The organism is Sphingomonas oleivorans (assembly GCF_003050615.1).
Lineage (GTDB): Bacteria > Pseudomonadota > Alphaproteobacteria > Sphingomonadales > Sphingomonadaceae > Sphingomonas_H > Sphingomonas_H oleivorans.
Map to the genome: position 1 here is coordinate 108,455 of NZ_NWBU01000005.1, position 112,579 is coordinate 221,033.

Consider the following 112,579-nt stretch of genomic DNA (forward strand, 5'->3'; position numbering starts at 1 on the left):
CTTCGCGAAGCGCGTCAGCAGGAAACGCCGCACCTGTGCAGCATAGTTCACCGTCAGCAGCTCGGCAGGAAGCACGAGGCCGAGGCGACCGGTGTCCTTGAGGAAGTGCGATGCATGGATGGTGAAGGCAGCCCAAGAGCTGGCTAACCCCGTCAGGCGGACGCCTTGGGCTAGAGCAGCTTGGAGGCTCTTGGCACGGGCATCGCCAGCGAACTGCTGGTAGCGCACATAGGGCGGGTTGCCGATTACCACGTCGAACTTCTTCGGAGGCGGAGTCTGGTCGAAGAAGTCGCCGATCGCGATCTCTACTTTAGCGTTCTGAGCCGCTAACCGCGCCGTAGCCGCCTTCGCTGAGGCAGCGTGGATCTCTACTCCGTGTAGTTGCCCGTCGAGACCGACAGGGGCGCCGAGAGCCCGCAGGCGGTCGACTGCCGGAGCAAGAAAGGCAGCATCGCCGCACGAGGGCTCGAGCACCGTGTCCGCGGGCGACCGGACCGCCCAGTCAGTGATGAATCGGGCAAGCGTCGAAGGGGTGAAGAAGGCGCCGCGTGCCTTGCGCAATGCCGGTGTGTCCATGATCCCCTTAAGCTCACCATACAGAGTTCCAATTCTGGAGGAACCCTTCAGCTTACGCATAGCACAATGTTCTTTGTCTGTTCCAGCGCAAATTTGTGCTCGATGCTGAATTGGTTGCAGAGGGTTGCCCTGAGTATACAAGGCTACTTGTTCATCTCGCTCCAGCAGTCGGTGACTTTTGTGCGTGTATTCAATTCATTCGTCACAATTATGTCAAATACCACCGCCACCCGCTCAACCCTATCAACGTAAATCTCTGCGTCTCCGAGAGTTACGGTAGCGTCGACCTTTCCATGAGCGATCTGGTTCCTACGATTGACGATCGCATCAATGGCGCTCTTTACGACTTTGTCAGGCTCAATTGCGATGAACATGTCCCATACATTAACCAGCCCAACCGTCTTAAATAGCGCCTCTATCTCACCACTACCCGGATTTGCAAATCCAGAAGTATGAAGCTCTGCGTCTAGGCAGTTATCAGGCTTATCATCATCACTGAGCAAGGGATGTGCATGAAGAGCTTTAGCAAGCGCCCATCGCTTTGTTGGATCCTTTGACTCCCAATCCGAGAAAGCGCGAATAATTTGGTGGGCCCTAATCTCTCCTGGCAAGTCATAAGTTCTCTTTACAATTTTGTCGTACACTCCCACAATGTCGTCAATCAAGTCTTCAAAAAACCCCTCTATATGACTACAGAGTAGAACATGAGCCCCTCTTAGTAGAGCTGAATCTCTTTCATAATTCTCTTTTTTTATACGATAATCAGCATCTTGAGAGGTGCAAAGGGCATGAAGCCTCTTAACCTCAAGCATCCTGTCTGAGAATTTTGTAAGGGCCGGAGAGGGCATTTGATCACGCTCCGTAGGAGAGCGCCGGGCATGGCAGACCCAATCCTCTCAGCTTATCTCCCCAGAGACGCATGCGTGTGTTAATCCGAGCTTTATCACGGGTTGCTCGACCGATGGCATCCTGAAAATCGTCATTATTTACACAGAGATCCTGCAAAGCCGCTATGACTGCTTCCGCTTTAGCGACCAGCTGATCCTTCTGAAGATGGACAAACGTAAGCATAATGACGTCATACACTGCCCTATTTATCTGGTTAGCATAGGAACCTGTGCCGTCTATTTGTCGAAAGGCATTCCTGCCAAACACAGCATCAACCTTGTCCACTGTCTCTTCAAAAATACTCCTGTGCGCCTCCTTGTCCTGCTCAGTCATCCGAATTTTGGTTTCAAGGTACTTATCCAAGAATGGAGCGAAGAAACCGCGATATGTGTATGCGCTAAAATGGAAAGCAAAGAAGCGGAGGACCATCTCAGCATCCCCCATGCGCATGTCGACGTCATCAACACGGCGTATTTTCTGAAACTGTTTGTTGTCGCACTCTTCCCGAACAATGACGTTAAGGTCGCCTCGGTAGTTGGAGTTCCTCAGCTCCTGTGGATTCAGCTTGACTGCCCCCTGATTAAGTCGTTCAAAAACGTCGAAGCGAATGTCTGGATGAGACTCCTTCTGAATGACGATGCATCGAATGGTTCTAGTGCGGATAAGTCGCTGATCTGATTTATCGAGCTCCGAAAATCGCTTCTTGTTAAGCTCCGGACGAACGCGCAGGCCAGACAATGGATAGAGATTATCCATGTAACGCGATATTGCGGTTAGGCGCTGTTGCCCATCAATGACGCTGTAAGCGCCGTCTTCAAGCTCAGCAAAATAGCAGACAGGAACCGGCACGTTTAGAAGGAGCGACTCAATCAGCCGGCTAGACTTCTTGGCATCCCAAACATGACGACGCTGATAGTCGTCCTGAAGAACAAGCTGACCGTCATCAATCTGCTCCTGTAGGGAGCTTACAATGAAATCAAATGGTTGAGTGAGAAGCTTGCGGTCCCGAGGCGGGATGGTGAGCTCGGGCCGCGCTGCCTCGTCCTCGTCGTCCTCTTCTGGGGCAAAAACTTCAGCAACAAGATCGTTCTGACCAGCGTCCTCTTCCTCAGGCAACATGCACATCATCCCCCATCGATGGGGGGTCGTATAGCACGTCAAACAGAATGAGCGAGACGCTCAACGCTCTCCGAAAACAGCCGATTGTCAAACCACGCACAGGCCGGTCATCACGATCAGTATGCCCTCGATGCCGTCACTCTCCCGCCTCCTCAGCCGCCTTCTCCGACGCCGCCTCAAGGCTCTGGAAGCGGTAGGACTCCAGGTCTACGGCCATTTTCTTGCTCAGCGGGGCCACGCTATATTCGTTGCCATGGATCCACGATCTGCTGGCTGTGTAGCCGTGGGCCTCAGCGATCCTCACAAGCTCGTCATGGGGTACGAGATACCAGGAACCGCGATCGGGAAAGGCAATCGCGATGCTGCGCCCCTGATACTTCTTCGCGATCGTCAGGCGGCTCTTTAGCTGCACCTTCTGAACGTCGTCCGTGGCCTCGCTATAGAGGATCAGGTCAATGCCAGGATCATAAACAGGCAGATAGGCCACATAGCCTCTGGTAAGGGCGAGGCTGATGAGCGCATTCCGGTTGATGACCTCGATCACCTCACCCCTGAACTTAGCCATCAGAAGGGTCGCCGACGCTCGGGCCCAGAAGCGCGCACTGCCTTGAAGAAGCTATTCAACACCTCGTCCGTGATCTTGAGGTGCTCGTGACTGGGCACTGCGCCCGGTTCGGCCATGGCCTTGGCGTCGAAGAGATCAGGTCGGAATACCCACAGCTCATCAGCCGACTTGCCCGCGCTGTGCTTAGCGACGTTCGTGGTCAGGCGGAGCGCCTTCAAGCCATCCTCATCCGGTGTCAGACCTTCTGCCTTGAGGTGAGCGATAGCGTCCGTCTCGGAGTAGTGATTGCACTTCAAGCGGCGGTTGAGTTCACGCTCCCAGAAGTGGTGCAGCGAGATCGTGAATGCCTCGCGAAGAATCTCCAGTACACCCTCCACGTTGGAGATCTGGTCGCCCGCGTGGTCGCCATGATCGAAGAGGACGTTACCCTCTTCGTCCTCCTCAACGAATGCGGCTTCGCCCCTCGCGACGGCCTCCTCCAGCTTCTTCCATTCTTGCTCGAGGCTCTCCCGTTCAGCATCGGACGTGGATCGAGCCGCCCTATAGGCGCGCTCCAGTTCGCCTAGACGGAAGTGGAACAGCCATGCCCAAATCTGCTGGGAGCGGATCTTGGGTGGTAGCGTCATTAGCCGTTCTGCCTCAAGTCGATGATCGAACCGCGTTCCTGATAATAGCCCACGGCGTGCTGGTACAGTTCCGGCTCCCTAATGCCGCACAGTTTGGAGTAGAATTCCATCAATGGGGTCATCCAAGTGACCTACGTCCGCTTCCGGAGACATCCGTAGCTCAACGGATAATCGGAATGGCTGTTAGCATCGTCACCGCCGCACCCCTTTTGAACGCCTTGCAATCAGCTCTACGTGAACATTTGTGGAACATCTAGGCATCCGCCTCTATACCGATTGATCGAGAGGGAACCGAGCCGCCTGTTGGTGGCCGGGGATCTTTCGAACCAGCGATCTACACGTGCCACGCGGGAGCGCCATATGGATCGCCTGGAAGCACTCATCGCGCCAGCTACGAGGTGAAACTAAGTGAATGCAGTAGAGATCATCCGAGCGAAAAGAGTGCATCTAGCTCGACTGGCCAACCAAGGAGGTGCCGCGGGAGAGATTGAGGCGATCGCTGCAGTCGCTGATTGGATACCGCGGCCGAAGGGCCTTGGGCTGAAGGTGTTGCTCGCCGAGTTGGCCAGGGCAGGAGTGAGCATCAAGCCGTCCAGCTTCGACGCAATTGCCGTTGCAAGCGAAGTGAATTTCCAGAGCCCAGAAAGCACCCGGCTGGCGCTGGAGAACATGGTCTTTATCGAGATAAAAGCTTCGAACCAAGAGCGGGTCAAACCGGGCTTCGAGGGGTTTTTCTTTGCCCTCACCGAAAGCGAGATTGCTGCTGCCGATCAGCTCGGTTCCCGCCATAGGGTAGCTCTATTCAATCGGCTCTCCGGCGAGCTACTTTTGACCAGCGTTCCTGAAATCTTACACCGGTCGAAGTCAATGACTTGGCAGCTTTCTGTCCAGCTTTGAGATTCTAAGCAGCTAGACGGGTCTAGATGGCTTGGATGGGCCGACCTCAGTCGGAGGAAGGAGGCACAGGCGCCTCCCCCGCCATCCCCGCATCCCCCTGCTGGGCACGCATCCGCTTGCCCAGCACATAGTCCGATCGCCGCGATCCGCGCTTGAGGCCGTAGCCGGTGACCTGGCGGCGCGCTTCGATCAGTTCGTCGCGCCCCTCCTCCTCCATCCAGCGGACGATCGTCTTCTTATGCGCATTATAATGCGCCTCGATCCCCGACCAGCCGACGCGGATGAACGTCTCGCGGAAATCGCGCGGCTTGGGGCGGTAGGCCATGGTCGTTCCGGCGGCAGGCATCAATCCTCCTCCATGATGATGTGCAAAACAGGCTGCGCGATCCGGCGGGCGATCCGGCCGGGCGATCCGGCGCGCGATCCGGCCGGGCCGGGGGCGCGCGCGGCGGTCATGCGGGGCGCCAATGGGTGATGTCGCCCGGATGCCGCCCCCGATGCGCCCAGACATAGTCCCCCGCCCGCCCCGGATGGTGCGAGACGGCCCCGCAGCGCAGCCGCACGCGGACGAGCCGATCGGGCGCCACCGGGCAGCGGCGGTCGTAATTGGGGATGAAATCCTCCGTCATGCGCGGCCCGATGCGATGCGGCGGCGATCGGGGCGGGCCGGCGCCTGATTTGCCGAACAGCCCGGCGCATGGCTGGGCGCATAGCTCGATCGGCGCTCGTCGAAATCGAGCTCGACCATGCCGACCCGGCCGGGAAGCCCCATGCGGACCTTCACCACCTTCACCATGATCCTGCTGCCGGCCAGATCGTCGCGATGGATGACGAGGCCATAATCCGCCTTGTTCGCGAAATGCGCCGATCCGGCGATGTCGTACAGGCTGGGCGGCCGGGGATTGCCGTCGCTCGCGGGCTTGCGCGGATGCGCCACCAGCCACACGGCGCAATCATAATTTTTGGCGAAGCGCTTCAGCTCGCGGATCGCGCGCGACGTATAGTCCGTCTCCGTCTCATTGGGCCCGCGCTGATGCTCTATCTCGTTCCAGGGATCGAGCAGGAGCAGGCGGATGCCGTCGCGGATCACCGCGATCCGGGCGAGCTCGATGATATAATCCAGCGTCAGCTCGGTCTCGTCGTCCACGGGCGAATGGGCGATGATCGAAAGCTTCTCAGCCATCAGATCGTCCGCGGGGCCGAAGCGATGCGCGCGCGGATCATCGCCATGGCATTGGTAGATCGCCGCGCGCATCCGGCTTTCCAGGATCGGCCGCGGCATCGTTTCGAACGAACCGATCGCCATCGCGATGCCCGCCTTCATCACATTGGCGAGCATCGCCATCAGCAGCGACGTCTTGCCATGCCCCGCCCAGCCCGCGATCACGGTGAAGCTGCCGGGGGTCAGCTGGAAATGATCGTCCAGCCCCGCCACGCCCACGGGCACCGACCGGAGCGCGGGCGGATCGGGAAAGTCGCTCAGCCGATAGAGGCCGCGCACCGGATAGGGCCGGGCATCGGCGATCAGCGCGGCGACGCCCGCCGCGCCATGCGCCAGCAGCACCTCGTTCAGATCCTTGCACCCGTCCGGATAGCGCAGGAACATGCAGCGTTCGGGCCCCAGCGCGCGCGCGAGGTCAGCCGCGAGCGCCCGGCCCGGCGCGTCGCCGTCCACCGCCAGGATGAAGCGCCCCACCCTGTCGAGCAGCGGCCGGGATCGGAACAGAAACTGATATCGGGTCGAATCCTCCGGCGCGTCCGTCTCCTCCGCCGGCGCGCCGTTGGGCACGGAGACCGTCCGGCCGAAGCCCGCGCTCATCGCCGCCAGCGCATCCCATTCCCCCTCGGTGATGATCAGCGGCTGATCGCTTTCCTCCAGCAGCACATCGTGGTTCCACAGCGACAGGGGCGCGCCCGCATCCATCCTGTGCCGCTTCTCGCCGGTCAGCCGATATTTGTGGTTCACCACCCGGCCATGCTCGACATAGGGGATCGCCAGCCAGGCCCCGCCTGCGTCGCGCTTCGTGAAGAGCCCCAGCCGCGCGGCGAGATCGCTCGAAATCCCGCGCGCCGCGATCCATTCCTTGTGCCGATCGTGCATCGTCATTGCGATATCCGCCCTGAAAACCGCAGCCATTGTGGCAAAAATAGGTGAAGCCGGCCGGCGTGATGCTGACCGACAGGCAGGGGTCGCGCCGGTTGCGCCGGGCGTGCGAGCAGTTCGGGCAGAGCGTCTTGTGGCTGCCCGTCCCATGACGGCGCAGGCGGATGCCGAGGTCTGCCGGGGTGACGGCCCGCGTCCGGGGCGGCCTCACAGCGTCAGCCTTTCCGCCTGGTCGCGCCGGCCCGGCTGGCGCCGGGAGTTGCGGACCCAGTTGCGCCAGGTCGCCTGCCAGTCGAGCTTGGTCGCGTCGCGGCCCGATTTGGCATGCCAATAATCGGTGAAGCTCGCGCCTTCCGTCCGCGCATCGGCATCGGACCATCCCCGCTCGTCCTGCGCCCAGGCGATCCAGTCGGCGGGCATGGCGAAATCGGCGGGGAGCCGGCTGGCGCGCTTTGCGGATGCAGCAGATTTTTCTGCTGCACTGTCCCTGTCCCCTGTCCCTCTCTCTTCACGCGTTTCATCTTCGCCTGCGAAACGCGTTTCCTCCGCCTCTTCCTCCGCATCGGGAGCGCGTTTCCGCGCGCGCCAATTGCGCAGCCGCGCGCGATCCTGCGTGCGCTTTTCGGTGAAGCGGCCGCGCCGGCCGAACGCCTCGATCGCCTTTTCCGCGATGACGGGATGGTACCAGCGATCGTCGCCGCACAGGATGAAGCCGTGCAGCGCCATCGGCTTCAGCCGCTTCCAGCGCGACCCGAGGCCCGAAAGATGCGCGAGCACGCGATCGTCATTGGGCAGGCTGGCGGCGGGGATCTGCAGCCAGGCCTTGCACCATAATGTCACCGCGGCCTTGAACGCCTCCCCGCTCGCAAGCGCCATCAGGTCGCTGTCGACCAGCCGCACGACATCGAGCGGCATGAAGGCCATGCCGCGCAGATCGCAATCGGCGGGCGTCATCGGTTCGGGCAGGCTCATTCCGCCTCCTTCTTCATGCGGGGCCTGTTCGGGCCGGGGATGGAAAGCGCCGGTCATGCCGCGGAAACCCCCGCGCGCCGCATCGCCCGCAGCAGCCCGTCCGTGCCGCGCCGGGCATCGGCCGGCCAGATATCGCGCGCGGCATCCAGATTCTCGCGCCGCTCGCGGGGAAGCGGCAGGCCGGCCTTGTGGAAATGCGGCGCCTTATGGCTCCGCCGGATCGCGCGCACGGTGCGGATATCGCAGCGGCAATGGCGCGCGATCCGGGCATCGTCGGCGACATAGCGGACCATCGCGCGAACCGTGTCCGCGGTGAAGGGATCGAGCGGCGGCATCAGCGCGCCTCCGGCTTGTTGGAGGCATTGAGGCCGGGCACGCGCGCGCCGCTCCGGACCGGCGCGATGCGGCGCAGGCGGGCATGGGTCCGGCGGAGCTGGCGCGCGGCCTCATGCTGCTCGCGCGCGAGGCTGTTCCGCTCGATCCGCGCGCGATCGGCATGCGGGGCGAAAAGCGCGCGCAGGAACCAGTCGGCCGGGTTCATAGCACACCCCCCGCCGGCGCGGCGCCGGATCGCTCCGGAAACAGGCCGAGAAACAGTCCGGGAAACAATCCGTTAGGCTGCGACATTAGCAACGCTCCTCATAGCGCGATGCGCCCCCGGCCCTGCTTTCGAGACGCGCGCTTTGCTGCAGGCACGGATCGTGCGGGCGGCCTTTGCCGGGCCCCCACGCGCCGGGGCGGCAGGAGATGAGCCAGCAGCCGAGCAGCAGCCCGGGCCGGACGCGGTGCGCGGCAAGAAAGCCGGCAAGGCCGATGAGGCGGACGAGCGCTTCGGCGATCATGCCGCGCGCCCTCCCGCTTCGGAGCCCCCTGCCCCGCCGGCCCCTGTCGCGGCGCCCCCAGTCGCGGCCACCCCAGCCCCGACCACCCATGTCTCGGTCGGAACCTTGCCGCCGGTCGCGGCCTCGATGCGGTGCGCCAGCGCGAGCGCCGGGCGCAGCCGGCCGGCGAGGATGCGGGAAATTGTGGGCACGCTCGTGCGGACGCGGGCCGCGAAGCCGCTTTGCGTTTCGCCCTGGGAATCGAGATAGTCTCTGAGCGTCATGACGCCTTAACTTGCGTATTGCGTAACTTTTGGCAAGCGCAATCTTTCGTATTGCGGCATGGAGACATATTTCGTCCTGCGTAATATCGCGCGCATGGCGACGAACGATCCGACGAACAGCCCGGCGAACGATCCGGCGGGCACCCTGCCGAACAATCTGCGCGCGATGCGGAAGCGGGCGGGGCTCAGGCAGCCGGCGATCGCGGAGGCGCTGGGCGTATCCGTGCCGCAGGTTTCGCGCTGGGAAACGGGCAAGGACGGCATTCCCAGCGCGCGGCTTCCCGCGATGGCCAATGCCTATCGGGGGACGATCGGCGAGATTTTCGGCGAGGAGGCGCCCGGGCAGCCGGCGGCGGCGGGCATGCCGGGCACGCCCGTCAGTGCAGAGAATCTCGAGGCGCTCTTAGCCGCTCTATTGCCGCTCGCGCCGAAAGGGCGTCTGTCGGATCAATCTCTGCGAGCCTTAGCCGCAGCTCTTTCATATGGTCTTGCGCTGCTAGGAGATCAGCTTGCCATGCCGGCCAGCCCGGATGCGATAAGCGTGGCTGTTCGCGGAGTAGCCGCTCGATTTCGCGATGAAGCCCGGCGATGACGGCCCGGCACATGGCGCAATCGAGATAGCAGGTCCGGCAGCCTGCGGTGCATTCGGGGCTGTCGAGCATCCTGCGCTCCCTCCCACCCATCCCGACTCGCCTCCTCCGGTCCGCGCCGCTTCGTTCTCGTTCTGTTCTCGCTCATCCTTCCTTTGTAGGAAAGCCGAATTTCCGTAAGGATCCGCCGCAACGGGGCGCCGATCTGGGGACTAGCTTGGGGATAAGTCGGGTATTCTGTGGATAATCAATCCGTTGCGGCGGCGGGATGAGACACGGGCTTGTGAGCAGCCCGGTGGATCGGGGCGGGCCGATCGGAAGTCACTGCTCGTCACCGCCCCTGCCCTTTGGACCAGCACTGGCCCCTTCAACGACCTTCGCCTGACGTCTCGCGAATACTCCCCCTCGCCAGAGCGCTTCGCGGAGATCGGCCTAAGAGGCAATCTGTTCCGACCATCGCCCCCGCGGCCACCGGATCGGCAGTTATCGCGGACAAGGCTCGCCTCGATCATATCGAACAGCAGCATCGTAAGCTCGCTGCGATCGATATGGAAACATTTGGTGTCTATTATACGGCACATGAGGCACTCGCCAACATAGATCATTATTTTTCGGTTAAATCTGTTGTCTACTTCGCAGACTCAAATAAGTCCGATGACCTCCATGAATACGGTTGGACCGTTTCGGCAAGGGCTACTGTCGCCATAATTGAGTCTCTTATGGATCATTACCAAAAATAACTGAATCCCTTCGCCTCTGCATGGAATATTTATCCATTGATTGCTTATCCGTGCCGATTTAGGGGAGGGAATTCACGGACTGCTCGATGCCCCGCCCTGCATGGGAGCGACCGGTTGGCGGCACCCGATCCGATCGATGCCATAAGCGCGGTAGGGCTGATCGAGCTGCTTTCGGCAGGCAAACGGGAAGACGACCACAACCGGCTTGAGTCGACTCCTGTCGATCGACGGTAATCTGAGCGAAGGCAGCTTTCCTCGCCTTCTATCCGAAAGCCGTCGATGCAAGCCGCAATGACGATCCGTAATATTGGCCTGGACAGGCAGAAGCGGACTTCGGCGAACTGTTGGACGAAGGGCTGATAACCACCACTCTTCCGCATCGCCGATGCGCATGCCGTGGGCGTGGACAGGCGCCAGTACAAAGGCTGACGGTACGCGACGCTGCAAACCGGACTTCATTCGGATTTAAGCTTTACGGGGAAGCACGACCGCAATAGCCCCGTTCAGCGGACCTTTCGTTCGGGGCGCGGGATCGCCTGCGATAGCTTGAGGAACGGCCCGCCCATATCGTCGGCAAATCAGCTGCTCAATTGAGAGAGGTAGCGAACTCGCTGCCCTTCGGTCAGCCCTGGTGAGCGCCCTGTCTTCCAAAGATCGATGAGCCCTGCATCCGGGAGGTGTCGATCCAGGAACGGCAGAACTTTTTCCCTGATAAGTGCCGTGATCTCGCATATTGCTCCCGATGCTTCTGTTGAATCATCCAGTTCCCACCACTTGTCCTGTGGGTCGGAAAGGAAGAAGCCGATCCGCTCATTCAGATGAGCATGGCTGCATCCCACCTTTTTCAGGTCCAGCCCTCGCTCTTGAAGCAGGCGACCCGAGACAATCCCGACGTTGATCGTGAACTGAATTGCTGCGCTATCGCTCCGCACGCTTCTTTGAAGCTCGATGAGCGCCAAATTCCCTTCGGAAAAGCGACGAAATTTCCGCCCCCGCTTCGAAAATCCAGCCGGTTGGAGCACCCTCTTGATAGCTTCGACAACGGCGCTGAACTGGCTCTCGACCGCCTCATTCGCCATCACCCCCTCCATAACCGTGAACGCAAGCCGATATCAGCAAGAGGGCTTCATCGAATCCGCCAAGCTCAACAGTCTCGATGCCCAGGCCTATATCGCTGATATCATCGAGAAGATCGCCAGCGGGTAGCCCGCGTCACGCTGGGGTGAACCCATGCCGTGGAAGTGGCGTCCTGCCGGTCAGATCGTCCGAGCAGCGTAGGGCAGAATATGATCCGTCGCAGACGCTCAACCACATCGCTGAGCAAGCGTCGGCCTGGGTCGAGAGGCCCATATGGCTGCGGTTTTAAGCATATATCCATTCGCATCATCGGGAGCCAAGACCATCAAAAAATCAGGGTCATCCCGAAGCTGTCCATGGGCAACCCCTGTGGCAGGAACAGTGCGCCTCGTCTCATGGCCATGAACAAGTCGCTTGACAGTGATTTGCATCCTGTACCGGCTGCGCCCGAGGAGGTCATTGTCGCCTGAAACGTAAGTATCGCCGAGAGTTCTCACTCTTCCAACTATGACAACCTCGTCGCAGCCATAGGCGATCGCTTCATTCGGCGATGCTGGCGCAGTTCCGCTCGGTGTTGAAAAACAAAATGCCAATGCGGCAATTAAGGGCGGGCGCATCACATTCATACCCAAGGCTAACCGACATAATGTCTGATATCCATCCCTGCTGCCTATTCCCGCGGTCTGCAGGTCACGCTTACGCGAAGCCTGGCTCAGCGATGTGCCCAACCGCATCGCTGAGGGGCACCCGGCGAACCGGGTATCCGAACCGATGCCTTGGAACAGGGGGTAAAATGCCCTTTGCCGTCGTTGCCGCTTATGCCGGACAGACCTCGTCAGTCCTGGCGGGCTCGCTTCGGCAATCTCGCCACAAGCTCCTTCACACCGTGAAAATAGGCCGACAGCCGCAGCGTCGAACCATCATGGAAGGTCAGTCGATACTCGCCGAGCATTTCGCTCTTCGTGACCGAACGAATGTCGGAGATGCGGCAAACCATCTCCCGCCCGAGGCTTGTTCGGACACGAAGTTCATTGCCCTTCCACATGATCGTCCGCCCGTAGCTGGTCCACGCGACGTAAATGGCCGCCATCCCAAATGCGAGGATGAGAATGACCGCATATGGCGTCTGTATGTCGGCATCCGGCCGCGAGGAGCCAACGAATAGGAAAATATAGCCGAATAACGCCGCCATCCCTGCGGATCCTGCAGTGGCGAAATTGAGTAGCCAGCCTGGCCGGAGCATTCTCCATCCCTCGATGATTGCCTGCGCCGGTTTCTGTCCTCGATCCGCCAGCGCCACGAGGGCGGCAGCTATAACCGCCCCGATCAGTCCACTCACAACTGCGCCCATATGCCGTCCTGCTCCCGCCGAAGCGGCATAGACATGTATCATCCGCTTTCCAGCCTGCGGCCGACATATCGTCTACGCTTCCGGGCGGACGCTTACGGAACGGCGAAGTTGGAGTGGTGAACGGTCCGGCGGCTTTCGGGGACGCAGCGGGCGATAGCTGCCGTCATCCCACGTCACCGGCTGTCCCGAAAAAAGATCGCGTCGAGGGAAAGCTGAACAATCGGCGTACCGAATCGACTACAGGTGAAGACCGAGAAAGGACGCGCCGGGAGCCGGATTGAATGAAATCGGCTCGGCCGCGACGAAACCGAAGGTCTTATATAGTTTGCGGGCGGAGACGGACTTCTCCATCACGTCGAGCCTCATCTCGCGGTAGCCGACGATACGAGCCTCCGCGATCAATCGGTCCACTAGGTCGTGACCCAGATGGCTGCCACGTGCGTGGGGACGGACATATAGGCGCTTCATTTCACATATGTCGGTACTGACTTTGCGAAATGCGATGCAGCCTTCGATTTCGCTGCCCCGATCCGCTAGCAACACGCATCCTTTGGGCGCTGCATATTTGCCAGGCAAGTTCGCGAACTCGGCGTCATTTCCCTGATAATCGAGATTGACTGGGGAATTAGCGATAAACTCACGCCAGATGCTCAGCACCGAAGCTGTATCATCGGGGAAGATCGCGTGCCTGATGATTGTCATAGCATGATTGCCTAGGCGGCGTGGACAAATTGCAGAGCGGTGATCGAGCCGTCTGGGCGCTGGAAATTAAGCTTTGATCCGCATGGGGTGCTTGGTGTTGCGCTTAATCCACGCATCTACTTCCCTGAGACTGTCAGGGTATGGCTCGGCATCGGGAAAGCTCCTGTAGCTCCAGAAGCGGAAGCCTGCGTCCCACAGCCTGCGAAGCTTTTCCCATTGCTCATCTTCGCGTTTTTTAGGCACGCGAAACGTGCGTCCCATTAGCGCGAGGGGCCTGCCGCATTCCGGGCAACCATGCTCTGTATCGCCTGCGCGTTTCCATGATTTTTGGCAGGTAAAACACGCGTGCGCGATGAGATAATCGGGGCCTCGGAAGTAAGGCCGCATTTGCGGACCCGGAACAGAGCGGTTGCCGATGGCTTTGCGCAACTCCATTCGATCGTGTTTTGTCATGGCCTCGCTCATTCCATGGAGAATGCAGGAACGAGTTAAAGTTCGCAATGCATGAGCAGGATTGACGCGGTGCCTGCTGGTTGATTCAAGGCTGCTTTTTGGAGGTAGGCTTGAGCAGGGGCGATCTCACCGAAGCGGAATGGCGTGTCCTGAAGGACTTGCTGCCGATTGAGCCTGAGAACCGGGGCCGAGGCAAAAGGCCTGAGCAGAACCGCTCGATTATCAACGGCATACTCTGGCGGCTTCGCTGCGGAGCGCCATGGCGCGACGTGCCGTCCAAATACGGTAGCTGGAACACGCTCTATCGCCGCTTCCGGCGATGGAGCGAAGCCGGGGTCTGGGAAACCGTGGCGGTGACGCTGGCTGAGATCATGGCAGACAGCGGCCATTACAGCATCGACAGCACCACAGTCCGCCTCTCCGCCTGCCTTCCAACGATGCTGCGCATCGTCGTAACCTTCTGGCAGGCTCCGCCCATGTCTCGGCAGCGGGCGGAAAAGGGGGACTCATCGACGCGCTCTTGGCCGCTCGCGGGGCGGGTTCACCAGTAAGCTTCACTGCCTGGCTGATGCCCTTGGACGACCGCTCGCCTTCCACCTGACGGGCGGCGAGGCAGCAGACTGCAAGGCATATGATGTCCTGATCGGATTGGCAGAGCGCACGCCGGACGCCCTGCTGGCGGACAAAGGCTACGATGCCGACGCCATCCGCGCCGACCTTGCCGAACGGAAAATCGAGGCTGTCATACCCGGCCGGTCAAATCGCCGAGTGAAGATCGACCACGACCGGGCGCTCTACAAGCAGCGCAACCGCATCGAGCGCATGTTCGGCCACCTCAAGATCAACCGCGCCATCGCCACCCGCTACGACCAACTGGCCAACAGCTTCCTCGGCATGGTCCATCTCGCCACTGCCAGATACTGGCTCAAATTTGTCCACGCCGCCTAGGATGAACAGCAAAAAATGGTCGTCAACCCAAGAGGAACCACAAAACCAATCCGCCGAAGATGAAGGGACCGAGGAGCGCGACTCCTCCACCGATCCATCCCCACTTTCGATAGGCGATCTCAACAGCGCCTTCCCAAAAGCCTTGGATAATTAACTCTACGAGCCATGCCATTTCTGGACGATGCCTTACCATCCAAATGTCGGCAATCGGGAAACGCATCGATGTTCAGGAGCGGCAAAAACTGGTCGTGAGCCGTCCGGCAGCTTTTGCATCCCGAAAGCCGACAGGCAGTCGGGGGGTGGTTAGCGGATATTGAGGAGCCTCCTCAGCCTCCTCAATGGGGCGCGCGCAGCTTTCTTATTGTTCGTGTGATTGTCAGCCCGGTCCCTGTCAGCAGAACGAGTGCTGCCGGCGGAAACTCCAAGATAATCAAGAAGCCCAAAGCTGATGAGTCCGATTCAGTGAGCCACGTCTGCGCCGCGATAGGCATCAACGCAGATGCAACCATGACGAGGCGCGGTTCGAACCGCCGGAGGCCATCATAGCGAAGCGCGGCGGCGCCCGGCGGCAGGCGTCGAAAGAGAGCGGGCGCCGGGCGGCAGGATAGAAAAGGCTCAGAGGGCGTTCGCCGGGGGATGGATGATGCCCCCTTCTTCGGTCTGAGCGGCTATCATGTCGCGATGGCGGCGATCGGCGCGGGGATCATCCTCGCCTACTGGATCCCGCGCTTCCTGTCGGGACGCGAACCCGCGGCCTCCGCGCTGCTGATCCTGATCGGCATGCTCATCTTCTCCTTCGTTCCCGGGATGCCCCATGCGATCGATCCGTCCGCGGCGCCGCGCCTGTGGGAATTGACCAGCGAGCTTACGGTGATCGTGTCGCTGTTCGGCACCGGCCTTCGCATCGACAATCTCTCCGACTATCGGCGCTGGAGGCCGACCGTCCGCCTGCTCCTCGTCCTGATGCCGCTCACGATCGGCGCGGTGGCGCTGCTCGGCTGGTGGCTGGCCGGCATGGGCCTGGCGGCGGCGCTCCTGCTTGGCGCCGTGCTGGCGCCTACCGACCCGGTGCTTGCCGGCGACGTGCAGGTCGGCCCGCCGACCGAAGGGGGCGAGCATCCCATCCGCTTCGCGCTCACCACCGAGGCGGGATTGAACGATGGCCTCGCCTTTCCCTTCGTGCATCTGGGGCTCATCCTCGTTGCGCAGGGCTTCGTTCCCGGCAGCTGGGGCCTGGAATGGTTCGCGCGCGACCTGCTCTACCGCATCGCCATTGCCATGCTGTCCGGGGCGGCGATCGGCTGGCTGCTCGGCAAGATCCTTTTCGTCCTGCCGCGAGGGAATGCGCTTGCCGAGACGGGCTCGGGGGTCGTCGCGCTCGCCGGCGTGCTCCTCTGCTATGGTGCGACCGAGCTGATCGAGGGCTATGGGTTCATCGCCGCCTTCCTGGCCGGGATCGTGCTGCGCCGCTCGGAAGCCCAGCATCATTTCCACGGCACCTTGCACGGCTTCAACGAAGCGATCGAGCATGCGCTGACCGCCCTGTTGCTGATCCTGATCGGCGGCGCCCTTCCGCGCCTCTGGCCCGAGCTCGACTGGGCGCATATGGCGATAGCGCTCGGCCTGATCTTCATCGTGCGGCCGCTGGGCGGCTGGCTCGCGCTGGCGGGAACCGGCTTCCGCCCGCGCGAGCGCTTCGTGGTGGCGGCCTATGGCGTACGTGGCATCGGCTCGATCTACTATCTCGGCTATGCCGCGAGCCACGCCGCCTTTCCCAATGAAGACCAGCTCTGGGCCACCATCGCATTCGCCATCCTTGTTTCGACGATCGTCCACGGGCTGAGCGCGGGGGCGGTCGTCGCGCATGCGACGGGCGAAGAGGCGGAGGCGCAGCAATGAGCCGGGGGGAGAGCTGCCGGCGCCGAGCCGCCCCGGCATCGGCGGCGGGAATCGCCTTGCATTGCGTGGGGAATCTCGCGGACATTGTCGCAGGATTGCCGCGCGCATTCCTTATTGTGCCGTGCCGACAGGAGAGAGAGCATGACCGATGCCAGGATGGACCGCCGCGAGCTTCTGACGGCCGGCGCGATGCTCTCGGCGGGGGCCGCGGCGATCGTGCCGACGATCGCCAGCGCCGCGCAGGCGGCGGCGCCGGCCGTATCGACGCCCTTTGCGCCGCAGCCCGTGCCGCTGCCGTTCGATCCGAAGACGATCGCCGGCCTGTCGGAGAAGCTGCTCGTCAGCCATCACGACAATAATTATGTCGGCGCGGTGAAGCGGCTGGGCGCGATCGCCGCCCAAATCGCCTCGCTCGATCCCGCGGCGGCGCCCGGCTTTCTGCTCAACGGCCTCAAGCGTGAGGAAATCATCGCCTGGAACTCGATGATCCTGCACGAGCTCTATTTTGCCGGCCTGGGGGCGCCGACCCGCCCCGGCAAGGCCCTGGCCGCGGCGATCGAGCGCGACTTCGGCAGCGACGCGCGCTGGCGCAGCGAATTCGCCGCGATGGGCAAGGCGCTGGCGGGCGGCTCCGGTTGGGTTCTGCTGACCTACAGCCACCGCGACGATCGCCTAGTCAATCAATGGGCGGCCGATCATACGATGACGCTGGCCGGCGCGACGCCCATAGTCGCGCTCGACATGTACGAACATGCCTATGCGATCGACTATGGCGCCAGGGCCGCTGCCTATGTCGATGCATATATGGGGGCGATAAATTGGACATCGGCCGACAATCGCTTCGCCAAGGCGGCTGCGGCATAGCGGCGCTGCGGCTTAGCGGCATGGCCTCGCCGCTCCGTGAAATGTCCGGCCTGATCCGTTCCGGGAAGCGGGGACCGCGTCGGGCTTCCAAGCGCCGCAACAGCAGCTTGGCTGATCGGGGAGCACAAGCGTCCATGATCGCCATGCGACGCACGGAGTGCGGCCTTTCGCGGAAGGCAGCGTCGCGCAGCGTGGCGGCTGCGGCTCGGCCCCTCGGGGATGAACCAGGCGCTGGCGCGGAGCGCAAGACGGACGCCATATCTTCACCTTAGCCGATAATGAGGTCGCTTCGCGCCCTAGTCGGCCGTTCTGGAGCTTTGGTCTAATTCCCGAAACCGGTCGTTCAGTCAGCTTTCAAAGCTTCGGCCGACTAAGACCCAATCCGGTCATTCAGCGCATCCGATGCGGATGTCCGCTCCTAGAAAAAGTTACAGTTCGCCTCCCGTTCGATCGCGTTCGGCAGCTTCGTGCCCATAAGGGATCCAAGCGTTGCCTGCTCCTTCCCGAAATCGGTCGTTTCGGTGGCTGGTTGGCGAGTGAATTCGCACGCATTGAGAATGTGCAATAACCGGTGCGAATGAGGTCCAAAGCTGGCGTTGGGCCGAGTGGCATTTCAGCGGTCGTCTGCCGATATGAGCTCGGATTTTCCGAAGCCGACCGCCCATCGCCGTTCTGATCAGCGACGGGCGGACGCAGTGTTTGTCATGCCGAGGTCAGGGCCTTGTCGAGCACATCCACGAAGAGATCGACATTGGTTTCAGTGAAGATCAAGGGAGGGCGAATCTTCAGGATATTGTGATTGGCGCCACAAGCGCTGATCAGCACGCCATTCTCGCGCATGGCATTGACCACGCGCGCCGTCCTGGCGCGATCCGGAGCGCGCGTCTCCCGATCGGCCACGATCTCTGCGCCTACGAAGAGACCAGCGCCGCGGACATCGCCCAGGCACTCATGCCGCACGGCCAGCGCACCAACCTGCTCGCGCAGATAGCCGCCAACCTTACGGGCATTCTCCATCACTCCGTCCCTTTCGATCACGTCGAGCACGGCGACGGCTGCAGCGCACGAGACCGTGTTCCCGGCGAAAGTGTTGAAATATCGGGTATTACGCCCGAATTCCTGCACAACGTCGTGCCTGGTCAGCAGCCCCGCGATCGGCTGCCCGTTGCCCATCGGCTTTCCGAGAGTCACGATATCGGGAACCACATCATGGCGCTGGAAGCCCCACATATGGCTGCCCGTCCGTCCAAAACCCGGCTGCACCTCGTCAGCTATGAAGATCCCGCCGGCCGCGCGAATTGCCGCCACCGCGCCCTGCAGGAAGCCCGGTTCATCGGGAAGAATCCCGTCGCTCGTGAACAGCGAGTCAACGATCAGTGCCGCGGGCTGGATGCCGTGGCGCTTGAGATCACCGATCGCCGCTTCGACATTCCGCGTGAACAATTCGCCAATATTCGGCCCCGCATGATAGACCGACGGCGCCGGGACGGTGCGCACATGCACGCCCAGATTGACCGACGTGCCGAGCGTGGGCGAAAATTGTGACACGGCATCGGTTATGCCGTGATAGGCGGTCTCGGTAATGATGATTCCCGTGCCACCCGTCCATGTCTTCGCGATTCTGTAGGCAAGATCGTTTGCTTCGCTCCCTGAACAGGTGAGCATCATGTGCGACAGCTCGTCGCTCACCGTTGCGAGCAGGCGCTCGGCCAGCTCCAAAATGGTCTCGTGCAGATAGCGGGTGTTGGTGCACAGCATCGCAATCTGCTTCGTCATCGCTGCGACCACCGCGGGATGGCAATGTCCGAGCGAGACCACGTTGTTATAAACGTCGAGATAGGCGCGACCTGCGGTGTCATACAGCCATACGCCTTCGCCCCGGACAAAATGGAGGGGCTTTTGGTACATGAGACGGTAGGCAGGCCCGAGCAGGCGATCGCGCTTTGCAATGAGCTGCGCCTCCTCCTCGGCGAGGTCTGCCTGACCGGGAATGAAGGCATTCACCGACGCAATGTCAGCGGTACTTGTCATTGCTTTTCTCCTGTGCTGCAAAATTGGAGCAGGCGACTGCGCGCCTCGTCCCGCGAAAGTTCGCCGAAATATTCGAGCCCGGCCCAGGCCGGCCCGTTGTTCCGCATGATATAGGCCCTGTTTTCGGGATAGCGGACGGCACGCCATTCGGTGATCAGCACCGTGATCATCAGCCGGGCCGCGATCAGATCGAACAGAATCTCCAGCTCTTCCCCGAGAAGCGGGATCACGTCATGATAGGCGCCGACGAGATCGGCGGCGCTCGCCAGCGGATCGTCCGAATGCGCCAATTGATAGGCGGCGGCCGTTGCGACTTCGCCGATCAACGGCGCCTTCACGATATCCCCAAAGTCGATAATGGCGGCTATGGCGTCGGTCTGACCCGGCACGGCGAGCACGTTGCCTAGATTAAAGTCGTTGTGGATCACCTGTGCGCGGAGCGAGGACAGCCGAGGAAGCGCAAGCGTCTCATAGTCTGCCATGAAGCGTGCGACGAGCTTGCGCCGACGGACATCGGCCAGGCCATCAATCATCCCCTTGAGGCGATGCGCGCTGGCTACGTTCCAGAGGATGTCGTGCTGCGAGGCCGGATGGGCAAAGCCGACAAGCGCCCGGTCGAGACGCGCGAGACATCGCCCGAGCGCGCGTCTTTGCGAGGCGGTGCGATCGGTCTTGTGGAGAGGCACGCCTTGCAGAAAGGTCAGCATCCGAACGATCGAACTTCGTCCATCCTTGAGGCTGATCCGTCGCTCGGAGCTTCCGTCCAGCGCCTTTACAATATGCGGCACCGGCAAATCCGGATCGCTTTTACCGATATGCTCGAGCGCGCTGGTTTGAAGATTTACGACATCCGGCGCCTCCGCCGGATTGAAAATCTTGAGAAGATATTGCCGGCCATCCGCAGCATCCATGCGGAAATTCCGGTCGCGCTCGCCTGAAAGCTCATATGCGCGCAATTGCATGCCGTAGAGCTGATGCGCCAACTCCTCGGCATCGTCTGCGCCAAGTTGCGGAGGGCGGGTTATTAGCGTTGCATCGATTAACATGTTGCTGCCTGCGAATTCCGAGCTTCAGCGATATCGAGGGGCATCTCGAAAACCGGCTCGTTCCTGTTCCGACCTTGCGGCCTGGGATCTTTTTCAGGGCAGGGAGACCGAATTGTCTGCTGAAATCGCCCTATTTGCTCTGCGGATCGCCTTTCGGTCGGACCTTCCGAGACGATCCTTGCGGCACGTCCCGTCGCGAAAAGGAACATCAGAAAACACCGCCCAGTCTTCGGCGCAGAATGCTGGACGTGCGCGCTGTGCGGCGTTTGGGCTATGGAGAAGATCAGAGCATCCCCAAGTCAGGCGGAATCGCCTTACGACTCGAAAAATGCGGAAAACAAAGAAAAATTAGAGCAGATTATGATTAGATCTGATCACAACCTGCTCTAGGGGTGCAGCAAGGCTGCGAAACGCAATAGAGGGCGGGCCGGGCGGGGATTTTTCCCGGATCAGCGTCAGGAGGATTCTTCTTGCCTGAAGTGCCGGTCTATGAAGTCCGACCTGTGCACGTCGAAACTGCGCACCACGAAGTAGCTGAAATATCTATCGACGAGGGAATGTTCGTCGACGATTTTCATGATCGTGTCGCGATAATGCGCGACTGACCGCACAATGAATTTAAGGATATAGTCGCAATCGCCGCTGACCCGCGAGCATTCGCATAGTTCGTCGATCGACCGCAGCTTCTGCTCGAAGCGAGATATGGTCGCCATGCGGCGATCCTGAAGCGTGATCTCCGTGAAGACGGTCACCAGCTCCCCGATCCCGGAAAGATTGAGCCGTGCACTATAGCCCGCAATATATCCCTCACGCTCGAGGCGTCCGATACGTGCCAAGCAGGGGCTGGCGGACAATCCGACCCGTTTGGCCAGGAGCGAGTTCGTCATCCTGCCATTTTGCTCAAGCTCAGCCAATATCTGGAGGTCGATCGCGTCGAGTTTCATGTCGTCCGATATAGCAGAAAGCTGTCCCGAATATTTGGCGAAATCGGGTATAGGCCCAGGCTCCGCACGGACGGACGTTCGCCCGCACGAAGCCGGGGCCGCCCGATTCAGAGGCCTAGCAGGCCGGGCAAGGCACTGAAGTCATTGATCCGGGTCACGCCATAATTGGTCGTGGTGGGCTCATGACCACGATCCACGAAAGTCTTGGCCATGAAGCCCAGATCATCCGCGGTCATCAGGTCGTAACGGGGACTGGAGGAGCAATGCATCATATCCTCAGGCCCGCAGCCCAGCCGATCGAACATATATTCGAAGGGCCGCATGAGCGGCTTGTAGGCCCCGGCCTCTTCCGCCGTGTAGACCGCATGGAATGGCACGCCGATATTGGTGACGCTGTAGGGGATCAGGTCGACCATCGAGTTCGACAGGATCACCAGCGGATAATGCTCCGCCACTTTCGCCAGCGCTTCGGGCACATCGGGATGCGGCTGCCAGGTCGGAATGGCCTCGTACAGCGCGATGGCATCTTCGTCACGGTAGGGGACATTATGGGTCTTGCAGGTGCGCAGGAGCGAATTGGCGACAACGTCGAAGAAGGGTTTCCATGCCCCGAGAACCTCGTCGAGACGATAGACGCGAAAGGAATCGCAAAAGGCGTCCATGCGCTCATCCGGAACACGATCGGCATAGAGACGGCGCGCGGTCGGCCCCATCTCGAAATTGATCATCGTTCCGTAACAATCGAAGCTGATATATTTCGGCCTGAACATGTGCGTCGCTACCCTTTCAAGTTCGTGGCTTGAGAAGCAGTAGGCACTGCGTTGGAGGGATAGCTGCTGCCGGCGCGGCCCGATGGAGGACATCCTTCCGTTTCAGCGGCGCCCGACAGAAATGTCATGGGTGGTCTGTGCGAAAGATGGCGTGACGAGCGAATCGGCTCTCCGGCGAGCGCTCGTCCCGATGGCCCGGCGGTCTAGCATTCGATGGAAAGCGGGCGGTTTTTGATGGGCGTGCTGGTAACGATGAACACGGAATAGGATTTAACGCCCAGATCCGCATTCCATATTTCTTCCATGACCCCGGCAGGCCCCTCATATCCCGGCGCCACGATCTTCATGAGATAATCATATTTGCCGTTGACCATGTGAAATTCGACGACTTCGTCGATCTGGCACACGGCGCGCTCGAAGCGGGATGCTTCATTCCTTCGGTGATTTTGAAGCGTGACCTCGGCATAGGCTGTTACGAAGTTTCCGAGTTTCGCGAGATCGAATCGCGCCTCATAGCCGATGATTACGCCGGCAGCTTCCATCCGCTTGACACGCACCAGGCAAGGGCTGGCCGAAAGGCCGACTGCGTCTGCTAATTGGATGTTGGTAATTCGACCATTGGCCTGAAGGTGTTTCAGAATCTTCAGGTCGATGCGATCAAGCTTCATGGTTCACCATATCGCATATTCGCAGGAAGCACCCTGCCAGCGTCACGCACGCTGCGTTATTACCCACCACGCCGCTCACAGATATTTCAGCCACCAGATATCCCTGCGGCGCTTCTTGAGGTTAGAGAACCAGCGGGTCGGAAAATAGAGCGGCACGATCAGGCCGAGATACCATAACCATATCCAGACGAGATGATCGACGCCGAAGAATTTGCCGTGGGTCGCTCCCCAGATCGCCATTCCGCCCTGATAGAGTAGCTGCAGCACATAGAGGTGGAGGAGATAGAAGAACATCGGCGCACCGCCCAGAATCGACAGCCAGCCCGATACCCGCCCGCCCTCGATCCGCTCGAACTGGGCGAGCAGTATGGCGCCGAGCCCCAGCGTCGGCAGCAGGAAAAGCAGCGAGGGTGGATATTTGGTGAGCGCCAGGAAGCTCATCACCGTGCGCACGCTGTCGTCCGGCACGACGAACCAAGGCTTGTCGCCATAGACGTTGAGACCGCGCATCAGGAAGAAAGCCGCGATCATTGCAAGGCCAAGCCCGATCAGCCTCCGCCGCCGCTCCGCCGCCTCCAGTGCGCCGCCAAACCACGGACCGATCGAATAGCCAAGCGCAATCACCCCGATCCAGGGCAGCACCGGATAGGTCGTCTTGATCGTAATGCCTGCCAACTCGAAGGCGCCGCGCTGGTGCAGCAGCGCCCAGGGGATATAGAAAGAGGCCTCCGGCGCAAGCTCGATCGGATCGAGCAGATTGTGCCCACACACGATGACGAGGCCGAGCGCCAGCAGCGCCTTGCCCGGCAGATGCAGCATGCCGGCGAGCGCAATCATGCAGAGGCCGATCACCCAGATCACCTGCAGCCAGATGGTGTCCGGCGGAAATTTTCCTGACCAGGCGAAGCCGACCAAGGTCAGCTCCAGGAACAGCAGGAACAAGCCGCGCTTGAGCAGAAAGGCCGATGTCTCCGCAGCGCTGTGCTTCTGCCCGTATAGCCAGGCAGACAGCCCGGTAAGCGCGACGAACACGGGCGCGCAGAGCTGGCTCAGCAGCCGCGTCGCGAACAGCGCCGGCATCACCGTGCGCGCATCCATCGGATCGGTCATCTGCATATGCTGGAAGAAGGTTTCGCGCACATGGTCGAGTATCATGATCACCATGACCAGTCCGCGCAGCGCATCGATGCTCATCAGGCGGGCGCCGGTGGCGGCGGTCTTGACGGGCAATATCCGGGCGGCCTCCGCATCGCCGCGATTGAAGCTGGAAAGGCTCGCCATGCTGGTCTCCTTGATGCCTGGATGCCTGGCGCGCGCACCCCGGCGCGACATCGGCATTGGCACATTCAGTGCTCCTGGCAGCCCAAAAAACTGCGCTTTCTCCCTTGCCGGCCAGCCCATTGTTACGAAATGCGAGCCCCTACCAGTATAAACTGCGGCGCCGGCCTTCTACACTGCGATCGCTTATGCGTGGGTTGAGGCCAGCCTCACCGGCCAAGCCCACCCTGGCGGCGAGGCCGGCGCTGAAAAATTCCGGGTTCGTAGCGACTTGACGAACTCGGGCTAGCGGCTTCCCCATCAGCGCCAAGCGGGAAAGGTGAAAAAGATTGTGCTGTCATGAGCAAGGAACTCAAACCGGAAAAGCTCGATCGGCTCGATTTCAAGATCCTCGCCTATCTCCAGCGCCATGGCCGGGTGACTAATGTCGCGCTGGCGGACGCCGTAGGACTTTCGGCAAGTCCATGTCTGTCGCGGGTAAAGCGGCTGGAAGAATGCGGCTACATCACGTCGTATGGCGCGCATATCGCACTTGAGAAGCTTGGCGATTATCTCATGGTGTTCACCGAGATTACGCTCAAGGACCATCGGGTCGCAGATTTCAATCGATTTATGACACGCGCGCGCGCCATGCCTGAAATCATTGAGTGCCACCATGTCAGCGGAGGTTATGATTATCTCCTGAAGATCGTTTCAAGGAGCGTCAGTCACTATCAGGAGTTGATCGAAGGTCTTTTGGAAAGTGATGCAGGGATGGAAAAATATTTCAGCTATATCGTTCTTGATTCCCCGATTGTCAGGAATGGCTTCCCAATAGGACGACTCTTTGGCCAAAGTGAGACATTGGATATCTAATATGGACTTTATTTTCGTTCTTGTTGCAAGCAGCCATGTCGAGCGGCAGGGGAAGTATAAGAATTACGCTCCTCGGTTGAAAAAGCGCGCTTCCAAAATATAAGCAAAGAGTCTCGTGCCTCGGATCGAAGTCTGCGCCTTCGATGTCCGCTTTTCGCGTTTTCTGTCTGAAAGCCGACAGTCCCAAAACGGCCACCCCCCGCCATCGACGCAAGCCGCGGCGGCGGCCGGCGTGGCTCAGAGCTTGGCCGCTTTCTCGCGGATCCGCTCCTCCTGTTCGGCAAGCTCGGGCGTCAGCACGTCGCCGAGGTCGGCCATCTCGAACAGCGGCCGGATCTCGATCTCGCTCGGGCCGGGCATCGGATTGGGGCAGCGCTTCACCCATTCGACCGCCTCGGCCATGTCCTTGACCTTCCACAGCCAGAAGCCGGCGACCAGCTCGCGGGTCTCGGCGAAGGGGCCGTCGATCACCGTGCGGCCGGCGCCGTCGAACGCCACGCGCTTGCCCTTCGAGGAAGGATGCAGCCCCTCCCCCATCAGGAGAATGCCGGCATCGGCCAGCTCCTCATTAAATTTGCCCATGGCCGCGAGCAGCTCGGTCGAGGGCATGATGCCCGCCTCGCTGTCCTTCGTCGCCTTCACCAGAACCATGACGCGCATCGTCTCGTCTCCTCTCCTCCGGGTGCAAGGATGCCATGACGGCCGCTTCGCGCCTATGAGGAATGATAAGGGGCGCGGCCGATCTCACCGATAGAGGTGGGAAACATCCTGCTTCAGCCCGTGGAGGCGCACGATATGCCTGCCGTCCCATATCGGCGCGGCGATCAGCCGCATCCAGCGGCGACCGCCCCGGGCCGGGCGGATTTCCGCATCGAGCGTGAAGCCGCGCCCATGCTTGAGCGCATAGGCGCGCAGCCGCTCCATCGCCGCGCGGGATTCCTCGCAATAGAGCGCGACCGCCTCGGCGCGGGACACGCGCGCATCCGGCGGCAAGCCGAATATGTCATGGACTTCGGCCGACCAGCGCAGCGCATTGTCGCGCAGATCGCATTCCCACAGGCCGATGCCATGATCCGCGAGCGCGCACCGATCGAGCGGCGCAAGGCCCGAGCCGCGCCACGGCAAGGCATCGCAGCCATAGGCCAATCCGAGATTGAAGCGCTGTCCCCGCTCGAAGATCGGCCAGCTATGATAGAGTTGCAAGGGTTCGGTCCGCTTCACCGATATCGCTCCCCCTGCTCCCGCACCCGGCCCATGGCGCCCGCATCTGCTCCGTCATCGCATCCGGCAGCGAGCGCCGCGCGGGCCGGTCCATTGCGGCAGCATGGCATGACGGCACCCTGTCCGCAACGACCCGAACGCGCCGGCCGGCCGAAAGCCGAACGGAGAGCGGCTCGGAAGCGGACAGACTGAAATCCCCCCTCTTCAGCCCTTCACTGCGCTTCAGCGCGGCGCGCCCCGAAAGTCTCATATGGGTGGTTAGCGGTCCGTCCGCTCCATGTTTAATATCGCAAAAAGCCGACGTAAGGGTATCCGAACAGTCGGAGACCTGTTCCGCATGTATGTCCTGCTTATCATAGTCGCGATGGTGGCCATCTTGCTCCTACCCATCGGAAAATCGGAGCGACATTCGCCAGGCGACTGGCGTGTCGGCGCAGCATTCGCCGCCTTTGTTGCCACGCTTGGGAGCAGCCCGATAATCAGCGCATATCTTAGCGCGGCCTGGGGTGCGAAGTTGGGCACAGCAAGTCTGTTCAACTTCCTTTGGGTAGGCATCGCTTCCTCTCTACCCCTATCCTTGCTCTGCGCGAGGGCCTTTGGCCGTCAAACATATGCGGCCTACTTGGCCTACGTAGAGCGCAGTAGCCGGGCAAAGATCCTTACTCTTGTGGCGATCTGGGCCATCGCATCCACGATTGCCTTTGCTTATGGGTTCGTCCTTCTGTCCTAGGTTCGGAGCAAGGCACACCTGAACTAGGGTCGGCTATTGGGAAAGCCGATTGAACGCAATGAACGGCGACAAATGGTCGTGAGCGGTCGGGTAGAAGGGTGGTTCTGAGACGGTCCGCTTCCGAGCGGATATCGTCGCAAGCGGACATCGCGGGAAGTCGAGTTTCTCCCGGGACGGGCCGCATATCTCGTTGCGGATAGAACCGCGCCCGTTATGTTGCCGCAATGCTGATCGGAAGCATATTTTTGGCGATGTCATCGCTTGGCGATATTCCGGCCGATCGGACATCGGATCTTGCCCTAGTCGCAGCGCTGCTAAAATCTCTCCAAACTGAGACTGAAGCGCAGCAGTGAAAGTATCTTTCCCCCTCGGCCAATGTGGGACCGCCGGGCTCTCGAGGTGGAAGTACATTTTCCGCCTTCAAGGCCTATGCGAAGGCATGCCCGCTGAAGCACCTCTACGTTGCGCTGCCTCGTTCATTCGATACCGGTGATCCGATCGTGGCGGAATGGGCGTGCGGGGCGCTCGAACCTTCTCGCACGGCGAACTTTTGGACCATGAACGGGCGGATCACTCGGATAACATTCGGGACCATGCCGGTCATCGCCGTGCCGCCGGTCAAATGATACCGCTTATATTAGATGTTGTCTCGACCATCGTCGCTCGCGGAGCAGCCGCATCATATTCTACGGCCAAAGAAGGATTCGGCATAAACCGCGTCCCGCGCCTGCCAAATCGGCGTCGCTGCTCCGGCAAGCCATGGTCATTTCCATGAGCTAGCTCAGAGGGGACCGGGGCGCTGGCACGCGTCGCAAAGCCGAGCGGCAATCGCATGGCGCAGAGCTCGATCACGGGTAGAGCCTGGAAGCCCGTGCCCCGGCACCCGGCATTCGAACTGTGAGGACTTTGTCGATGGCTGTCGAACATGCGGATCAATTCTATATCGACGGCCGGTGGCGGGCGTGTACGACCTCGGCCAGCACGCCGGTGGTGGATCCCGCCACCGAGCAGCTCGTCGGCCATATCGCGGCGGGCGGCTCCGATGATGTCGATTTGGCGGTGGCCGCTGCTCGCCGAGCGTTCGCTGCCTTTTCGCAGACTTCGGTCGAGGAACGCGTGGCGTTGCTGGGCCGGATCCTCGAGCTGATCCAGCAGCGCGCAGAGCTGTTCGTCGATGCGCTTGTGACGGAAATGGGAGCCGCGATCGCCTTTGCCCGCGCATCCCATGTGCCGTTCGCGGCAGAGCATGTCCGGGTGTCGATGGATGTCCTGCGCCGTTACCGGTTCCTCACGCTCAACGGCACGACCGCGACGGCCAAGGAAGCGATCGGGGTCTGCGCGCTCATCACGCCCTGGAACTGGCCGCTCTATCAGATCACGGCGAAGGTCGCGCCCGCGATCGCCGCTGGCTGCACGATCGTGCTGAAGCCGAGCGAGCTTTCGCCGTACAGCGCGCTGCTGTTCGCCCAGCTGATGCATGATGCCGGCGTGCCGGCCGGCGTCTTCAACCTGGTCAATGGGACCGGCGAGGCGGTGGGCGCCGCGCTCGCCGCGCACCCGGACGTGGACATGATCTCGATCACAGGGTCGACCCGCGCCGGCGTGCTGGTGGCGCAGGCGGCGGCGCCGACGGTGAAGCGGGTCGTGCAGGAGCTCGGCGGCAAATCGCCCAACCTGTTCCTCGACGATGCCGATTTCGCGCAAGGCGTCGCCAAGGGCGTGCTCGCGGGGTTCCGCAACGTCGGCCAGTCGTGCAGCGCGCCGACCCGGATGCTGGTGCCGGCCACGCGGCTCGCCGAGGTGGAGGCGCTGGCGGCAGAGGCCGCGGCCGGAATCCGTGTCGGCGATCCGCGCCTGGACGAGACGGGCATGGGGCCGATCGCGAACGCCGCGCAGTATGAACGCGTCCAGGCGATGATCGCGGCGGGAATCGACGAGGGGGCGAAGCTGCTCTGCGGCGGGCTCGGCCGGCCGGAGCATCTGGATCGTGGCTTCTTCGTGCGTCCGACGATCTTCTCGGAGGTGGATCCGGGCATGCGGATCGCGCGTGAGGAGATCTTCGGGCCGGTGCTCTCGATCATTCCCTATCGCGACGAGGAGGAGGCGATCGCGATCGCGAACGACACGGTCTATGGTCTCGGGTCGCATCTTCAGTCCGGCGATCCCGAACGCGCGCGACGGTTCGCCGCGCGCATCCGCGCCGGCCAGGTCCACATCAATTATCCGGCCTGGGACGGCGAAGCGCCGTTCGGCGGCTACAAGCGATCGGGCAATGGCCGGGAATATGGCATGTTCGGCCTGGAGGAATATCTGGAGACCAAGGCGATCCTCGGCTATTAGGAAAGCTCCGCGGACGCCGGACCATCGCCCTGCCCCCAAGGTGCCTGCCCCCAAGGCGGCGGTGTCAGCGATTGCCGCAGCATGGCGAGGAACGCCGTCGTCCGCGCGCTCCGCCCGTGGCGCGCGCCGAGCATGGCGACGACGTCGGCGCTTGGCGCTTCCCAGTCGGGCAGGACCCGTCTCAGCCGGCCATCGGCGAGGTCAGTGGCGATGTTCCATTCCGATCGGATGGCGATGCCCTGACCAGCGAGCGCCCATTCGCGGACGACTGCACCATCGTTGCTGGACATTGCGGGGTGGATGCGGACCGTGGCGGGATCGCACGATGGATGGCTGAAGCGCCAGAGCGTCACATCCTCATCATTTTCGCGCACCACCAGGCAGCGATGTTGCGTCAGGTCGCGTGGCGAACGGACCGGCGGGGCCTCGTCCAGATAGCCGGGGCTGGCGCAGAGAATCCGCCGGTTCGGCGCCAGCGTGGTCACAATCTGATTCATCGGGCCGGGCGGTCCGATGTGGATGATGACGTCACAGCTTTCGATCAGCGGCGAACCGGGATGATCGGACAAGTCGAGCGTGACCGTGACGCCGCGATGCAAACGCGCGAAGGCTTCCACCACGGGCGCGACGTGGAGGCGCCCGAAGCCGTGGGGTGCCGCGATCCGGAGATGGCCGCTGACGGCGCTCTTGCGGTCCGCCAACGCTTCGGCGAGCGCTTCGATCGCCTCCGCGACAACCATGCCATGCGATGCGACGAGCGCGCCTTCGTCGGTGAGGCTGAGCTGGCGTCCCGAGCGATCGATGAGGCGGACACCCACGCGAGCCTCGAGCGCGCGCAGACGCTGCGTGACGGCCGGCGGGGTGACGTTCAGCTTTCGTGCGCTCTCCGCCAGCGAGGCCGAGCTGGCCAGCATCGTGAAGAATGCGAGATCATCCGAAGTCAGCATTAAGTCCAGCCTTAATATAGCATGCACTAACCGTTAATTGCAGCCTGCGGTGATCGGACGCAAGAGCAAGCCGGCGATGCACAAGGAGGATCAGGCGGTGGACGCAGCAACGACGATCGATCGAACGTTCGAGAAGGCGGGCAGGACGACGACATTGGGTGAGCTCGAGACGCCCTGCCTGATTCTGGATGCCGAGCGGATGGATCGCAACATCGCCCGGCTGAGGGGGCGGCTCGATCCTTTCGGCGTGTCGCTGCGGCCGCACCTCAAGACGGCCAAATCGGTCGAGGTGGCGCGGCGCGTCATGACCTCGCCGGCAGGGCCCGCGACCGTATCGACGCTCAAGGAGGCGGCGCAGTTCGCGGCGGCGGGTGTGCGGGACATCATCTATGCCGTCGGCATCGCGCCATCGAAGCTCGCGCGCGTCCTCGAACTGCGCGCCGAGGGCGTGGACATCGCCGTCGTGCTCGATACGGTCGAGCAGGCCGAGGCGGTCGCGGCGGCGTCGCGCGCGGCGGGCGTCCGCATTCCCGCGTTGATCGAGGTCGATTGCGATGGCCACCGCTCCGGCGTGCTGCCCACGGACGCGGCCCGTCTCGTCGAGATCGGCCATGCGCTCGCGCGCGACGCGGAACTGCGCGGGGTGATCACCCATGCCGGCGGGAGCTATGCCGCGCGCGGGGCCGAGGCCCTGCGGCAATGCGCGGAGGCCGAGCGGCGCGGCGTCGTCGATGCGGCCGCCATCCTGCGCAACGCCGGGCTGCCCTGTCCGGTGGTGAGCGTCGGCTCCACGCCCACGGCGCACTATGCCACCGACCTGACAGGCGTGACCGAGGTACGCGCGGGCGTGTTCATATTCTTCGATCTCGTAATGGCGGGCGTGGGCGTCTGCCGGATCGAGGACATCGCTATCTCGGTTCTGGCGACCGTGATCGGCCATCAGCACGACAAGGGCTGGATTCTGATCGATGCGGGCTGGATGGCGATGTCACAGGATCGCGGCACCTCGAAGCAGGCGGTGAACCAGGGCTATGGCCTAGTCTGCGATATCGCGGGCAACGCCTATGCGGATCTGATCGTCGCCGATGCGAACCAGGAGCATGGCATCATCATGGTGCGGCCCGGCTCGGGCGCTGTGCTGCCGGATCTCGCGATCGGCGATCGCGTGCGGATCCTTCCGAACCACGCCTGCGCCACCGGCGCGCAGCATCGGCGCTATCATGTGGTCCACGGCACGTCCGACGTCGTCGAAGCCGAGTGGCTGCGGTTCGGAGGCTGGTGATGAGCGGGAGCGACATCGTCGCCAAGATCCTTACGGACCGGGCGCCGGCTCCGGCGGGTCATTATACGCAGGCGACCGTCTCGGGCGGGCATGTCTATATTTCCGGGCAGCTGCCGATCCTGCCGGACGGGCAGCAATTGCCTGACGACGGCTTCGAGGCCCAGGCGACGCAGGCGATCGAAAATATGCTGGCGATCCTGGATGCTGCAGGCAGCACGCCGCGACATCTTCTGAAGGTGACCGCTTACATCGTCGGCGTCGCCAACTGGCCTCGCTTCAATGCGGTCTATGCCGCCATGCTGCCGGATGCGCGCCCTGCCCGTACGGTCGTCCCGGTGCCCGAGCTCCATTATGGCTTTTTGGTCGAGATCGATGCGATCGCGGCCCTTGCAGGTAGCGAACGGACCGCCTGCGACGCGAGCGCCACAGGCAAGGAGACGGGCGAAGCAGGACGCAGCCAACCAAATGGCGGTGCCGGTTCGATCCTTACATCATCTCGGGGCGGAGACGGGCATGGCAAGCCTGGCGAACGATAGTTCGGGCATCGGAGCGGCGCCGGCGCGAGCGCCGGCCGCTGCGACTGCGCGATTGATGAGCATCGACGCGCTACGCGGGCTGATCATGGTCATCATGCTGCTCGACCACGTCCGCGAGACCTGGTTCCTGTACATGCCGGTCACCGATCCGGTGGACGCACGGACGATCATGCCCGCGCTTTTCTTCACCCGGCTTGCCAGCACGTTGTGCGCGCCGCTGTTCGTCGCGCTCACCGGCCTCTCGGCCTTCCTCTATGGCCAGAGGCACAGGCGCGCGGAGACATCCGCCTTCCTGCTGAAGCGGGGGCTGTTCCTGATTTTTCTCGAACTCACATTCGTCAATCTCGCCTGGCGGGCCGAGTTGCCGCCGCAGACCATATTCCTCCAGGTGATCTGGGCGATCGGCATCTGCATGGTGGTACTGGCGGCGCTTATCCATTTGCCGCGCCGGGCGATCCTGGCCCTGGGAGTGGCGATCATTTGCGGGCACAACCTTCTCGACGGGATCGTGCTGCCCCCCGATCATCCATTATACGTGCCCTGGGGCATCATCCACCAGCGCTCGGCGATCGAGCTCTTCGGCGTCACCATCAAGTTCAACTACCCGGTGCTCGCCTGGGTTGGCGTGATCTGCCTCGGCTGGTCGGTGGGGCCGTGGTTTACGGGGCTTGCGCCCGAGGAGCGTCGCCGCCGACTGATGATGCTGGGTGTCGGCATGATCGTGGCGTTCGTGGTGCTGCGCACGCTCAACCTTTATGGCGACAAGCCCTGGTTCGTGGTGCCGGACGACGGGCTGCGGACGCTGATGAGTTTCCTCGCGCTCACCAAATATCCGCCATCGCTGCTGTTCCTGCTGCCGACGCTCGGCATCGGCTCGGTACTGCTCGCCCGGTTCGAGAAGGTGGAGGGAGGGCGCGTCTCGCACTGGCTGGCGGTCCTGGGTGGCGCGCCGATGTTCTTCTACCTCTTCCATCTTTATCTGCTGCGGCTGCTCTATCTTGCCGCGCTGTCGATCTGGGGTCCGAACCATGGCGAGATCTTCGGAGTCGATTCGCTTGCCTGGGTGTGGATTTGGTATCTCGGGCTGATCGTACCGCTCTATTTCCCGACACGCTGGTTCTCGGATCTCAAGAAGCGTCGCAAGGACATCCGATGGCTGAAATATCTATGAGCGCGGGCCGCTTCCGTCGCCTGGGCGAAACGGATCGCCCATCGGTCGAGATCGAGGTGGATGGCGAGCAAGTCGTCGCCCTGGAAGGGGATAGCCTGCTCGTCGCTGTGCTCGCGTCGGGCCGCACGCTGCGGCGCTCCGAATTCGGCGATGGCGACCGGTCGGGCTTCTGCCTGATGGGCGCCTGCCAGGACTGTTGGATGTGGACCGCCGAAGGCGGGCGCGTGCGTGCCTGCACCACGCCGGTCCGCGCCGGCCTTCGCCTCATAACTCAAGCCATGAGCGAGGACCTGTGGCCGATCCCCGCATGATCATCGTCGGTGCCGGGCCTGCGGGCATGCGTGCGGCCGAAGCGCTGGCGGCAGCCGGGATTCGGCCGACCGTCATCGATGAAGGCCAGCTTTCGGGCGGCCAGATCTATCGACGCCAGCCTGTGAACTTCACCCGACGATATGAGGCGCTCTACGGTGCCGACGCCAAGAAGGCGCGCGCGCTCCACAAGGCCTTCAATGCCTTGCAGGGCCGCATCGACTATCGTCCGGAGACGCTGGCCTGGAACCTTCGCGACGATGTGCTGCACATCGTCACCGACGGGGTTGCGGCGGCGCTCCGCTTCGATGCGCTGATCCTGGCGACCGGCGCGACCGACCGGCTGGCGCCGATTGCGGGCTGGACGCTGCCGGGCTGCTACAGCCTGGGAGGCGCCCAGATCGCGCTCAAGGCGCAGGCATGCAGCATCGGTGCACGCCCGCTGTTTCTGGGCACCGGCCCGCTCCTCTACCTCCTGGCCTATCAATATCTGAAAGCCGGCGCGCCGCCGGCCGCAGTGCTCGACACCGCGCCCTTCGCGGCACAGGTCAAGGCGCTGCCCGATCTTGCCGTCCGTCCTGGGTTCCTCGCCCGCGGGCTCATGTTCCGTGCGCGCCTCAGGGCTGCCGGCATCTTGATCGAGAACGGGGTGGAGCCGCTCGCGATCGAAGGCGAAGGCAAGGTGGCGGCCGTGCGCTACCGGACCGCCGGAGGCACCGAGCGGCGTATCGCGTGCGATGCGGTCGGCATGGGGTTCCACCTGCGCTCCGAAACGCAGCTTGCCGACCTGGCCGGCTGTCCCTTCCTCTTCGACGCAGCGACGGGACAATGGCGGCCCGATGCCGATCGGGACGGCCGCACGCCGCGCGCGGGCATCTATGTTGCGGGCGACGGCGCGCGCCTGCTGGGCGCGGATGCGGCCGAGGCGGCCGGCCGGCTTGCCGCGCTGGCGGCCCTCACCGACAGGGGAATGGAGGTCGACATGGCGGAGGTGGCGCGCCTGCGCAGGCGCATGGAAAGGCTCGACCGCTTTCGTCGCGGCCTCGCCACCGCCTTTCCCTGGCCGGCGCGACTGGCCTGCGCCGTGGCGGACGAGGTGATCGTCTGCCGCTGCGAAGCGATCACCGCAGGCAATATCCGCGAGGCGGCGGTCGGCAAGGACGCGCCCGAGCTGAACCGCGCGAAGGCGCTGTCGCGCATCGGCATGGGCCGCTGCCAGGGGCGCTTCTGCAGCTCGGCAGCGGCCGAGATACTCGCCGAAGCGCGCAATGTGCCGCTCGCCGAGGTGGGCCGGCTGCGCGGCCAGGCACCGATCAAGCCGCTGTCGATGGCGACCGTGAAGGGAGAGCGGCCATGATGCAGGCCGATATCATCATCGTGGGCGGCGGCATCATGGGGGCGTCGGCCGCCTTCTTCCTCCGCCGCAGAGGCAAATCGGTCATCCTGCTCGAGCGCGGGCTCGTCGGTCAGCAGGCAAGCGGGGTCAATTTCGGCAACGTCCGTCGCCAGGGGCGCTACCTCCAACAGCTCCCGCTGGCCAACCGTTCGCGCGCAATCTGGGATCGCCTGCCCGAGCTGATCGGCGAGGATTGCGAGTTCGTCGCCTCGGGCCATCTGCGCGTCTGCTATACGCGCGAGCAGGCCGACAAGATGGAGGCCTATTCGCAAGATGCGCGAGACTATGGCCTTGATCTCGAGATGCTCTCGTCGAACGCGCTACGCGCCCGCTTCCCCTATCTCGGGCGCGAGACGATCGCGGGCTGCTACGACCCCAGCGGCGGCCATGCCAACCCGCGGCTCACCGCGCCTGCCATCGGCCGCGCCGCCAGGCGCGCCGGCGCGGACGTGCGCGAGGAGGCGGAGGTGGTCGGCATCGCCAAAGCCGGTGACGATTTCGTCGTCGAAGTGAAAGGACAAGGCGAGCTGCGCGCGCCCATGCTGCTCATCACCGCCGGTGCCTGGGGCGGCAAGCTCTCGGCCCTGTTCGGCGAGCCGGTGCCGCTTGCGGTGCATGGGCCGCAGATGACGGTCACCGAGCCCCTTCCCTACCGCATCGCGCCCACCATCGGCGTTTCCACGCCACATCTCCACGAGACCGTCTATTTCCGCCAGGTCAAGCGCGGCAACATCATCTGCGGCGGCTTTGCGCGGGGGCCGGCTTCGAACGAAACCAATCGCGCGACCGTGCTGCCCGAGGCCATTCTCGGCCAGATGGAACAACTCCGCCGCGTGATGCCGGGGTTCGCCAACGTCAGCACCATTAGAAGCTGGAGCGGAATCGAAAGCTACCTGCCCGATGACGTGCCGATCATGGGACCGAGCGCTACCACCCCTGGTCTATATTATGCCTTTGGCTTCTGCGGCGCCGGTTTCCAGATCGGGCCGGGCGTAGGCGACGTCATGGCCGAGCTTATCGCAACGGGCGCCACCACGACGCCGATCGCGCAATATGGCATCTCACGCTTCGCTTCACTGGCCCCTTGATCGTCCACCGTCATTCCGGAGCATGCGGGGGCGAAAGTGGACTGACTCAAGCTGAGCGTCGGTGTTTTCACACAGCCTCGGTCGGACCCCGCCTATTGCACCGACCCAGTGCCGCGTGGCCATTTTGGGTGGAAAGCGGTCGTTCAAGCCTATGCCAGCAAGCGCGACCCGATGAGCTGCTGCACCATCTTCTTGTCCTGCTCGATGCCGGGTGAGTTATAATGTTCGCGGTCGCGGCTTACCCAGCCTTCGATCACACGCACGCCGTGCGGCGAACCGTCGAGCCGAAGTCCGTAGATGCACGCGCCGGTCCGACTTCGGTGGAAATAGAGCCAGCCATTCTCAAAGAATATGAACCACTTATCGTCCATATCCTGTGGGATATGCCCCTTCCTCATCCTCTCGCCTTCAGCGTCCAAGAATAGCAGCGGAAGTTCGAATCTCTCCCGTTCATATGGGCAGGGGAGCGTCTTCCAAGAGTTTCGGTCTGCTGGTGCTATCACTGCCCGCCTGCGCAATCATAGGGTCCGTAGGGGAATTCTGGCTGCCAAGGCGAACGGCCGCAATGGGTGGAAATCAGACGCGAAATTGCCGCCCTAGAGGCGTCTCACCGTCGGGACGAAGCGCAATCGGCCACAGGACGCCATTGCAACATGATTGACCTTTTGCTCGACTAGCGCGTCCTCCAACCCAATCATTCGATCCAGAAGGGCGCCATGCTCGATCGCAGACATTTCACGCTCGGCCTGACCTCCGCCGCCTTTGCCGGCCTTGCGCTGAACGCATGCGCCCCGGCCCGATTGGGCGGCGCGCGGTCGCGCATGCGCGCCTATGGCGCGCTCGAGCCCGATCCGGCGGGGCTTCTCGATCTGCCGCGCGGCTTCAGCTACCGCGTGATTTCCAGGCTTGGCGACCGGATGGACGACGGGTTCGCGGTGCCCGATCATGCCGACGGCATGGGCTGTTTCGCGCTCGACGGCCGCCGCGTGGCGCTGGTGCGCAATCATGAGCTGGCGGCGCGCCATATCGCTACGGGCCCGATCCGCCCGGCGGGGCCCGAGAGGCCCGAGACGCTCGCCGCCTATGATCATGTCGCTTCGGGCGACATACTGCCCGGCGGCACCACGACGCTCATCTATGATCTGGCCGCCGGGCGCGTCGAGGCGCAATATCTGAGCCTGGTCGGAACGATCCGCAACTGCGCGGGCGGCACGACGCCCTGGGGAAGCTGGCTGAGCTGCGAAGAGGATGTCAGCCGCGCGGGCGCCGCCGTGCGCCGCGATCATGGCTGGATATTCGAGGTTCCAGTAAACCGGCGCGGGCTGGCCGATCCCCTGCCCCTGAAGGCGATGGGCCGGTTCAACCATGAGGCCGCGGCCGTCGATCCGCGCACCGGCATCGTCTATCTGACCGAGGATCGCGACGACAGCCTGCTCTATCGCTTCCTGCCCGACGCGAAGGGCCGGCTTGCGCGCGGCGGGCGGCTCCAGGCGCTCGCGATGCGCGACGTCCGCCATGGCCGCGACAGCCGCAACTGGGCAGGCGACGCCATGCCCGTCGGTGGCTGGCAGGCGGTCCGCTGGGTCGATCTCGACGGCACCGACAGCCCCGATGACGATCTGCGCCTGCGCGGCCATGCCAAAGGCGCGATGCGCTTCGCGCGCGGCGAAGGCATTCATTATGGCGATGGCGCGCTCTATTTCTGCTGCACGTCGGGCGGCGCGGCGAAGCTCGGCCAGATCATGCGCTACCGCCCTTCGCGTTTCGAGGGGCAGCCGGCCGAGCGCGACGCGCCCGGCGCGCTCCAGCTCTTCGTCGAATCGACCGACCCGAAGATGTTCAACTTCGGCGACAATCTGACGGTCGCGCCCAACGGCCATCTCATCGTGTGCGAGGATCAATATACCGACACCGTCGAGAACCATCTGCGCGGCGTGACGCCCGATGGCAGGCTCTACACGCTGGGGCGGTTGAACCTGCAGACCGAGCTTGCCGGAGCCTGCTTCTCGCCCGATGGCTCGACGCTGTTCGTCAACATCTACGCTCCGGCCAAGACGCTCGCGATCACCGGCCCCTGGGCCGCCTTCGCCGCCTGATCGGAAGGACAGCGGACGTTCCGCTTGAACTCCCGCTCCCCGGAGGCCGGCGCATATTGACCCATGTTCGTTTGCATGTTTCTGGAAATTGAGCGGATTGGAAGGGTCAGGACCCCGTCTTGAAGATAATGTGTCTCAATGGCTGGGGCGGCAAGCTGCACGACCCGTTGATTCCCTATGTTCAAACGGCCTCGCCCGACATCCTCTGTCTTCAGGAGGTGGTGCATAGCCCTGCGACAGGCAAGGATTGGCTGACCTATCGGGATGGCGATCATATGCTGCCTCAGCGGGCGAATTTCTTTCGCGACGTCGCGGAAGCGCTTCCGGAGCATGTGGCCCTATTCTGTCCCGCGGCCCAGGGCGTTCTGTGGGACGAAAATGAGTCGGTGCCGTCCCAGTGGGGCCTTGCGACCTTCGTCCGAAAATCGCTTCCGATCATCGCACAAGCCCAGGGTTTCGTTCACAAATCCTTTTCGCCATACGGATATGGGGATCATCCCAGGTCGCGCAGCGCGCATGCGATCCGGGTCTATGACTATGCGCGGGATCGATCCGTCAGCATCGCGCATATGCATGGATTGCGCGACCTGAACGGAAAGATGGATACATCCGAACGACTGGCCCAGGCGCGGCGTCTGGCGGAGCTGGCGACCAGCGTCGCCACACCGGAAGACCCGCTGGTGGTGTGCGGCGACTTCAATGTCGAGCCTGACAGCGAAACATTCACGATATTTGCCGCTATCGGGCTGACGGATCTGGTGACGACGCGCGGCTTCGAAGGCACCCGCACCTCTCATTACCGGAAGCCGGGAAGATTTGCCGACTATATGCTCGTCAACGATGCCGTGGAGGTCCTGGGGTTCACGGTCGTGGCCGAACCCGAAGTGTCGGATCACTGCCCGCTGATTCTGGAAATCTGACCGAAGCGAAGGTCGGGGTCCGGCAAACTCGACCGGCATGTCGATCGGCCCTAGTCCGACTTGCCCAGTGGTTTAATCCCCGCCCGCCGTTGGACCATGATGCAGCGCACGGCCAAGGACATTGGGACAAAAGCGCTCCCAATAATCCCGGCTATAGCTGAGATGGAGGTGCCACACCTGATCGACGGCATCCGACGGCGTCATTTCGCCATCCCCGGTGACGGACAGGAAGCAGAAGCGGCGATATTCCTCGATCACGCGTGCGGCGTGCGCGTCGGTCCAGCCATTCTCGCGAGCAAGGCGTTTCGCGAAGGGCAGGCCGACATTTGCGGGGCCGATAGTATAGCGGGAAAGCAAGAGCCAGACCGGATGGTCGCGATAGCCGGCAGGTTGACCGAACGTCACTTGCATCTGAAATTCTATTACCACGATAGATAATCGGGGTGCAACGGGCTGCCATGCGCAGAGATCCCATGGAGGTCGACCTAGGCGGGGCGCCTGGCCGAGGATGGAACTACGCGCCACGGCGGAGCATCATATCCGTGACGCCTCTACGGCGTACAATGGCTTTCCATGTGCGCCGATGTGGCGTACAAGACACGCAAGGGAGACAGGAGGTAGCCATGCCGGCGTACCATGATGATATCAGCGCGATCGATGAGCGCAGTTCGGAACGCATGTCGTTTCGAACCAAGCCGCGCATCAAGGAAACCATCCAGAAGGCAGCTGCGCTTTCCGGAGTGGACGATTCTGCGTTCACGATGAATGCGGCGTATAAGGCGGCCATGGAGACGATTGCGGCGCACGAGCACACCATGCTCCAGCCGATCGATCATAAGGCCTTCTTCGCCGCGCTCGATCGCCCGGCCGCGCCGACGAACAAGCTTCGTGCCGCCTTTGCCCGCCATAGAGAGACGATCGACAGCAAGTGACAGGCAATCAGGCGGGTGTGAAATACATCATCGAGCCGCTCGATCCATCCAAGCATGATCGGGCGGCTTTTTCGTGCGGCATCGAACAGGTCGATAATTATTTCAAGAAGACCGCGAACAAGCTGGCTCAAGCCGGGAACGTTCGGGTCCACGTCATGACCGATCCGGACGGAGCGCTTATCGGCTTCTATGCGATCAACGCGCACGCGATCCATTATTCCGATCTGCCCGGGAAATTCGGCCGCGATCGGCCTGGCCATGGACATATTCCGGCAGCCTATATCTCCATGATCGGCGTCGACTCCCGCTATCAGGGACGGGGCTTCGGCGGCGACCTGCTGGCCGATTGCCTGCGCCGTCTCGCCGGAGCTGCTGAAGCGGTCGGCATGCGAGTGATCCTTTTGGACATCCTCGACTGCGGCGATGCCAAGCGCGTGGAGCGGCGCAGGAAGCTATATGCCGACTATGGCTTTACCGCGTTCCAGTCGAACGCGCTGCGCATGTATCTCCCCATGGCGGACGTCGAGGCGCTGATCGCCGAAGGCGGCTAGAGTTCCGCGGTGAGGAACTGCGCGCGACCATGACCGAAGCTCCAGTCAGCATCATCATTCTCGATGCAGGAGATCATGATGTCCTCTGGAGCGATCCCAGACCGTTCGCCGAGATAATCGACGACCAGCGAATAGAAGAGCTGCTTCATCGCGCGGGAGCGTGGCCGCGTCGTCATGTGGATCAGCACCCGCTTGTCGGAGCGCTCGAAGCCAAGTCCCGTATCTTCAAGGATGAGGCGCGAAGGCTCATGCTCGGTCAACACTTGATAGCGGTCGCGCACAGGAACCTGGAAAGCCTCTACCATGGCATCGTGAATGGCTTGCAGCATCGTCCGAAGCTCCGCCTCGGAGCGGCCCTTGACGACGTCGATGCGAAGAAGCGGCATTTTCAGAAATCCCTGATCTGTGAAGTTGCGATGCGGAGTTCGCGCATGAGGCTGTCGATCAGCTTCGCTGCGGGCATGGCGCGGGACAGCGGCGCGCCCTGCCCCGCCCATTGCGCGCCATAGCCATGCTCGCCGGCCGCCTTGGCCGCAGCATGCAGCGCCTTTCCCGCGTCATAGGCGATCGGATAATCAGGCGGCAGCAGATCGGCGGCTTCGGCATCGAGCGCGGTGAAGCGGTTCGCAAGCGCGCGTGCGGGCCGGCCCGAGATGAGGGTCGTAAGCCGGGTATGATAGGCACCGGCCCCGGCAAGCGCCTTGCGATAGCCTTCATCCGCGCTGGATTCGGGGCAGGATATGAAGGCGGTCCCGAGTTGGGCGGCAATCGCGCCGAGCCCAAGCGCCGCGTGGATCCCGGCGCCATCCATGATGCCCCCCGCGGCGATCACCGGCAGAGGACTTTGCCGCACCAGCAATCGCGTCAAGGCGAAGGTGCCGAGCGCGTCATCGGGCGCGGCCGGATCGAAGACGCCGCGATGCCCGCCCGCCTCGATGCCCTGCGCCACGACCATGTCGATCCCCGCTTCCTCGATCCGACGCGCCTCCTCGGGGCTCGTGGCCGTGGCGAGCAGCGTTGCGCCCGCATCCTTCAACGCGGCGATCGCATCAGCCGCGGGCAAGCCGAAATGGAAGCTGACGACGGGAGGCTTGGTTTCGATCAGCATCGCCAGCATGTCGGCATCGTCGGCGAAGCTCCTGTAGATCGTTCGCAGCGCCGTGGGCGGCGTGGCGCCGAACTCCGCGAAGCGTGGCGCAAGCCACTCCAGCCACGCCGCCTCGCGCTTCGGATTGGCCTTGGCGGCGCCGTGGACGAACAGATTGACGTTGAACGCGCGATCGGTGCGTGCGCGCACTTCCTCGATCATCGCCCGGGCGCCTGCGGCATCGGTCGCGCCGACGCCGATGGAGCCCAGTCCGCCGGCATTCGATACGGCCGCGGCCAGCGTCGGCGTCGAAACGCCTGCCATGGGAGCCTGCACGATCGGAAGCGATATGCCCAGCCTGTCCAGCATCATCGCTTCTCCTCAGGCAGCCAGCAGTTCGTCGGTCGGGCCGAAGAGCTCATAATGGATGCGGCTGGGCCGCACTCCGGCCTCGGCCAGGCCCGTCACAAAGGCACGCAGGAACGGGCGGGGACCGCAGAGGTAGAAATCGGCGTCGGCCAGCGGCGTGTTGGCGCGCAGCCATTCGAGCGTGACGAAGCCTGCGAGCGCGTCGCCATCGGCCGCCTGCTCGTAGAAGGTCGTGACCGAGGCCGCGCCATGACGTCGGGCGAGCCCGCGGACATGCGTATCGAGCGCGTGGGTGGATCGGTTGGTGGTCCCGTGCACATACCAGGTCGGAACGGCTTGATGCCGCTCCGCGATGACCTCCATCATGCTCACCATGGGCGTCAGGCCAACGCCCCCCGAAAGCAGAATGATCGGCCGCTCCGGCGCATCCGAGAGGAAGAAATCGCCGGCGGGAGGCGTGCATTCGACGATGGTGCCGACGGCCGCTTCGTCGTGGAGGAAGCGCGAGGCCTCGCCCGCCGGCTCGCGTTTGACGGTGATGCGGTAATGATCGCCATTGGGCGCGCTGGAGATCGAATAGTTGCGCTTGAGGCCCGGGCGCCCGGCGGCATCGAAGCGGAAGGTCAGATATTGGCCCGCCTTGTGGCGCAGCACGGGCCCGCCATCCTCCGGGCGAAGGATGAAGGAGGTGATCGTCTCGCTTTCGCGCCGCCGTTCCGCGATGACGAAGCGGCGCCAGCCGGTCCAGCCGCCCTGACGGGCGAGGATATCCTCACGGATCGCGGCTTCGCGCCCCATCAATATTTCGGCGAGGAACCAATAGGCCTCGCCCCAGGCCGCGAGAATCTCGGCTGTCGCCGCTTCGCCGAGCACCTCCTCGATCGCGCCGAGCAGGGCGGTAGCGACATGGGGATAATGTTCGGGCAGGATGGCATAGCCGATATGTTTCTGCGCGATCCGTTCCACGGCGGGGCCGAGCGCGCCAAGATTGTCGATGTTGCGCGCATAGGCGAGCACCGCCGCCGCCAGCGCGTTCACCTGGGCGCCGCTGTCCTGATTGGCCTGGTTGAACAGCGCGCGGATCGCCGCATCCTCGAACAGGCGCCGGTACATGGCCGATGTTATCGCCGTCCCATGTTCGACGAGCGCGGGCACGGTCGCCTTCACGATCGCAATGGCTTCAGGGGACAGGGGCTTCGGCATGATCGGGCTCCGATAAAGATGTATTCTGGATACCTCTATTCTCCCGGCGCTATACATGCAAGTGTAATGCATCTATTATCCCGGCGATGAAGCTGACGCGCTACACGGACTATGCGTTGCGGGTGCTCATCCATCTGGGCGCGCATGAGGGGGAGATCGCCTCGATCGGCCAGATCGCCCGCCTTTACGGCATCTCGCAGAACCATCTGATGAAGGTGGTTCAGGACCTTGGCCGGACCGGCTTTGTCGAGACGGTGCGCGGACGCAATGGCGGGCTGAGGCTCGGGCGTCCGGCTGCGGAAATCAATCTTGGCCAGCTCGTCCGCCATACCGAGGGGGGCTTCGATCTGGTCGATTGCGACGATTGCCTGATCGCCCCCGCATGCAGCCTGCCGAAGCTGCTGGCCGAGGCGACGCGGGCCTTCCTGGCGGTTCTGGACAAATATAGCCTCGCCGATCTCGTCGCGCGGCCGGCTGACCTGCGCGCGCTGTTCGACAGCGCCCCCCTGCCCGCCGGCGCTGCCCTCGCCTGAGCGCATTGGTCTTTCGCTGTTCACATCGACGATGATCCGGCCGGCCGATCCGCTACGCCCGCACGCTCGCCGGCCTGCGCATCGTCGCCTTCGCATGCATCATGCTCAAGCAGGTCGTTAATGCCCAGATGGGGGCACGCGCGCGCGAGCTTGCCGATGCGCGCGTGCCGCGAAGACGATGGCGACCTTGCCGCTTATGGAACGAGCAGCAGCTTGCCGCTGGTCTTGCGGCTTTCCATGTCGGCATGGGCCTTGGCCGCGTCCGCCAGCGGATATTCCCCGCCGATCCTGATCTTCAGCTTTCCGTCCGCGATCCAGTCGAACAGCTGCGCCGAGCGCGCGCGGAGCAGTTCGGGCCTATGGATGTGATCGAAGAAGGTCGCATAGCCGATCTTGATGCTCTTCGGCAGGCTCATGATGTCGAGCGGCCCAGGGCCGCCGAGGACGGGGCCGTACCAGCAGAAGGTGCCCGACCGGCGCAGCACGTCGAGCGACCCCTGGAAGGTCTTCGGCCCGGACCCGTCATAGACGATGTGCACGCCTTCGCCGTTCGTCAGGCGGAGCGCTTCCTCGGCGAACCGGCCCTCCGTATCCACGATGACATGATCGGCACCGGCCTCCTTGGCGGCCGCCACCTTGTCGGCCGAAGAGACGCGACCGATGACATGCCCGCCCCTCAGCTTGACGATCTGCGTCAGGAGCAGACCGACGCCGCCCGCCGCCGCATGGATGAAGGCGACGTCGCCGGGTTGCACCGGGTAAAAGTCGGTCGCGAAGTGGCTGGCGGTGAGGCCCTGCATCATTACGGACGCGGCGGCGCGGTCGTCGATCGCGTCGGGAACCGGCACCAGAGCGTCGGCGGCAATTGCGATCCGCTCCGCATAGCTTCCGGGCGCATAGACCCAGGCCACCCGCTGGCCGGGCTCGATGCCCTCGACGCCCTCGCCCACCGCCAGGACCCGACCGACGCCTTCCACGCCGAGGATCTTGGGATTGGGCATCTCCGTCCAGGCCATGCCCTGCCGCACGCCGATGTCCATGAAATTGACGCCCGCGAAGCCGATCTCGACCAGCGCCTGGCCGGGCCCTGCCACGGGGTTTGGGCGCTCGACATGCTCCAGCATCTCGCGGCCGCCAATGCCGTTCATCACAACAGCTTTCATCATCTTGCTCCAAATTTGAATGAACGTTCCATAACAAGTCAAAAAAAGGGGGGCAGCTATCGCAATGCCCTGAGCGCCAGCTCGGCAAGGCTGGTCAAAGTCGCGCGGTCGGCACCACCGCGCCCGGCGATGCGGATGCCGGCGATAGCGGCGATCAGAAAATCGGCCATCGCTCCGGCTTCGATCCCGGCGGCGACATCGCCTTCCTGCTGCGCATCCCGGACGCGCTCGGCGATCGCCTCGCGCATTGCCCTGGCAAGAGATGCGTTGATGTCCGTGAGATCGGGCCGGGACGTGCCGAACTCGCAGATCGAGCCCATGCCGAGGCAGGGCTGGTCCGCCGTGTCGACCACCCTGCGCAACATCGCCTCGATCCCGTTTATGGCCCGGGCCCCACTGCGAAGCGCCTCGAAATGCGCGGCACATTCGCCCATTCCGTAGCGACGCATCGCCGAGCGGTAGAGCTGCCACTTGTCGCCGAAAGTGTCGTACAGGCTCTGGCGTCCGATCCCCATGGCGTCGACGAGCATCGCGGCTGAGCTGCCCTCGAACCCATGTTCGCGAAAGACGCCGATCGCGGCATCGAGCGCCGCGTTCGCATCGAATTCCCTTGGTCTTGCCATGGACGCCATCTATTCATTATGGAATGAACATTCAAGAGGCGCGTTGAAGCTCGCGCTATTTTTCGGAGGCGCGGGCGTGCTCGGGTCAGGCGATCTGTTCGAGCGCGTGGATTTCGATATGGGCGATCGATCCTGCGGGCAGCTGGGCGTTGAAGGACCGGATCGCCGCGCCGGACATGTGCCTTTCCCAGGCGTTTCGCGATGCCCAGTCCTCGACGAAGACGTAGACGCCCCGCTGCGTCGGATTGCGGTACAGATGATAAGAGAGGCAGCCCTCCTCGTTCCGCGTCGCGGTGGAGAGAAGGCCAGCCTGTTCCTCGAACACGGCTTCCCGTCCGGGCGTTATGACGACGCGCGCGACGACCTTGATGCTGTCAACCATTTTTCGAATCCTTTGATGAAGCGCGCAACGCGCTGGGGCCGGGCGATCGCCGGAGCCCGGACGGCGGGCGGATGCCCTGCGATCGCCGCGCCTTTGGCGGGCTGATCTATTTCAGCCGCCGGAGCAGTTCCTTGGCGACCTCGGGGGCAGAAGCCGGGTTCTGGCCGGTGATCAGCTCGCGATCGATCACCATGTTCGCCGAGAATGGCGTCTTGTTGCTGACATAGTTCGCACCGGCGGCCTGAAGCGCCGTCTGCGGGTAGAGCTTCATCGTCCCGCCGTTGAGCAGCCCCTTGGCGATTTCTTCTTCCTGGTTGCTGATCACGGTCAGCCGGTATCCGGCGTAGATCCAGCCCGGGCGCGCTCCGGCGCCGTTGCCGGCTTCAAGCCGGCCGACGAAGCCCTGCGCATCGGACAGGGTCGAGAGCAGAGCGATCGGGCCGTGGCATGCCAGCGCCGTGGTCTTGCCCTTGGCGTGGAAGTCGGCCAGCAGCCGGCCCAGCTCGGGGCTGACGAGCAGGTCCTGCATCGGCGCATGGCCGCCCGGCACATAGACGGCGTCGAACTGGTCGTAGCCCCTCTGCTCGACGCGCGCGAGGCTGACGACGGGCGACTCGCTGCGCGAGGTCAGCTTGAGTTGGGCGAGCAGGGCGAGGCTGGCCTGCATCGCCGTCTCGTCCCCGTTGAAATACATCTTGTCCACCGAGGACTGGTCGAGCGTCGGCGCCGCGCCTCGCGGGGTCGCGAAGACGATCTCGTGACCGGCATCGCGCAGGGCCTGGACCGGCTGCATCAGCTCGTTGAGGTAAAAGCCCGTCTTGAAGACCCGGCCGTCCCGCAGGTCGAGATGGTCCGAATCCGAGAGGACGACCAGCACATTGCCGGCATGGGCGGCGGCGGCGCTGAGGCTGAGGGCCAGGGCGGCCGCGAGCGTAGGAATGAGTTTCATCATGCTTCTCCGGGGAGGAGGCCCCTCCGACGAGCGGGAGGGGCCGGTCATCGCCTTGTTATGGCGTTATGGCGCTGTCAGGCGCGTTCGGTCCGGGCGGTCAGCAGATCCCGCAGGGCTTCGCCGACGCCGGTCGCCGATTGCGGGTTCTGGCCGGTCACCAGCCTTCCATCGACGACGACCTTGGCCGTCCATGCGGGGGCCGCATGGTGGTGCGCGCCGCGTGCCGACAAGGTGCTGGCGAGGAGGAAGGGCACGAGCTGGTCCAACTTGACCGCCCGCTCCTCCTCGTCAGTGAACGCGCTGACATTCTTGCCGGCGACGAGATGGCTGCCATTGCCGAGCGTGACGTTCACCAGTGCGGCCGGGCCGTGGCAGACGGCGGCGACGAGACCGCCCGCCTCGTAGATGTCGCGCGTGACGCGCTGCACGGCGGGGCTGGTCGGAAAGTCCCACATCGCACCGTGTCCGCCCGCGAAGAAGATCGCGGCGTAGCGCGACGGATCGACGTCGCCGAGGCGTGGCGTGCGGCGAATGGCATCACGGAAACGTTCGTCGTTCCAGTAATGCGCGTTGGTCGGATCGTTCAGGTCGAGGCCGTCGACCGGCGGCTCGCCGCCGTCGATGGAGGCGAATTCCACCGCGATGCCGGCAGCATCGAGCACGGCGAGAGGATGGGTGACTTCGCCCAGGTAAAAGCCGGTGGGCTCGCCGCTGTCGCCCTTCACGCCATGGCTGGTGAGGACGAACAGCACGGGCTTTTGCGCTGGAGCGCCGATATTTTCGCTGGCCAAGGTCTTCTCCTGAAATCTTGACGCTGAAGTGCGTCCCGATAGCGGAGATTTATTGGCCTATGCTCGGGCGATAAATCCGGCTTGCGCGAAATCATTTGTTCTCAGAAAGCAATAATGCGACCCATCGGGGCCTTGCCGATGGCGGCGGCGCCCTCCACGAACAGTGCGCGCGAGGAATATATTCATGTTCGGGAGGCAGGAGTGACGCGGCGTTTTGCCCATCTCGACGATGTCGAAGCCTTTGTGAGCGTCGTCGAGAACGGATCGATGACGGCGGGCGCCGTCGCCCTGTCGACGACGCCGTCCGTCGTCAGCCGCGCGATCAGCCGCCTGGAGACGCGCCTCGGCGTCCAGCTCATGCGGCGGACGACCCGGCGCCTCAGCCTGACCGAGGCCGGGCGCGCCTATCTGGAGCAGGTTCGCAGCGCCTTTTCGTTGATCGCGGACGCCGAGCGGGCCATCCAGGGACAGGATGGAGACCTGTTGGCCGGCCATGTGCGCGTCAGCGTCTCGACGACCTATGGCCATTACCGCCTGCCCGAGACGCTCAGCCGCTTCGCCCAGGCCTATCCGCTGGTGAATGTGGAGCTGAGCATCACCAACCGGAACGTCGATCTGGTGGCGGAGGGCTATGACCTGGCCATCCGGCTCGGGCCGTTGCCGGACAGCGGGCTGATCGGGCGCAAGCTGGAGGACGCGCCGCTGTGCCTCGTGGCCTCTCCGCACTATCTCGAGCGGGCCGGGACGCCGAAGACGATCGAGGATCTGGCGAGCCACCAGTGCTTGCCGTTCGTGATGCCCAGCACGGGCCGTGATGCGCCTTGGCTGTTTCGCCTCGACGGCCGCGATCTGGACTGGACGCCGCCGGGGCGCGTGCGAATCTTCGATGACGTGCTGGGGGTCGTTTCACTGGCCGAGCGCGGCATGGGAATCTGCCAGACCTATGATTTCATCGTACGGGATCACATCGCCCGAGGACGCTTGGTCGAGCTGCTCGAACATGCGCGAGGACGATCCCGTCCCTTCTCGGTGATTTTCGCGCCGCATCGGCGCATGTCGGCCGCGACGCGCGCGCTGATCGATTTCCTGGTCACGCCGGAATGAGAGGCCCGCCGCGTTGAGGGGGCGCGCCATGACGCCTTCGAGGAGAAGCTCGCCGCCTTCGCCGCGGCCGTGCTGGCGGTCATCCATCTCCGGGGCGTGCGGACGTCCCCCGCGGCGTGAACGATGAAAACGATCGATCGCGCGCCGGATACTCTCGCCTGCGGCGCGACGCGCGGCTAGGCATCGGTCATGGACGAACTCGACCGCACGATCCGGCGTCAGGCGATCGCGTTGACGATCGGCCTCTGGCTGGCGACTGCCGGGCTCTTCATGCTGCCGGCGCTGCTGTCCGACTATCCCTTCTCCGCCTCGATGGTCGCCGGCGTCGGATCGACGACCGTCATCGGCATCTTCATTTCGGCAATCCTCTTCCGGGTCGCCTGGCGGCTTCGCGAAACACCGCTCTGGCGACGCTATGGCGCGACGGCGATGGCGGCGGTCGGGATGGCGGGGCTCACGACCATCATGGATGCCTATAAGAGCCAGTGGCTGATGCGCTGGCTCAATCCCGAGCTCGGCGCGGAGAATCCCGTATTTCGTGCGATCGCGAACTTTGTCGGCTGGGTGCCGCTGTTCGCGCTGATCGCCGCAATATATCTGATCCTCATCCACAATGCCCAGATGGCGGCGCGCGCGCGCGAGCTTGCCGATGCGCGCGAGGCGGCGAACCGGGCGGCGCTGGCGGCGGCGGCGGCCGAAGGCGCAGCCACCTCGGCGCGGCTCGAGGCGTTGCGCTACCAGCTCAACCCCCATTTCCTGTTCAACACGCTCAATGCAATTTCCTCCGCGGTCATCACCGGCCGCGCCGACGCGGCGGAAGCGATGCTGGCCAAGCTGTGCGATTTCCTGCGCGCCACGCTCGCCTCCGCCAAGACGGGCCTGGTCGCGATCGAGGACGAGCTGCAAACCGTCTCCGACTATCTGGAGATCGAGGCGGCCCGGCTCGGCGATCGGCTCAAGGTGGAGATGCAGTGCCCGATGGCGCTGCGCGAGACGCCCGTGCCGGCCTTTCTTCTGCAGCCGCTGGTCGAGAATGCGATCAAGCATGGCGTCGGCGCGACCAGCCGGACGGTAACGCTGCGGATCGACGTGGCATCGATTGACGCTGCGGTGCGCATCTGCGTGCGCGATGACGCCGGATCGGCATGCGCCGGCGGCGCCAAGGGCACGGGGCTCGGCCTCGCCAATGTCCGCGCGCGCCTGGACGCGGTCTATGGCGCCCGGGCACGGCTGGACGCGACCCCAAGCGACGACGGGTTCGCGGCGTGCATCACCCTGCCCGCCAAATTGCCCGCCGCGGCCCGGCACGTGCCGGCCGGTCCGGCCCAGGCGGGATAGCGGGGCATTGGAGGGGAAGGAAATGCGCATATTGCTGGTCGATGACGAGCCGCTGGCGCTCGACCGCCTGGCCGCCTTCTTCAGGAACATCCCCGAGGCCGAAATCGTCGGGACGGCCGCCAATGGCAGGGAGGCGCAGGCGGCGATCGAGCGGCTCCGCCCCGATCTCGTGATGCTCGACATCCAAATGCCCGAGATGAGCGGCCTGGCGCTCGCCGGCACCCTGCCCTTCGACGCGCGCCCCGAGATCGTGTTCGTGACCGCGTTCGAGCATTTCGCTCCCGACGCGTTCGAGGTCGAGGCGGCGGACTATCTGCTGAAGCCCGTGCGGTTCGACCGGCTGCGCCAGGCGGTGGAGCGCGCGAAGCGGCGTCAGGCGGGGCGCCGCGCGGCGCAGGCGGTCGAAACGGCGCCGCCGCCTTCGGGCTATGACGAGACGATCTGGGTGCCGCTGCGCGACGGGCAGGTGCGCGTCCCCGTCGCGGCGATCGACTGGATCGAGGCGGCGGGGGATTATGCGATGCTGCACACGGCGCTGCGCAGCTATCTCTACCGCACGACCATGTCAGCGCTCGAAAAGCGGATCGATCCGGCCGAGCTGATGCGGGTGCATCGATCGGCCTTCGTCCGGCTCGCGCGGGTGGTCGAGACGCGGCGGATGGACAAATGGCTGCTCACCCTGGTGCTGAGCGACGGCGCCGAAGTCGCGGTCGGCCCGAACTATGCCAGGGCGGTGAGCGAAGCGCTCCATGTATAACGGGATGTGTAGCGGGATGTAGCGGGGCCCGGCCGGGACGGTGCCGGCGGCGAACGAGCTGCTCTGCGCGCGTCATCGCCCCGGCGGCAGGACAAGAATCCGGAGCAGCCGAAGCGTTCACCGCATCCGCGCCGGTTTTCGTCGCGCGCCGAAGCGTCCGACTATCAGCGGCACGCTCCCGACGCGGCGGCGATGATCGCGCGCCGCCAATCGGTCATTCCGGGATCGAGACAGTTTGCGAGGACGAGATGAAGCGGATTCGAGTGGCGACGGCCGCGGCCGTCGGGGCGATGATGGCGATGGCCTGGCCGCCAACGCCGGCGCGCGCGCAGGACGATGGGTGCGCGGTCGCCGCCAAGCCGAAGAAGAAGCGCGGCCTGGGCGGGCTCCTGTCGGCGGCGCGCAGCTCGGGCCTGGAAGGCTCGATCGCCGGCGCGCTGCGCGGCGATGGCGATCTCAAGTCCGATCTCGGCGGCGTCGCGCGCGCTACGGCCGAACGCGGCGCCGCCGATGCCGGGGCGCGCGCCGCCTGCGCAGCGACGGACAGGGCAAGCGGAGGCGGCGAAGACGGGACCGGGACGCGCCCGGCTGCTCCGGCATCGGCCACCGGACGCGCGCGGCGCGAAACCGCGGCGGCCGATGTCCAATATCCCAGCCGGATGCCCGTCGCCGACACGATCAAGGCGCAGATCGCCGCGTTCGACGCATTCGGCAAGGTGCGCTGCGCATCGTGCGAGGGCGGCCATGCCTATGAAAGCTGGGCGCGCCAGGCCTATGTGAGCGAGCTGCGCGGCGAATATAATGGCTGGGCGAAGAAGCTCGGCAATCTCGCGGTCGGGGCGACCCTGCCCTGGACCAGCGGGAGCGCCGCGGGGGTCATCACCGTCCGGAGCGAAGGCGCGGTGAACGGCTTCCGCTGCAAGCAGCTCCACTACCGGCTGACGCGCGGCAGCGCGAGCGCCGAGCGGCCCGGGCTCGTCTGCTGGGGCAGGCTCAACGAATATGCCGGCAGCGACAGCTGGGTCGAGGTCTACTGAGCCCCCCGCCCCCGCATCACTTTCCAGAGGATTTTCGAGCCATGAAGATGCTGTTCGCGGCGGGCTTTCCCGCTGCATTGACGGCGCTCGCCGTGCCGATGCTGTCGGCGCCCGCGCAGCAGGCCGGCTTCACCGGCAGCCCCCTGCCCGCCGATGCCGCCCAGCCCGAATGGCCGGCGCGTTTCGATATAGTGCGGCTCATGCGGCACTGGCAGACGCCCTTCGGCCAGATTGCGATCGAGACGATCGAGGAGGATAAGGCGATCGGCCGGCTCTATGCCGAGGGCAAGTGGCGCTCGCTCGGCATCCGCTGGTCGGCGGCGCATGGCCTGCTCGCGCAGTCGCCCGATCCCGACGATCCGGCGAAGCCGATCGAGTTCGTCATCCGCCTTTCCGCCGACGGCCGGCGGTTCGAGGCGCGCCACGTCAACGACAGCAGCATCGGCGGGCGCACGACCTGGTCGGCGGTCCCGATCGACATGGCGACGCTCGACCGGTCGATGTGGGTCGGCAAGTGGCGGACGCCGCATGGCGAATTGTCGATCGAGGCCGATGGCTATCACCTCGTCGGCACGCTCGTCACGCCCGGGGGCGCGGGCCAGGTCGCCGCGCAGAGGCAGGTTTCGCTGGTGCCCGCCGGCCCCTTCACCGAGCCCGACACCGGCCGGCTGACCGGTGCATGGCGGGGCATCAACGGCACTTCGGGCGCGGGCAGCTTCCGCCTCGAAATGGGGCGCGACGCCGAGATCTTCTACGCGCGGATCACGCGCGAGGCGATGGGCGCGATGCGCGAGGAGACGTTCGAGGGCCGCCGCGTGCGCGGCTCGGCGCCCGCGCCCCATGCCCGGCGGCCGCAGGAGGATCTGGGCTGCGTCCAGGCCAATTCCGGGATGACCCGCGCGGGCGACCTGCTGGTCGAGCGCCATTTCGACCGGACCGCGAGCGGCGTCGCGAACGGACGCGCGCGCTACATCAACAGCCTGCTCGTCATAAGCCCCAACATGGCGCCGCGCGCGCTGAGCCCGGACAATCTGTCGCTGCGGCTCGAGGAGGCCGACGGCAGCGGGATTGCGACCGATCATTTCTACCATATGTCGGGCGAGCAGCGCTGGCTGACCCGCGAAGTGCGCTGCGCGCGGGCGGGATTCATCTTCGGCCATGTCGATGTGCCCCACCGGCCCTATGCCAAGGCCATATTGCTGGTCGACGGCAAGCGCGCGGCCGAATGGGATATCAGCGGCGAAGTGCCTGCCGGCCCCTATGCCGAGCGCAACGACGCGCCCGCGCCGGGGCCCCAGCCCGATCCCGAGCCCGATCCCGAGCCGGCGCCCTCGCCCCCGCCCCCGCCGTCGATGCCCGGCCATGTCCGGCTGCTGAATGCGAACTGGTGCACCGAGGTCGGCATGCTGCGCATCCGCGTGCACCCGCCGACCGCGACCGCAGCGATGTTTTCCGATGACGGGCGGATCACCCAATATCTGATGGACCTGCGCGCGAGCAGCGACAATTTCCGGCTCGAAGGCACATGGCTGATGGCCGTCCCCGACGCGACGCGCGAGCCGGTGACGATCGAGGTCGCCGGCGACGGCCGCACCATGACCGCGAGCCTGGGCGGCAACGGCGCCATCCATGGGCGCCACGTGCTGCTCAACGGGGTGATGGTCAATGGCGAGAGCCAGCCCGCCCCGAATGCGTGCGCGGCGCATGCCCGCAATCCCGGCGGCATGCCGCCGGCGGGCGAGCCCCAAGGACAGCCGCAACCGCAACCGCAACCACAGCCGCAACCACAACCACAACCGCAGCCCGGGCCGCAGCCGCAGCCCAATGCCGGTTTCCAGTCGCTGCAGAAATATGATGTGCGGGTCGATCGGGTGGTGGCCGCGCGCGATCAGGCGCGGATCGACGTGTTCGTGACGCTGCGCAACGCGACGGGCGCGCCGCTCTATGCGACTTCGGGCGCGCTGATGGTCCGGCTCGAGGATTCGGACGGCGTCGGCAAGGTCAACGGCCAGATCCTGCGCGCGACGCCCGAGGGGCGCGTCGCTTTCGCCTCGACCCCTGCGATCGAGCCCGGTGCCGAGTTGCGCGCCAAATACAGCTTCCATCCCGATGCCGGCGCGCGCCCGGTGCGGGTGATCCTGACCGAAGGCGACCGGCGCGCCGAATTCGCCGCCAGCGGCGGCTCCGCGCCCTGACCAGCGCTCGACCGCGAAGCGCCCGCCGCGCGCATCGCATGACATCCCAGGCGAACCGTTACCCGATATCGAGAGGAATGAACGACATGACAAGCATCGCACCTATTCTCGGCGCCGCGCTCGTCGCCGGGACCGCCTTCGCCGCCGCCGACGCCGCCCAGCCGGGCGACAGGCGCACCGGCACGATCGAGGTGACCGTCACCTATGCCGGCCAGGGGAGCTGGAAGCGCAGCCTTGAGCATGGCAGCCATGTCTACGACCGCAAGCTTGTCTACCGCATGCCGCTCGTCGGCCATTATGGCCCGGCCTCGGGCTTCGAGGAGATCGACGCCAAGCTGCCGCCCGCGATCGAAGGCCCGATTCCCGAGCAGAAGATGAGCAAAGCCGACATCGCCGACCTGTCGGCCACGTTCGAGGCCGCTGAAGCCGCCTGCGGCGAGGATGAAGACTGTCTGGTGCAGGCAATGAAGGGCAAGGCCCGCCAACTCCACGCCGCCGGCAAGATCGAAGTGCCGAAGCAGATGCCCAAAGCCAATCTGCCGGATTTCGCGCGCTTCCTCGTCATAAGCGGGGACTGCCCGCGCTCGGTTGCCACGCTTAGCGCCGCCGACCGCTATGACGAGACGCTGATCGAAGGCAGCGAGGGTGCCGGCGGTCTCCGGCGGCAGACCTATAGCGTGGCGGGCACGGCCACGCTGCGCGGCGGCAAGGGCGACAAGGGCGACACGCATCATTGCCGCTTCAACGCCGTTATCGACACCAGGACCAACATGTACGGCCTCCAGCTGCCGATCTGGGCCCGGGTCGCCGCCTCGGACGGTCGCCCGGGCGGGGCGCGCGACGTTGACTTCACCGGCACGGGCGGCAGCGCGCGGCTGGCCGAGAAGCTCGACGCGCGCACCCGCTGGCTCGAATTGCCGATGCCCGCCGGCGGCAAGCTGATGACCGGCCACCGCGTCCTCGAAAATGTCAACGACGCCGGGCCGGACGGCACGCCGATCCGTGCCACGGTGGACTGGAAGATAACATTGGACTGAGCGCCGGCCTGAGCGCCGGTTCGGGCGGGCGCACGGCTCGTCGTCCTACCCCAAGGTCAGTCCGAGCATGGTTCAGTCGGGCGCGACATAGCCGGCGGTGACCTCGCCCTTGTGGGCGGCGAAGGCTGCCAGGACTTCGGCCTTCTCGGCCTCGGGGACTTTGAAGAAGTCGAGAGACCGTCCGAGTTCCGCCGCGACTTCATCGAATTCCGCAGGCGAGATGCGGAATTCCCGGTGGGCCTCCTCAAGACCGAGCCGCGTCGCGCCGGGCTTTGTGGGGACGAACCGGTACGGCCCGCCCGAAACGTCGGCGAGCCAGAGCGTTCGCATGAATTTGAGGCCCGGCAGCCTTTCCAGATTTTTGGTGTGCCATTCCCGCAGCCGCGGGTTCCTGGAATTCTGGCCGACGACAGGATTCTTCACGACGGCGTCGCTGAAATGATCCACCACTGCGGCGATGGCGAAGATGCCGCCCAGCCGCTCGTACAGACTTTTCTCGGGCCTGGGCTCTGCATGCGCCTTTTCCGCCCCCGCCAATATAGCCGCCGGGGCGGCGGAAAGCGCCAGCCCCGCGACTATGCTTCGTCTTGTAATGAAAGTCGAAACAGCCTGTTCCATGACCAATTTCCTTTGTTGGCAGGAGACAAGTTGGCAACCCCGGCGAGCTCTGGCCCGGCGAGCTCTGGCCCGGCGAGCTCTGGCGTCACCGGAAGCCCTCGCAGCGGGAGCCATGGATCCAGAGGAGCTTTCGACCCACTCGAGCCGAGGATGCGCTGATAGCCGATCCTAGCATATTTCAGGCCGACTGTGACCGTTGATCCCCCTAGCAGGACTCCCAGGGGCGTCCGCTATCGAGCCACTGCCGTCAGAGCTATTTTCAGCGCTCAGCGTGAGGCCAGGGGAAATCGCGCCAGGACGTCGATGTCGGCCGGGTCGTGCTGGACGATGAGCCTGGCCTTCAGGGTGGCGGCCAGCTTTTGCAGGCGATCCATCGAGGCCAGGGAGTCCGCGCGCTCACTGTTCCAGGTCGGCACGGCCTGCGCCGCCCATTGGGCTTCCAGGTGAACGACGTCGCCGCTCAGGATGACGGGGCCGCGCTCGTGCAGTCGCACGAGCAGCGCGGTCGCGCCGGGCGTATGACCGGGCATGGCCAGGATCACCACCGATCCGTCGCCGAACACGTCGCGGTCGCCTTCGATCGGATCGACCCGAGCGCCGCCGGTCAGCCAAGGCGCGAGCAAGGCCTTATCCGCGCCGAACGGGGTCTTGCCGGCCTGCAGCGCAGCCCAGTCGCCGGCCCCGATCAGCAGGGTGGCCTTCGGGAAGGCCGCCGCCTGGCCCACATGGTCGAAATGATAATGGCTGATCGCCAGCCGGCTGATCTGGTCGGGCCGCACGCCGACCTTCGCCAGCTGGCTGGGCAGGTCGGCCGCCAGCGTCGGGCTGATCGGCTGGGCGTCGACCGGCTTTCCGAGCAGGGCGGCCGGCAGGCCCGCATCCCATAGCAGATAGTCGTTGCCATGACGGACGAGGTAACAGCCGTTGCTCAAGCGGCGCGATTGTCCCGCATAGGCGCCAGTGTCCGAGAGGGGCGAGGCGTCGTTCATCTGGATCTCGCCGCAGTTCAGACGCCAGAGGCTGATTTCAGGGGCCGCCGCGTTCGATCGCGAAGCTGCCAGCGCCAGGACGAAGACCGCACCCAGCGCGCGCCAGGGAATGTGCATGGGAAAACCTCCTTTTCGGTGGGAGGCATCCTTATGGAGCAGCCACGACCGGACGCGCCCGTATCGACCATGAATGAGCCCGAAACGCTCACTGACGGCTTGCCTTCGCCGGGCGCGATGGCCATGGCCTTGGCATGAGCGGCAGAGCCTCAGCTGGATCGGATCAGGGCTTGCGACAGGCGCTGCTGGCGCGGCTGTCCGCGCTCAGCCTGGGCGCCGGCGTCAGCGGCCCGGTCGCGCATGGCGCGCCCGGCGCGGCGCGGGTGTTCAGCTATTGCGTCTTTGCCCGGGAGCAGATCCGCCGGCAGCAGCTCGACCAGCCGGCGATCGTCGTCATTGTGAGCGGAACGAAGGAGCTTTGGACCGGCGACGTCTGCGAGCGTCTCCCTGCCGGGATTCCGTTCGTCATGCCGGCTGGAACATCCTTCGACATCGTCAACATTCCCGACAGCCGCACGGGGCGCTACGAGTCCGTTTGCATGAATGTCGACGCGGAGTTGCGCGGCGCGATCCGCCAATTGCCTGGAATGGCGGCCGAGCAGCCGAGCCCGGCGCGCGGGCGGATGATCGAGCTGACACCGGACTTGGTCGAGGCCTATGGCCACGCGGCCACGACCGTCGCCGATCCACGCCATGGGCCTGCGCTCGCGCGCCACCGCATTCTGGAAATACTGATGCTGGTCAGATCCTCGCCAGCGGCGCGGCTTCTGTTCGCCGCCTCGATCGTCGAGAGGGCGGAGCTTGTCCTGCGGAGCGATCCGGGGCGGGCCTGGCGCGTCGAGGACCTCGCGCGAGCGCTTGGCTTGGGCGCCTCCACCCTGCGACGACGCCTGGCCAGGGAAGCGACGTCGTTCAGGGACCTGCTGCTGGCGACGCGCATGGCAGCGGCGGGAAATCTGCTTGGCTCGCCGGCCTATTCCGTCACACAGGCGGCTGAGGCGGTGGGATACAGCTCGCGCTCCCATTTCGCGCGAAGGTTCCGCGCCGCCCATGGCATGCCTCCCAGCAAAATGCGGGCGAGCGGCTGATCACGGTCATGCCGGACGCCCATGCCAGCACTGGCTTTTCATGTCAGCGCTGGCTTTTGACGCTTTGCGGGCATTGAGCTGCTGCCAGCTCGGCGGCACGCCGATCCGTGCCACGGTGGACTGGAAGATGACATTGGATTGAGCGCCGGTTCGGGCGGGCGGCGGCGTCATTTCCCGCGCGGCATCGTCGTCCGATCCTTTGCACCGGGGGCTGGTCAACGCGCATTCGCGGTGCGATCAGGCGCGGCGGCCGCTTCATCCGATGCGATGGCGAGGCCGGATCGGGATGGGAGGCATGCGCCATGTACGAGCTCTACATCGGCAACAAAAATTATTCGTCCTGGTCGCTCCGGCCCTGGCTGCTGATGCAACAGCTTGGCATTTCCTTCCATGAACGGCTGGTGCCCTTTGGCGACGGCGCGTTCGAGGCCTTCTCGCCGAGCGGAAAGGTGCCATGCCTCGTCGATGGCCCCCGGCTCCTGTGGGACTCGCTCGGGATCACCGAATATCTGGCCGAACGCCATGCCGGGGTCTGGCCGGCCGATCCCGACGCCCGCGCCTGGGCCCGATGCGCGGCGGCCGAGATGCATTCGGGCTTTGGCGCCCTGCGTGAGCGATGCACGATGAACCTCGGCATCCGCGTGCGCCTCGACGCGATGCCGCCATCGCTCGCGCGCGAGATCGCGCGCATCGACGCGCTCTGGCAGCAAGGGCTCGACCGCTTCGGAGGGCCGTTCCTGGCAGGCAGCGTCTTCACTGCGGCAGACGCCTTCTTCGCGCCTGTCGCCTTTCGGTTCATGATCTACGGCATCGAGACAAGCGCGCCCGCAAATGCCTATGCCGCGCGGCTGCGCATGCTCGGGCCGATGCGGGCATGGTATGAAGCGGCGATCGCAGAGCATTGGCGCGATCCGGAGCATGAGGAAGAGGCTCGGCGCGCCGGCAGCTGGACTGCGGATCTTCGCAGCCAGCCGCACCGCCGCCGGGACAGCGCCTCTTCCTCGACCGCCGCAATCACATGATCACCCAAGCCTTGCGAACAGGCTCTCATCGTCCATGCCGGCCTCCATTCCAGCCCGCCATGCTCGAAAGCGGCGCTGCAGCCTTCGCGCAGACGACGTCCTCGATCAATCCGCTTCCGTCTGCTCCCGCCCCGCTGGGCTCCCGCGTAGAGCATGCGGAAAATGCGGCTGGCCGTCGTTCGATAGAAGCACCGCGATCCAGCGGGTGCTCTCGAACTGGGTGCAGACCATCATCAGCATGAGCGTCAGCGGCACGGCGAGGAAAGCGCCGGGCATTCCCCACAGAAAGCTCCAGAAGGACAGTGCCAGGATGGTCGCGACAGGGTCGATATTCTGCGTATCCGCCTGCATCCTCGGATATATGAGGTTGCCGATTACGAATGCGGCCACCTGGATGCCGCCGAACACGACCACCGCCGGCCACACTGTCGGAAATTGCAGCAGCGCGAACAAGGCGGGCACCACCGATCCGATGGTGACCCCGATGATTGGGATGTAGGAAAGGAGGAAGAGGATGATCGCCCAGAAGAGCGCATTGTCGAGGCCCATGGTCACCATCACGAGCCCCGAAATGCCCGCGAGCATCAATCCGGTCAGCGTCTGCACCGAAACATAGGTCTCGATGTCCGCTGCGATCCTTCCCATCCCCGCCCTGATTGCCTGCGCGTGATCCGACGAAGCGGCAATATTGCGCACCTTCGGCGCGATCCTGGCGCGCGATGCGAGCATGAAGCCGAAATAGACGATCATGAGGAAGACGCCGGACACTATGTCCTGCACACCCGCCAGCACGTCACCCGCCAACCGGGGAACGTTGATCCGGCCGACCAGGTTGCTAAGGTGCAGCGGCTCGTCCAGACCCAGCCAACGACCGGTCCCTTCCACCAGCTGGTCGAGCCGCGCGACCAGCGCCGGCCCCTGCTCCGCTATCTCCACCCCACCCTGCGCGATCACATAGATCGCGCCGAATGCGGAAATGCCGATGATTGCCCCCGCCAGTGCCACCACTGCCCAGCCGGGCGACCTCGGCCACCGGCGCCCGATGGACCGTACCAGCGCGTTGACCAGAATCGCCAGCACGAACGCCACGACCACAGGGATGAGGATGCTCCGAAGGAAGTAGAGCAAGGCCATTCCGGCGGCGGTGCCGGTAATTACCTGCGCAATGCCAACGGGCGCAGTCCTCAATTCCCTGTCTCCTGCCATCCGTCTCCTGCCATCGCCAGCCAGCGCCCCACGCGTCGCTCCTGCATCAAGCCTGGGGCACCTGTATATCATGGCCATGAACGGCGCCGATGTGAACTCGCAGGTCCACTTTCCCTCCTGGGGGCGCTTGACGCCCGGCGTCATCGCCGGGGCTGCCTGAACTGGCCGATTTCGGTCGGTCCGCTTCCGTCAACGGGAGGTGAAAAGCGGACGCTGATGTCGTGCAGCGGACCGGCGTCCGGCAAGCGCTGGCACCTCCAGCCCTGGCCCACCGTCCCATTCCTTTAGCCAATCGACCGCTTCTCGCCGATCAGGGCCTGCGCGCACGCCGGAGTGGGTCTACTCTCTTAGCGCCACGCCGCCGTGGTCGCGTTCACCGACTACATCACCCGATACTTCGTGATGGCACGCGAGGTCGAACGGCGCTTCGCTCCCTGAATGTCGGCAAGCGCATAATCCAGAAATACGGCGCCTCGGCTCAGCTCTCTCCTACAGGTCCAGCCGAGCTTGAAGTTCCGGAGGTCGTGATACGATCCGAGTGCCCTTCGATGAGCGAAGGCACGGGCAGCAGGAACCATGGCGATCTATCGGGAAAGAGGAGGCAGGCCAACAGGGAAGCCATGGCTGTTCCCGAACTGCCCGGTGACGGGAAGTTCGGCCAGGCAGCTTCCAAGTCGGACACGCGCCAGAAATCATGTCCCACCTGAAACACGGCGTTCGTACCTCCAGCGATATGCTCAACGCCGAACTGGCCGTAGTCCTCCGGAAGGTAGGCGTTCAGCGCAAGATGATCGAGATGATGAAGCGAGGAATCAAACTCGTCGGCCAAGTCGAAGAGACTCGACAAGCGCAGAAGCGCGATCACGAACTCGGTGGGTTGCGCGACCATCTCAATATTCGGCTGCGCGGGCTGATTGCTGCGCGCCACGAGATAGCCGAGAACCTTGGAGGGATCGAGGTCCGCGCGCGCTACGCGCCCTCCGCAACTGACCGCGGATGTAAACATATGTCCGAGCATCCGCTCGGCCTCCTCGTCGAGGCCGACGCGCGCTGACGCAGTCAACGCGGATATGACGTACGGCGCCTGGCAATCGCTCATGGCAACGAGCGAGAGCGAGTACGTTTCAAAAATCCGGGCGAACAGGTCAGCAAGTCTTGTCGCAGCCAGCTCGGCATCGAGCCCGACCGCCAACCGGGCATGGACGGCATACCCGGCCCATCCGAGCAACTTGGACAGGCGGATTGGGAGGTAATAGAGGTCACCCATTCCGCCGGTCACCAACGCGTATCGATAGCTGTCGACGGATTCCACCACGTCCCCTATCGCATGCTCGACCAAGACAGCGATCTCAGCGCAACAAGAAGCGAGATAAACCGCAATCTTAGGCTCGGCCGAGAAGGGCAACGTGGCGACGGCACACGCTGCCTTGACTTCGATCTCGCGGAACCGATCTCGCGAGTCCCGAGCCTGCGCGGCGCAGGCTTCCGAGACGCGACAGGAAAAGTCGATCAGGACGACGGGGTCGGCCTGCAAGTCCGACAGCAGCGGCGTGAGCCGATCAAGGAAAGCGCGAGGCTCCCATCGCGTCGGGATAGCGACATAAGGCTCCCAAAGACGAGGCAGGCCGGCACGGATCGCAGCGGTCGTATTGGCGTCGGGCCATCCGACGAGGACACTCCGCAACGGAGCGTTGCCCGTGCCGGCATGCGGATTCTTGCAGAAGCTGGAAGGCCCGTAGAGATTGAGCCCCCAGACGACGGGAGTCTGGGCCCCAGCGGCGCTGACACGTTCGGATACGGCCCTGCCGATCTCGACAAGGTCCAGAGCGGGCTTGCTGTCCTGTAGGAAGATGTCGCCGCGAATGCATTCAAGAAGTGCGGCGGTGCCAATGCCATGGCCGCCCACCTCGATGGCCTCCTCATCGGATGCCGCTGTCGCCAGCAACGTTACGCCGGGCGTGCCGAATTCGCCCATGACCTCCGATTTCAGGATCACGTTGAGGTCCGAAATCAGACCGCCCGACTGACAGGCGTCTATGACGAGATAGGTCTGCTTCGGCGTGGCTTCTGCGATCATCCGGAACAGGTCCGCCAGCGAGAGCGCCGTTGCCGAGAGGCCTTGCAAGCGCGAATCCCGCGTCGCCATGTAGAAGCTGCCGCCGCTCACCGCGCCGTGTCCGGCGAAAGCGATCGCGAGCGTGTCCAGGGTTCCGGCGCCAAACAACATCGCCGTCAGAGCCTCGCGGACTTCCTGCAAGGTCGGTGACAGCAGGAGGCGCGACCGAGCTGTATCATAGTCGCCGACATCCGGCTTTATCAGCGCCTCGAAAATGCCGGTCGCGTCGGCCTCTGCGCCGGTGAGAGAGCTTAAGTGATCATAGTCGTTGCAACCGATCGCCAGAAGCGCTCTGCCACTCATTGGTCAGCCTGCTTGAACTTCGATTTCCGCTCGGCTTCCCTGACTAGGGCTGCCTGAATCTTCTCAGCTTTGATCTTCTCGATTTCAGCTTCGATCTCTGGAGGCACGTTCTGCATCTCGCTGGCTATGCGCTCGGCCATTTCGGGACCGACATGGATCTGCGGCATGCTGACATTTCCGTCGCGGTCGACTCCAAGTTGGATCTTGCTGAACATCTCGAGGATCGACTGCGAGAACGAACCGGCAGCCTGTGCGCTGACAACGTTTCCAACTTTCTCTGCCGCGGCACCGACAACGCCATACATGTTCTGGGCGAACTGCTTCTCCATTTCTTCGTTGATCGGGAGAATCGTTCGACCGATCAGGCCTAGATCGTTGTCAGCGATTTCCTTGAAAGGGATGAGCCACTCGGCTGATAACGTGTGCATCGTGGTATCGGGCTCCGGCTCCCGCGCCGCGTGCACCCAGTTGGCGCCGTGATTCATCCTCAAGACGTTATGCTCGCTTACGAACATTTTGCGCGACTGTTCCTGCATCCTGCCCATGAGGGCCACTACGGAAGACTCGAAAGCTTCGTCGTCCTCTCTCCGCTCGAAACAGATAATTCGAGGGTCAGCCTTTTCGGGCGCGTCACTGGCGTTGGTCATCAGCCACTCTATCATACCACGCGAATTGTGGCGCACGCGCTAACTGCACCCTGGTGACACTCGGACGCGCGCGGTGCGCCTTCTTGCGCCGCTGCCCAGCGCTGGCGTCACTCGGCGCGACCAATGCCGCGATGACGAAGCTTGCTGGAAGAAGCTCATCCCTCATTGCGAATAAGACTGGGGCGGACAAGCTTGGAAGTAAAGCGCGCATCACCGCTTCGGTGCAGCATAGTCGGCACTGCACGGATCATGAAACGCGTTGGAGCCAATCGGGCGGCCGCTTTCAGGTGGTGCTGATTGTCGCCGGGATCACCGAAATTGGCGCGAAGCTGCCCCGCACGCCGCAAAGGGCTGCTTATGACTCAACAACGGATCCCTAGCAGACCAATAGCCTAGTGCTATGATCTTGTGCTGAGGAATATTGCAGCGGGAGGAGCGCTACTCGTGGATAAGTTCATCTCGTGGCTCGAAGCGCACGATAAGCTGTCGGGGTGGGCGCAATTTTTGGGCGCCATGCTCGCATTGCTCCTAACATATTTCACCGCGTTCGCGCCACTCTGGCGTCGCAGGAGGCAATTGCATCGCGCTGCCTTACGGCTTCTATCGAATGGCTATGAAGCAATCGAAAGCTATCATCGTACGTCCGCGAATTTTTTACCCTTTCCATTGTCTCTTCGCGCAGCAGCTCTAACAATGACGGGAGTGGCAGACGAAATTGACCGCTTCCCAGTTTTCGAGCTTGATGATCAAGGATCTCGTTCAGTTGCACGCTATCTAATCGCAATGGCCATTATTCTTAAGGGATTGGAGCTTTTTCTCGAGCCGATTGCGGCCGAACTTGAGGGGCGAGAGGCTACCGCAGAGGATCAAGTAACAATAAGGACTTTTGTCGGTGAACGGTTGGATTTTGTGCGCGCTATGATGACTGGGGCAGAACTCAAGCGTCCCGAATGGCCCGTCTAGACCTCGTGCAGCAATAGCTTGCTGGATGAGGAAAGTCCGTTTTCAATCACTGGCGCACAGCAGGATCGCCAGCCGACGAGCGGCCGCTTTTTGGGTCTCGCCCCCGTTGAATGGCTGCAATTGGGCGCTGAACTGCCCGACTGAAGTTGGCCGATAGCGGTCCGGCAGCCTCGTGCCAACGCGGTGCAACAGCGGACATATTCCGCGCCTTGTCGTCGATGCGCCCCGCTCACTCCGCCTGCAGCGATTAATTCGGAAAGGAATAGGATCAGCGATCCCGCGGCCTCGGGGAAATGAGGCATTGCCTGTTCATGAGGCGCGACCTCATATTTCGACGTCCCATGTCCGGGCAAAGGAATCCAGTTTCCCCAGAAAATGCTTGCGCCGCTCCTCGGAGATCCAGGCCGCGTTGAAGGCGTTGCGCTCGATGCGAACCAGTTCCTGCTGCGTCAGCGCGCTTTGCGCCTGCGCCCTGACGAGGACCTCGTTCAGATATTCACTGCCCATATAGGCGGGATCGTCCGAGTTGATCGTAACGTTGAGGCCCTGATCGAGCATGCCACGGACGACGTCGATGGGCTGTCCTTCGCTTTTGACCCGGCCCGAGAAGGTCGGGCAGACCGTGAAGAACAGGTCCCGGCGCTTTGCCAGCGCGATCAGTTCCGGCGATTGCAGGATGTTGCCGCCATGGTCGATGCGGTCGACCTTCAGGTCGACGATCGCCTGGCGGATATGGTCCAGCGTGTTCTCCTGGTTGACGTCGCAATGCGCGGTCACCTTCAGCCCCGCGGCGCGCGCCTTGGCGAAATGCGCGGCAAACTTGGCCGGCGGATTGCCCTTCTCGTCCGAATCCAGCCCCACGCCCACAAGATGCTGCTTCATCGGCAGCGCCGCATCCAGCGCCGCCATCGCCGATTCCGCCGAAAGATCGCGCACGAAGCACAGGATCAGCTGCGACTGGATGCCGAACTGCTTTTCCGCATCGGCCCGGGCGCGCGTGATCCCGCCGATCACCGCCTCCATCGGCACGCCGCGCTTCAGATGCTCCTGCGGATCGAAGAACATCTCGGCATAAAGTATGTTCTGCGACGCCGCCTTGGCCAGATAGGCATGGGCAAGGTCATAGAAATCCTCTTCCTGCAGCAGCACCTTCATCCCGTCATAATAGATGGCAAGGAAGCTTGGCAGGTCGTGATAGACATAGCTCCGCCTCATCGCGGCGACATCGGCATAAGGCAGGGTCAGCCCGTTCCGCCGCGCGAGGGCGAATTTCATTTCTGCTTCCAGCGTGCCTTCCAGATGCACATGGAATTCCGCCTTGGGCATTTCGGCGATGAAGCGGGCCATGTCTCCGGGGTGGCGCCCGCCGCGCGCGCGTGGCCGAGCCGCATGAACCGGGAGGGATGACATGGAGCAGAGCAGCGGTGCCCAGAGCGCCGCGTGGATCACATTGCGTCTGTTGAACATGCTCGTCTCCCCCAAGATCTGATGACTGAAAATGCGCCCGGCTGATGTGAAAGGGCTGTCCCAGCGATGCCGGAGGCTAATGTAGCGGTCCCGTAACAGGAATGTCCGGGAGTGGGAATTCATGTCCACCGCTCAGAGCCTGTTCGAGAATGAGGCGGCTGAGGGCTGGCGAGAGATTTTTCGTGCCGGATAGGAGCGGTCGCCGCCGCTGAAAATGCGACAATCTGTCTTCCCGTGACCGCAATCCCACATTAAAGGAACGAAACGGTTTCGTTTCTTTACAAATCCACACCGCGAGCCTGAACGGGATTGCGGACACAAGATGGGATTGAAGATGGGCAGACTTTCCTACTTTGGGGCCCCACGACCCGGTTGGCGTCAAACCATATTATTCGTGCTGGGCGGCCTTATGGCGCTCAGTGGTTTGTGGCTGGCCTATGGCGGGCTCGAACTGGCCAGGCTGGGCGGGAGCTGCTACTATCTGATTGCAGGGGTTGCGATGATCGCAACCGGCATCCTCTACATTTTACGCAAGCCGTCCGGCTCGGCCATTCTGGCGCTCCTCACTCTTTTCACATTCGCCTGGGCCTATCTCGAAGTAGGTTTTTCCTTCTGGGGGCTGGTGCCGCGCATCGCACCGTTCCTGGTGATGGGATTGGTCGGCGGGTTGATCCATCCGTTGACGACGGGTGGTCGCTATCGCGCTATGAGCTTTGCGGTCGCCGGCATTTTCGCCCTGGCCCTGGCGGCGGGGGGCAGCGCCATGTTCAAGCAGCATGGTGTGACCGAGGCCAAGGTTCAGCCGCAGAACGACCGCGTCCTCGTTCAGAACGATGGCAGCCGCAACTGGCAATTTTACGGGAACGAGCCCGATGGGACGCGTTACGCGCCGTTCGATCAAATCAACAAGGACAATGTCAAGGACCTGAAGGTCGCATGGCAGTTCCGCACCGGCGAGATGGCCGTAGGTGCATCGGAATCACAGAATACGCCGATCCAGATCGGCAGCACGGTCTATATCTGCACGCCCTTGTCGAAGGTGATCGCAGTTGATGCGGACACAGGCAAGGAAAAGTGGAAATTCGACCCGAATCCGGGTGATTACAAGACATGGAACCGTTGCCGCGGCGTCGCTTATTATGCGCCGGCGACAGTGAAAGATCCTTACCCGATCGGTGGCGCTACCCCGGCCGCCCTGCCGGCGACGGGTGCCGCTTGCGCGCGCCGCATCGTTCAAGTGACGATGGATGCCCGCCTGATTTCGGTCGACGCCGAAACCGGCAAGCCCTGCGCCGGCTTTGGCAAGGGCGGCACGGTCGACCTCACTGTCGGCCTTGGCGAAGTGAAGTTGAACAACGTCTTTTATTACGCCTATACGTCTCAGCCGACGATCGTCCGCAATCTGATCATTCTGGGCGGCTGGGTGTTCGACGGCCGTTCGACCAACGAACCTTCCGGTGTGATCCGTGCCTTCAGCGCCGACACGGGTGAACTCGTCTGGGCCTGGGATCTCGGCAATCCAGACATCACCAAGCTTCCTCCCGAAGGCGAAACCTACACGCGCTCTACGCCGAACATGTGGTCTCATCCCGCATTCGACGAGAGGCTGGGGCTCGTCTACCTGCCTCTTGGCAACGAGCAGCCCGACTTCTGGGGCGGCAAGCGTCCGGAGCTGACGGACAAATATTCCACATCGGTTGTCGCGCTCGATATCGCCACGGGCCGGGACGTCTGGCATTTCCAGACTGCGCATCATGATATCTGGGACTATGACGTCGCGTCGCAGCCGTCGCTTTATGATTTGCCCGATGGCACGCCGGCCCTGATCATGCCGACGAAGCGTGGCCAGATCTTCATGCTGGACCGCCGCACAGGCAAACCCATCGCCGATGTCGTTGAGAGGAAGGTCCCTCAGGAGGTCGCCGCTGGCGACCGGCTGTCTCCCACGCAGCCTTATTCGGTCGGCATGCCGGCAATCGGCGCCAGGACGCTGACCGAACAGGATATGTGGGGCACCACCTTCTTCGACCAGCTCGCTTGCCGGATCGAGTTCCGCAAGTTGAATTACAAGGGAGAATTCACTGCCCCGCAGCTCAAGCCGACGCTGATCTATCCAGGCTATTATGGCGGTTTCAACTGGGGTGGCGCCTCCGTCGACAAGCAGAATGGCTATTTCTTTGTCAACGATATCCGCATGCCGCAGATCGTAACGCTGCGTGCTCGTGAAGGCATAGATCCGAAGACGCTGGTTTCCGGTCATGGCGTCGGTTCCACCTATCCGATGGACGGCACGCCGTTCGTCATCGATCACAAGGCTTTCAATTCTCCTCTCGGCCTGCCCTGCCTCGCCCCGCCATGGGGCGTGTTTGCAGCGATCGACCTCAAGACGAAACAGCTCGTCTGGGAACGTCCGGCCGGCACGGTCGAAGACATCAGGATGGGCGGGATCCGGGCCGGCGTGACGGTTCCGATCGGGATGCCCACACTCGGCGGCGGCTTCACCACTGCTTCCGGTCTTATCTTTTATTCCGGGACCCAGGACTATTATCTCCGCGCCATGGATATCGCGACTGGAGAAGAACTCTGGAAAACGCGGCTTCCAGTCGGTAGTCAGGCAACTCCGATGACTTACGTCTCACCGAAAACCGGTCGACAATATATTGTCGTCGTTGCCGGTGGCGCGCGTCAGTCGCCTGATCGTGGAGACTATGTCATAGCCTTCGCTCTACCTCAGAAAGAATAGCCAAATGATGGAATCGCGTCGTCCTGTCTCTCCCAAAGTTCCCCGCGGTGAGGCAAGACGGCGCGAATTGCTGTTGGAGGCCGCGCGCATTCTCCTGCGTGACGGCCTCGACGGTGCAAGCATGGATAGCATCGCGGCGGAGGCCGGGGCGTCCAAGGCAACGCTCTACCGCCATTTCGGCGATCGTACCGGGCTTGTGGTTGCAGTGGTGCATCATCTTTGCAACGCATTCGTCAGCGACGTCGTCCAAGATCCGCCGCCGGACGCCGACCTTCACGATGCGCTCAAAATCATTCTGTCCCAGCTCATTCAGGTGCTGGCAAAGCCGCAGCATCCGGATTTTTTCAGGCTGATCGTCTCCGGTACGAAACTCGACCCGGCAATCGGCCGTGCATGGCATCAGCATGGGCCTATGATGTGGCAAAGGATGCTCCGCGATGTTTTCGAGCGCCAGCGTGCACTTGGCCGAATTTCCGCAAATGCGGACTATTCGCAATATCCCGAACTATTGTTCAATGCCGTGTTCACCGAAGCGATTGTAAGAACCGTCATCCTCGACAAGGACGGAATTGTTTCGGACGAAAGCACAGGCCACCTCGATACCTTGCTGCATCTTATTATCGGCAATATTTCTTCGAATTGCCAATAGACCCGGCCTCAGAGGGGGAGGATCGTCCGGATCGCCCGAGGCGAACGGCCGTAGCGTTGCTTGATCGAACGCGAGAAATGCGCAGCTGTCTGATAGCCGCAGCGGAAGGCGATTTCCTCGACGCCCAGATCTGTTTGTCTCAGCAGCGCAAGCCCGGCCTCCGCCCGCCTTTTCCACAGATAGGATATCGGCGTCTCGCCCAAATGCTTTCGGAACAAGGAGATCAGATATTTGCCGTTGAGATTGCCGAGCCTGGCAAGGCTTTCGAGATCCCATTCTTCGCCATATCGCTCCTCGATCGCCTTTTTGACCATGGCGACCGGCCGGGGCAGCGCGGCCGACGCAGCGGAACCACCGGAAGCGCAGCGGATATATTCTGCGAAGATCGCCGAACCCAAAGCATCGCGCGCCTGAGCCGCATAGTCATGCTGTTGCGGCATCGACCAGGCGTCATGCTGCACCAGCTGCGTTGCGCTCCTGAACAGATTTTCGAGGCTGCCCATCATCGGCAGCGCGGGGGGAAGGCGATGCATCCACGCCCATTCGGGATCGCCAAAGTCGGTCGGAGAAAAGTGGCACCACATGGTGCGCGTACGCCTTTCGCGGGGCAGCGAAACCTCCAGCCGCTCGCGATAGGCCTGGAAGCTGATGGCCGGCGCTTCCACATGACGCGCCTCGCCGTCCACGACAAAGCGAATGGCGCCTTCCAGAATGATCGATACCTCGGCGCGCTGATCGCGATAGGCGACATGATAGACGCCCGTCTCGTTGCTTCCCTCGTGAAATGTGAAGCGGTGCCGCTGCGCGAAAAGGTCCATCGTTTCTCCGCCACCATGGCTGGCCGATCATATGGCAGGCCCGACTTTCCTATCCAGCGATCCCTGGCCATGTCCATCGGCGAATAGTCCCTGCCCTGCGCCAAGAAACCAAACAGAGCCGGATGCCCGGCAATAACGAGCGCGGCTCTCCGAATTGCGGGCCGAATTGCAGGCCGAATTGCGGGCAACTCTTCCAACCCCTGGATATTCCGGCCCGGACCTCCGCTGCCTATTCTGCTTCGGCGCATGGCGAGGGTTCGACACGGGGCGAAGGCCGGGCGGCGCGGCATTTGTCCGTCCGCTCCCCGCCTCGACCAAACAGGATCGCGGAAAGGAATCTTCATGTTTCATCTGGGCTGGTTCGTCTATGAAGCGATCCAGGGGTGGGGATCGCCGGAATTCGATCCGGCCTATGGCTGGTCCACGCCGCGGCTGCACCAGGATATGGCCCGGAAGCTCGAAGGGGCCGGGTTCGACTTCATCCTGCTCGAGGATCTGAGCGCAATTCCCGACATTTATGGCGCCAGTCGCGCGGTCTATCTGCGCGAGGCGGTCCATGCCCCCAAATTCGATCCCGCCGTCATGGCCGGTTTCATGGCCGCGGCGACGTCGCGGATCGGCATCATCCCCACGCTGACCACGAGCTTCTATCCGCCCTTCCTCCTGTCCCGGCTGACCCAGACGCTCGACCTCATGTCGGGAGGGCGGATCGGCTGGAATATCGTGACCTCCTCAAGCGAGCTGGCCGCCCGCAACTTCGGCATGCCCGGCCTTCCGGAGCATGACGAGCGTTACGATATCGCCGATGAATATGTGGAATTGTGCAAGGCGCTCTGGCGTTCATGGGAGCCCGGGGCCGTCCTGGCCGACACCATCACCGGGGTCTTCGCCGATCAGGACAAGGTGCATGCGGTGGATTTCAGCGGAGCGCATTATTCCGTGCTCGGCCCGCTCAACGTTCCGCCATCACCGCAGGGAAGACCGGTCCTCGCTCAGGCCGGCAGCTCTCCCCGGGGACGCCGCTTCGCCGCGCGCCATGCCGACATCGTGCTTACCCCGGTCAACCATCCGCCCGCGATCAAGGCGTTTCGCGACGACATTCGCCGCCTCGCGGCGGAGGAAGGGCGGGATCCGGATAGTGTAAAGGTGATGGCGCTGGCCTTTCCGCATATCTGCCGGGACAAGAAGGAAGTGGAGCAATTCCGGGCCTATCTGCAGGCCGTGCCTGACCGGCGCGTCCTTGCCTGGTTGGCGCAGCTGAGTGCGATCACGGGGATCGACATGGCGCGCTTCGACCTCGACGAACCGCTGCCTGCAGATGTCGACACAAATGGCAGCAAGGGAACGCTCGACTGGTTGCGCAGCGGAAATGCGACCGTCCGGCAGATGGCGCTTCGCCTCGCCCGCCTCACGCCCGACACGCCGATGATCGGCACGGCGGAGCAGGTCGCAGCCGAAATGGAAGAGGTGATGGCGCAGGTGGGAGGGGACGGCTTTCTGATTGCCGGGCCGCTTACCCCCGCGAATGTCGGCCGCGCGACGGAGTTGCTGGTTCCGGCGCTGCGTCGGCGCGGGCTCGTCCGCGATGGATATCGGCACGACACATTGAAAAGCCACCTTCTGGAATATTGAGATGGCTCCATGCCTGCCTGCTCTCCAGCATGACCGCGCCAGCCGTCCCATGAACGAAAGGCAGCTTTCGATACCATGTCCGCAGGCCCGGAACGTCCGGCAGGGGCGCTCAAGCGATGTTGACCATGCGTCAGTCAGATCTATTCATCCCGCCCGGATCTCTCTGGAACGCCAGCCGGCTGGTCTGCCACGCTATCCCGCGCGGAACGCGCGGCGTGGGCGCCGCCGGCTCAAGTCACGCCCGAACTCCAAACTTGCCGAGGGGGCCATTCAGAGATCGGGGGGCACCCTTTCGAATAGAGCCAGCTTCCGCTCTCCCGCACAGATGATGTCTTCGCTGTCCACCCGGCAGATGTCGCCCGTATAGGCGTCTCGAACGTCCGTTCCCTCGGCGAAGATCCCGCCTGCCGGTGTCCGGGTGAAGGGCGTCGAGGCGGAATATGCGACCACGACGGCGTCGGACTGGGCGGCCGTATCCAGGCGCCGCGCAAAGACGTAGGGCGTGCGCGAGAGTTCGAGGTGGCGACCAACGCCGACTGCGGGGTGGTCGGCGCGAAAGCGGCCAAGGCGGCGCCAGTGCTCCAGACTTGCCTGTCCGTCGGCGGTATTGAGAGCGTCCCAGTTCATTGGCGTGCGCAGCCGCGCGTCCCCGGTAGCGCCCAGGGCGACCAGCGGCCTGTTGAGTTCGTCGCCATAGTAAATCTGCGCGGCGCCGGGCGCGAGCATCAGCTTGATCGCGTTTTCGAACGCCTTCTCCCGTTCGGGATCGAGCGGGGCGGGATCATCGTGGGAGGAGATGTAGTTCAGCATGCCGCGACCCGCGAACGGTCCCTCAAAGTCAGAAGCGTAGCGTGCGAACAGCTCCGGCATCGGCTCCCGCGCGTGGCTGACGAAGCCCATGTTGATCAACGCGTCGAAGCCATAATCGAAGAAGTCGACGCGCCGGTCGCCATAGTTGTAGTCGCGATCGATCCCGCGTTCGAAGTCGTCTAGCCCGAAGTTGAACACCTCTCCGACCATGTAGAAGTCATGTTCTTCGGCGAGCGCTGAGGGATGGCGCGCCTTCCAATCGGTGTAGGCGAGCCGCGCTTCTGCGCCCAGGGCGGCCCACACCTGCGGGTCCACATGCTTGGCGGTGTCCACCCGGAAACCGTCGACACCATACTCCCGAACCCAGTCGGTCAGCCACTTGATCATGTAGTACTGTGGCGCGCGCGGATGGCCCGTCCGCGCGAAGAAGGCGTCGAGCTCGGCGACCTCGCGATCAAGACGGCCTTCGGCGCGCCACTTCTCCACCAGGAATGGCGGCAACGCTACGGAGGCCTCGCTGTCGGTGCGAATGTCCGGAAGACCAGGCGCGATGAGGCAGCTGGTCGTGCCGGTGAACGTCGCGAAATCGCACGGTGGCGTGGATCGCACCCAGCTTTCGGGCCAGGCCGGATCATCGCCGCCGACAGGCGGCCCGGCATGATTGACGATCACATCCACGATCACGCGGATGTTCTGAGCGTGCGCGAGACGGACCATTTCGGCGAAGTTCGCCTCTGTCCCGAACGCCTGGTCGATGGTTGTCCAATCCTTGGGCCAGTAGCCGTGGAAGGCGTAGGAGCGGCCGTATTCCTGCTGCGGCTGCCGCACCTGCTCAATCAGCGGCGTCGTCCAGATCGCCGTGACGCCAAGGTCACGAAAATAGCCGTCTTCAAGCTTGTCGATGACCCCTTGGATATCGCCCCCTTCGAACGAGCGCAGCGCATCGCCATCCTTCAACCGTCCATAGGCGGCGTCGTTGGAGGCATCGCCGTTCGCGAAACGATCCGTCATCAGAAAATAGATCGTGGCGTTGCCCCAGAAGGGATCGATCTCCGCAGCCCGACTGACGGGCGCCCCGGCCAGCATCAAGCCGGCGATCAACATGCTCGAACAAAACCCGTGACGCATCATCGGCCTCCCTCCCTTTGACCCGACGCTACTTTTCGTAGAAGAATCTTGCAAGCGAACGTGGGTTGCCAATGCGGCGGCGAGATGCCGCCTTCGCAATAACAGGCCTTCAAAGGCTTTTACCGGGGAGGATAGCGATTGCAAAAAAATGCAAAGACGCAGGCGCGTGCTGTGGAGCTTCCCGCCTTGACGGCGCTCAGAGGCGTCGCCGCATTGGGCGTCGTCCTGTTTCACATCGACGTTTGCCTGTTCTATCGCGAGATGGGGACACTTCTGCCGAAGACGGCCAGCGGCCTGATCGCGAACGGCTACCTCTGGGTCGACCTGTTCTTCATCCTCAGCGGCTACGTCATCCATCACGCTTACGGAGAGCGCCTGTCTCCGGGTTGCCGTTGGTCGAGCGCCGCTGACTTCTATCGCGCGCGGTTTCTCAGGATTTATCCGCTTCACCTCATCCTCACCGCCCTGCTGGTGGTCGCGGTGCTGATCGCCGGCGCGCTTTGGCCGGCGCTGAAGGATGGCAGTTGGGTGATCTTCTTTGCGTGGTCGGCCTTGCCGAGCAACCTGCTGCTGACCCACGCGCTGAACCAGCACAGCTATCTGTCGTGGAATATCGTGTCCTGGTCCATCGGCGCTGAATGGTGGTGCTACGCCGCGGCGCTCATCGTCATCCCCCTGATGGCCCGCTTTCGTCGCCGATCAGGCGGGATTTGCATCGGCCTGGGCGCCGCGGTCCTCGCCGGTCTGTTTTTCGTCCTGGGCCGCGATACGCTGGACATCACGTACGATTTCGGGGTCGTCCGGTGCCTCGGCGGATTTCTGATCGGCTTGGGTCTTTACCAGGTCTGTCGCGTCGGTCGGCCGCTTCAGGCCCGCGCCGCAGACGGGCTCACGCTGGCGGCCGTCGCCGGGCTTGTGCTAATAATGCACTTCGATGCGTCGGACCTTTTGGCGATCCCGCTCTTCGCCATTCTGGTGATGTCGTTGAGCGCATCGGGCGGACGGGTTCACCGGCTGCTCGCCGCCCCCGTGCCGCGATACCTCGGCCGGATCTCCTATTCGATCTATCTGGTCCACGGCCTGGTCTTTCTGGCGTTCTGGTACGCGGCGCCGGCGCTCGGTTGGCGCTTTGGGACTCCTGCGGAAGCGTGGCTGTTCGCCGCGGCGTTTCTCGTCCTGACGATATCCGGCGCGGCGATATCCTATCGATTCATCGAGCTCCCGGCGCAGCGGCTGGCCCGGACGGCGCCGCTCGCGGAGGACGTGAACGCGGGAGAGATTACGGTTGCGCGCGCCTGTCTCAAGGCAGCGCCGTTCCGAGCGAAGGGGGAAGAGCCTCGTCTGTAAACGGCCCGCCGCCTTCGGCCGTCGAACATCGACGACTGGCCGTTGGCGGGCGCCATCGGGGTCATAGGCATCGCTAGGTCTTAGGTCTGAATGCCGGCTGCATGCGGAAGTCCGCATTCAGCGCGGTGCTGACCTGGTTCGCGCTCAACCGACCGTCGGCTTTGGCTCGGAAGCGATCACTCGAACCAACCGGATCGGATGTCCGCTTTCAGGCGAGTAGCTAATGACCGCTCCTGGGCGCGAAGCGCGATCACCGGCACCGCAGCTCCGCAATGTCCGCTCTTTCCGGAAGCGGGCGTTGCGGTCCGCCGACGGGAATGGCTGACAAGGTGACAGGGACCGGACCCGGTCGAACGATTGCTCCATGAACCAACGTCCGGAAGCACGGATTTCTGCCCGAAAGGAGCCGGCCCGCTATTGGCCGACTGGGTTGAGCTCAGCCTGCCGCGGGTGATGGAAAAATGGAATGCAGCCCGAGCAGAACGGCACTGCCAGCTTCTTCTTCGCAGCGAGGCTTGCCGTCCGTCGCGGCTCAATCAGCTCGCTTCATTCGCCGCTGTTAGCCGGATGCAGCCCGTCCGCTTAGGATCTCAAAACGCGCGTAAGCTGCCGTTTATTCATCTGTGCGCTGGTGACCAGCCCGACTTACGCCACTGAGAGCGGCATCCGCGATCGTCGGATGCTTGTAGGTCCAGCAGCTTTCCTCGTCCTCGCTGACGAAGGTGAATAACTATAACGGGATGGGACCGGCTCGCCGTGGAAGCCAGGCCCCTTTGCATTCAGCCGGCACAGGATGATGATAAAGTGTCGTACTGAGCAAGGCTCTGTGCAGAACGTTGCACGAACACTGGTGGTGCGGCTATGGTTCCGGTGACGAAGCTGTTACGATATTGGGGGATTGGTGCCGACACTGGATTGGATGACGCGCGGGGAGGATGTGCGCGCGGCGGCGGCGGTGCCGTATCGGTTGTTGGAGGCGATGCCCGATCTAGACGGCGGCGATGGGGATGCCGCCAACATGTTGATCCAGGGCGACAATCTCGACGCACTCAAGGCGCTGCTCCCCTATTACAAGGGTGCGGTCAAGTGCATCTACATCGATCCGCCGTACAATACGCGATCGGCGTTTGAGCATTACGACGACAATCTGGAGCACAGCCAGTGGCTGGCGATGATTTATCCGCGCCTTGTGCTGCTGCGCGACCTGCTGGCGGAGGACGGCAGCATCTGGGTGTCGATTGACGACAATGAGGGGCATTACCTCAAGGTCGTGATGGACGAGGTGTTTGGGCGGCGAAACTTTCTGGCCGAGATTATCTGGCAAAAGCGCACTTCTCGGGAGAATCGAGCTGCCATCGGCTTGGCCCACGATGCGATCCTTGCGTACGGCAAAATGCCCGCAGTCGAATGGAAAGCGGTACGAAACAAGCTGCCGCCGAACCTGAACGGGTTCTCAAATCCTGATGCCGATCCGCGAGGTCCATGGCGATCAATTCCATTCTCAGCCCAAGGATATCGGCCAAATCAAATGTACGTGATTGATGGCCCGAATGGAGAACGCCATGAACCTCCTCGAGGTCGCTGCTGGGGGGCGACCGAAGAAGTTTTCCGACGGTATGAAGCCGAGAACCGAGTGTATTTTCCTCGAGATGGTGCCGGTCGCCCGCGCATTAAGCAATTTGCCGGTGAAGAGGCCGGATTGGTTCCAATGTCGCTTTGGTTGGCCGAAGACGTTGGAACCAATGAAGAATCGAAGCGCGAAATTCTACGCCTGTTTGAGGATGAGACGCCGTTCGGCACCCCTAAGCCTGAACGGCTCATGCAACGCATCCTGCACATCGCCAGCAATCCCGGCGATCTCGTGCTCGACAGCTTTCTCGGCTCGGGCACGACGGCGGCCGTCGCGCACAAGATGGGACGGCAGTGGATCGGCATCGAGATGGGCGATCATGCGGTCAGCCACTGCAAGCCGCGCCTCGATAAGGTGATAGCCGGCGAACAGGGCGGCGTCTCCGAAGCGGTCGGTTGGAACGGCGGCGGCGGCTATCGCTTCTACCGCCTCGGTGCGCCTGTCTTCGAGGCCGACGGCCATATTGCCGACGACATCCGCTTCTCCACGCTGGCCGCGCATATCTGGTTCAGCGAAACCGGCACCCCTTTCACCGCCGCAGCCGACAGCCCGGTGCTCGGCACCCATGACGGCATGACTTATGCGCTGCTGTACAACGGCATATTGGGCGATCGGTCGGTCAGCGGCGGCAATGTCCTGACCACCGCGCTGCTCGATCGCTTGCGGGCCGAGAGCGGATGGGACGGCCCGATGACCGTCTATGGCGAGTGGTGCAAGCTCGGCGCGGCGCGCCTCGCCGAAGCCGACGTGACCTTCAAACAAACGCCATATGATGTGAGAGCGCGCTGATGGAACTCAAGCCCTATCAGCGCCGCGCGCTCGATGCGCTCCGCACCTTCCTCGACCAGGCGGCGATCCGTCCGCACGCGCAGGCCTATGCCGCCGCCTGCGCAGTAGGCGAGCCGGGGGCCTATCAGGCCGCCTACCGGCCGCTCGCCGGCCTACCGGACGTGCCCTATTGTTGCCTGCGCCTACCAACTGGCGGCGGCAAGACGCTGCTCGCCGCGCGCGCGATCGGCATCGCGCGCGATGCCTTTCTCGACCGGCGCTTTCCGGTGGTGCTGTGGCTCGTCACCTCGACCACCATCGCCGAACAGACGCTCGGCGCGCTCAAAAAGCCGACGCATCCCTATCGTCAGGCACTGGAGGCCGCCTTCGGCGGCGCGGTGCGGGTGCTGGGCATCGACGAGCGCCGCCAGCTTCGCCCGCAGGACATGATGGACGCCGCAACCGTGATCGTCGCCACCGTGCAGGCGTTCCGCGTCAACAACGTCGCCGACCGCAACGTCTATCGCGACGATGAAGAGCTGGAGGCGCACTTCGTCCAGCTCGCCTCGGGCGCCGACCTCGCCCGGCACGAGGAGGGCGCGCGGCGGGGTAAGCCGATCGCCAGCTTCGCTAATCTGCTCAAGCTGCACCGCCCGCTCATCATCGTCGATGAGGCGCACAACTTTACTTCGACGCTGTCCGGCGAGACGATCCAGCGCATCGCCCCCGCCGCCGTGGTGGAGTTCACCGCAACACCGGTGCGCTCCAACGTCATTGTCTCGGCGACCGCCGCCGAGCTGAAGGCGGCCGACATGATCAAGCTGCCGATTCACCTGTCGCAGCACGGGAGCTGGCAGGCGGCGATCGCCCATGCGGTCGACAACCGCGCCTGGCTGGACCGGATCGCAGCGAAGGACGGCGGCGGCATCCGTCCGATCGTGCTCTACCAGGCGCAGCCCGCCCGCGAGGGCGCCGAGGCTACGGTGGAGGTGGTGAAGCGCCACCTGATCGATGATTGCCGTATTCCTGAGGACCGCATCGCGGTCGCGACGGGCAACCAGCGCGAACTCGACGATGTCGACCTGTTTGACGCCACCTGCAAGATCGAGCATGTCATCACCGTCGACGCACTGAAGGAAGGCTGGGACTGCTCCTTCGCTTATGTCTTCTGTTCCCTCGCCAGCATCCGCAGCGGCGGCGCGGTGGAGCAGCTGCTGGGGCGTGTGCTTCGAATGCCCTTTGCGACGCGCCGCTCGTCGGAAGAGCTGAACCGCGCCTATGCCCATGTGTCCGAGCGCAACTTCTTCGAGGCGGCCGAAGGGCTGAAGGACCGGCTGACCGCGATGGGCTTCGACGAGCGCACCGCGCTCGAGGCAATCGTCGAACAGCCCGAGACCTTCGACTGGCGCGAGGACGCGACGCTGTTCACCCGCCCTGAGCTGCCGGTGCTGCGGGTGCAGGAGCGGCCGGACCAGAGTAACTGGACGCCCGAGATGGTGGCCGCCACCCGCATCGCCGACGACGGCGCGGGCGGCGTCGCGATCACCTTCGACACGAGTGCGCCCGATGAGGTGCTGCGCGAGGTGGCGACCGCGGTAACGACGCCCGCGACGACGCCGATGGCGGCGGTGGAGGCGTTCATTGCCCGCCGTGCGGCAACGCTGTCGCCTGCCGAGCAAGGCGAGGTGCTGACGGTGCCACGCCTCGCCATCGAGCGGGATGGTCAGCTTGAGATCGTCTTTCCCGAGACGCTGGTGGACGTGGGCGGTTGGGACCTGCGGCAGGTCGACACCTCACTCCCCGGCTTTGCGCTGACCGAGCGGCCCGACACGTTTGAGATGGACGTGGACGGCGACCAGGTCGTCTACAGCCGCATCGACGCGCATGCCGAACTGGCGCTTGACGACGCGACTGACTGGGACGTGGCGGCGCTGTCACGTTGGCTCGACCGCACCACCCGACAGCGCGACGTCGCGCAGCCGATCTTCCTCGAATATTGCCGCCGCGTCGTGGAGGACGTGGCAGAGCATATCCCGCTCGCTCAACTGGTCCGCAGCAAATACGCGCTCCGCCGCGCGATCAACGCGCGCGTCCAGCAACTGCGACGCGAAGCAGGGACGCATGGCGTGCAGCTGCTGCTCGGTGACATCGCGCCGGTCCTAGGGCTGGGCGAGAACGGGTTTAGCTTCTCAAAGGCTGGCTACGACCCGCGCAACCCCTATGTCGGCCCGTGGCGGCCGAACAAGCATCTGTTCTCGCAGGTGGGTGACCTAAAGCACGGCGGCGAAGAATGGATGGCAGCGGTCGCCATCGACGACCATCCTCAAGTCCATCGTTGGGTCCGCAACGTTGACCGCACACCCTGGTCCTATTGGTTGCCGACATCGACCGATCGCTTCTACCCCGACTTCGTCGCCGAACTGAAGGACGGACGGACCCTCCTGATCGAATATAAGGGCGCGCACCTGACCAACGATCCCGATAGTGCCGAAAAGTGCAACATCGGCGCGCGATTGCAAGAGATCAGCCGCGGGGCGGTGGTGTTCCTGTGGGCCGAACTGGACCGAAGCGGCGGCGTATCGCGCCAGATCGACGCGGCGATCGGCTGACGGTCGCGCATGAACGCGGGGGCGAAACATTGGCAAAACTGAACCGCAAGCAGATCCATGACCGCGCACGCGCGACGCTGGAAGCACATCCCGGCGGAATGCGCTGGGCGGACATCCTGAAGATCATTCACGCGAACGATCCCGAGACGCCGGCGAACAGCATTCAAGGCGCACTCCATATTCTGTTTCAAACCGCCGACGACATCGTGAAGATCGCGCGCGGCACGTACCAACTGGCTAAGTTCGTTGACGCCGACGCCGCCGACGCGATGGCCGCCGAGGAGGCGATCGCATCGGCGCCCGTCGACGCCGATATCAGCGGAACCGCGTCAGGCCCCGTCGCCGAGCAGGACTTCTACGCCAGTTTCGCCAAATGGCTGGAAGAAAATGACGAGGCGACTGTGGCCGGCTCTCTGGGTGGCAGCAGCCTCGGCGGGAAATGGGGCACCCCCGACGTGATGGGCGTCCTAAAGCCGCGCGCGCAAGACATGTTCAAGTTCGAGCCTCAAATCGTCACCGCCGAGATCAAGGCGACGCCCAGCCAACCCGTGGTGGCCTTCGGTCAAGCGGTTGCCTATCGCCTGTTTTCGCACAAGAGCTACATCGTCGTGCCCCGCACCACGACGAGCGATGATATGAACCGGCTGAAGTCGCTGTGCAGCATCCACGGAGTTGGACTAGTGGTCTTCACACTCAACAAGGACGAGCCGGATTACAACGTCATCGTGCTGCCGGCACTCGCCAGTCCGGACATGTTCTACGTCAACAGCATGCTTGATCGGCTGAAGAGCAGCGAACCTAAGCTGTTGAACAAGCTGTTTTGATGGCGGTGTCTGGCCGATTCTTGCCTGTCCGCTGTTGAGCAGGCACGCTCAGTAAGCGGACGCTCGGCAGGTAGGACCAAATGAACGATATTCTCGCAGGATATGCGGCAGCGGCGACGCCCGAACTGATCGCCCGTTTCAATGCCCTCTCTCCGTCAGAACTATACGCGCCAGTCTTTGATCTCCTACCGACTAGCCCGGCTCGGGTCGCCGATATCGGGACCGGAATCGGTCGGGACGCAGCCTGGTTTGCACAGCAAGGTCATGAGGTCTTGGCGGTCGAGCCCGTCAAAGAGCTTCGCGAAGCGGGAGAAGCGTTGCATGGCTCTGTCAATATCGAATGGCTAGATGACCGACTTCCCGAACTTGCAACGGCCCAAACGCGCGATCCGTTCGACTTGGTGACCCTATGCGCGGTCTGGCAGCATCTCGACGACAATGCCCGACGGGTTGCCATGGTGAACCTCGCGCGAATGACAGCGATAGGTGGCATGTTGATCATGTCGCTTCGACATGGTCCGGGTGCATCCGATCGCCGTGTGTTTCCGGTTTTGCCAGAAGAGACGATCAAGACAGCGAGCCGATTGGGCTTCGATCTTACACGACGGTCGGAGGCTGACTCGGTGCAGCCCGATAACCAAGCGAGGGGCGTCCGCTGGACTTGGCTCGCTCTGAGCAAGGTCTGCTAAAGAGCAGCGCCTGCAAACAGCACTATGGCAACCATGGGTCGCGAGCCGTCGCTCACCAAGAAGATGAACGAGCGGCAACTTTCGGGAAATCCGCCGGCCCATTTGAACGGCAAAAATTGGCGCGAAGCGGAATCACCGGCACCGCAGCTCCGCAATGTCCGCTCTTTCCGGAAGCGGGCGTTGCGGTCCGCCGACGGGAATGGCTGACAAGGTGACAGGGACCGGACCCGGTCGAACGATTGCTCCATGAACGAACGTCCGGAAGCACGGATTTCTGCCCGAAAGGAGCCGGCCCGCTACTGGCCGATGCCGTTGAAAAAGTCCGCTCGTGGCAGCCGCAGCGCCTGCCCGGGGAAGTCCCTTCGATCGACGATCGGTTCAGCTTCGTCCGTTGAGCCTGCGCAAGAGCCGGGTAAGCTGTTCCAGCTCAGCGTCCCGCCATTGCTCGATACATGTTCGAAAGAGACTGCCTTTGCGGTCGATCGCTTCGGCGACCTTTGCCCGGCCCGTATCTGCAAGGCCATATAGGATGCTTCGGCCATCTGCAGGATCTGGCTGGGCTTCGATCAGGCCAAGCTTGCGCAGATCCTTCGTCAATCTGCTGACCACGCTTCTGTCCATGGCCACAGCGTCGGCGATCCGGCTCGCCTGGGCGGGGCCGAATGAATGCAGCCACTGCAGAATCTGAAATGCCGCACCGGACACCGGCGGCTGAAAATTTTCCGCAGCCTCCGCCGTGACGGCGCGTGACGCGCTGATCAGCGCGTTCAGTTCGTCCCCCAGCTTCCGGACGATCGTCTCACGGCGCGTCATCGCCCGAGGTCGCGTCTCATCCGGCTTGTCGCTCCCGTCCATCCTTGTCCCGATCATGATAATGATCGACAAAAGTCAATCATGTTCATAGAGGTTGATGGACTTTTATCCACTATTCCGGCGGTGAGCAACCATGCCTGACCTGAAGACGATCGTGATGACCGGAGCCACCAATGGCATCGGCCGCATAGCCGCCGCCGCGCTCGCCGGCCCGGGCGTTCGCCTGATCCTGATCGCCCGCAGCGAAGCGAAGGCGGAGGCTATGCGCGCCGATCTGCTGCGGTCCGCCCCTGACATGCAGATCGACCTTTTCCATGCCGACTTCACCGGGCTGGGCACCGTTGCAGCCGCGGCCGAAGCGATTGCCGCGCAATATGAGCGCATCGATGTGCTGATCAATAATGCAGGCCTCCATGCATTCGAGCAGCGCGTCACCGAAGACGGCTTTTCCGAAATGATTTCGGTGAACTATCTGGCCCCCTGGCTGCTGACGGCGATCTTGTGCCGGCGTCTCGTCACATCCGCGCCATCTCGTATCGTGACCGTGGCGTCCGAAGCCTCCCGTCGCGCCCACGGCGTGAATCCTGGCGTTGACCTCCATGACACCGCCGCCTTCACGCGCTTTGGCTCCTCGACGATCTACGGTAGGACCAAATTGATGAACATCATGTTCTCGATGGAACTGGCCCGCCGGCTTGGGGGGAAGGGTGTGGCGGTCAATTGCCTCGATCCCGGATTCAACGTCACGGGATTGGGACGAGAGCTGCCATTCGCAGCGCTGCTCGAGCGGCTGCTCGGCTTCCTGCGCATTGGCGACCCGCGTCGCGGCGCGGGGATCATCGTGCGGCTCGCCACGGATCCGGCATTTGCAGAGCTGTCCGGAGGCTATTTTTCGGTCAGGGACGCCGCACCGCTCGTGCCCGTCGCGCCCGGCGGAGACATCGACGCGCAGCAGGCGCTATGGGCGATCACCAGCAAGAGCCTCGAACGATATTATGCTGGCCTTCGGGAATGCCCCCATTTGAGCGCGCCTGGCTGAGGCCGGAACGCGCATCATTTGCATTTCATTCGTGCATAGGCCGCCATGGCATCCGGACAAAAGAAGAGGGCCGGCATCGCTGCCGTGCCCTCTCCTCTATTCCGCAGAAGGATCAGAAGCCGAAGACGACGCCGACGACTGCCTGATTATTCTTGAGATCGGACTCATAATTGACGTGGTTCAGCTCGAAGCGGAGCGACGTGCTGTCGGTGATGCCCGTCTCGACGCCGCCGCCGAAACGGATGCCGTCACCCCAGGCGCTGCCGAATCCTTCGGCGCCCACCTTGCTGCGCTGATAGCCGATGCGGCCATAGATGCCGGTCGTGTCCTGGATGCGGTAGCCGGCGCGCGCGCTGACGCCCCAACCCCACTTCGCCTCGAAGCCCTGCGCGTCGGCGGTGTTCAGGTCGATATTGGCTTCCGCGCCAACGAATGCACGCCCCAGCGGCAGATCATAACCAAGAAATGCGGTCCCGCCGACACCGTCAGCACCGATCCCTTCAAACTCTCCTGAGCCGTTCACATTGTCGAGCGTCGCGCCGCCGCCAATGAAGGGGCCGTTAAAGTCCGAAGCTTGCGCTGCCGTGGCCGCACCTGCAACTGCGACGGCTGCGATCAATACTTTCTTAAACATCTATAATCCTTACAACGCGTACTGTTACGCTACATTCCCGTTCGGGAGAGCGCGAGATAAGTATGACATTACGGTTACACAACGGCGAATGATCATCGTGCGACAGAGCCACGGCGCGCGTTGCAAATATGTCACATTGGTCATGCTTGCCCTTCCCGTCGCGCTACGCGCAGGGACGTTGTCAGACCAGCCAAGCGCATGGCCAATGCGCGCGTCCACAGGGAAGAGGAGGCGTCAAAAGGATCCGCGAACGCCGAATTCGGCGCGGCGTGCGTAGCGTTCGTAGAACACCGCAAACCGCTTATCGCTTGCGTAGCGGTGGAAATCCTCCTCGGTCAGATTGGAGAGATCGAGATAGATCGAAATGAAGCGGTTGATCTTGTAGCTTGCGCTGAAATCGACAAATCCCGTCGCTGCGGTGGTGGTCGTCGTGTTGACCGGACCGCAAATCGCGCAGTCCACGAACTTCCCGCGATAGGCATAGGACAAGCGGGCGCTGATCGCCCCCTTTTCATAGAAGCCGGACAGGTTGAAGGTGTGCCGCGACACGCCGTCGAGATCGCGTTCGACCTCAGTGCCGTCGAGCAGGGTCAGCCTCGATCTGGTATCGGCGAATGTATAATTTGCGGTCGCGCCGAAGCCGCTCGGCAAGACATGCTGCATCGCGACCTCGGCCCCGATCAGCTCGGCCGTGTCGCCGTTGATCGGACGGATCACCGTTCCCGGAAAGCCGGCGATCATCGTGTTGAAGATGCCCGCGGCGACGAAGCCGTCGATGCTTTTATAGAAGCCGGCGAGCGAGGCCGAGGAGCCCTGGCCGCCATACCATTCGAGCGAAAGATCGAGAGAGTCGGACTTGATCGCGCGAAGCTTGGGATCGCCATTCTGGCCGATGAGCGGCGGATTGCTCCTGACCTCATAATTGACGTCGAGGCCGAGCTGCGAGAGCGTCGGCCGCGTGATCGCCTTGGAAGCCGCGGCGCGCAGCTGCAGATTGTCGCGAATGCGCCAGGTGACGTTCGCCGACGGCAGCCAATTGCCATAGACATTGCCGCCGGTAACGGGCTGGATAGGCGAAAATACCGGTTCGAAATTATTGTTGCCGATGGGCGTCAGCGAAAGAAGCTGCTGTTCGCTGCCCGTCACATCGACATTGGTTTCGACATAGCGGACGCCGATATTGGCATCGATGGCGTTGCTCTTCAGGTTGAGCTGGACATAGCCGCCATATTGATCTTCCTTCACGATGCTCGATGCGCGCGGCACCAGCGTCGCCCTTGTATTGGCATCGAAATAGGCCTGGCCATTGGCCCTGATCGCCGCTTCGAATATCCGCAATGCGTCGATCGCGGGCCATTTATTGTCGATGCCGACGATTCCCGAACGATAGCCGTCGCCATTGGGGAAGGGTATGACGGCCACGACCCCGACCGAGCCCAGCGTGGTGGTGAAACCGCCATGCGCGTTTTCATTGGGGGAATCGTAGATTTCCTTGCGCTTCTTGCGGCTGGAATAGAAGCCGCCATAATCGATCGAGACGGCAAGATCGCCCAGGCTGCCGGGCGCATAGCTGAAATCGAGCCGTGACGAAAAGGCGTCGTCCTTAACGAGCTCGCCCTTCTGCTCCATCAGATTGAGCGCAATCTCGTCATTCGTGATGCTGTAGCAGCTACGGCCATCGGGAAGCGTGCAGGTCACGTTCGGCGCGCGTCCGGTCGCTTCGAAACTATAATTGCCGCCGGTGACCCCCGAGACCGTATAATAATCCTCCCCGCGGTTCGGGCGGCTGGACCGCGATACGGCCAGGTCGAGCTTGACGGTGAAGTCGTCGAACGCATCCCAGGCCGTGTTCCAGCCGAACTGATAGGTCTTCACCTTGCGCGACTTGACGTCCGTTCCGAATTCGACCGGGATATTGGTCACATCGAATTTTGTGAGGAAATATTTATTCTGCCCCGGCCCAGGCCAGTCTTCATAAGTGGCATTCTCGTAACGCGCCCATGCCTCGTTCGCGAAAAAATTGACGATATAGTTCGCCGCCTGTTCGGGCGTGTCATAATAGGAATAGAAAGCGTCGATCTTTGTGCGGAAACTGTCGGCCGGCTGCCATTCGACGCCGCCGACCAGGCTCCAGCGTTTGCGCGGGCCGTTCTTGACCTGATAGGACATGATGCCCGGAAATGCCGCGCGGCCGATCCCCGGCCCGCAAAATTCGGTCGGCGTGCGGCAGCCCGAGCCGTCGGCCTGCAGCACCTCCGTGCTGCGCGCGAAGCTTTCGAACGTGTCCGAACGCCATTGCCGCTTATAATAATAGACGCCCGCAAAGACGCCCAGACTGTTGTCGGCGAAGCTGTTGCTGACCGCGCCGCCGAAGCGCGGCGTCAGCTTGTCGGTCGATTCATCATATAAGCCACCGACATTGCCCGAAAAATGGAAGCCGGGCCGTGCCAGCGGATTGATCGTCGTCAGCTCGACCAGGCCGCCGATGCTGCCATCCGTCAGCGATGCCGAGGGCGATTTGTAGACCGTCGCGCTCGCCAGCACTTCGGCCGGGAGTATATCATAGCTGAAGTCCCGGCCGGCGCCGTCGGTCGTGATCACGCGTCCGTTGAAGGTGGTGAGATTGAACTGGCTGCCAAGGCCGCGGATCGCCACGAAGCGCCCCTCGCCTCCCGTATTGCGTGCGATCTGGACGCCCGTCACGCGCTGGAGCGCGTCGGCGATGTTCGCGTCGGGAAACTTGCCGATATCCTCGGCACTGATCGAATCCGACACGACGCCCGCATTCCGCTTCAATTCGGCCGCGCGCTGAAGACTGGCGCGAACGCCGGTGACGATGATCTCGTCGGGCTGAGGCTCGTCGCTTGCCGGATCGCTTGCCGGGGCGGCTTGATCGGCGCGCGATGCGGCTCGCTCATCCTGCGGCGTCGCGCCTTCCCGGGGCGCTGTCGGCGGGGCTGCGGTCTGCGCGGTGGCGAGCGTGCCGAACGAGCAGCCGGCAGCAAATATGGCAAGCTTGACGGGCATTTTCATGGTCAAACCTCTCCTGAAACGCGCCTTGTCTGGATGGCGCTTGGAGATTGGATACGCCTTTTGCCGGCAACCAACAATTGCAGCAAAACCAGTGCAAAAAGATTGCCGTCATCGCAGGAATTGGCGGCAGCGCGCCGCGGATCATGGAATTGAGCCCTGCGGGGAAGCATGATCGGTGCGGAGGTTCGCGCCGGAGCCATTCAAGCTCGGCCGAAATCGCTATAGCGAGATAGCGAATGACAGTGCGGGCGCCTGTTGCATTTGAGTGACGGTTTCGGAATGAATTTGACCGGTCTGGCTTCGATTCATGCCATAAGCGATTGACTTTAACTAGCTATTCGATTGCCTTTTCCCCAGGACCTCCCTGGTCTCCGCAAATAAAATCGAGGGGGAACTCATGCTACATCGTCACGCCCGATTTGCGCAGTCATTGCTCATGGCCAGTGCGCTGACATCCCTTTGGGCTTCTTCGGCCTTCGCGCAGGACAGATCCAGCCCTGCCACAGCGGATGAGAGCGAGATCGTCGTGACCGGAAGTCGCATCGAGCGCAGCGACTATGATCTTGCCAATCCATTGGTCACCGTGACCTCCGAGACGCTGGAGCAATCCGGCAATGTATCCGTAATCGACACATTGGCGCAAAATCCCGCCTTGCTGAATTCCCTCAGCAACTATCGGACATCTGGCTCGCAGAGCGATTTTGGTGCAGTCGGCGTAAGCCTGCTGGATCTGCGCGGCCTTGGCGAGGACCGTACGCTGGTGCTGGTGAACGGCCGTCGCCATGTGGCGAGCCTTTCCGGTTCGGCGGCCGTTGATATCAACACCATTCCGACGGATCTGATCGAGGCTGTCGACGTGCTTACGGGCGGCGCATCGGCAGTCTATGGCGCGGATGGCGTATCCGGTGTCGTCAACTTCCGCCTGAAACGGAATTTCGACGGCCTTACCGCCCGGGGGCAGGTCGGCATTTCGAGCAGGGGCGATGCCGGTCAGCGTTTCGGCACGATAACCTATGGGCACAATTTTGCTCAAGGCCGGGGCAATGTGGCGCTTTCCTATGAGTTTCGTCAGCAGGATCGCCTCAGCAGCTTCGATCGTCCGCGAACCGGCGATCCGCTGCGGACTTTTAGAATCGTTCGCAATCCAGCCGATTTCCCCGACGACCCGAATGTCCCTGATCGCATTCCTTTCAACAATCTTCGCTATGCGGATAGTTCAATTGACGGGGCTGTCGATCTTGACCTTGATGGCATCCCGGACTTCACCGGTTCCGGCAAGGTCTATGATCGCGGCACGCTGCTGCGATCCTCGGGCGGGCTGACGCAGGGCGGCGACAGCACGCCGCTGGCAGGCTATCAGGGCGATCTCCAGGCCTATAACCGCGTCCATAATGTCAACTTTCTGTCGCATTATGATTTCAGCGATGCAGCCTCCTTCTTCCTTGAAGCGAAATATGTAAAGAACAAGACGTTTACGCTTGCGCAGCCATCCTTTGATTTCTTTACATATCTGACACCCGAGAACCCCTATCTGCAGGATCGTTTCGGCACGGCGGCGACCGTCGATGGTGCGCTTATTTCCCGCGACAATTTCGACCTGGGAGTTCGCGGCGAAGAAAATGATCGGGAAACCTTTCGTACCGTCACCGGATTTGAAGGCCAGATATCCGATCATGCGCGATATGAAGTCTCCTACACCTTCGGGCAGACCAAATCGAAGATCAAGCTGACCGACTATCGCATCGCGGACCGTTATTATGCGGCAGTCGATGCCGTCATCGACCCCGCCACCGGCAATGTCGTGTGTCGTTCCAATCTGTTTCCGGGCGAGAATATCGACCCCAACAACTATGACGCACCGGCGAGCACCTTCACGCCGGGGGCGAACAGCGGTTGCCGCCCCCTCAACCTGCTGGGGAATGGCGTGCGCGATCAAGCAGCGCTGGACTGGGTCAATGCCAACCTCATGAATCAAGCAAAGATTCAGCAACATGTCGTTTCAGGCTCGATATCCGGCGACTTTGGTCAGTTCTTCGAGCTGCCGGGTGGGCCCGTGAAGTTTGCGCTCGGCGCCGAGTATCGGAAAGAAAAGAGCAAGTTCACGCCAGACGAACTGCTTCAACAGGGGGCGCTGGCCGACTTTTCCCTTCAGCTTCCCGAGCGCGGCAGCTTCGACGTGAAGGAGGTCTTTGGCGAGCTTTCGGTGCCACTGCTGAAAGACGTTCCCTTTGCCTACAACCTGACTCTGGGAGCGGCAATCCGCCTGTCGGACTATTCCACGGTTGGGAAGACGACAAGCTGGAAGGTGGAGGGTTCCTACGCTCCCGTTCCCGACATCACGCTGCGTGGCACTTGGTCGGAAGCGGTACGTGCCCCGAATATCACCGAGCTGTTTGCGCCACGCAACGGTGGCTTCTCCTTCATCAGCGACCCTTGCGACCCGGTCTATATAGGCGAAGGCACCCAATATCGCGCTGCCAACTGCCAGGCTACGCTCCAGGCTGCGGGCCTGACCCCTGCGCAGATTTCCGCTTTCAATCCGGAAAATGATCCGGAGGCGACCGTCAGCCTTCCGGGATTCTCTGGCGGCAATCGCAACCTGAGGGAAGAAACGGCAAGGACGTGGACAGCCGGTGTGGTTCTGCGCCCCTCTTTCACTCCCCGCCTGGTTGCTTCCTTCGATTGGTACGACATCAAGCTGAAGAATGCGATCAATACGCCGACCTCCGAAGAGCTTGCCGAGCTCTGTGTCGATCAACCGACGCTGGACAATGTTTTCTGCGAAAATATCACGCGGGCGCAGGGAACAGGCTATATTTCCAGCTATTTTGTTCAGCCGCAGAATGTCGCCAATTTCCGGACCGCGGGCGCCGACTTCAAGCTGAATTATAAGTTTGCGCCATCCGATCTTGGGCAGTTCAACCTGGGATTCGCAGGTGGCTATCTTGATCGCCTGGAGTTCATCCCTACGCCTGGCGGAGAAATCGACGTCGACAGGAAGGAGTCCTATTTTCCGAAGTGGAATTTCACCGGCGACGTGACCTGGCAATATAAGGACTTGACCGTAAATTACGGCATCACCTGGTTCAGCAAGACGCGTCGTTACACGACTGAAGAATTGGAGGCCAATCCCGATCTGAGTGATCCGCGCTATTTCTGGTACAAGGAAAAGTGGCAGCACGATCTCTATGTCGCTTATGACGTCCAAGATCACTTCCGACTCTATATGGGCGCCAACAATCTATTTGATCAGAAGCCCGATGTGGGCTCGGTCAACTATCCGATCGGTGCGATAGGTCGTTATCTCTATGTAGGCGCCCGCATCACGATGTGACGACGTCAAGAGAAGGGGGCCGGTTTCCGTCCCCCTTTTCGTTTGCGACGGGATTTACTGCACCTGCCTTACGACTGCGTCCGCCATGGTCAATGATAACGCCGGCTGCTTTGCATCAATCACCGATGATATGCGGCACGAACCGTGCGGTGTCGCCGGTGATGGGGCCGTCCTCGCGAATGCCGAGGCCCGCCGGCTCGCCATCGACGATCCAGCTCCCCAGCACCGGCCGCCTGTTTCCCGCGCCGGGAAGGTCGAACAGCCGCTGATAGACGAAGCCCTCCGCGCCATAATCGCCGCCGGTGCGGGCGAATGTGCCGGCGTCGCGGATGAGGGTGACATTGGCGCCTTCCCGCGCGAGCAGTGGCTTGCGCGCATGGTCCCCGGCAAGCGGCTGCCGGCTCGCCTCGAGCAGATTGGGATGACCCGGAAACAATTCCCACAGGATCGGCAGGATCGCCTTGTTGCTCCAGATCATCTTCCAGATCGGCTCGATCCAGAGCGTGGTCGAAAGGCTTTCAATCAGTTCGCGCCCGAACGGCTCGTTGACCAGCCATTCCCAGGGATAGAGATGGAATATCGCATCGATGGGCATGAGATCGAGGTCGACGAAGCGCCGCCCGCCGCTGTCCCAGCCGATATCCGCCATCAGGATCGGCTGGACCGCGATGCCGGCCTCGCGCGCCATGTCCGCCATATAGGCGACGGTCATCACCTCCTCGCCCGCATCGTCGGCGGCGTCGGCGACATGGGCGAGGTGGAGCCGGCTGCTGCCCGGCGGCGGGGCGATGTCCCGCCATTTCGCCACCAGCCTCTCATGCAGGCTGTTGAACTGGTCCCGTCCGGGAAACAGCGCCTCCTTCCAGTCCCACTGGATGATCGCGGCCTCGAGCAGGCTGGTCGGCGTATCGCAGTTGAATTCGAACAGCTTGGGCGGGCCGGCACCGTCATAGCCGAGATCGAACCGCCCGAAATTGAGCGCGGGGGGCTCGGCGTCCCACGCCTCACGGATCGCTTCATGGCAGAAAGCGGGAATGGCGAAGCTGCCGAGAAGATCGCGGTCGAGCACATATTGCCCCGCCTCGACGAACAGGCGGTACAATTCGGCCGTCGCCTCCTCGATCAGGCCGATCTCGGCAGCCGAAAAGCTGTAGCAGGCGCTTTCGTCCCAATAGGGACGGCCGGCGGCGCTGTGCCAGACAAGGCCGAGCGCCTCGACCCGCTCACGCCAGTCCGGGCGCGGCGTGCATGCGATCCGGCGCATTATCCGCCGCTCCCGTGTGCGCTCATGCCGAAACCGCCGCGCGTGACGGTCGCCGCCGATGCGCGCGCATAATGGACGCCCGCGCGCGGACGATCCGATCCGCCGCCCAGCGCCTCGCCGATCGCCGGCACGCGGCTGCCGCGCGCGAGATAATACCAGCCTCGCGCACCGGCGGAGCCGCCCCCCGATCCCCCGCCCGCGCAATCCGCATCGTCCACGCGCCTGCCGCTGCGGTCGCGGCAGACGGCCACGTCCGAACTGGCCCGATCCTCGCCCCGCGATCCGCATCCCGACGCCAGCAGCGCGGCCGCGACCGCCGTCGTGATCGGCAACACCCGCCGATCGAACTTGCCCTGCATATTCCCCCCTCCGGACAGACTTCCGTCGTTACGGACGGATGCGCGGAAATGCGAGCGCCAATGGACCGACTTTGCAGCTATTTAGGGGCGCGAGACAGCCGGCCCGCAACAGCGTGAGAGGCCGTTCAATGGGAGCGGCGCAGTTGCGAAACGTCCGCAACGGGGCCCGCTTAGCCGACGAGCGCTATGGATCAGGAAGATTTTCCCTTGAGCAGCGCCACGATGGCCATGGCATGGCCGTGCCCCAGATCGAAATCGGATTTCAGCCACGCGATGATATTGCCCGCCTTGACGCCGGGCTTCAGGGCACCATCCTCGGCAAAGCCCTTCTCTTTCGCCAGCGCGATGAATTGCTCGGGCGTCTTGCCGGTCTTGGCCTGGATATTGTCGAGATAGGCCTGGAAGGACATTGTAGATCAGCTCCTTGCCGGAATGGGCGAGCGCGGATTCACGCGGCTTCGGGCATGCTGCGCCGCCAGGGGAAGATCGCCCGGACCTGCGGATCGCGCAGCCAGAGGCCGCCCCACATGAACAGCCCAAGATAGATGCTGAAGAGAATATGGCTGAACAGCGGATTTCCGACCCTGATCTGCGTTGCCATCGCGCCGCCAAGCAAGCCCATCGTCAGCGTGGCGCCGAAAATGCTGGTGCGCGGGATGAGATAGAGGATCACGCATGCCAGCTCGACCATGCCGATCATGGGCGCATAAGCCGGCGGCCAGCCAAGTGCCGCCAGCGGCTCGGTCGCCACCCGCGCGTTCACCAGCTTGGGCGCGGCCGAGGCGATGAGAAGAAAGGCGGCGAACAAGCCGCTCATGATGCGTCCGCTCCAGAGCATCGCCCGTTCCTTTTGCACGCTGGCATCCTTTCCCGATCAAGCGTCCCGGCGCCCCTTCGACAGGCGCTTCAGCTCCATGCCGTCCCTTTTCCGATGCTTGCGCCGGGCGCCGGGCCGACTATCTTGACGTCAAGGTAAAATCCGAATGTCTTTATGTCAAGATAATCCGAAAGGGTCACAAAAATTGCACGATCATGTCGAGCTGCGCCGCGTGCAATGGTCGAAGGAACTGCCCGATGTGGACACGCGCGGCATGGCCATTCTCGGCCGCGCACGCTGGATCACGCTTCGCGTGCGCCCGCCGATCGAGAGCGTTTTTGCCCGCCATGGGCTGGACAGCGGCGAGTTTGACGTCCTGTCGACATTGCTGCGCTCCGGCCCGCCCTATCAGCTGCGTCCGACCGAGCTGTTCAGGTCGCTCATGATTTCGTCGGGCGGCCTCACCGACCGGCTTTCCCGGCTGGAGAAGGCAGGTCTGGTCAAGCGCGCGCGCAGCGGCGCCGATGCGCGCAGCTTGCTCGTGCAATTGACCGATGCCGGACGCGAGCGTGCCGAAGCCGCCTTCCGCGAGGATATGATGGTCGAGGCCGAACTGCTGGAAGCGCTCACCGACAAGGAGCGCGATCAGCTCGCGACCTTGCTCGCAAAGCTGGCCCGCGCGCTCGGCGAGAGCGATTGACGGCTTTCCGGCCTCAACATGCCAGCTTCGGGCGCAGGACGGTCAGATCGCCCGACCGCCGGCCGCCCGCCCGACATCCCGCGCCCTGCTCGCTCCGATAGGTTCGGCCCATTACAGAGTCCGGGGTTCGGGAGAGCGGCGCCCCCGCCCGGCCGCGGCGGAGACGTCCGCCGCCCCTTCGACGACATTCGCCGCCCCCCCTTGTCGCACCGGATCAGTGCGCGCGATGCCCGGCGCCTGCCTTATCTTGGCGTGTCGGTGACCGTTTCGTCTCCGCTCGCCCCGCTCTGCTGCATAGTGCCTTCCTGCATGCCGCCGGAGCTGGAACCGCCCTGCTCCGCCCTGCCCTGCTCCGCCCTGCCCTGCTCCGCCCCGCCCTGCTCAGCCCTGCCCTGGCCGAACTTGAACGCGCTCGAACCGCCTTCGCCCGCCTCGCCGCCGAGCCGGCCCTGCAGCATCTGCTTCGCGCGCTCGGCGAGCTGCTGCTGCTGATCGCGCGCTTCCTCGAAAAAGCGTCGAAGCTCCTGATCCTCGCTGGCGTCCCGGCAGTAGGTCTGACAAGTCTCCGCGCCCTGGAGCGCATGATAAAGGACCGAGACGATATCATAGGTCTCGTTGCGGATGCCGGTCTCGGAACCGGCCTGCGTGCTGGCCATCTAATCTCTCCTGTCATGAGCTGGAGTCATTTTCGATCGAGACCGCATGACCGACGAACGGCCGGGGCGACGAACTGGACGGGACATCGTCGGCGCAGCTTCGAACGCGGCTCGGGCTGCGGCCTCGCGCAGCCAACCGTCCGGAAATCCGGCAGTTCCAGTCATTTCGGGGTTGGACGATCAAAAGCCCTGAAGACGCGCCGGTAATGGGCCCGGTGATAGCACATGCGTCGGGATCGTCATCGCGGCTGCGCCAGCGGCGGTTGCCCCGTTCATCGACGGCCGGCGCGAAACGCCTTTGGCCGATGAACGAAGCCTCCATAGCTATCCGCGCGGGCTCAGGCGGGCTGTTTCAGCAGATGCAGCGCCTCGTCCAGATGCACATAGCCGGCAAAGCCGCCGCGGCTTTGGGCGGGCGCCTCGCGCTCGATGGCATGAGCGAAGCGCACCGCCGGATCGCTTTCGAGCTTTTCATACAGGCTGTTGAGGCCGGGATAGTCGCGCCGGTCGATCACCTTGTGGAAATCGGCCCAGCGCGCGATCCCGATGAAATAGGCATCGGCCAGGCTGCGGCGATCGCCGGCAAGCCAGTCGCGGCCTCCCAGCATCGCCTCGAGATTGCGATGCGCCTTCTCCACCTTCGTTTTTGCGATGGCGGTGAGCACCTCCTTTTCGGCCCCCTCGCTGCCATGTTCGACGACATGCCAGAGCGGCACGAAGGCGTGGAAGAAGCTGCTGTTCAGGAATGCCAGCATCTGGTTCTGGCGGTCGAACTGCGCCGTCCCCGGCTCGAACGCCAGGTCCGTGCCTTTCGCCTGCGCGCCGATATGCGCAAGAATGGCGATGCTTTCGCTGATGATCGCGCCGGATGCGGTCATCAGCGACGGGGTCTCCCCGACAAGGTTGATCCGGCGATATGCATCGCCCGAGACCGTTTCGGGCATCTGGATGCGGCACAGCCTGTATGGCCGGCCGAGCCATTCGAGCGCGACGATCGATCCGAAGGAGCAGCCTTCGGGTATGCCGTAAAAGAGAATGGGGTCCATGATCGTCTCCGTTCCGATTGGCGAAGGCGGGGCGCCTCCGGGTTCGATCCCTGTATCCCCATGGACTTTGGCGGTGTAGACGGCGGGATCTGGACTTATCGTCCACATAGGTGGACTTCGGATCGATCGGCTTTTCTTATGCTCAATCTCAACGATCTCCATCTCTTCGTGCAGGCGGTCGAAAGCGGCGGCTTCGCCGCGGCGGCGCGGCGGCTCGGCCTGCCCAAATCGACCATCAGCAAGCGGGTCGGCGAATTGGAGGCCGATCTCGGCGTGCGGCTGGCGCAGCGAACGTCGCGCAGCTTTACGCTGTCGGATGCGGGCCGCGACTTTTACGAGCATGCGCGCGCGGCGCTGATCGAAGCGGAAACGGCGGAAAGCATCGTCCGCAGCCGGCTTGCCGAACCCAGCGGGACAGTCAGGATCACCGCGTCCGTACCCGTTGCGCAATTCTATCTGGCGGACCGGCTGCCGGCATTCGTGCGCACCTATCCCGGGCTGCATGTTCAGCTTCACGCGACCGACCGCTTCGTGGACCTGGTGCAGGAAAGCTTCGACATCGCCGTTCGCAATCATTTCGGGCCGCTTCCCGATTCAAGCCTCGTGCAACGGCAGATGCCCGCCGATCCCATGGTGCTGGTCGCGGCGCCGGCCTATCTGGGCGCGAAGGGCATTCCGCGCCGGCCGGAGGAGCTTGCGCGCCATGACGCGCTGCTGACGAGCCCGTCCGCGCGAAGCTGGCGGCTTCGCGGCGAAGAGGGCGACGAGGTGGAAGTGACGCCGCGCCCGGTCATGTCCGCCGACGAGTCGCTCCTATTGCTGAAGGCGGCCGCCGACGGCCTCGGCATCGCCTGCCTCCCGGCAGGCTTCTGCCGGTCCTATATTGCGCGAGGAGAATTGATCGGCCTGCTTCCCGGCTGGACGGCCGGATCGGCAAACACGACCATCCTGGTGCCGCATCGCCGTGGCCAGCTTCCTTCGGTGCGCGCTGCCCTGACATTCCTCACCGAAGCGCTCTCCGCCGATATTCCCCGGGGTGGCTAGAGCATTCAGCGTTTAATCGGATGCATAGCCGTCCGGCATTGGTTGGCTGCGCGGAGTGAGTTTCAAGATCGTTGCTTGCGAAAAGCTATTCGGATTGTCTTTCTCACCGCTCGGATGAGAAAAAGAGGCCAGCCCAGCGCGCTCACGCCCCACATGGCTATGAAACCATAGGTCACAATCGGATAAGGAGACAGCGCGTCATCGGCCGTGAGCATGGCGATACAACCAGCGGCAAACAGGGATGCTGTCATCGCAAAAACTATCAGGTCTTGCTTTATCGTCATCCCGCTAGAGGTTGTCTCGACCATCGTCAGTATTGTCCCCGCCCATCGCTTGCTCGGCACGACCGGGCTGATCGCTGCGATGCAGGCCTGATCGGCCAGGCTCCTGACGACCAATTACCCAACGGCCAAAAGCAGCTTTCCACACGCCCTCGATGCCAAGCGGACATTGCCTCGGACGTGCTGGGAGCCATAAGGTTGAGCCATGAGCCGCCGATTGACGAGATTCCGCAAAGTTGCCGCGCTCGCCAATGAACCGACACCAGTCCGTAGGCTCGTGGCTGGAACAATCGCAGGTTCTATTGCATTCATTCTGACTTATTTGCTTCTCGGCGTCGTATGGGGCGCCGGTTTGAGCGCGACCCTTTTCTCCTCCGTGGCACTTACGGTCGCAGCGGCGGTCGCAGCCGTGACCATGAAGTCCGGGATGGCGGTAGTTTACGGGGTCCTCGCCGCTATCTGGCTGCTCCTCGAAGGCTTGGTGTTGTTAATCGGATCGATCGCGGCGGGTTTGGGCTGATCTCGAATAGCCGGCCTCGGTCGTTCCGCGACATCCCATTTTTGGGTCCACGATCTGGGGTGACACCCCAATCAGGAGTTGCCGGCTTGGGTAGAGAGCGGACCTGACGAGGCCCAAGCTCACCCCTCGATGTCGAAATGCAGCACTTCCTCACGGATCCCAAGCTTTTCGTAGAGTGCGATGGCTGGAGCGTCGCCCTTGTCCGCCTGAACAAAGATAACCCATGCACCGCGCTCCACGGCAATCTTGCGCAGATGCTCGATCAGGGCGGTCGCGATGTGCTGTCGCCGATGCGCTACTCCGACAGCAAGGTCATAAATATAAATCTCGCGCCGCATCTTCTCGAACTTATCGAGTTCATAGGCAACGAGGCCGCCCAGGACCTCATCGCCTGTCAATGCCGCAACGACGATGACATGCTCTTTCGTGAGCAGATCTTCCAGATAGGCGTCGGTCGGCGGCTCGCCACCATATGTCTCACGGTCATCGAATGCATCGCCGAACAATGCGTTCAGCTTACGAAGTAGAGGGACATCGGTTGGGGCGAGGCGGCGAAAGATTACGGATGAAGAGTACATTTGACAGAGGGTAAGCTGTTCACTTCCGGAGCACCACGCCAAATTCGATGTCTGCTTCGGGGGCGTTCGCGATGGTGCACTTTACCGACCAACATGCGATAGGGAAGAACGCTCTGAAGCAGGCACTGCATTCACAGCGTCCCGCCATCGCCGAGCCATTTCAGGAAAATGTTAGGCTCCATCCCGGAGCCTTCATCCAGCAATTGCCATCCTCCACCTCTTCGGTGCGACGCAGCTTTCTGACATTCTGGATTCCGGGCCTTTGGAATGCATCAACCAGGGCTTTTTCGGAAACCTCGTCTCGCATCCCCTCGCAGGGATAAACCGCGATCTGGCTTATGAAGGTCGCCTGGAATTCCTCGCCTTCGCGCTGGACGAGAAAAACAGCGCCGGAAAGCTGCGTGAGCTTTGGTTTGCTAAAATTTGAATTGGTCGTCAGCGGCAATAAGAGTCGGCCGCCATCTCTCAGATTGTCCAACCACAAATCGGCCGGATGTGACACGCCTGCGTTCACATACACGACGTCCGCTGCATCAAACGGCGTGACTGATCCGTCACCTTCAATGACGTGCACGTTTGGAAGGCCCGAAAGATTCAGCGCCGCGCGTCTGGCAAGGCCGGGGTCATATTCGATGGCGGTCACTTTACCCGAGGGGCCCACCATTTCGGACATGACCGCCGAATAATAGCCAACGCCTGCGCCAACATGCACGAGATGCTCTCCCGGCATCGGCCGAACTGCCGAGATCCAGGCCGCGTGCGACGATGGCTGGCCATTGTTCAATCCGCGATCTGGCTCGATGCCAACGAGCACATCGGCGCAGAGCCAGGCTGGGTCGCCGTCTGGGGTTGGCTGATAGCCGCGCGGCCAGTTGAAGATCGGCCAAGGTCCGGGGCCAAGGAATCGCTCTCTCTCGACTTTCGCAAAAGCGGCCTCAAGTTCGGGATTTACTGACCGCCCTTGAAACAGAATCTGCTTCGCGTAAGCACGGCGAATAACCGTCAATTCGTCAGAACTGAACATAATATCCTCCGCTTACTTCCAGTAGAAAATCTTTCTGATCTGGAACGCAATGTCCACGAGCTGCTTCGGGCTGGGAAGCGGAGTGTCGTCCGACACCAGGAGTTCAACTCCATCGGCCATAGGGATACGGATGCACTTGGATGGATCAAGTTCATCTTCTTCCGTCCCTGCCTCGCTAGGAGCATGAATGCTTTTCCGATGGAGCAATTTGTCCCAAGCCGAGGTAGCTTGAAGCCCGAGCATGAAATCATCCCGCCTCGCCCGAATATCCTCCAGCGAGAAGCCTGAATTTTGTAGGGTTCGGGCCTGCTGGAGTTGGTGGAGATGGTGCTCCGTGAAATGTGCTCCCCTCCCACGGCCAAGTGGCGGATCGATCAGCTTTTCCTGAACATAAAAGCGGACCGTCCTGAGCGGAATGCCGGCCCTGAAAGCCAATGCCTCCGCAGTGTAAATCCCTAGACCAGCCATATTTAAAATAATGACACTTACTGTCAGATTATCAACTGTTAATTACAGATCCGCTTTCTGAGATTCCGCCTCCGAAGCGGACGGACCGGTATCCACCGTCCGCGACACTCGATGAGCTCAGACGCCCGACCACGAGGCGTTATTCGTTGCCGCATGCGGCTCGAACGACGGCCGGAGATTCATAACCAACGCGATCGGCCGGAAAGGAGGACGTCTGCACGCGATAATACATCCCGCGGCAAGCGTGTCTCCCTCCGCGTCAATTGGAGACGGTACTGTGGTGCTGGCGGGAGCCGTCATCGGACCTTCAGCACGAATTGGGCGGTCCAGCATCGTCAACCATGCTGCGAGCGTCGATCATGATTGCACGGTCGGCGATTACGTAAATATCTGTCCGGGAGCCCGGCTGGCTGGAGCTGTTCACGTTGAAGAAGGAACATTCATCGGCCTCAATGCAGCGATCTTGCAGGGTTTGCACATCGGGCACGATGCGGTGATTGGTGCCGGGGCGGTTGTCATAGCGAATGTCGATGCGGGTCGCACTGTCGTGGGCAATCCCGCGCGCCAGATCATTTCAACAATGAAGCGATAGCATCGTCCACCTCCCGCAGTAAAGCTGGGAGACAATGTCCGCTTCTCCCCCTTCCCGATCGAGAGCGGACGGCCCACCCCCCTTCAGCGGACGCTCAAGAGCTGAGCTGAAATAGGGGTGCGAACCGGCCTCCGGTCATGTCGTCTGCCCTTCATGGCGCGGGTGCCGCAGCCCGGGGGAGATGGCTTCGATCCGGCTGATATGGTGGCACGGCCCTGCAGCCACCAGGCGCCTGGACCGGCCATGATCCGAGCCGGTCCTGCGGATCGGCAGCACCCAGCTGCGCTTCGGCATGGGGCCCGACGCGACGGCGCCGCGCACCTGGCTGGTTTTTCGGCAAATGCGGCTCGATCGCCCCCTCCGCCTGCCTTCCACCTGCTTCGCACGCGGAACCTTCTTGGCAGGCTTCGCCCACGCCCCATCCAACAACCGGAACAACGATCTCGCCAATTCCAGGGCCTCCCATCCAAACCGGATCCCCTTGAATCCGTGCGCGATAGAAGGCTCAAGAGGCTGATTGGATTGGCCCCTAATAGAAGAATATGCTATATAATGACCCGACTTCCGAGTCTTATTGTGAAGTAAGCGTAATGATCTTACGGTCCGCGCAATAGATTCAAGTGCAAAATTTGCACGGAAAGACTCAGGCAATATTTTATCGCAATGTCCTGATCGGCTTGGAACAGGCGACTTCTCATTTCATAAGGAGGAGTATATGTCTGCAGCATCTACAGATAAAGAGCAAAGTGGCGACGAGATTTCTGAGAAAGAGGGACTTCTGATGCTCCGCGATGCGGCTGCAACGGGAGACGTCAGGGAGTTCGAGAAGGTCTTTACGCAGGTAATCGCGGCAAAAAAGGGGTTCTGGGAACGTCTTTGGATGCGCATTCAGCTCCACGTCGCGATCTGTTCAAACTACGACAAGATTATCGGGGTCGCTGACAGCATTATCAATGATCCCAACGCCAGCGCCTCGGACAAGGAATGGGCGCAAGGCAAGCGCGATGAAGCCGTCGCGGGCAAAGAAAAACAGGGCTGCTCGACGACCGTTTCATAGATCCGTCGCAATGAACGACTTGTCCGATACCATGACGCTGAAGCGCGAGACGCCGGTGCTTCACTGCTGGCGAGAAGGCCGGCTCCGATTGCGAGCAGGAGCCGCTACGATTGCGAGCGCCTACAATTCAGGGTCCAGACTCGTTCGGAGCCGGAAGGCGACGGCGGCGGCGAGCATGACGGCTGACAAATAGTTTCCGGCGCGCTTGTCCTATCGGATGGCGATGCGACGGAAGTCCTTGAGGCAGCAGAACAGGGCCTCGACGCGCCAACGATCCTTGTAGCGGCGCGCATCATACGGGATTGGACGCTTTCGGTTTCGCCTTCCGGGGATCACAGGGCCGGGGATCACAGGAATCGTGCCTTGTTCGCGCAAGGCAGTCCGGATGCGGTTGGCATCATAGCCCCGGTCGGCAATGAGCCGCTTAAAGCCGTCTTCGGTCCAGCGATGGCTGTCTCGCCTTACCAACAGAATCCAGGACAGCTCTTTCTCGCAGCACTCCCAAGCAATGCGGTAATGTTCAACGCTCCGCCGCAAAGTCTCGCTCAGAAACACCCTAGCCCCAAAGCCGGGAGCAGATTTCAGATCCCCGGCCGGACCGAATCTTTCCTATGATCCGCATCCGGGCATCCCCACGACATAATGCGAAGCAGGTCCGATCCCACGTTCACCATCACTTAGGATTTTTGGTGCATGGCGCGATGCGGGGCGGCTTCAGAGGCTTTCCTGTCCCCACCCGACCCGCCGTCCGGCAGGACGCGCACCCGTCGCGACGACAGAAGGACTGAAAAGGCTATTCCCATGACCAGCAAGCGTTTCCGACGCACCGCGCCCCGACGATCGCTGCGCATCGCCGTGGCAACCGTCGCAGCCCTGCTTGGCCTCGCCGCGCTCGCAACCGTTGCAGAGTTGCAGCCGAGCCCGGCGCCCGGCGAACCGGTGCAGCAGACGTCGACGAGCGACTCGACGAGCGACCCGCAGCCCGTTTTCCTCGCTGCCGAGGAGAATGATAGCGCCGCTTCACAGGTGAGCACCGCGGGGCTCGGCGAGCTGCGCCCCGAGGTGCATCTGACGTCGGCGTACGGCTGGATGAACGATCCGCAGCGGCCCTTTTTCCTCAATGGCCGCTGGCATCTCTATTATCTCTATAATGAGGATTACCCGACCGGGAACGGCACCGAATGGTTCCATGTCACCTCGACCGACCTGGTCCACTGGGTCGATGAGGGCGTGGCGATCCACAAATATACGCGCGGCGACGGCGACATCCAGTCCGGCAGCGCCGTCATCGACGTGAACAACACCGCCGGATTCGGCGCCGGGGCGATCATCGTCGTCGCGACGCAGCAGCTGAATGGCGTGCAGACCCAGTCGCTCTTCTACTCCACCGACGGCGGCTACACGTTCGAGCAATATGCGGGCAACCCCGTCCAATATCCCCCGGTGGCAGGCGAAGACTTTCGCGATCCGAAGATCAGCTGGGACGCGGAGCATTCGCGCTGGCTGATGCTCATCTCCGAACCGCACAAGGTCGCCTTCTATACCTCGACCAACCTGAAGCAATGGAGCTATTTGTCGGGGTTCGTGCGCAACGACCTCGGCATCATGGAGTGTCCGGAGCTGTTCCGCATGGCGGTCGACGGCGATCCCTCACGCACGACCTGGGTGCTCGCGACCGGTGCGAACGGGTTCAACTATGGCATGAATTCCGGCTATGCCTATTGGACCGGCAGCTGGGACGGAACGAACTTCCACCCCGATCGGGCCGAACCCCAGTGGCTCGACAACGGGTCGGACTTCTACGCCGCCATCAGCTGGACCGACCCGCGGCAGACCGCCGAAGAGCAACTCCGCACCCGCTATGCCATCGGCTGGACGAACAATTGGGACTATGCCCGCCTGCTCCCCGCCGGCGAATGGGGCGGCAACCATCTCTCGCTCGTGCGCGAGGTGCATCTGAGGGATATCGATGGCCGGCTCACGCTCACGTCGCGCCCGGTCGACGCGATCGGCGCGCTCGAGGGCGAACAGACGCGCATCGACCAATATCTGATCGGCCAGGGCGAGACCTGGTCGGTGCCGCAGCCGACAAGCCCCGCCTACCGGCTGCGCGCCTCGATCGCGCAGGACCCGTCCAATCCGGCCCGGGAGGTGCGGCTGAAGCTCAAGACGGACGGCACGCATTTCGCGACCGTCGGCTATGACTTCGCCACCGAGACGGCCTTCATCGTCCGCGACCATGATGCGATCGCCAGCCAATTGACCGAGGTGTACCGCCATGGACGCACGATCCGCGTCCGGCCGCATGACGGCATCATCGATCTCGACATCGTCGTCGACCGCACCTCGATCGAAATGTTCGTGAACGGCGACGAGCATGCGCTGAGCGCGATCGTGTACGGCGCGAATGACGCGAACGGCATCACCGCCGAGGCGTTCGACGGGCGCGCCGTCATTCGCTCGATGAGCGTCACCCGGCTCGCGCCCGCCCCACCCGTGCGCGGGAGCTGACCGGGCCGACAAGCCTAGAGCGCGCTGCGTTAAATATGACGCAGGACGCGCGCTCTAGTTCTTTGTTATCGCATCGCTTTTTGCGCAAAACCGGTTCCCACTTTTGCGCGCGATGCTCTATAGGCCCGCCAAGAGCCTGACGGGTGCGGCCACGAGGCCGCACCCGGATCGAGACGGGTGGCGTAGGGCTATGCCGCTCACCCTGTAAAAATCAGGCCAGCTTATGGCGTCCTGCCTCCTCTATTGTCCACGCCTCGGCCGAGGGCTGGCCGGGCCGAGGGCCACCTGGGTGGATGGGATATCGCCATAGCCGCCCAGGCCGTTGGTGCCATAGGTCCGGTCGACCGCAGTCTCCGTGAGGCCGATATTGATCTTCACGGTCGGCGCCTCCGATCCGCCGCGCCGCGGGCCGATCGCGTCGATGAAGGAGGTGACCAGGCCGCCCGGCATCACATAATGCGAATAGGACTGGAATGTCCGCGGATTCTGGTTCGGGTGCAGCGCAAAGGGCGCGCCGACCGGCTGGGTGAGGTCGGTCGGGTTGCCGAGCACCAGGCCGCTTCCATGGTTCATCGGCAGGAAGTCGCTGCGAATGCCGTTGCCGACGAAGCCCAGCACCCCGTCCGGCCCGTCAACGCCGGTCGCATAGGTATGACGATGGGTGATCGTGAACAGATAGTACTTGCCGTTGGCCAGATAGATTTGTGGCCGCTCGGTCTGATCGTTCACGCAGTTCGCGGACAGGATCGGCGGGAGGAACTTCCATTCGGTGAGCTGAGGGTTGGTCGCGATCGCGAGGCCGACATTCGCCTTCTGAAATACCGCGCCTGAAGCATTCACCGCAGCCACGCTCTCCCCGGACGGATCGCCGGGGGCATAGCCGAGATCTTCGGCCGTACATGTGGGCGCCCCGCGCGGGCCGGCGGTATTGCCCTCGAACACCATGTACGTCTCACGCGGACGCGCCGGATCGACGAACACATAGGGGTCGCGGAAGTTGTAGAAAATATTTTGCTGGCCAGTCTGATACCAGACGCCGTCGGGCTCCAGGAGGTTCAGATGCTTGTCGAAGCCGGTGAACCACACCCGGTTGGCGTCCGCGTGGATATGGCCGTCCGAACGCGCGATGATCGCAACCGGCGGCGTGATGTCCGGGCCGGTCGGGGATGACTTGTTGAACGCCAGCGCTGAGTAATAGACGCTGACATTATTGCCCCTGGTCATCCGGGTCGAGCCGGACCATTCGGCATTTTGCGTCCTCGGCATGTCGGGCCTGAAGATCTTGGCGCTCGCGCCGTCCGGGAACAGATGGCCGCCATAGATCCATCCGCCGTTGGCGGGCCGCTGCGACGCAGGAATGCCGGCCTTGCGGTAGAAGAAGCCGAGGCGCGCATTCACATGCCGGTCATCGAACGAATAGCCGGCGNCGCATTCACATGCCGGTCATCGAACGAATAGCCGGCGTGGCGGTCGGCGGTCAGCGCGAAAACCACTTCCCAGCCCTGGAATCTGAGCTGCTCCGCCTGCATGTCGGCGAGCGGCCAAGTATCCCAGACCCAGACATCGGGATTGGTCTCAGGGAAATCCGCAGGGATGTTCGGCATGGTGAGTTCCGGCGGCAGCGAATTCCCTCCCACCGGGGTCGGCCGGGATATGGCCTCGATCTGGCGGGCATCGGCCCGCGTCCATCGGGCGGTGAAGTTGGCGGCCGGATCGAAGGCCTGCTGGGAATGCGGCGTCGGTGCCGGGACTTCCGCCTGGGCGGGTGTCGCGACGATGGCGAGAAGTGCGATGGAAGCTCCGCTGGCCAATAGATGGGATTGAGCGGATCGGGTTGGTGGAGAGCGGCGATACATCATCTTTTGTCTCCTGATAAGATCTCGAGCGGTTTCCGCTCCGATTGCATCGGATCAGCCGCTCCAGATTTTTATTTCGCCCCTATTTCCGAACCATCAGCCGATTCCGGCTGACTGGAAATCGCTCAAACGTAAATATAATGCCTCTTACCCCCGACAGAATGAGGGATAGTGTTCCGTAAATTTCCGCAAAGCGCGCGCAGTTGATGGAATTGTTCGCGTGTGCCGAATGTTTATTTGCATGTGCGAACTTCTTATTTGCACATGCTAACTTCTTCATTCCACCATATTTGGATCCATGCAGTTTTTCTGATCGCCGAAATCGATCGATTTACACGCATAGTTTAAATTTCATACATGGCTTAAGTTACAAAAATGGTCTGAATTGCACGCACAGTTGAAAATCATGCCCGTTCGCCGAGCTTCAGATGCCGTCCCGTACAGCTTGACGTTCGCGATGTACTGAGCGCTTGCAACACGGCGCGCCTGATCAGGGGCATTGAGCATGAAGGGAGCCAGGCCCGGCCTTGCCGTAGATCCCGCATGCGATACGTTGGGCGGAGCCCCGCTTTCGTCTTGGAGCTTATTTGAGAATGGCTGCGCGGATGACGCTGCGGCAATGCTCGAGGCTCCGCCGCAAAGTCTCGCTCGGAAACACCCTGCTATAAACCGGTGAGCGGATTTCAGATCCCTGGCCGGACTTAGATCTTTCCTATAATCAACATCCGGCCGTCCCACGCTCGCCACAAGGCGAAACAGGTCCCGATCCCGCGCTCATTGGAGCTTGGGCTTTGGATACATGATAAAATGTGGGGCGGCCCAGAGGATGAAAAAAGAAGGGCCAAAATGAATATTCCCATGACCATTAGGCGTCTCCGACGCATCATGCCCCTGCGCTCGCCGCGCATCGCCGTGGCCGCCGCCGCAACCCTGCTTGGCCTCGCCGCACTCGCAGCCGTTGCAGACCTGCAGCTGAGCCCGGGGCCCGGAAAACCGCGCGCCGCGGCGCAGCAGACGTCGACGAGCGGCTCGACGAGCGACCCGCAGCAGCCGGTTTTGCTTGCTTCCGAAGAGAATGATGTCGCCGACGCACCGGTGAGCACCGCGGGGCTCGGCGAGCTGCGCCCCAAAGTGCATCTGACGCCCGCGAGCGGCTGGATGAACGATCCGCAGCGGCCATTTTTCCTCAATGGCCGCTGGCATCTCTATTATCTCTATAATGAGGATTACCCGACCGGGAACGGCACCGAATGGTTCCATGTCACCTCGACCGATCTGGTCCACTGGGTCGATGAAGGCGTGGCGATCCACAAATATACGCGCGGCGACGGCGACATCCAGTCCGGCAGCGCCATCCTCGACGTGAACAACACCGCCGGATTCGGCGCAGATGCCATCATCGTCGTCGCGACGCAGCAGCTGAATGGCGTGCAGACCCAGTCGCTCTTCTATTCCACCGACGGCGGCTACACGTTCGAGCAATATGCGAATAATCCCATCCTCCGTCACCCGGTGGACGGCGCGGATTTCCGCGATCCGAAGATCATCTGGGAGGCCGAGCATTCGCGCTGGCTGATGCTCCTCGCCGAAGGGAATAAGATCGGCTTCTATACCTCCACGAACCTGAAGCAATGGAGCTATTTGTCCGGGTTCATACGCGACGACCTCGGCCTCATGGAGTGTCCGGAGCTGTTCCGCATGACGGTCGACGGCGATCCCTCGCGCACGACCTGGGTGCTCGCGACGGGTGCGAACGGGTTCAACTATGGCATGAGTACCGGCTATGCCTATTGGACCGGCAGCTGGGACGGAACGAACTTCCACCCCGATCGGGCCGAACCCCAGTGGCTCGACAACGGGTCGGACTTCTACGCCGGCGTCAGCTGGACCGACCCGCGGCAGGCCGCCGAAGAGCAACTCCGCACCCGCTATGCCATCGGCTGGACGAACAATTGGGATTATGTCCGCCGGCTTCCGGTCGACGAATGGGCCGGCAACCATCTCTCGCTCGTGCGCGAGGTGCATCTGAAGGATATTGATGGCCGGCTCACGCTCACATCGCGCCCGATCGACGCGATCGGCGCGCTCGAGGGCAACCAGACGCGCATCGATGAACGTCTGATCGGCCCTGGCGAGACCTGGGCGGTGCCGCAGCCGCCAAGCCCCGCCTACCGGTTGCGCGCCTCGATCGCGCAGGACCCGTCCAACCCGACCCGGGAGGTGCGGCTGAAGCTCAAGACGGACGGCACGCATTTCGCGACCGTCGGCTACGACTTCGCCCATGAGACGGCCTTCCTCGTCCGCGACTGGGATGCGATCGCCAGCCAGCTGACCGAGGTGTACCGTCAGGTACGCACGGTTCACGTCCGGCCGCACAACGGCATCATCGATCTCGACATCGTCGTCGACCGGACCTCGGTCGAAATGTTCGTGAACGGCGACGAGCATGCGCTGAGCGCGATCGTGTACGGCGCGAATGACGCGAATGGCATCTCCGCCGAGGCAGTCGACGGGCGCGCCGTCATTCGCTCGATGAGCGTCACCCGGCTCACGCCCGCCCCACCCGTGCGCTGACCGGGCCAACAACCCTGCCATGCCCGCCAGGAGCCACATGGTCTCGACGGTGAATGCGCGACAAATGCCCGTCCGCATGCGCCGTCGAAACCGTTTCTGCTCCTGGCGGCACCGGCCGAAACTTAGGGCAGCTGTCCGTGCCTATCCAAGCCGCGCAAGATCATCCCGCCGGCCTCGATCGCATGACGGCCAGATCGCCGACCGCCCGCCCAACATCCCGGCCAAGTCAAACCGGAAGTGGAAGCCCTGCTTGGCTACCGCCTTTCGGGTCAGTAGGCGTTTCTACCGCGAGCGCAACCTGATCGAGCGCGTCTTCTCCAAGCTGAAGCATTTCCGCCGCATCGCCCCCTCTGCAGCCTTCCAACGATGCTGCGCATCGTCGGAGTCTTTCGGCTGCTCCGTCCAGATGCGACCACGCTCGCTGAGCGCCTGTCGGAAAACTCAAGCCGTATCCTGCGTCAACTGGCAAAAGATGATTTGAAACCGGCCAGCCGCGCATCGCTTCGCTTCAGGTCCGGGCAAAGCTGATATTGGAGCTGTCAGTGCCCGAGCAGATAGATCGCATAGGAACTGAGCAGATAGACCACCAGAAGGGACAGGCTGATCCAGCCGATTATGCCCAAAAAGCGTGCGCCCGGCCGATAGAGCAGCGCGACGATGACGATCCCCGACATGATGACCGCGGCGAACGCCGAGCCGGCATGTGCCGGTGAAGCGGATGCCAGCAGCGAGCCGTCCGTATAGGCGATGTCGTCGATGGCGATGACCAGCACGTCGAACAGATTGCTGCCCAGCAGATTGGCGACCGCCATGTCGACAGCGCCGAGCCGCAGGGCGGCGACGATCACCACGAGCTCCGGAAGCGACGTTGCCGCAGCGATAAAAAGAGTACCGACAAAGCTCGCACGCCAGCCCATGACTTCGGCGATCTCCAGCCCCGCAAATGGCAGCCACACCCCGGCGCCCACAACAATGCTCGCGGCAGCGAGATAACGGCCAACGGCACCAGCGAGGCCGGTTTCAGTCCCTTTTTCGCCCGTGAACGCGATCGTCCCAGCGCGCCGTTCATAAAAGAAGGCGGCCCGCATCGCGACGAAATAGAGCAGGATCAGGAATGGCGTGTAGATGCTGACATGACCAAGGCGGATATCCAGGGCACCGCGACCGATGAGCAGGAAAGCGCCGACGAAGCCGATCAGGATGATGCCGAAGGCGGCGGTGAGGATATGCCCCTGGTCGACCCGACGGTAAACCGGCTCGTCGCGGCTCAGTGCGTCGAGGAGTACCAGCAGCAAAAGGTTGAAGACGCAGCTTCCCAAGGCATCGCCGACCGCGATATTGGGTGCGCCTGCCGCGGCGACCGCGCTTATGCCGGTGAACAGTTCGGGCAGGGAGGTGGCGGTCGCGAGAAGGACGAGGCCGATCCAGGAACGCGACAAGCCTGTCAGCCGGGCAATCGCGTCGCCCGAGCGCGTCAGGACCGGACCGGCCAAGCCGATCAGAAGCGCGCATATCAAGAACTTTGACCAGGGAAGCAGCGCTGTCGTCATGATCGCCTCGGGTTCAGAGCCTTGATCTGGCCGAGTTGGTGCCTGCTGGCATTACGTATCTGTCCCGGGTTCGCAGCGCTCTCGGGCAGGCTAGCATCATGCCATTCATCCAAGTCCTGACGAGGAGGGCGGAGCGTGCGAAACAACCCAAGACTATTGTTGGCCACCGACCTGAGCGCCCGATGCGATAGGGCGCTGGATCGCGCGATGCTGTTGTCCCGCCAGCTGTCGGGATCGCTCGTTGCCGCCCATGTGGTTGAAAACAGGATCGTCAATGCGAACCTAAGCGGCGACGAGGAGATTCGAGCCGCGATCCTGGACGACTTTCCCGAGCTTGCAGGGATCGAAAGGCTCGTGATCGCCCATGGATCGGTTCCGTCGACGATAGCGGGACTGGCCGATGAGCTTCACTGCGACCTGATCATCACGGGTGTCGCGCGTTACAACAATCTCGGGGACTTCATCGTCGGGACGGCGGTCGATCACCTCGTCCGCCAGGCGCGGGTTCCAGTGCTGGTGGTCAAGCGACGGGCCAGGCACGATTATCAACGGCTGCTGGTCGCGACGGACTTTTCATCCTGCTCGCGCCACGCGCTCGAAGAAGCGGCAATCCTGTTTCCAACGGCTCCGATTCGGCTGGTCCATGCCTATCATGTCCCTTACGAATCCTGGCTGAAGTCGGAAGGCGTGCGAGAGGAAATTTACGCGGAGACCGAAAAGGAACTGCACGATTTCCTCGCGGGTTCGAATATCGGCACTCTGGAGGGGCGGTTGGAAACCCGGCCTGTTTATGGTGAACTGGAGACGGTTGTCGCCCAGCAACTTCGTGAGACACGATCCGATCTGCTGGTACTTGGCACGCATGGCAAGAGCGGCTTCGCCTATGCGACGGTCGGCAGTCATGCGGCAGATCTTCTCGCATCGATGCCCTGCGACATCCTCATGATACGCGAGACCCATCGATAATCTCCGACCGAAACCAGCTCCTCGACGAACCGCGCGCCGACCGGCTGCTCCCGCATCTGGATGAACTGCATCTGGTTCAGGATGCAACGCATGAGCAGCGGCGCTTTGACGCTGATCATCGCAGCCTATTCGAAGGGGCTTGAGGAGCGCTTCCTCGCTTATGAGCGGTTTCTCAAGGCGCATCCCAAGAAGCAAAAGAGCGTGTTCCTGCTTCAGTTGGCGCTGTGCCCTCGCGGAGCACAGTCGAGACCTACCGGAAGATAGGGGCGCGCTCGAAGGGCTGTCGGGCCGCATCAACGGCGGCGCCTATGCGGACCTCGACCGGGTGCCGATCCGCTATGTCAACCAGGGCTATCCGCGCGATGTGCTCGCCGGGGTGTTCAGGACAGCGAAGATCGGGCTCATCACGCCTCTTCGCGACACCGCGGGGGCGTCCCTGCGGGGCAGGAACAACCGATCCCGTTCGCGCTACTCTCTGGAGCAGCTTGACCGCGCAGCTCACGCTCACCCCAAAATGTCGGGCTTCGGCTCGCCGTGAATGACCCGCTGCCACATGCGCCGATATCCGATCCCGAAGATCTCGCGAATAGGCTTTCCCCATGATCCACCTCCAATGAGGATGAATCACATTTTCCTGCGCCTGGGAATCGTCCGCGATTCCAACTTCGGGCTCAATGCTCTAGCGCGTGGTGTACCGCGCTGCAGTCAACGCGTCCTTGGCGGGAACATCATCACCGCAACGGGCTCCGGCAGTTCACCGGCAATCGGCGATGAAGATGATGCGCGCCAGGATAGCGCTTTCACAAAGGCGTCGATCGACGCATAGGCGCCAACCACCTCACCCTGCGCAAAGCGATATGGCATCCCCTCGGCAGAGAGCGGAGCGTATCCATCGGCGATGTGGAAATGGAGATGGGCAGCAGTGACATGGCCCGAGGCCCCGACCTGCCCGATCGTCGCGCCGCGTCGGACCCGCTGGCCAGGGCGCACCGGGATGTTCTGGGCCAGATGTTCATAGAAAGCGAAGCGGCCACCGCCGATATCGAGGACAACCATATTTCCTGTCTCTTCCTCGACGCCATTCGACGATGGCACCTTGCCATGTGTCGGAAAACCGTCCTTCACCGTACGAACGATGCCGTCGGCGACCGCAAGCACATCGGCCCCTACACCGTCCGGACTCACCGCTGATTCACCGGCGCTGAGCGCATCGAACCCCTTCGCCGCCATCCAGTCGATCGCATAGCGCCCTGGCACGCGTGCGCGACCATCGATGGCGTAGATGACCCGGCGATGGCCGTTGGTCATCGCCGGGTCGTAGAGCGCGACCCATGGGCCGCCGCGCAGAGGCGCTGCGAGCAGCGGCCCAGCATCGGTCGCGACGGGAATCGCACCGGTCAGGATGCGATGGTCCGCAGCAGCCCCCTTGATCGTCACGCGATGCCGAAGGCCGTCCGGCACCTTGCCGCCGGAGATCGTCAGATCGATATAGGCCATAGCGCTATCGCCCGGCGCGAGCAGCGCGCTATCCTCGCCGGTACGGCCAATGCGCACGACCGTCTTGGCGATGGCTGCCGCATCGAGCGTTGCGACTGCACGGTCGCTCACGGCATCGATCACCTCGATTTCCGTCAGCCTGAGCGCGTTGCGGGCGTGGTTCGTCAGATAAAGTTCGTACCGCAGAATTTTCCTGCCATCGATGACGGCCAATGTGGGCGGCTGAGGAAGCCGGATGTCGAGCGCGTGGACGGGCTGCTCGCCGCCTCGCGCGGTCGAGGCGGTCGAAGCTGCCGCAACTTCCAAAAGGATGCCCGCGACCCACTTCATTGCGCACTCCGCTCATGGTTGAGCGGGCACATTCCGCGCTGGCCGAATTCTATCCAGCGCCGATCGTCGGACGGGACCGGTCGACCGGACCAGCGGGATCGGCGGTTCCGCCCCTTGCCAGAAGGCCGTTGAGGCTCGCGCGATAGCGACGGCTGAGGCGGAGCTCGGTACCGTCGATGAGCCGCACCAGAGCATCGCCGCGACCCAGGCTGGTCACGCTGGCGATGCGGTCCCGCCGTACGATGCTCGCACGATGGATGCGGGCAAACGCTTCTGCGGGAAGCCGGGCGGCAAGCGACGTCAGGGATTCTTCCAGCAAGTGCATCGTGCTTCCGACATGAAGCTCGGCATAGTCGCCCGCCGCACCGATCCAATCTATCTCGGCGATCGGGATCTGCCGCACTTGTCCGCGCGAACGAATGACCAGCGCCGCGGCCGGCGGCATCGGCTCGGGCAGGGCTCTGCGCCCGGCCCAGCGCCCATGCCAGCGCCCATGGATGACCGCCAACCCGACAAGCATCAGGTAAAGAAGCGTATGCTGTTCGAAATTATGCTCGAATACCCGACCGGCCATCTCCCAGCGGGTCCGTATCCGGCCGCCATTGTTGAAGATGGGCCAATAGAGGAAGGCGAACAGCACGACATGCAGCATCGCTGACAGCGGCAGGCCGAGCAGATAGATGCCGATCCTCGCCGCGAGCAGGCGAAGGCTCGCCTCGCACCGTCGCACGATGAGAATGATCGGCGGCGTCAGC

108 protein-coding genes and 5 pseudogenes (2 of these 113 cut by a window edge) are annotated in these 112,579 nt (G+C 62.9%); 49 read left to right on the forward strand and 64 right to left on the reverse strand.

Going from position 1 to position 112,579, the window contains the following annotated elements:
* The 5 genes from CLG96_RS05950 to CLG96_RS05970 form a co-directional block, all read right to left on the reverse strand.
* Window positions 1–636 carry the beginning of an N-6 DNA methylase gene (locus CLG96_RS05950; protein ID WP_207796601.1) on the reverse strand. The gene continues 1,074 nt to the left of window position 1, outside the view, so the window shows 636 of its 1,710 coding nt (coding positions 1–636); it begins with the start codon at window positions 634–636; the stop codon falls past the left edge of the window.
* An 83-nt stretch (window positions 637–719) separates the two neighbouring features.
* A complete protein-coding gene (locus tag CLG96_RS18480) occupies window positions 720–1,424 on the reverse strand; it encodes an MAE_28990/MAE_18760 family HEPN-like nuclease (protein ID WP_133175360.1) in 705 nt (234 codons plus the stop codon).
* 4 nt (window positions 1,425–1,428) lie between these two features.
* Window positions 1,429–2,583 carry a DUF262 domain-containing protein gene (locus tag CLG96_RS05960; protein ID WP_207796602.1) on the reverse strand — a complete coding sequence of 385 codons (1,155 nt, stop codon included), beginning with the start codon at window positions 2,581–2,583 and terminating at the stop codon, window positions 1,429–1,431.
* A gap of 136 nt (window positions 2,584–2,719) precedes the next feature.
* On the reverse strand, window positions 2,720–3,148 hold the full coding sequence (locus CLG96_RS05965; RefSeq protein WP_107966967.1) for a hypothetical protein: 429 nt from the start codon (window positions 3,146–3,148) through the stop codon (window positions 2,720–2,722).
* A complete protein-coding gene (locus CLG96_RS05970) occupies window positions 3,148–3,774 on the reverse strand; it encodes a hypothetical protein (RefSeq protein WP_107966968.1) in 627 nt (208 codons plus the stop codon). The genes CLG96_RS05965 and CLG96_RS05970 overlap by 1 nt, the downstream gene beginning before the upstream one ends.
* A gap of 408 nt (window positions 3,775–4,182) precedes the next feature.
* Here CLG96_RS05970 and CLG96_RS05975 point away from each other — a divergent pair, with 408 nt between their 5' ends.
* On the forward strand, window positions 4,183–4,671 hold the full coding sequence (locus tag CLG96_RS05975) for a hypothetical protein (protein WP_133175361.1): 489 nt from the start codon (window positions 4,183–4,185) through the stop codon (window positions 4,669–4,671).
* A 46-nt stretch (window positions 4,672–4,717) separates the two neighbouring features.
* Here the strand turns inward: CLG96_RS05975 and CLG96_RS05980 are convergent, their stop codons facing one another.
* The 8 genes from CLG96_RS05980 to CLG96_RS18660 form a co-directional block, all read right to left on the reverse strand.
* Complete coding sequence (locus CLG96_RS05980) at window positions 4,718–5,017, reverse strand: hypothetical protein (RefSeq protein WP_107966970.1); 300 nt, start codon at window positions 5,015–5,017, stop codon at window positions 4,718–4,720.
* Window positions 5,018–5,123: 106 nt separating this feature from the next.
* Complete coding sequence (locus tag CLG96_RS18650; protein WP_165799546.1) at window positions 5,124–5,300, reverse strand: hypothetical protein; 177 nt, start codon at window positions 5,298–5,300, stop codon at window positions 5,124–5,126.
* Window positions 5,297–6,778 (reverse strand): bifunctional DNA primase/helicase, encoded by a 1,482-nt coding sequence (locus CLG96_RS05985; RefSeq protein ID WP_165799547.1) that lies wholly within the window; start codon window positions 6,776–6,778, stop codon window positions 5,297–5,299. The genes CLG96_RS18650 and CLG96_RS05985 overlap by 4 nt, the downstream gene beginning before the upstream one ends.
* Before the next feature lie 204 nt (window positions 6,779–6,982).
* Window positions 6,983–7,747 carry a DUF1376 domain-containing protein gene (locus CLG96_RS18960; RefSeq protein ID WP_207796603.1) on the reverse strand — a complete coding sequence of 255 codons (765 nt, stop codon included), beginning with the start codon at window positions 7,745–7,747 and terminating at the stop codon, window positions 6,983–6,985.
* A gap of 53 nt (window positions 7,748–7,800) precedes the next feature.
* Window positions 7,801–8,082 (reverse strand): hypothetical protein, encoded by a 282-nt coding sequence (locus tag CLG96_RS05995; protein ID WP_107966972.1) that lies wholly within the window; start codon window positions 8,080–8,082, stop codon window positions 7,801–7,803.
* Complete coding sequence (locus CLG96_RS06000) at window positions 8,082–8,288, reverse strand: hypothetical protein (RefSeq protein WP_107966973.1); 207 nt, start codon at window positions 8,286–8,288, stop codon at window positions 8,082–8,084. Before CLG96_RS06000 ends, CLG96_RS05995 begins: the two co-directional genes overlap by 1 nt.
* 85 nt (window positions 8,289–8,373) lie before the next feature.
* Complete coding sequence (locus CLG96_RS18655; protein ID WP_165799548.1) at window positions 8,374–8,589, reverse strand: hypothetical protein; 216 nt, start codon at window positions 8,587–8,589, stop codon at window positions 8,374–8,376.
* Window positions 8,586–8,852 (reverse strand): helix-turn-helix domain-containing protein, encoded by a 267-nt coding sequence (locus CLG96_RS18660; RefSeq protein ID WP_165799549.1) that lies wholly within the window; start codon window positions 8,850–8,852, stop codon window positions 8,586–8,588. Before CLG96_RS18660 ends, CLG96_RS18655 begins: the two co-directional genes overlap by 4 nt.
* A gap of 58 nt (window positions 8,853–8,910) precedes the next feature.
* Between CLG96_RS18660 and CLG96_RS06010 the strand changes: the two genes are divergently transcribed.
* On the forward strand, window positions 8,911–9,444 hold the full coding sequence (locus tag CLG96_RS06010) for a helix-turn-helix domain-containing protein (protein WP_107966975.1): 534 nt from the start codon (window positions 8,911–8,913) through the stop codon (window positions 9,442–9,444).
* A 1,316-nt stretch (window positions 9,445–10,760) separates the two neighbouring features.
* Here the strand turns inward: CLG96_RS06010 and CLG96_RS06015 are convergent.
* Window positions 10,761–11,204 carry a DUF4304 domain-containing protein gene (locus CLG96_RS06015; protein ID WP_243395674.1) on the reverse strand — a complete coding sequence of 148 codons (444 nt, stop codon included), beginning with the start codon at window positions 11,202–11,204 and terminating at the stop codon, window positions 10,761–10,763.
* Between CLG96_RS06015 and CLG96_RS19130 the strand changes: the two genes are divergently transcribed.
* On the forward strand, window positions 11,131–11,388 hold the full coding sequence (locus tag CLG96_RS19130) for a transposase domain-containing protein (protein WP_243395683.1): 258 nt from the start codon (window positions 11,131–11,133) through the stop codon (window positions 11,386–11,388). The genes CLG96_RS06015 and CLG96_RS19130 overlap by 74 nt on opposite strands.
* Before the next feature lie 706 nt (window positions 11,389–12,094).
* On the opposite strand, the gene CLG96_RS06020 is transcribed toward CLG96_RS19130, so the two are convergent.
* From CLG96_RS06020 to CLG96_RS18485, 3 genes are all read right to left on the reverse strand, one after another.
* A complete protein-coding gene (locus tag CLG96_RS06020; RefSeq protein ID WP_133175363.1) occupies window positions 12,095–12,652 on the reverse strand; it encodes a hypothetical protein in 558 nt (185 codons plus the stop codon).
* 195 nt (window positions 12,653–12,847) lie between these two features.
* Window positions 12,848–13,312 (reverse strand): GNAT family N-acetyltransferase, encoded by a 465-nt coding sequence (locus CLG96_RS06025; RefSeq protein ID WP_107966978.1) that lies wholly within the window; start codon window positions 13,310–13,312, stop codon window positions 12,848–12,850.
* A gap of 66 nt (window positions 13,313–13,378) precedes the next feature.
* Window positions 13,379–13,765, reverse strand: a complete 387-nt coding sequence (locus CLG96_RS18485) for a hypothetical protein (RefSeq protein WP_133175364.1) — start codon at window positions 13,763–13,765, stop codon at window positions 13,379–13,381.
* Between the two features lie 110 nt (window positions 13,766–13,875).
* Between CLG96_RS18485 and CLG96_RS19445 the strand changes: the two are divergent.
* The 3 genes and pseudogenes from CLG96_RS19445 (at window position 13,876) to CLG96_RS06045 (ending at window position 17,476) form a co-directional block, all read left to right on the forward strand.
* Window positions 13,876–14,713 (forward strand): annotated as a pseudogene (locus tag CLG96_RS19445) (IS5 family transposase).
* Between the two features lie 636 nt (window positions 14,714–15,349).
* Window positions 15,350–16,612, forward strand: coding sequence for a cation:proton antiporter (locus CLG96_RS06040; RefSeq protein ID WP_107966980.1), 1,263 nt, complete (start codon window positions 15,350–15,352; stop codon window positions 16,610–16,612).
* A 141-nt stretch (window positions 16,613–16,753) separates the two neighbouring features.
* Window positions 16,754–17,476, forward strand: coding sequence for a superoxide dismutase (locus tag CLG96_RS06045; RefSeq protein ID WP_107966981.1), 723 nt, complete (start codon window positions 16,754–16,756; stop codon window positions 17,474–17,476).
* 702 nt (window positions 17,477–18,178) lie between these two features.
* On the opposite strand, the gene CLG96_RS06050 is transcribed toward CLG96_RS06045, so the two are convergent.
* From CLG96_RS06050 to CLG96_RS06075, 6 genes are all read right to left on the reverse strand, one after another.
* Complete coding sequence (locus tag CLG96_RS06050) at window positions 18,179–19,507, reverse strand: aspartate aminotransferase family protein (RefSeq protein WP_107966982.1); 1,329 nt, start codon at window positions 19,505–19,507, stop codon at window positions 18,179–18,181.
* Window positions 19,504–20,553, reverse strand: a complete 1,050-nt coding sequence (locus CLG96_RS06055) for a phosphotransferase (protein WP_107966983.1) — start codon at window positions 20,551–20,553, stop codon at window positions 19,504–19,506. Before CLG96_RS06055 ends, CLG96_RS06050 begins: the two co-directional genes overlap by 4 nt.
* Window positions 20,554–21,008: 455 nt before the next feature.
* Complete coding sequence (locus CLG96_RS06060) at window positions 21,009–21,497, reverse strand: Lrp/AsnC family transcriptional regulator (RefSeq protein ID WP_207796604.1); 489 nt, start codon at window positions 21,495–21,497, stop codon at window positions 21,009–21,011.
* Between the two features lie 107 nt (window positions 21,498–21,604).
* Window positions 21,605–22,267: a haloacid dehalogenase type II gene (locus CLG96_RS06065; RefSeq protein WP_107966985.1), complete on the reverse strand. Its 663-nt coding sequence runs from the start codon at window positions 22,265–22,267 to the stop codon at window positions 21,605–21,607.
* Window positions 22,268–22,470: 203 nt separating this feature from the next.
* Window positions 22,471–22,935: an Lrp/AsnC family transcriptional regulator gene (locus CLG96_RS06070; RefSeq protein ID WP_107966986.1), complete on the reverse strand. Its 465-nt coding sequence runs from the start codon at window positions 22,933–22,935 to the stop codon at window positions 22,471–22,473.
* A gap of 75 nt (window positions 22,936–23,010) precedes the next feature.
* Window positions 23,011–24,216, reverse strand: a complete 1,206-nt coding sequence (locus tag CLG96_RS06075) for an acetyltransferase domain-containing protein (RefSeq protein WP_107967261.1) — start codon at window positions 24,214–24,216, stop codon at window positions 23,011–23,013.
* A 336-nt stretch (window positions 24,217–24,552) separates the two neighbouring features.
* On the opposite strand from CLG96_RS06075, the gene CLG96_RS06080 reads away from it, so the two are divergent.
* Window positions 24,553–25,068, forward strand: a complete 516-nt coding sequence (locus tag CLG96_RS06080) for an Lrp/AsnC family transcriptional regulator (RefSeq protein WP_107966987.1) — start codon at window positions 24,553–24,555, stop codon at window positions 25,066–25,068.
* A 312-nt stretch (window positions 25,069–25,380) separates the two neighbouring features.
* On the opposite strand, the pseudogene CLG96_RS06085 reads toward CLG96_RS06080, so the two are convergent.
* Window positions 25,381–25,728 (reverse strand): annotated as a pseudogene (locus CLG96_RS06085) (YciI family protein); the annotation flags it as partial.
* Between the two features lie 84 nt (window positions 25,729–25,812).
* Window positions 25,813–26,289, reverse strand: a complete 477-nt coding sequence (locus CLG96_RS06090; protein ID WP_107966989.1) for a hypothetical protein — start codon at window positions 26,287–26,289, stop codon at window positions 25,813–25,815.
* A gap of 1,642 nt (window positions 26,290–27,931) precedes the next feature.
* Between CLG96_RS06090 and CLG96_RS06100 the strand changes: the two genes are divergently transcribed.
* On the forward strand, window positions 27,932–29,359 hold the full coding sequence (locus CLG96_RS06100) for an aldehyde dehydrogenase family protein (protein WP_107966991.1): 1,428 nt from the start codon (window positions 27,932–27,934) through the stop codon (window positions 29,357–29,359).
* On the opposite strand, the gene CLG96_RS06105 is transcribed toward CLG96_RS06100, so the two are convergent.
* Window positions 29,356–30,306 carry a LysR family transcriptional regulator gene (locus CLG96_RS06105; protein ID WP_107966992.1) on the reverse strand — a complete coding sequence of 317 codons (951 nt, stop codon included), beginning with the start codon at window positions 30,304–30,306 and terminating at the stop codon, window positions 29,356–29,358. The genes CLG96_RS06100 and CLG96_RS06105 overlap by 4 nt on opposite strands.
* 199 nt (window positions 30,307–30,505) lie before the next feature.
* On the opposite strand from CLG96_RS06105, the gene CLG96_RS06110 reads away from it, so the two are divergent.
* From CLG96_RS06110 to CLG96_RS06135, 6 genes are read left to right on the forward strand one after another with little or no spacing between them, the layout of a single operon-like run.
* The gene (locus CLG96_RS06110; RefSeq protein WP_207796628.1) at window positions 30,506–31,588 is read left to right on the forward strand and encodes an alanine racemase; all 1,083 of its coding nucleotides are present in this window, start codon (window positions 30,506–30,508) and stop codon (window positions 31,586–31,588) included.
* Complete coding sequence (locus CLG96_RS06115) at window positions 31,588–32,124, forward strand: RidA family protein (RefSeq protein WP_107966993.1); 537 nt, start codon at window positions 31,588–31,590, stop codon at window positions 32,122–32,124. Before CLG96_RS06110 ends, CLG96_RS06115 begins: the two co-directional genes overlap by 1 nt.
* Window positions 32,102–33,295 (forward strand): acetyltransferase domain-containing protein, encoded by a 1,194-nt coding sequence (locus CLG96_RS06120; protein WP_107966994.1) that lies wholly within the window; start codon window positions 32,102–32,104, stop codon window positions 33,293–33,295. The genes CLG96_RS06115 and CLG96_RS06120 overlap by 23 nt, the downstream gene beginning before the upstream one ends.
* Window positions 33,292–33,606: a (2Fe-2S)-binding protein gene (locus CLG96_RS06125; RefSeq protein ID WP_107966995.1), complete on the forward strand. Its 315-nt coding sequence runs from the start codon at window positions 33,292–33,294 to the stop codon at window positions 33,604–33,606. The genes CLG96_RS06120 and CLG96_RS06125 overlap by 4 nt, the downstream gene beginning before the upstream one ends.
* Complete coding sequence (locus tag CLG96_RS06130) at window positions 33,588–34,961, forward strand: FAD/NAD(P)-dependent oxidoreductase (RefSeq protein WP_107966996.1); 1,374 nt, start codon at window positions 33,588–33,590, stop codon at window positions 34,959–34,961. Before CLG96_RS06125 ends, CLG96_RS06130 begins: the two co-directional genes overlap by 19 nt.
* On the forward strand, window positions 34,958–36,088 hold the full coding sequence (locus CLG96_RS06135; RefSeq protein WP_107966997.1) for an NAD(P)/FAD-dependent oxidoreductase: 1,131 nt from the start codon (window positions 34,958–34,960) through the stop codon (window positions 36,086–36,088). Before CLG96_RS06130 ends, CLG96_RS06135 begins: the two co-directional genes overlap by 4 nt.
* Window positions 36,089–36,237: 149 nt before the next feature.
* Here the strand turns inward: CLG96_RS06135 and CLG96_RS19145 are convergent, their stop codons facing one another.
* Window positions 36,238–36,459, reverse strand: a complete 222-nt coding sequence (locus CLG96_RS19145) for a hypothetical protein (protein ID WP_243395651.1) — start codon at window positions 36,457–36,459, stop codon at window positions 36,238–36,240.
* A gap of 345 nt (window positions 36,460–36,804) precedes the next feature.
* On the opposite strand from CLG96_RS19145, the gene CLG96_RS06145 reads away from it, so the two are divergent.
* Both CLG96_RS06145 and CLG96_RS06150 read left to right on the forward strand, forming a co-directional pair.
* A complete protein-coding gene (locus CLG96_RS06145) occupies window positions 36,805–38,184 on the forward strand; it encodes an alkaline phosphatase PhoX (protein WP_107966998.1) in 1,380 nt (459 codons plus the stop codon).
* Window positions 38,185–38,312: 128 nt separating this feature from the next.
* On the forward strand, window positions 38,313–39,104 hold the full coding sequence (locus CLG96_RS06150) for an endonuclease/exonuclease/phosphatase family protein (protein ID WP_243395676.1): 792 nt from the start codon (window positions 38,313–38,315) through the stop codon (window positions 39,102–39,104).
* A gap of 72 nt (window positions 39,105–39,176) precedes the next feature.
* Here the strand turns inward: CLG96_RS06150 and CLG96_RS06155 are convergent, their stop codons facing one another.
* Window positions 39,177–39,515 carry a glycine-rich domain-containing protein gene (locus CLG96_RS06155; protein WP_207796605.1) on the reverse strand — a complete coding sequence of 113 codons (339 nt, stop codon included), beginning with the start codon at window positions 39,513–39,515 and terminating at the stop codon, window positions 39,177–39,179.
* A 152-nt stretch (window positions 39,516–39,667) separates the two neighbouring features.
* On the opposite strand from CLG96_RS06155, the gene CLG96_RS06160 reads away from it, so the two are divergent.
* Complete coding sequence (locus CLG96_RS06160; RefSeq protein WP_243395652.1) at window positions 39,668–40,036, forward strand: type II toxin-antitoxin system TacA family antitoxin; 369 nt, start codon at window positions 39,668–39,670, stop codon at window positions 40,034–40,036.
* Window positions 40,033–40,587 carry an N-acetyltransferase gene (locus CLG96_RS06165; RefSeq protein ID WP_107967001.1) on the forward strand — a complete coding sequence of 185 codons (555 nt, stop codon included), beginning with the start codon at window positions 40,033–40,035 and terminating at the stop codon, window positions 40,585–40,587. The genes CLG96_RS06160 and CLG96_RS06165 overlap by 4 nt, the downstream gene beginning before the upstream one ends.
* Here CLG96_RS06165 and CLG96_RS06170 read toward each other — a convergent pair.
* Genes CLG96_RS06170 through hmpA form a run of 3 tightly spaced genes read right to left on the reverse strand, consistent with a single transcriptional unit; the run spans window position 40,584 to window position 43,246 of the window.
* Window positions 40,584–41,084, reverse strand: coding sequence for a tautomerase family protein (locus tag CLG96_RS06170; protein ID WP_341476939.1), 501 nt, complete (start codon window positions 41,082–41,084; stop codon window positions 40,584–40,586). The two genes, CLG96_RS06165 and CLG96_RS06170, sit on opposite strands and share 4 nt — an antisense overlap.
* Window positions 40,976–42,046, reverse strand: coding sequence for an NAD(P)H-dependent flavin oxidoreductase (locus CLG96_RS06175; protein ID WP_207796607.1), 1,071 nt, complete (start codon window positions 42,044–42,046; stop codon window positions 40,976–40,978). Before CLG96_RS06175 ends, CLG96_RS06170 begins: the two co-directional genes overlap by 109 nt.
* A gap of 9 nt (window positions 42,047–42,055) precedes the next feature.
* On the reverse strand, window positions 42,056–43,246 hold the full coding sequence (gene hmpA / locus CLG96_RS06180; protein ID WP_107967004.1) for an NO-inducible flavohemoprotein: 1,191 nt from the start codon (window positions 43,244–43,246) through the stop codon (window positions 42,056–42,058).
* Window positions 43,247–43,332: 86 nt separating this feature from the next.
* Here hmpA and CLG96_RS06185 point away from each other — a divergent pair, with 86 nt between their 5' ends.
* A complete protein-coding gene (locus CLG96_RS06185) occupies window positions 43,333–43,779 on the forward strand; it encodes an Rrf2 family transcriptional regulator (protein WP_107967005.1) in 447 nt (148 codons plus the stop codon).
* Between the two features lie 194 nt (window positions 43,780–43,973).
* Here the strand turns inward: CLG96_RS06185 and CLG96_RS06190 are convergent, their stop codons facing one another.
* The 5 genes from CLG96_RS06190 to CLG96_RS06210 form a co-directional block, all read right to left on the reverse strand.
* Window positions 43,974–44,942: a quinone oxidoreductase family protein gene (locus tag CLG96_RS06190; protein WP_107967264.1), complete on the reverse strand. Its 969-nt coding sequence runs from the start codon at window positions 44,940–44,942 to the stop codon at window positions 43,974–43,976.
* A 56-nt stretch (window positions 44,943–44,998) separates the two neighbouring features.
* The gene (locus CLG96_RS06195; RefSeq protein ID WP_107967006.1) at window positions 44,999–45,565 is read right to left on the reverse strand and encodes a TetR/AcrR family transcriptional regulator; all 567 of its coding nucleotides are present in this window, start codon (window positions 45,563–45,565) and stop codon (window positions 44,999–45,001) included.
* An 85-nt stretch (window positions 45,566–45,650) separates the two neighbouring features.
* A complete protein-coding gene (locus CLG96_RS06200; protein WP_107967007.1) occupies window positions 45,651–45,947 on the reverse strand; it encodes a putative quinol monooxygenase in 297 nt (98 codons plus the stop codon).
* A gap of 106 nt (window positions 45,948–46,053) precedes the next feature.
* Window positions 46,054–46,947 (reverse strand): type 1 glutamine amidotransferase domain-containing protein, encoded by an 894-nt coding sequence (locus CLG96_RS06205; protein ID WP_207796608.1) that lies wholly within the window; start codon window positions 46,945–46,947, stop codon window positions 46,054–46,056.
* Window positions 46,948–46,973: 26 nt separating this feature from the next.
* Window positions 46,974–47,690 carry a type 1 glutamine amidotransferase domain-containing protein gene (locus tag CLG96_RS06210; RefSeq protein WP_165799551.1) on the reverse strand — a complete coding sequence of 239 codons (717 nt, stop codon included), beginning with the start codon at window positions 47,688–47,690 and terminating at the stop codon, window positions 46,974–46,976.
* 201 nt (window positions 47,691–47,891) lie between these two features.
* On the opposite strand from CLG96_RS06210, the gene CLG96_RS06215 reads away from it, so the two are divergent.
* The 6 genes from CLG96_RS06215 (at window position 47,892) to CLG96_RS06240 (ending at window position 55,158) form a co-directional block, all read left to right on the forward strand.
* Window positions 47,892–48,794 (forward strand): LysR family transcriptional regulator, encoded by a 903-nt coding sequence (locus CLG96_RS06215; protein ID WP_165799552.1) that lies wholly within the window; start codon window positions 47,892–47,894, stop codon window positions 48,792–48,794.
* Window positions 48,795–48,983: 189 nt separating this feature from the next.
* Window positions 48,984–50,132 carry a sensor histidine kinase gene (locus CLG96_RS06220; RefSeq protein WP_107967010.1) on the forward strand — a complete coding sequence of 383 codons (1,149 nt, stop codon included), beginning with the start codon at window positions 48,984–48,986 and terminating at the stop codon, window positions 50,130–50,132.
* A 22-nt stretch (window positions 50,133–50,154) separates the two neighbouring features.
* Window positions 50,155–50,889, forward strand: coding sequence for a LytR/AlgR family response regulator transcription factor (locus CLG96_RS06225; RefSeq protein ID WP_107967011.1), 735 nt, complete (start codon window positions 50,155–50,157; stop codon window positions 50,887–50,889).
* 248 nt (window positions 50,890–51,137) lie between these two features.
* A complete protein-coding gene (locus tag CLG96_RS06230; RefSeq protein WP_107967012.1) occupies window positions 51,138–51,926 on the forward strand; it encodes a hypothetical protein in 789 nt (262 codons plus the stop codon).
* A gap of 41 nt (window positions 51,927–51,967) precedes the next feature.
* Complete coding sequence (locus tag CLG96_RS06235; protein WP_107967013.1) at window positions 51,968–54,121, forward strand: hypothetical protein; 2,154 nt, start codon at window positions 51,968–51,970, stop codon at window positions 54,119–54,121.
* Window positions 54,122–54,207: 86 nt separating this feature from the next.
* Window positions 54,208–55,158 (forward strand): hypothetical protein, encoded by a 951-nt coding sequence (locus CLG96_RS06240; RefSeq protein ID WP_133175365.1) that lies wholly within the window; start codon window positions 54,208–54,210, stop codon window positions 55,156–55,158.
* A gap of 72 nt (window positions 55,159–55,230) precedes the next feature.
* On the opposite strand, the gene CLG96_RS06245 is transcribed toward CLG96_RS06240, so the two are convergent.
* Window positions 55,231–55,695 (reverse strand): group I truncated hemoglobin, encoded by a 465-nt coding sequence (locus CLG96_RS06245; RefSeq protein WP_207796609.1) that lies wholly within the window; start codon window positions 55,693–55,695, stop codon window positions 55,231–55,233.
* A gap of 347 nt (window positions 55,696–56,042) precedes the next feature.
* Entirely contained in the window at window positions 56,043–56,882 is an 840-nt protein-coding gene (locus CLG96_RS06250; RefSeq protein WP_107967016.1) for an N-acyl homoserine lactonase family protein, read from the reverse strand.
* Window positions 56,883–57,145: 263 nt separating this feature from the next.
* Between CLG96_RS06250 and CLG96_RS06255 the strand changes: the two genes are divergently transcribed.
* Entirely contained in the window at window positions 57,146–57,910 is a 765-nt protein-coding gene (locus tag CLG96_RS06255) for an AraC family transcriptional regulator (protein WP_165799553.1), read from the forward strand.
* 6 nt (window positions 57,911–57,916) lie between these two features.
* On the opposite strand, the gene CLG96_RS18665 is transcribed toward CLG96_RS06255, so the two are convergent.
* A complete protein-coding gene (locus tag CLG96_RS18665; protein ID WP_165799554.1) occupies window positions 57,917–58,081 on the reverse strand; it encodes a hypothetical protein in 165 nt (54 codons plus the stop codon).
* Between the two features lie 131 nt (window positions 58,082–58,212).
* Here CLG96_RS18665 and CLG96_RS06260 point away from each other — a divergent pair, with 131 nt between their 5' ends.
* The gene (locus CLG96_RS06260) at window positions 58,213–58,932 is read left to right on the forward strand and encodes a glutathione S-transferase (protein WP_107967018.1); all 720 of its coding nucleotides are present in this window, start codon (window positions 58,213–58,215) and stop codon (window positions 58,930–58,932) included.
* Between the two features lie 105 nt (window positions 58,933–59,037).
* Here the strand turns inward: CLG96_RS06260 and CLG96_RS06265 are convergent, their stop codons facing one another.
* From CLG96_RS06265 to CLG96_RS06275, 3 genes are all read right to left on the reverse strand, one after another.
* The gene (locus CLG96_RS06265) at window positions 59,038–60,120 is read right to left on the reverse strand and encodes an AI-2E family transporter (RefSeq protein ID WP_107967019.1); all 1,083 of its coding nucleotides are present in this window, start codon (window positions 60,118–60,120) and stop codon (window positions 59,038–59,040) included.
* Window positions 60,121–60,616: 496 nt separating this feature from the next.
* Window positions 60,617–62,557, reverse strand: coding sequence for a caspase family protein (locus tag CLG96_RS06270; protein WP_107967020.1), 1,941 nt, complete (start codon window positions 62,555–62,557; stop codon window positions 60,617–60,619).
* Window positions 62,554–63,204, reverse strand: coding sequence for a hypothetical protein (locus CLG96_RS06275; protein ID WP_133175366.1), 651 nt, complete (start codon window positions 63,202–63,204; stop codon window positions 62,554–62,556). Before CLG96_RS06275 ends, CLG96_RS06270 begins: the two co-directional genes overlap by 4 nt.
* Before the next feature lie 131 nt (window positions 63,205–63,335).
* On the opposite strand from CLG96_RS06275, the gene CLG96_RS18670 reads away from it, so the two are divergent.
* Both CLG96_RS18670 and CLG96_RS06280 read left to right on the forward strand, forming a co-directional pair.
* On the forward strand, window positions 63,336–63,584 hold the full coding sequence (locus tag CLG96_RS18670) for a hypothetical protein (protein WP_165799555.1): 249 nt from the start codon (window positions 63,336–63,338) through the stop codon (window positions 63,582–63,584).
* A 64-nt stretch (window positions 63,585–63,648) separates the two neighbouring features.
* Window positions 63,649–64,167: a hypothetical protein gene (locus CLG96_RS06280; RefSeq protein WP_107967022.1), complete on the forward strand. Its 519-nt coding sequence runs from the start codon at window positions 63,649–63,651 to the stop codon at window positions 64,165–64,167.
* A gap of 324 nt (window positions 64,168–64,491) precedes the next feature.
* On the opposite strand, the gene add is transcribed toward CLG96_RS06280, so the two are convergent.
* Window positions 64,492–65,634, reverse strand: coding sequence for an adenosine deaminase (gene add / locus CLG96_RS06285; RefSeq protein ID WP_243395653.1), 1,143 nt, complete (start codon window positions 65,632–65,634; stop codon window positions 64,492–64,494).
* Between the two features lie 334 nt (window positions 65,635–65,968).
* Between add and CLG96_RS06290 the strand changes: the two genes are divergently transcribed.
* Window positions 65,969–68,377, forward strand: coding sequence for a membrane-bound PQQ-dependent dehydrogenase, glucose/quinate/shikimate family (locus tag CLG96_RS06290; RefSeq protein WP_107967267.1), 2,409 nt, complete (start codon window positions 65,969–65,971; stop codon window positions 68,375–68,377).
* Window positions 68,378–68,381: 4 nt separating this feature from the next.
* Complete coding sequence (locus tag CLG96_RS06295; RefSeq protein ID WP_107967023.1) at window positions 68,382–69,026, forward strand: TetR/AcrR family transcriptional regulator; 645 nt, start codon at window positions 68,382–68,384, stop codon at window positions 69,024–69,026.
* An 8-nt stretch (window positions 69,027–69,034) separates the two neighbouring features.
* Here the strand turns inward: CLG96_RS06295 and CLG96_RS06300 are convergent, their stop codons facing one another.
* Window positions 69,035–69,844, reverse strand: a complete 810-nt coding sequence (locus CLG96_RS06300; protein WP_107967024.1) for a helix-turn-helix transcriptional regulator — start codon at window positions 69,842–69,844, stop codon at window positions 69,035–69,037.
* Between the two features lie 342 nt (window positions 69,845–70,186).
* Between CLG96_RS06300 and CLG96_RS06305 the strand changes: the two genes are divergently transcribed.
* Entirely contained in the window at window positions 70,187–71,476 is a 1,290-nt protein-coding gene (locus CLG96_RS06305; RefSeq protein WP_165799556.1) for an NtaA/DmoA family FMN-dependent monooxygenase, read from the forward strand.
* Between the two features lie 270 nt (window positions 71,477–71,746).
* On the opposite strand, the gene CLG96_RS06310 is transcribed toward CLG96_RS06305, so the two are convergent.
* Window positions 71,747–73,417: an alpha-amylase family glycosyl hydrolase gene (locus CLG96_RS06310; RefSeq protein ID WP_107967026.1), complete on the reverse strand. Its 1,671-nt coding sequence runs from the start codon at window positions 73,415–73,417 to the stop codon at window positions 71,747–71,749.
* A gap of 183 nt (window positions 73,418–73,600) precedes the next feature.
* On the opposite strand from CLG96_RS06310, the gene CLG96_RS06315 reads away from it, so the two are divergent.
* The 5 genes from CLG96_RS06315 (at window position 73,601) to CLG96_RS06335 (ending at window position 81,281) form a co-directional block, all read left to right on the forward strand.
* Window positions 73,601–74,761, forward strand: coding sequence for an acyltransferase family protein (locus CLG96_RS06315; protein WP_165799557.1), 1,161 nt, complete (start codon window positions 73,601–73,603; stop codon window positions 74,759–74,761).
* A 919-nt stretch (window positions 74,762–75,680) separates the two neighbouring features.
* Entirely contained in the window at window positions 75,681–77,180 is a 1,500-nt protein-coding gene (locus tag CLG96_RS06320; protein ID WP_207796610.1) for a site-specific DNA-methyltransferase, read from the forward strand.
* Entirely contained in the window at window positions 77,180–79,768 is a 2,589-nt protein-coding gene (locus tag CLG96_RS06325; protein ID WP_107967028.1) for a DEAD/DEAH box helicase, read from the forward strand. Before CLG96_RS06320 ends, CLG96_RS06325 begins: the two co-directional genes overlap by 1 nt.
* Window positions 79,769–79,797: 29 nt before the next feature.
* Entirely contained in the window at window positions 79,798–80,592 is a 795-nt protein-coding gene (locus tag CLG96_RS06330) for a hypothetical protein (protein WP_107967269.1), read from the forward strand.
* A gap of 80 nt (window positions 80,593–80,672) precedes the next feature.
* Window positions 80,673–81,281 (forward strand): class I SAM-dependent methyltransferase, encoded by a 609-nt coding sequence (locus CLG96_RS06335; protein ID WP_107967029.1) that lies wholly within the window; start codon window positions 80,673–80,675, stop codon window positions 81,279–81,281.
* A 378-nt stretch (window positions 81,282–81,659) separates the two neighbouring features.
* Here the strand turns inward: CLG96_RS06335 and CLG96_RS06340 are convergent, their stop codons facing one another.
* Window positions 81,660–82,166, reverse strand: a complete 507-nt coding sequence (locus CLG96_RS06340) for a MarR family winged helix-turn-helix transcriptional regulator (RefSeq protein ID WP_207796611.1) — start codon at window positions 82,164–82,166, stop codon at window positions 81,660–81,662.
* Window positions 82,167–82,227: 61 nt separating this feature from the next.
* On the opposite strand from CLG96_RS06340, the gene CLG96_RS06345 reads away from it, so the two are divergent.
* Entirely contained in the window at window positions 82,228–83,133 is a 906-nt protein-coding gene (locus tag CLG96_RS06345) for an SDR family NAD(P)-dependent oxidoreductase (protein ID WP_107967030.1), read from the forward strand.
* Between the two features lie 112 nt (window positions 83,134–83,245).
* On the opposite strand, the gene CLG96_RS06350 is transcribed toward CLG96_RS06345, so the two are convergent.
* Window positions 83,246–83,767: an outer membrane protein gene (locus CLG96_RS06350; RefSeq protein WP_107967031.1), complete on the reverse strand. Its 522-nt coding sequence runs from the start codon at window positions 83,765–83,767 to the stop codon at window positions 83,246–83,248.
* Between the two features lie 234 nt (window positions 83,768–84,001).
* On the reverse strand, window positions 84,002–86,800 hold the full coding sequence (locus tag CLG96_RS06355; RefSeq protein WP_107967032.1) for a TonB-dependent receptor: 2,799 nt from the start codon (window positions 86,798–86,800) through the stop codon (window positions 84,002–84,004).
* A gap of 436 nt (window positions 86,801–87,236) precedes the next feature.
* On the opposite strand from CLG96_RS06355, the gene CLG96_RS06360 reads away from it, so the two are divergent.
* Window positions 87,237–90,134: a TonB-dependent receptor plug domain-containing protein gene (locus CLG96_RS06360; RefSeq protein WP_243395655.1), complete on the forward strand. Its 2,898-nt coding sequence runs from the start codon at window positions 87,237–87,239 to the stop codon at window positions 90,132–90,134.
* A 115-nt stretch (window positions 90,135–90,249) separates the two neighbouring features.
* Here the strand turns inward: CLG96_RS06360 and CLG96_RS06365 are convergent, their stop codons facing one another.
* From CLG96_RS06365 to CLG96_RS06380, 4 genes are all read right to left on the reverse strand, one after another.
* Window positions 90,250–91,398: a glutathionylspermidine synthase family protein gene (locus tag CLG96_RS06365; protein WP_107967034.1), complete on the reverse strand. Its 1,149-nt coding sequence runs from the start codon at window positions 91,396–91,398 to the stop codon at window positions 90,250–90,252.
* Window positions 91,398–91,757, reverse strand: coding sequence for a hypothetical protein (locus CLG96_RS06370; RefSeq protein ID WP_107967035.1), 360 nt, complete (start codon window positions 91,755–91,757; stop codon window positions 91,398–91,400). The genes CLG96_RS06365 and CLG96_RS06370 overlap by 1 nt, the downstream gene beginning before the upstream one ends.
* Window positions 91,758–91,948: 191 nt before the next feature.
* The gene (locus CLG96_RS06375) at window positions 91,949–92,167 is read right to left on the reverse strand and encodes a DUF4287 domain-containing protein (protein ID WP_107967036.1); all 219 of its coding nucleotides are present in this window, start codon (window positions 92,165–92,167) and stop codon (window positions 91,949–91,951) included.
* 38 nt (window positions 92,168–92,205) lie between these two features.
* Window positions 92,206–92,613 (reverse strand): DoxX family protein, encoded by a 408-nt coding sequence (locus CLG96_RS06380; protein WP_207796612.1) that lies wholly within the window; start codon window positions 92,611–92,613, stop codon window positions 92,206–92,208.
* Between the two features lie 166 nt (window positions 92,614–92,779).
* Between CLG96_RS06380 and CLG96_RS06385 the strand changes: the two genes are divergently transcribed.
* Complete coding sequence (locus CLG96_RS06385) at window positions 92,780–93,274, forward strand: MarR family winged helix-turn-helix transcriptional regulator (RefSeq protein WP_243395656.1); 495 nt, start codon at window positions 92,780–92,782, stop codon at window positions 93,272–93,274.
* Between the two features lie 242 nt (window positions 93,275–93,516).
* Here CLG96_RS06385 and CLG96_RS18965 read toward each other — a convergent pair whose 3' ends face one another.
* On the reverse strand, window positions 93,517–93,930 hold the full coding sequence (locus CLG96_RS18965) for a hypothetical protein (RefSeq protein WP_207796613.1): 414 nt from the start codon (window positions 93,928–93,930) through the stop codon (window positions 93,517–93,519).
* Between the two features lie 338 nt (window positions 93,931–94,268).
* Window positions 94,269–94,976, reverse strand: coding sequence for a glutathione S-transferase family protein (locus tag CLG96_RS06395; protein WP_107967039.1), 708 nt, complete (start codon window positions 94,974–94,976; stop codon window positions 94,269–94,271).
* Between the two features lie 138 nt (window positions 94,977–95,114).
* On the opposite strand from CLG96_RS06395, the gene CLG96_RS06400 reads away from it, so the two are divergent.
* Window positions 95,115–96,020: a LysR substrate-binding domain-containing protein gene (locus tag CLG96_RS06400; protein ID WP_107967040.1), complete on the forward strand. Its 906-nt coding sequence runs from the start codon at window positions 95,115–95,117 to the stop codon at window positions 96,018–96,020.
* A gap of 62 nt (window positions 96,021–96,082) precedes the next feature.
* Here the strand turns inward: CLG96_RS06400 and CLG96_RS06405 are convergent, their stop codons facing one another.
* Entirely contained in the window at window positions 96,083–96,328 is a 246-nt protein-coding gene (locus CLG96_RS06405; RefSeq protein WP_133175367.1) for a hypothetical protein, read from the reverse strand.
* A 178-nt stretch (window positions 96,329–96,506) separates the two neighbouring features.
* Between CLG96_RS06405 and CLG96_RS06410 the strand changes: the two genes are divergently transcribed.
* Window positions 96,507–96,821, forward strand: a complete 315-nt coding sequence (locus tag CLG96_RS06410) for a hypothetical protein (protein ID WP_107967042.1) — start codon at window positions 96,507–96,509, stop codon at window positions 96,819–96,821.
* Window positions 96,822–96,940: 119 nt separating this feature from the next.
* Here CLG96_RS06410 and CLG96_RS06415 read toward each other — a convergent pair whose 3' ends face one another.
* The 3 genes from CLG96_RS06415 to CLG96_RS06425 all read right to left on the reverse strand — a co-directional run bounded on the left by CLG96_RS06415 (window position 96,941) and on the right by CLG96_RS06425 (window position 98,891).
* Window positions 96,941–97,399 (reverse strand): AAC(3)-I family aminoglycoside N-acetyltransferase, encoded by a 459-nt coding sequence (locus CLG96_RS06415; protein WP_107967043.1) that lies wholly within the window; start codon window positions 97,397–97,399, stop codon window positions 96,941–96,943.
* A 160-nt stretch (window positions 97,400–97,559) separates the two neighbouring features.
* Window positions 97,560–98,423, reverse strand: a complete 864-nt coding sequence (locus CLG96_RS06420; RefSeq protein WP_107967044.1) for a protein-L-isoaspartate O-methyltransferase family protein — start codon at window positions 98,421–98,423, stop codon at window positions 97,560–97,562.
* A 12-nt stretch (window positions 98,424–98,435) separates the two neighbouring features.
* Entirely contained in the window at window positions 98,436–98,891 is a 456-nt protein-coding gene (locus CLG96_RS06425; protein WP_107967045.1) for a MerR family transcriptional regulator, read from the reverse strand.
* A gap of 136 nt (window positions 98,892–99,027) precedes the next feature.
* Between CLG96_RS06425 and CLG96_RS06430 the strand changes: the two are divergent.
* Both CLG96_RS06430 and CLG96_RS06435 read left to right on the forward strand, forming a co-directional pair.
* Window positions 99,028–99,483 (forward strand): annotated as a pseudogene (locus CLG96_RS06430) (NeuD/PglB/VioB family sugar acetyltransferase); the annotation flags it as partial.
* A 715-nt stretch (window positions 99,484–100,198) separates the two neighbouring features.
* The gene (locus CLG96_RS06435) at window positions 100,199–100,540 is read left to right on the forward strand and encodes a hypothetical protein (RefSeq protein WP_133175369.1); all 342 of its coding nucleotides are present in this window, start codon (window positions 100,199–100,201) and stop codon (window positions 100,538–100,540) included.
* Between the two features lie 213 nt (window positions 100,541–100,753).
* Here CLG96_RS06435 and CLG96_RS19150 read toward each other — a convergent pair.
* Window positions 100,754–100,966: pseudogene (locus CLG96_RS19150) on the reverse strand (transposase); the annotation flags it as partial.
* Window positions 100,967–101,341: 375 nt separating this feature from the next.
* Here CLG96_RS19150 and CLG96_RS06445 point away from each other — a divergent pair.
* The gene (locus CLG96_RS06445; protein WP_107967049.1) at window positions 101,342–103,051 is read left to right on the forward strand and encodes a glycoside hydrolase family 32 protein; all 1,710 of its coding nucleotides are present in this window, start codon (window positions 101,342–101,344) and stop codon (window positions 103,049–103,051) included.
* Between the two features lie 240 nt (window positions 103,052–103,291).
* Here the strand turns inward: CLG96_RS06445 and CLG96_RS06450 are convergent, their stop codons facing one another.
* A complete protein-coding gene (locus tag CLG96_RS06450) occupies window positions 103,292–104,449 on the reverse strand; it encodes a glycoside hydrolase family 68 protein (RefSeq protein ID WP_207796614.1) in 1,158 nt (385 codons plus the stop codon).
* On the reverse strand, window positions 104,446–104,910 hold the full coding sequence (locus tag CLG96_RS18970; RefSeq protein ID WP_207796615.1) for a glycoside hydrolase family 68 protein: 465 nt from the start codon (window positions 104,908–104,910) through the stop codon (window positions 104,446–104,448). The genes CLG96_RS06450 and CLG96_RS18970 overlap by 4 nt, the downstream gene beginning before the upstream one ends.
* A gap of 855 nt (window positions 104,911–105,765) precedes the next feature.
* Here CLG96_RS18970 and CLG96_RS06455 point away from each other — a divergent pair.
* Together CLG96_RS06455 and CLG96_RS18675 are read left to right on the forward strand one after the other, a co-directional pair.
* Entirely contained in the window at window positions 105,766–107,481 is a 1,716-nt protein-coding gene (locus CLG96_RS06455) for a glycoside hydrolase family 32 protein (RefSeq protein ID WP_165799560.1), read from the forward strand.
* Between the two features lie 366 nt (window positions 107,482–107,847).
* On the forward strand, window positions 107,848–108,009 hold the full coding sequence (locus CLG96_RS18675; protein ID WP_165799561.1) for a hypothetical protein: 162 nt from the start codon (window positions 107,848–107,850) through the stop codon (window positions 108,007–108,009).
* Between the two features lie 11 nt (window positions 108,010–108,020).
* Here the strand turns inward: CLG96_RS18675 and CLG96_RS06465 are convergent, their stop codons facing one another.
* Window positions 108,021–109,031: a sodium:calcium antiporter gene (locus CLG96_RS06465; protein WP_107967051.1), complete on the reverse strand. Its 1,011-nt coding sequence runs from the start codon at window positions 109,029–109,031 to the stop codon at window positions 108,021–108,023.
* Window positions 109,032–109,190: 159 nt separating this feature from the next.
* Here CLG96_RS06465 and CLG96_RS06470 point away from each other — a divergent pair, with 159 nt between their 5' ends.
* Together CLG96_RS06470 and CLG96_RS19155 are read left to right on the forward strand one after the other, a co-directional pair.
* A complete protein-coding gene (locus CLG96_RS06470; RefSeq protein WP_165799562.1) occupies window positions 109,191–109,997 on the forward strand; it encodes a universal stress protein in 807 nt (268 codons plus the stop codon).
* 126 nt (window positions 109,998–110,123) lie between these two features.
* A pseudogene (locus CLG96_RS19155) lies at window positions 110,124–110,418 on the forward strand (trehalose-6-phosphate synthase); the annotation flags it as partial.
* 284 nt (window positions 110,419–110,702) lie between these two features.
* Here CLG96_RS19155 and CLG96_RS06480 read toward each other — a convergent pair.
* Together CLG96_RS06480 and CLG96_RS06485 are read right to left on the reverse strand one after the other, a co-directional pair.
* The gene (locus tag CLG96_RS06480) at window positions 110,703–111,707 is read right to left on the reverse strand and encodes a M23 family metallopeptidase (protein WP_165799563.1); all 1,005 of its coding nucleotides are present in this window, start codon (window positions 111,705–111,707) and stop codon (window positions 110,703–110,705) included.
* Between the two features lie 166 nt (window positions 111,708–111,873).
* Window positions 111,874–112,579 carry the 3' portion of a LytTR family DNA-binding domain-containing protein gene (locus CLG96_RS06485; RefSeq protein ID WP_107967054.1) on the reverse strand. The gene runs 71 nt beyond the window's last position, so 706 of the gene's 777 nt are visible here — the last part of the coding sequence; the start codon falls outside the window, past its right edge; its stop codon occupies window positions 111,874–111,876.

Excerpts from the sequence above, each read along its gene's own strand:
- CLG96_RS06040 (WP_107966980.1), top strand. The coding sequence starts at position 15,350 with ATGGATGATGCCCCCTTCTTCGGTCTGAGCGGCTATCATGTCGCGATG.
- CLG96_RS06365 (WP_107967034.1), bottom strand. The coding sequence starts at position 91,398 with ATGCGCCGGATCGCATGCACGCCGCGCCCGGACTGGCGTGAGCGGGTC.
- CLG96_RS06160 (WP_243395652.1), top strand. The coding sequence starts at position 39,668 with ATGGCTTTCCATGTGCGCCGATGTGGCGTACAAGACACGCAAGGGAGA.
- CLG96_RS06145 (WP_107966998.1), top strand. The coding sequence starts at position 36,805 with ATGCTCGATCGCAGACATTTCACGCTCGGCCTGACCTCCGCCGCCTTT.
- CLG96_RS06115 (WP_107966993.1), top strand. The coding sequence starts at position 31,588 with ATGAGCGGGAGCGACATCGTCGCCAAGATCCTTACGGACCGGGCGCCG.
- CLG96_RS06435 (WP_133175369.1), top strand. The coding sequence starts at position 100,199 with ATGTCTGCAGCATCTACAGATAAAGAGCAAAGTGGCGACGAGATTTCT.
- CLG96_RS18960 (WP_207796603.1), bottom strand. The coding sequence starts at position 7,747 with ATGAGCCTGCCCGAACCGATGACGCCCGCCGATTGCGATCTGCGCGGC.
- CLG96_RS18650 (WP_165799546.1), bottom strand. The coding sequence starts at position 5,300 with ATGACGGAGGATTTCATCCCCAATTACGACCGCCGCTGCCCGGTGGCG.
- CLG96_RS06195 (WP_107967006.1), bottom strand. The coding sequence starts at position 45,565 with ATGGCAAGACCAAGGGAATTCGATGCGAACGCGGCGCTCGATGCCGCG.
- CLG96_RS06170 (WP_341476939.1), bottom strand. The coding sequence starts at position 41,084 with ATGGGCGGGGCAGGGCGCGCCGCTGTCCCGCGCCATGCCCGCAGCGAA.
- CLG96_RS06025 (WP_107966978.1), bottom strand. The coding sequence starts at position 13,312 with ATGACAATCATCAGGCACGCGATCTTCCCCGATGATACAGCTTCGGTG.
- CLG96_RS06395 (WP_107967039.1), bottom strand. The coding sequence starts at position 94,976 with ATGGACCCCATTCTCTTTTACGGCATACCCGAAGGCTGCTCCTTCGGA.
- CLG96_RS06420 (WP_107967044.1), bottom strand. The coding sequence starts at position 98,423 with ATGTTCAGTTCTGACGAATTGACGGTTATTCGCCGTGCTTACGCGAAG.
- CLG96_RS06400 (WP_107967040.1), top strand. The coding sequence starts at position 95,115 with ATGCTCAATCTCAACGATCTCCATCTCTTCGTGCAGGCGGTCGAAAGC.
- CLG96_RS06225 (WP_107967011.1), top strand. The coding sequence starts at position 50,155 with ATGCGCATATTGCTGGTCGATGACGAGCCGCTGGCGCTCGACCGCCTG.
- CLG96_RS06150 (WP_243395676.1), top strand. The coding sequence starts at position 38,313 with ATGTGTCTCAATGGCTGGGGCGGCAAGCTGCACGACCCGTTGATTCCC.
- CLG96_RS06260 (WP_107967018.1), top strand. The coding sequence starts at position 58,213 with ATGTACGAGCTCTACATCGGCAACAAAAATTATTCGTCCTGGTCGCTC.
- CLG96_RS06355 (WP_107967032.1), bottom strand. The coding sequence starts at position 86,800 with ATGAAAATGCCCGTCAAGCTTGCCATATTTGCTGCCGGCTGCTCGTTC.
- CLG96_RS18480 (WP_133175360.1), bottom strand. The coding sequence starts at position 1,424 with ATGCCCTCTCCGGCCCTTACAAAATTCTCAGACAGGATGCTTGAGGTT.
- CLG96_RS06275 (WP_133175366.1), bottom strand. The coding sequence starts at position 63,204 with ATGACCAACGCCAGTGACGCGCCCGAAAAGGCTGACCCTCGAATTATC.
- CLG96_RS06250 (WP_107967016.1), bottom strand. The coding sequence starts at position 56,882 with ATGCACATTCCCTGGCGCGCGCTGGGTGCGGTCTTCGTCCTGGCGCTG.
- hmpA (WP_107967004.1), bottom strand. The coding sequence starts at position 43,246 with ATGCCGAAGCCCCTGTCCCCTGAAGCCATTGCGATCGTGAAGGCGACC.
- CLG96_RS06185 (WP_107967005.1), top strand. The coding sequence starts at position 43,333 with ATGAAGCTGACGCGCTACACGGACTATGCGTTGCGGGTGCTCATCCAT.
- CLG96_RS06405 (WP_133175367.1), bottom strand. The coding sequence starts at position 96,328 with ATGGTCGAGACAACCTCTAGCGGGATGACGATAAAGCAAGACCTGATA.
- CLG96_RS19145 (WP_243395651.1), bottom strand. The coding sequence starts at position 36,459 with ATGGACGATAAGTGGTTCATATTCTTTGAGAATGGCTGGCTCTATTTC.
- CLG96_RS05970 (WP_107966968.1), bottom strand. The coding sequence starts at position 3,774 with ATGACGCTACCACCCAAGATCCGCTCCCAGCAGATTTGGGCATGGCTG.
- CLG96_RS06205 (WP_207796608.1), bottom strand. The coding sequence starts at position 46,947 with ATGACCGGCCCCTCCCGCTCGTCGGAGGGGCCTCCTCCCCGGAGAAGC.
- CLG96_RS06060 (WP_207796604.1), bottom strand. The coding sequence starts at position 21,497 with ATGAAACTCGACGCGATCGACCTCCAGATATTGGCTGAGCTTGAGCAA.
- CLG96_RS06045 (WP_107966981.1), top strand. The coding sequence starts at position 16,754 with ATGACCGATGCCAGGATGGACCGCCGCGAGCTTCTGACGGCCGGCGCG.
- CLG96_RS06455 (WP_165799560.1), top strand. The coding sequence starts at position 105,766 with ATGACCATTAGGCGTCTCCGACGCATCATGCCCCTGCGCTCGCCGCGC.
- CLG96_RS06155 (WP_207796605.1), bottom strand. The coding sequence starts at position 39,515 with ATGCAAGTGACGTTCGGTCAACCTGCCGGCTATCGCGACCATCCGGTC.
- CLG96_RS06075 (WP_107967261.1), bottom strand. The coding sequence starts at position 24,216 with ATGGCGAGCCTTTCCAGCTTCAATCGCGGCGATGCGGAGGCCGCCCGG.
- CLG96_RS06010 (WP_107966975.1), top strand. The coding sequence starts at position 8,911 with ATGGAGACATATTTCGTCCTGCGTAATATCGCGCGCATGGCGACGAAC.
- CLG96_RS05965 (WP_107966967.1), bottom strand. The coding sequence starts at position 3,148 with ATGGCTAAGTTCAGGGGTGAGGTGATCGAGGTCATCAACCGGAATGCG.
- CLG96_RS06070 (WP_107966986.1), bottom strand. The coding sequence starts at position 22,935 with ATGAAGCTTGATCGCATCGACCTGAAGATTCTGAAACACCTTCAGGCC.
- CLG96_RS06100 (WP_107966991.1), top strand. The coding sequence starts at position 27,932 with ATGGCTGTCGAACATGCGGATCAATTCTATATCGACGGCCGGTGGCGG.
- CLG96_RS06290 (WP_107967267.1), top strand. The coding sequence starts at position 65,969 with ATGGGCAGACTTTCCTACTTTGGGGCCCCACGACCCGGTTGGCGTCAA.
- CLG96_RS06335 (WP_107967029.1), top strand. The coding sequence starts at position 80,673 with ATGAACGATATTCTCGCAGGATATGCGGCAGCGGCGACGCCCGAACTG.
- CLG96_RS06110 (WP_207796628.1), top strand. The coding sequence starts at position 30,506 with ATGGATCGCAACATCGCCCGGCTGAGGGGGCGGCTCGATCCTTTCGGC.
- CLG96_RS06125 (WP_107966995.1), top strand. The coding sequence starts at position 33,292 with ATGAGCGCGGGCCGCTTCCGTCGCCTGGGCGAAACGGATCGCCCATCG.
- CLG96_RS06410 (WP_107967042.1), top strand. The coding sequence starts at position 96,507 with ATGAGCCGCCGATTGACGAGATTCCGCAAAGTTGCCGCGCTCGCCAAT.
- CLG96_RS06065 (WP_107966985.1), bottom strand. The coding sequence starts at position 22,267 with ATGTTCAGGCCGAAATATATCAGCTTCGATTGTTACGGAACGATGATC.
- CLG96_RS06310 (WP_107967026.1), bottom strand. The coding sequence starts at position 73,417 with ATGATGCGTCACGGGTTTTGTTCGAGCATGTTGATCGCCGGCTTGATG.
- CLG96_RS06305 (WP_165799556.1), top strand. The coding sequence starts at position 70,187 with ATGTTTCATCTGGGCTGGTTCGTCTATGAAGCGATCCAGGGGTGGGGA.
- CLG96_RS05980 (WP_107966970.1), bottom strand. The coding sequence starts at position 5,017 with ATGCCTGCCGCCGGAACGACCATGGCCTACCGCCCCAAGCCGCGCGAT.
- CLG96_RS06270 (WP_107967020.1), bottom strand. The coding sequence starts at position 62,557 with ATGAGTGGCAGAGCGCTTCTGGCGATCGGTTGCAACGACTATGATCAC.
- CLG96_RS06050 (WP_107966982.1), bottom strand. The coding sequence starts at position 19,507 with ATGACAAGTACCGCTGACATTGCGTCGGTGAATGCCTTCATTCCCGGT.
- CLG96_RS06020 (WP_133175363.1), bottom strand. The coding sequence starts at position 12,652 with ATGATACATGTCTATGCCGCTTCGGCGGGAGCAGGACGGCATATGGGC.
- CLG96_RS06105 (WP_107966992.1), bottom strand. The coding sequence starts at position 30,306 with ATGCTGACTTCGGATGATCTCGCATTCTTCACGATGCTGGCCAGCTCG.
- CLG96_RS19130 (WP_243395683.1), top strand. The coding sequence starts at position 11,131 with ATGAGCGCCAAATTCCCTTCGGAAAAGCGACGAAATTTCCGCCCCCGC.
- CLG96_RS06425 (WP_107967045.1), bottom strand. The coding sequence starts at position 98,891 with ATGGCTGGTCTAGGGATTTACACTGCGGAGGCATTGGCTTTCAGGGCC.
- CLG96_RS06360 (WP_243395655.1), top strand. The coding sequence starts at position 87,237 with ATGGCCAGTGCGCTGACATCCCTTTGGGCTTCTTCGGCCTTCGCGCAG.
- CLG96_RS06465 (WP_107967051.1), bottom strand. The coding sequence starts at position 109,031 with ATGACGACAGCGCTGCTTCCCTGGTCAAAGTTCTTGATATGCGCGCTT.
- CLG96_RS18655 (WP_165799548.1), bottom strand. The coding sequence starts at position 8,589 with ATGATCGCCGAAGCGCTCGTCCGCCTCATCGGCCTTGCCGGCTTTCTT.
- CLG96_RS06350 (WP_107967031.1), bottom strand. The coding sequence starts at position 83,767 with ATGTTTAAGAAAGTATTGATCGCAGCCGTCGCAGTTGCAGGTGCGGCC.
- CLG96_RS06300 (WP_107967024.1), bottom strand. The coding sequence starts at position 69,844 with ATGGACCTTTTCGCGCAGCGGCACCGCTTCACATTTCACGAGGGAAGC.
- CLG96_RS18965 (WP_207796613.1), bottom strand. The coding sequence starts at position 93,930 with ATGGCCAGCACGCAGGCCGGTTCCGAGACCGGCATCCGCAACGAGACC.
- CLG96_RS06000 (WP_107966973.1), bottom strand. The coding sequence starts at position 8,288 with ATGAACCCGGCCGACTGGTTCCTGCGCGCGCTTTTCGCCCCGCATGCC.
- CLG96_RS06240 (WP_133175365.1), top strand. The coding sequence starts at position 54,208 with ATGACAAGCATCGCACCTATTCTCGGCGCCGCGCTCGTCGCCGGGACC.
- CLG96_RS06080 (WP_107966987.1), top strand. The coding sequence starts at position 24,553 with ATGAGCAAGGAACTCAAACCGGAAAAGCTCGATCGGCTCGATTTCAAG.
- CLG96_RS06295 (WP_107967023.1), top strand. The coding sequence starts at position 68,382 with ATGATGGAATCGCGTCGTCCTGTCTCTCCCAAAGTTCCCCGCGGTGAG.
- CLG96_RS18670 (WP_165799555.1), top strand. The coding sequence starts at position 63,336 with ATGACGAAGCTTGCTGGAAGAAGCTCATCCCTCATTGCGAATAAGACT.
- CLG96_RS06135 (WP_107966997.1), top strand. The coding sequence starts at position 34,958 with ATGATGCAGGCCGATATCATCATCGTGGGCGGCGGCATCATGGGGGCG.
- CLG96_RS06325 (WP_107967028.1), top strand. The coding sequence starts at position 77,180 with ATGGAACTCAAGCCCTATCAGCGCCGCGCGCTCGATGCGCTCCGCACC.
- CLG96_RS06320 (WP_207796610.1), top strand. The coding sequence starts at position 75,681 with ATGACGCGCGGGGAGGATGTGCGCGCGGCGGCGGCGGTGCCGTATCGG.
- add (WP_243395653.1), bottom strand. The coding sequence starts at position 65,634 with ATGTTCAACAGACGCAATGTGATCCACGCGGCGCTCTGGGCACCGCTG.
- CLG96_RS06055 (WP_107966983.1), bottom strand. The coding sequence starts at position 20,553 with ATGTTAATCGATGCAACGCTAATAACCCGCCCTCCGCAACTTGGCGCA.
- CLG96_RS06375 (WP_107967036.1), bottom strand. The coding sequence starts at position 92,167 with ATGTCCTTCCAGGCCTATCTCGACAATATCCAGGCCAAGACCGGCAAG.
- CLG96_RS06370 (WP_107967035.1), bottom strand. The coding sequence starts at position 91,757 with ATGCAGGGCAAGTTCGATCGGCGGGTGTTGCCGATCACGACGGCGGTC.
- CLG96_RS06230 (WP_107967012.1), top strand. The coding sequence starts at position 51,138 with ATGAAGCGGATTCGAGTGGCGACGGCCGCGGCCGTCGGGGCGATGATG.
- CLG96_RS18675 (WP_165799561.1), top strand. The coding sequence starts at position 107,848 with ATGCTGCGCATCGTCGGAGTCTTTCGGCTGCTCCGTCCAGATGCGACC.
- CLG96_RS06345 (WP_107967030.1), top strand. The coding sequence starts at position 82,228 with ATGCCTGACCTGAAGACGATCGTGATGACCGGAGCCACCAATGGCATC.
- CLG96_RS06220 (WP_107967010.1), top strand. The coding sequence starts at position 48,984 with ATGGACGAACTCGACCGCACGATCCGGCGTCAGGCGATCGCGTTGACG.
- CLG96_RS05985 (WP_165799547.1), bottom strand. The coding sequence starts at position 6,778 with ATGACGATGCACGATCGGCACAAGGAATGGATCGCGGCGCGCGGGATT.
- CLG96_RS06175 (WP_207796607.1), bottom strand. The coding sequence starts at position 42,046 with ATGATGCTGGACAGGCTGGGCATATCGCTTCCGATCGTGCAGGCTCCC.
- CLG96_RS18485 (WP_133175364.1), bottom strand. The coding sequence starts at position 13,765 with ATGACAAAACACGATCGAATGGAGTTGCGCAAAGCCATCGGCAACCGC.
- CLG96_RS18665 (WP_165799554.1), bottom strand. The coding sequence starts at position 58,081 with ATGACGCCGCCGCCCGCCCGAACCGGCGCTCAATCCAATGTCATCTTC.
- CLG96_RS06190 (WP_107967264.1), bottom strand. The coding sequence starts at position 44,942 with ATGAAAGCTGTTGTGATGAACGGCATTGGCGGCCGCGAGATGCTGGAG.
- CLG96_RS06235 (WP_107967013.1), top strand. The coding sequence starts at position 51,968 with ATGAAGATGCTGTTCGCGGCGGGCTTTCCCGCTGCATTGACGGCGCTC.
- CLG96_RS06120 (WP_107966994.1), top strand. The coding sequence starts at position 32,102 with ATGGCAAGCCTGGCGAACGATAGTTCGGGCATCGGAGCGGCGCCGGCG.
- CLG96_RS05960 (WP_207796602.1), bottom strand. The coding sequence starts at position 2,583 with ATGTTGCCTGAGGAAGAGGACGCTGGTCAGAACGATCTTGTTGCTGAA.
- CLG96_RS06415 (WP_107967043.1), bottom strand. The coding sequence starts at position 97,399 with ATGTACTCTTCATCCGTAATCTTTCGCCGCCTCGCCCCAACCGATGTC.
- CLG96_RS05995 (WP_107966972.1), bottom strand. The coding sequence starts at position 8,082 with ATGCCGCCGCTCGATCCCTTCACCGCGGACACGGTTCGCGCGATGGTC.
- CLG96_RS06200 (WP_107967007.1), bottom strand. The coding sequence starts at position 45,947 with ATGGTTGACAGCATCAAGGTCGTCGCGCGCGTCGTCATAACGCCCGGA.
- CLG96_RS06445 (WP_107967049.1), top strand. The coding sequence starts at position 101,342 with ATGACCAGCAAGCGTTTCCGACGCACCGCGCCCCGACGATCGCTGCGC.
- CLG96_RS18660 (WP_165799549.1), bottom strand. The coding sequence starts at position 8,852 with ATGACGCTCAGAGACTATCTCGATTCCCAGGGCGAAACGCAAAGCGGC.